We start from the raw sequence: 107828 nt of genomic DNA on the forward strand, positions 1-107828 counted from the left end.
CACCCGAGGCGGTGGCCGGCAGAGATTGCATGGTGCTGTCGGCCATGACTGACAGCATGATCACCACGACCAAGGTGAGCATGGCGGTCAGCCCGGCCGGCAGGCGTCGGCGGACGTCGAACAACTTCCCAATCATGACGAGGAACGTAGGCCGAGCCCGTCACCTCTCGGAATGAGGCGCTTACCCGTCTGCACCTGAGGTTTTCCGCAGGCCCCAAAACCGCGGACCCGGCTCTGCGCAACAGGCCATGAATGCGCTCGGCCTCGCGGTCGCGGAGCGCGATGGCGACGCCAAGGCCGTATAGGGTCGCACGAGTGAGATTCCTCCGAAGTGGATCTGGGGCTCTGGTCGCCCTATCTGCGGTCTTGCTCGCTTCAGGGTGCGGCATTCAGGAGGCCGGCCGAATTCTCGACAGAACAGAGGCGTGTGCCGAGGCAACCGAGATCGTCGAAGGCGTCTTATCGCGAATGCCCCAGCTGACGGGCGAGCCGGCCAAGAAACAGTTGGACGAGGCGGCGGCCCGGCTTCAAGAAATCGGCCTCAAGTCCGGTGACAGCACGCTCAACGAGATCCTGAGTGGCTTGGCCTCCACCTACAAAAGCCCCGAGGCCACCGACAAGGCAGCCGCTGAGAAGTTACGAGCCAGCACCATTTCCTCCTTCCAGGTGCTCAGCCGCGCCTGCGGCAACACATAACGCGAAGGCGGGCGCCCGGCAACGGAACAGCCGCTGGCAGAGCGTGCACTGCAGGCACCGGCAAACGCACAACATCTGGTTGTGCGTCGCCTGCGTGTCGGTTGTTTGATTCAGCCATCCACTGGCCGCTTGGATGCCGATGGTCAACCAGTTGTGGTTCGGATCGGCGCGAGGTGGGGCATGTCGGGCAGGCGGGCGCTCGGGCGGCGGTTCGGGTGGTTGTGGGCGGCTTATGCGGTCAGTTCGTACGGCACGAGCCTCGGATTCGGGGCGTTACCCCTTATCGCCGTCATCGTGCTGCACTCGGGTCCCGCTCAGGTGTCGGCGCTGGCCGCCGCGGGCCTGGCAGTGGGCGCCGCGGTCGCGATTCCGCTCGGACCGTGGGTGGAGTTCCGCCGCAAGCGCCCGGTGATGATCGCGATGGACCTGACCCGGTTCGCGGCGTTGATGAGCATCCCCATCGCGTTCGCATTCGGCTGGCTGAGTTTCGCCCAACTCCTCGTCGTCTCCATCGTCCTCGCCGCCGCCAAGATCGCCTTCAACGCGGCCAGTGGCGCATATCTGAAGACGCTCCTGCCACCCGAGGACCTGCTCGTGGCAAACAGCCGGTTCGAGTCCACGATGTGGTCGGCGACCGTGGTCGGACCGCCACTCGGCGGCGCCGCGATCGGGATCTTCGGCCCCGTGACCACGGTGATGGCCAACGCGGCCGGGTACCTGCTGTCGGCGCTCGGCCTCCGCGCGATCGGCGGAAGCGAGCCACGCCCCGCAGGCACCGGCGCACCGCGATTGCGCGCCGGCGACCTGCTCGAAGGGTGGCGATGCATCCTGACCCACCCGCCACTGCGCCGGCTGTTCTTCAACACGATTCTGGTCAACGGCCTGCTCCTGGCGACCGAGCCGCTGCTCGCCGTACTCCTGCTGGGGCATCTCAAGTTCGCTCCCTGGGAATACGGCCTCGCGTTCGCGCTCCCTTGCATCGGCGGCCTTGCCGGAGCGCGGTTGTCGCGCAGGCTCGTGGCGCGGTTCGGGCAGCGCAAGGTGATGCTCACCGCCGGGGCACTGCGTGCGTGCTGGCCCCTCGGACTGGCGTTCGTCCAGCCCGGCGTTCCCGGGATCGTGCTCGTCATCGCCCTGCAGTTCGGCCTGGTGACCTGTATAGGTGTGTACAACCCGGTACTGGCCACCTACCGGCTCAACCACACCGCTCCCGACCGGGTCGCCCGCACCTTGTCCGCGTGGTCGATCAGCGGCAGCGCCACCGTCGCGGCCCTCACCGCCGTCTGGGGCCTGCTGGCCGCCGCCACCGGCCCCCGCGCCGCGATCGCGATCGCCGGGATCCTTCTCCTGGCCACGCCGTTCCTCCTTCCGCGCCAAGAAGCGGTTGGGGTGTCTGGCTAAGGGGCGTATCTGTTGACCGGTCAGTGCTGGGGCGGGCCGAATCCTGCGACCAACCGGAGAAGGCGTTGAGCCGCCGGGCGCGGATCCCGGCGGTGGCGGCCGAGCTTTTAGGGCGTGGCCGTCGAGGCTCATGCCGTACGGAGCCGACCGAGGGGGAGCGGTGCCACAGCGTGTGACCCGCCGTCCGACAACGCAATGCCCGCCGCGTCGAGCGGCGGGCATTGGGCGTTATTGTGCCGCTTTAAAAGGACGGTGAAGTACGGCGGGAGCCTGTCAGGGAACGTCCACCACGCGGTAGGTGACGGTGTAGGACCCGCCGCTGCCGGAAATGCGCTTGGTCTGCGTGGTCCCCACCTCGTCACCACGCACAGCGAACGAGCCGAGCGCGTCGTCACCGCTGGTCGAGTCGTAGTCCCAGAGGGAGAAGCCCCTTTCCTCGTAGACCGGGATCCGGAACGCGTCGATGCCGTTGGCGTCGGTCATCGAGCGGGTGTAGCCGGCCCCCATCGTCTGGTAGCGCACGCTGCGCGGCCAGACTTTGCCGCCGTCCATGTTCAGGTAGGCCTCGTCGTGGCCGCCTTCGCTGTTCTTGTTGCAGTAGATGCTGAGCAATTCGATGGCCACATAGTCGATACCCGGGTCGAACTGCGGGCTGGGGTCGGCACTGGCCGGTGCCGCGACCACAACGGCGGCGGCGAGAGCTGCGGCAGCGGTCGTGACCAGGTGCTTTATCCGCATTGTTGACTTCCTTTCGTTGTTTTTCGGGCTCGGAAGTCAACTTAGGAACGCCTACTTGTGCCTCAGTTGGAAGCCACTTGGATCACTCGCCGACAGGCCCTTTTTTGCATCGATCACAGCCTGAAATGCCGAGTTGTCGATGGGCATCGACACTTCACCGGTTTTGGGGTGACGCGTTTCTTAACGACGCCCCTTTATGTCTTACGCCATCAGGACCGCTGCCCCGAGTGCGTATCCGACGGCCGCCTCGTTGAACGCCCGGATCGCCGCCGTCTCCGCCTCCTTCACCCAAGCCAGACCGAGGACCGAGGGAGGCAACCCCGTGACGGGGACGAAGCTGACGTCCGGACGCCCATGGTGAGCCGCCGTGGGGGTGCAGAACAACATGCCGCCCCGGTTGAGCGCCACCTGGGTCAGGCCCTCCTGGCTGGTGGCCACCGTACCGGCCAGGGGGATGGAACGGCCGGAAGGGGTTGCGGACGGTGCCACATGCTCGCGCCATGTGCGCGGAGCCGGGCCGTCCAGGCCGATCAGGCCCACGCCGGCCAGGCCCTCCGTGCCGATGCTCGCACGGGCGGCCAGCGGATGGCGTGAGGGCCACGACCCTGCCGTCGCTACCGGGCGAACCCCGGACCCGGGCGTCCGAGCCGTTGCCCCCGCAAGGCCCCGGCCCGCGCGTCGCAGGGGCGGCTCGCGTGGCTCTCCAGCCCGCTCAAGGTCGTCCTCGTCCTGACCGTCCTGATCGTGTCCGGCCACTTCGCGGCCTACACCTACGTCCAGCCGTTCCTGGAGCAGGTCTCGCACGCCGGTCCCGCCCTCGTCGGCACCGCACTCCTCATGTACGGCGCCGCGGGCGTGGCCGGCAACTTCGCGGCAGGCGCATGGGCGGTCAGGAATCCCAGGCCGGTCCTGGTCACACTGGCCGTGCTCATGGCACTCTCCCACGGCGGCGCTGCCCCTGATCGGCCCGCCTCTGATCGTGCTCGTGGTGTGGGGCCTGGGCTACGGCGGCGTGGGGGTGACCCTGCAGCTCTGGATCATGCGGTCGGGCGGTGGCGAATGGGCACGGCGCTCTTCGTCGGCACCTTCAACGTCTCCATCGCGCTCGGCTCGTTCGCCGGTGGCCGGGTCGTGGACGGCGTATCGATCTCCGCGGTGATGTGGGTGGGAGCGGCGCTTGCCGTGGTCAGTGCGGCCGTGGCCGGCATCTCGGGCAGGAGCGCTGCGGGACCGGAGCGTCCGTAGCGGGCCGGCATTAGCCGCATCCAAAGCCACGGGCCCGCAGCCGGACAGTTCACAAGAGAAACGAGGTCCCGGAGCGGGCAGATCGCGGCGAACGATGAAAATCGATTACACGATCAGCGATATCAGCGCCGCGCTAGTTCGAGTGATCGACAGTGATCACGACATTTCCTGTCTTCTGGCCTGTATCGACGTATCGGTGAGCTTCGACGATGTCGTCCAAGGGGTAGTGCCGGTCGATGACCGGTTTGAACTCTCCCGACTCGATTAGTTCCTTGAAATAGAGCGCCGTCGCCTGATCCTGCTTCGGTATGGGAAACATCACCTTCTTGCCGCCGAGCAGCGGAGTGGTGAGCGCCAGGATCGGGTTTTGCCACATGGCGCCCACGTCCGAGGCGATATATATTCCGCGCGGTTTCAGCAGCCGCTTGCACCTGCCGTACGAACTCTTGCCGACCGCATCGACGACGACGTCGTATTCGTGCCCGTCCTTCGTGAAGTCCTCGGCCGTGTAGTCGATGACCCTGTCTGCGCCCAGGCCCCTGACCAGTTCCACGTTATTGGTATCGCAGACAGCGGTCACGCCGGCGCCCAGGCTCTTCAAAAGTTGGACCGCCGCCGAGCCGATGGCCCCGCTCGCGCCGTAGACGAGGACGTCCTGACCGTTCTGGATCTTCGCGGCCCGGATCATCGAGAGGGCGTAGTGCGAACCCTCGGTGCTGGGAGCGGCCTCCTCATAGGTCAGGCCCTCCGGCATGATCGCGAGCATGCTTCCCTCGGGAATCGACATGTATTCAGCATGCGCCCCGAATCGGTCGCCGTTGTAGCCGAACACCCTGTCGCCGGCCTTGAAGGAGGTGACGCCCCCGCCCACCGCCTCGACCTCTCCCGCGAACTCGTTCCCGAGGATAGTCAACCGCGGTCTGACCAGCCCTACGAATAACCTCCAGATGAAGGGCGTGCCCACCCGCAACGCACAGTCCGTGCGATTAACCGTCGTCGCATGGATCTTGACGAGTAGTTCATTGTCCTTGACCGCCGGCTTCTCCACCTCTGAAACGCGAATCACTTCCGGGGGACCATATTTGGCGCGAACTGCGGCCTTCATGGCTGCATTCTAGCCGTCATACGGAGATCCGCTTCGATTCCCGCACACACAGTCCGGCGGCCGACCGGAAACCGAACAACGAAGAACAGCCTCCTCGGCGAGGCAACTCACGACACGAGCATTCAGTGCGAAGTGAGCAGTCACGTGACGGTCCACGGAAAGTACGGTCACGCCGGCACCCGACCTGGTGCCCATGATGAGGCCGCGGGTGTCGGCGTAGCCGGTCACGCTCAACTGGTCATGCGTTGGTTCGGGAGAAGTGAGGAACACGCGATCGAAAGGGGGCGTGTGGTTGTTCAGGAATACCCCGCCCGTGCCGTCGGGCGTAGCGCACCGCGGGTAGCCGGGCGCATCGATCTCACGCGATGTTCAGCTCACCACTGCGGTGCCGGGGGCGTGGGCAGGGTCCCGAAGTCGGTGACGAACTTCCACAGCGCTCCGGACAGGCCGCCGGCGGCACCGTTGATGACGTAGTACAGCGCGTTGCCGTTGGTCACGGCCAGCGGGGGCGATCCCGTCCACGCGTAGGCGTTCTCCTCGTAGTACTCCGAGGAGTCGCCGTTGCGCAGTATCCGGGTGCTGCCGATGCCGTTGTCGACATCCACGAAGGTGACCGCGCCATAGCCGGTCCCGGAGAGTGCGACGGACGGCGCGTACCTCGACCAGCCGACGTTGCGCGGGGTCGTCCAGCCGGCGAAGCCGTACCGCTGCCGCGCCAGGTAGACGGTGTTGTCGGTGCCGGTGAATGCGAGAACGACCTGGTTCCAGGGGGCGGGATCGTTGCCGTCGTTCACCTGGGCGGCGATGAGGGTGCCTTGTGGCTCTGCGCGCCGGAGGCCACCGCGGGGGTGGTGAAGCCCGAGCCGGAGCCGTCGTAGAACATCGTCCAGATGTCGTTGTTGGTCTGGCTGTTCCAGGCCAGCATGTAGGAGTTGTTCGGCAGCGCGGCGGCGGCCACGGACAGTTCGTCGGAGGTTCGCGCGTCGTTGGGGATCTTCGTCGCGAAGGGCAGCGTCCCGGGTAACTGGTAGCTCGTGTTCAACTGGATGCGGTGCTGGTAGAGGTGGCCGTCCGTACCGGTGTGGAAGATCCGGAAGTTCCCGCGGAATCCGTCGTCGGTCCAGATCACCACAGGGGCCGCGTGCGTCTGGGCGTAGCCGGGAGACCCGGACGTGGCGGGCAGGGGATAGGCGGGCCCGTTGTTCAGCGAGATCCAGATGCTGTTGTTGTCCGCGCCCCGCCACGCGTGCAGAAGATCGCCGTGGTTGTCGCGCGCCTCTCCCGGGGTGGACCTGCTGGAGATCGGCCCGCCCGCATAGGTCACTGCGTGCCATTGCGTTTCCTCACCGGGAAAACCGTAGTGATAGTCGGCCGCCGCCGGCACCGCCACTCCTGCGACGGTTGCGAGAGCGGCCGCCACCACCACGGCCGTCTGCCTGAGCCTGCTGATTTGCTGGAACACTTCTCCTCCGCGTCGTCTCTCGGCGAGGACCCCGTGCGGGCCTCGTCCGCCAGGCCGGTCTCGCGGTTCCGAGACCGATTTTCGGTTCAGCATGATCCGGCGCGGCGCCCTTTGCACCAGGGGGAAACCCTGGCCTGGGCCGGCGGCGCAGCCTGGGGACGCTCGAACGGCGTGTCGCGTCGCTCTGCCAGGCTCCGGGGCACATGCTCGCTACCCGGTCTCAAGCCGATCACTACGACGTCGCATTCGCCGGGCTCGCTCATGTCCGCGCACCTCCCGGTCGCGCGGCCTTGCCTTCCGGCCGCGCCGTACATCCCGTGTCCTCGCACCTGTGACTTGCGCGTGCCAGACGCCCGGCCCTCGGGGTGCCGCTCTGCCGGTGGTTTCCGCACCAGAGGCCGGGGGCGGGGCCAGGGGGTCTCCCTGGTGCAACGACACCGCCGCCGGACGAGGCTGACAGCACAAGAGAAGGGGCGTCATGGCCGGGCTCGCAGGAGGGAGCGGGAACTCAGCCGAGGTCGCGGCACTTCGGCGAGGTCAAAAGGCGCCGCCGACATTGCTCGCCGGCAGACCCGGCCCCTCCCCCGAACCTCCGAAAGAGAACGAGCATGAACAACTCACCGATCAAGCCCAAGACCATCACCGTGGACGGGCTCACCGTACGCTACGCCGAGAGCGAGCAGCGCGACACTCACGCGCTCCTGCTCAGCCCCTGGCCCGAGAGCGTGTACGCCTTCGAGCCCACCTGGGCCGAACTCGCCGCCGGCGTCCACGTGGTCGCCGTCGACCTGCCCGGTTTCGGAAGGTCGCAAAGCCGTCCGGACCTGCTCGCCCCACGAGCAGCCGGCGCGTTCGTCCTTCAGATCCTGGACGCGCTCGGGCTCGGCAAGGTGCACATCGTCGGCCCGGACATCGGCACCAGCGCCTCCCTGTTCGCGGCGGCGCAACGGCCGGACCGGTTCCACAGCGTCGTCATCGGCAGCGGCGGCGCGTCGGCGCGGCTCGAACTCGGTGAGCCGCTCGCGAGCTGGGTGTCGGAGCCCGACATCAGCTGGTACGAGCAGAACGCACCCACCGTCATGCAGACGACCTTGGACAACATCTTCCCGGCGACACCCCTCGGCGACCATGTGCGAGAGGACTACCTCGCCTCGTACGCCGGTCGCCGGTTCGCCGAGTCGATGCGATACGTCCGCACCTACCCGACCGAGCTCAAGGCGTTGGAGCAGCTGCTCCCGGCCATCCGGACACCCGTCCGGATCATCGCCCCCGAGCGGGACCAGGTCGTCCCTCCCGCGCACGGCGAGTTCCTCGCCGCCCGGCTGCCCAACAGCACACTCGACGTCGTCGACGCGGGGCACTTCATCTGGGAAGAGGCACCGAAGACCTATGCGTCCCTGGTTCTCGACTGGTGGGAACGCCACCAGCCCGACAACCACGCCATCGAACCCGAAAGGTGAGAACAGTGATGGGCACCATGCCCGCAACCGGCACCGAGACGACCGCCGCCACGAAGGAGGCGGACCTGAAGCTTGAAGCCGTTGTGATCCCCGTGTCCGACGTCGACCGCTCGAAGAAGTTTTACCAAGACCTCGGCTGGCGCCTCGACGCCGACTTCTCCTTTGAGAACGGCTTTCGCGTCGTCCAGGTGACGCCTCCGGGATCGCCCGCGTCCATCCAGTTCGGAACCCGGATCACCCATCAGCGGCCCGGAGCCGCCGAAGGCGTCTACCTGGTCGTCTCCGACATCGTCGCAGCCCGCGACCGGCTCGCGGCCCTCGGCGCCGAGGTCGGCGACGTCTTCCACCCGGAAGCCCCTGGCGCCCAGTTCGGTCAGGTCCCCGACGGTCGGGCCGGCGGGCTCGCCACCGATCGTGCCAGCTATGGGTCTTTTGCGACCTTCCACGACCCGGACGGCAACGCCTACCTGATCCAGGAGGTCACGACCCGGCTTCCCGGGCGCGTCGACACCGGCGCCACGAACTACGCGTCGCTGAACGACCTGGTCGGCGCGCTCAAAAGGGCGGCGGCCGCGCACGGCGAGCACGAGGCCCGCAACGGCGGCGCGTACGACGAGAACTGGCCGCAATGGTACGCGGCCTACATGATCGCCGAGCACCACGGCGACGAACTCCCCCAGTAAGGACGGCGAATCATGACCACCCTCAGCCACGGCCACGAGCTCACGCAGCTCACCGCACCCGTCCTCGACGTCACCGCCGACAACGGGGTGACCTACGCCTACCGCCGCTTCGGCGCCGCCGACACGGGCGAGCCGCCCCTGCTGTTCCTCCAGCACTTCCGCGGCAACCTCGACAACTGGGACCCGATCCTGGTCGACGCTCTCGCCGCGGGGCGCGAGGTGATCCTGCTCGACAACGCTGGAGTCGGGCTGTCCTCGGGCCAGGTACCCGTCACGGTCACGCAGATGGCCCGGGACGCCATCTCCTTCCTCGACGCGTCGGATCTCGGGCAGGTCGACCTGCTCGGCTTCTCGCTCGGCGGCATGGTCGCCCAGGAGGTCGCACTCCTCAGGCCGCGCGCGGTCCGGCGGATCGTCCTGGCGGGAACCGGACCTAGAGGCGGCCGGCAGATGCACGGCTGGACACTCGACATCGAGCGCGCCGCGAACCGGGCGGACGGCGGCCTGGAGGAACTCCTTCACATCTTCTTCGGCATCACCGAGACCAGCCGGGCGCTCGGCATGGAATACGTCCAGCGCATCTTCAGCCGGACCGAGAACCCCGACAAGCCCAACGGCCCTGAAGTCGCTCGCGCCCAGTACGACGCGATCGTCGAGTGGGGCATCCCCGACCTCGGCCGGCTCGCCCGCCTCGCCGGGATCACCCAGCCCACGCTGGTGGCCGCCGGTGACAACGACCCGATGATCCCGACGGTCAACTCCCAGCTTCTCGCCGACCACCTGCCGAACGCGCGCCTGCGGATCTTCTCCGACGCCGGCCATGGGTTCCTGTTCCAGTACCCGCGCCAGTTCGCGGCGCTCGTCCAGGAGTTCTTGTCCGGCCCGGCGCACCAGGGGAGTGTCTGACATCTCCCCCTGATGGAGCCAGAGCATCGGTGAAGCGATGGCGACACCCGCGAGACAGCGGCCGGCGAGCTCGCCGGACCGGGCCAGGGTCGCCCGCCACCGCTTGAGGGCTTATCAGCCTGAGACCTCGGCATAAGCGCAGGTGAATGGCAAATCCATTGGATCCTGTGCCATTACTACCGGCCCGTCTCGGTCGACGGGTCCTCTGTAACGCGGAAGTAGGTCGTGTGAAACGTTTCCAACGATTGGCCGCAGCCTTAGCAGGCAGCCTGCTCGTCGTATTCGCCGCCGGAATTCAGCTGCCCGCCCTCTCATCGGCCTCGGTCAATCCGCCCAACCAGCCTGATCTCAGCTTTGCCAATCGTGTACAGCCGCCCGCGGGGCTGCCGGACTGGTCGCGGGTGGGGTATCTCGGTGGTCAGCGGCTTCCGGGAGACGGTGAGGTCAACGGAGAGGCGGCCTGCCGGATCACGGCACAGCAGCTGGCCTCGGGCTTCGGGGTGGTCGCGGACGACGGGGTCGACGACACCACGGGATTGCAGAACGCCATTGACCAGATCAAGAACCAGTGCTCGTCGCGGGCCAACTATCACCGGCTGTCGCTGATCTCATTACCTGCCGGGCGGATCGACGTGTCCCGGCAGATTTACGTCGACGCGAGCTTTTTGATCCTGCGCGGGCAGGGCTCCGGCGCCGGCGGCACACGGCTGGTGTTCCGGCCCGACGTCGACACCCGCTACGACACGCTGAGTGGGGACGGCAGCCGCTGGAATCAGGACGGCATGGAGTTCGGCAGCGGCAGCGACCTCGGCAAGGGCGGCTGGATCTGGCCGGGACGCGCCATGTTCCGGGTGCAGACCCGGGACGTGGCCGACAGGTACCAGAACGAGTGGCAGGCGGCGCCGGCCAACCGCAAGGACCTGTTTGAGGGAAGTGTCAACCAGCACTGGGCCTCCGGCATCAGATTGGCCGCCCGGGCCGACGACGCCGGATACTCCGCCCGCGAGGGGCAGAGCGTCGTCAAGCTGGTGTCCACCGCCGACATGAACAGGTTCAGCCTCGGCGGCTATGTCTGGGTAGGGGCCGCCAACAGCATCAATTTCTACGCGCAGCAGGACGTCACCAGCCAGAGCTTGATGGAAAACCTGCACATGCGCCAGCAGATGTTCAGGGTCGTCCGCAAGGACACGACGGCCAAGACGATCACGCTGGACCGGCCCTTGGAGTACGACCTGCCGGTCGACTCCACCTCCGACGGTTCGCCGCCGATGTTCGGAACGGTCTATCCCAGCAAGGTCACCCCGCTGAAAGCCGTCGAGGGCGTGGGGTTCGAGAACTTCGCGATGACCCAGGACATGACCGGGCTGCCGAAGCTAGGCGGGGGCACGTATGCGCTGTCGCCGTCCGACGCCGTCAACAACTACGGCAACATGGCGCCGGAGTATGCCATGCACGGCATTCTCTTCAAGTGGGCGGCCAACAGCTGGGCGCGCGGGCTCAACGCCACGATGGTCGGCTCGCATCCGATCGTCACGGAGGTGGCGCGCAATCTGCAGATCGAGCGCAACACCTTCGACGGGGCGTGGAACAAGGGCAAGGGCGGCAACGGCTACCTGCGGGGAAGCCGGGTGTGGGACTCGCTGTACGCCTACAACACCAGCAGGAACCTGCGCCACTTCACCTTCCAGTGGTCGGCGAGCGGCAACGTGGTCTTCCGCAACGACCTCGACTCCGACCTGAACCTGCACGGCGGCTGGGAACGTTTCAACCTGTTCGAGGGGAACACGGTGCGCATCCCCTACGCGCACCGGTCGGGCAACTGCGCGGCCAACTGCGGCGGGGAAGGAGGCGAGACCGACGACGGAACCTGGTATCCCATCTGGTGGGCCGCCGGGCCTAAAGCGGCCAAGTGGTCCGGCTCCTCGGGACCGCAGAACGTCTTCTTCAACAACACCCTGATCAAGCAGACAACGCCGGGCGGCCAGTTCACCACCTACACGCCGTATTCGATGGGCAGCCCCGGCGTGCAGGCCGACACCTTCTTCCAGTTCGGCTCCGACAACGCCGACCCGCGCCGGTTCCGGCCGCTGAGCCAGGGCGGTCAGGGGATTCCCGACTGGACGGGCCGGGAGACCCTGGACTACAACGGGCACGGAGTCGTGGCCCGCGTCGACGGGCGCAGGCCGTCGTTGTTCCTCCGCGACGTCGGGCAGCTCGACCCCCGGCAGAACGGCAGCCGCAGGATGGCCACCTGGAACATGCAGGGCTCAGGCACCCGCGGCGGATGGGCCGAAATCGGCAACGAGTACGAATCGAAGTACAGCTACGGGGTGCTCCCCCTGGCGGTGGAGCACGGGGCGGAAATCGTCCTGCTGCAGGAAGCAGGCTCCCCACCCGGTGGCGGCACGCACGTCACCGACCACCCGCAGAACAACTTCGCCCGGGAGGACGGCTCGTATCCCCCGGTGCGGGAGTATCGCTACGGTGGTACGGCCAGCCGGCCACAGGGATATCTGTACTGGCTGCACACCGACACCTCAACCAGGAACCCGCCCAACCGGGTGAACCTGGCGGTCGCCACCCGAACCCAGGTTCCCGCCGCGGACATCTTCGTCGTCGAGTCGCCCATGAACGGCGGACGGCCCGCGCTGGGTGTGAACATCGGCGGCGTCGTCTACTTCACCGTGCACGGCTGGTCCGGCACCGGAAACGACATGGCCGGGCTGGTGAACCGCATCGCGACCTGGATGCAGGCCGCCGGCCCCAACGGGGCGGCACTGGAGTGGGCCGTCCTGGGCGACTTCAACCGCGATCCGCAAAACCTTCAGACCACTCTGAACAACAACTACGGCGCAGGCCGGTTCACCGTACACAGCCCGCCGTCGCCGACCCACCCGACCATAGATCCGCAGAGGAGATTGGACTACGCCGTCCTGCCGGCCGCCGGCACCTTGCATGTCACCCAATCGACTGTGTTGAACAGCGTGCTGTACTCGGACCACCTTCCTGTTCGCTACGAGCTCGGCGGACTGCCGAACACCAACAACCCCCCGCAGCTGGCGGTGACCGTTCCCGCCCCGCCGGGCACGGCCGTCCTGCGCAACGCCGGCACCACCAACGTCGCCACTGCCCTGCAGGGCATCTCCAACGCGGTCACCGACCTGTCGTACTCCCAGAGCCAGTCGCAGTCGCAGTCGTGGAACCTCTATCCCGAGCCGGAGTTCCCCGGCCGCTACCGCCTGGTGAGCCGGCTCACCGGGGACTACATGGGCCAGGAGGGCGGTGCGTCCAACGCCCGGGTGGTGCAGTGGCCCCACGAGGCGAACGACCAGCTCTGGCGGCCCGTTTACCAGGGCGACGGCACATGGACCCTGGAGAACATGGTCACCGATCAGATGCTGACGGCGGACGGCGGCGGTGCCGTACTGCGAGGCCGCGACGCCGACGGATCGGCCCGGCAGCGGTGGTTCCTGCAAGACCCCGGGGAGATGCAGGATCTCGCCGAACTGGGCCTGGCCGAACCCACGCCGGAGCGCTTTGTGATCGACGTCTCAGGCGGCCACACCGCGGAGAACACTCCGGTGATTCTCTATCCCGACCACGACGCGCCACATGAGCGATTCACCAGAATCCCTGCAGGGCAGACCGGCGGTGAGGACTGCAACTATCTCGTCTACGGCGGGAGATATCTAAACACGACGGCCACGAGTTCGGATCCGTTGAGCGGAAACGGAGTCACCCTGAATTCCTTCCGCCCCAACAACGACGGTTACCTCTGGTGCGAGCGCAACGTGACCGGCGGCATCGCGTTGAGCAACTACTCGTTCCAGACGCGCCTGGTCGAGGAGCGCATGTACCTCACCGAGCACGGGCTGAACAATCAGCTGACCATCACCGCCGGCCACGCCGCGGACACCTGGAGCTGGCTCCCGGTCACCCAGTAATCCGATAAGGAGGGGCCCGGCCTGAGATGCAGGCCGGGTCCTTGCTTTCACGCCGGTGAGGGCATCGAGCCGACTACGCCCGTCGGGAATGGCCGGGCGGTCGGCTGGATGTCGGTCATCCGACCGGGATAGGGCAAGCAGTCATCTTGACACGCCTCTGCGTCAGCACGTCCGGTTGGACGGGTGAATCAGCGTGTGTCGGAGCTCCTTGCGTGAGCTGATGCCGAGTTTGCCGAACACCCTGCTCAGATGCCATTCGACGGTGCGAGCGCTGATGTACAGCTCGGCGCCGATCTCCGCGTTGGTGCGGCCGCACTTCGCCATGCGGGCGATGTGCTCCTCCTGCGGAGTGAGCTCGCCGACGGTGTCGGCGGTGCGCTTGCGCACTTTCTCGCCGGTCGCCAGCAGCTCGTGCCTGGCCCGTTCGGCGAAACCGTCGGCACCCATCCTGGTGAATTCCTCGAACGCCTGCTTCAAGTGGCGGCGTGCGTCCGACCTGCGGCGTCCGCGGCGCAGCCACTCGCCGTACACCAGCCGGGTCCGGGCCAGTTCGAACGTCAGCCGGGTCCGGCCAAGACGGTCGACGGCCTCAGCGTAGGAGCGGTCGGCCTCCTCTCCGGAGCTGAGGAGGGCTCGTGAGCGGGCTCGCAGGCCGGTCGCCCAGTCCTGATCCGAGCCGGCGGTGTACGCCCCAAGACGTACGAGGGCGGCTTCGGCTACCGGAATCGCGCCGCTGCGCACCGCGGCCTCGATCAGGTCGGGCAGCGCCTGCGCGGTGAACGGGCCGAGGTCGCCCGTCGCGGCCCGTCCGGCCGCGGCCGCCGCCTCGGCGTAGTGCCCGAGGCCCAGATGGAGCAACGCGGTGGCCCGGTCGGTGAAGTACAGGCCGAGCCCTTCCCCGCGCGCCGCGGCCTCTTCAGCTGCCTTGGCGAGCAGCGGTAGCGCTTCCTCCGCGTGCCCCTGGTAGGCGAGCAGGAACAGGTCTCCGTAGGACGCCCTGCGCGTGCCGGTGACCTGTTTGACTGTGGCCTCCTCCGTGCCCAGCTCCCGGGCGTGCGCCACGTCCCCGCGCCAAAGCGCGATGACCCGGCGGACGTTCAGCGCGTTGGCGAGCGGGGCGAGTGCGCCGCCGGCGCGGGCCAGTTCGACGTGCCGGGCGTTCGCCGCCTCCCAGCGGTCGTAGTCCCAAAGCGACAACGCCGCGTTGGCGACCAGCACGCCGCAGTGCAGCCACTGGGCGCGTGGCACATCGTCGTCAACGAAGCCCGTGACGGCCTCGCGCAGTATCGGATGTGCCGCCGCCGCCCCTTCGGTGATGAGAGCCGCCAGGCCGTCGAGCAGGTGATCGGCGGCGGTCGTCTCACCGGGTGCCGGGGGTGCTTCCCGGGCGGCCACGGAGACGGCGGCCAGATCACTTTCGAGAAACGCGAGCCCACCGGCGACGAGGGCCGCTCCCCAAGCGTCGAGAAAGGTGTGCCGCGCGAGCCGGCCGTCCAGGGACTGGAGCCGCCGAGCGGCGCGCAGCAGCGCCGCCGGCGCCTCCCGCCCGGAGTGGGCGGCGCGGTCGGTGAGTCCGCGGAGCAAGTCGATGCGGGCCACTTGCAGCTCGTCGACCGCGCAGGCTTCGGCTCTGGCGAGCAGGCCGAGCGTCGAGGCGAAGTCACCGGCGTCGAGATGCGCCCGGGCCGCCGACAGGGTGCGCTCGGCCCCGAGCCGAGGGTCCGTCGTCAGCTCGGCCGAACGCCGCAGGAGCGCCGCCGCGGCCGCGATCCCGCCGCGGGACTCCACACCTCGCGCGACGTCGGCGAGCTCGGCGGCGAGACCGTCGTCTGGCCCCGCCGCGGCCGCGGCCAGATGCCACACCCGCCGTTGCCGGTCGTTCCCGCCGTCCAAGGCGGCGGCGAGCGCATGATGCACGGCACGCCGCTCCTCGACACTGCCCGCGGTGTAGGCGGCCGTGCGCACCAGCGGATGACGGAACCGGACGCTCCGGCCGATCTCCACGAGCTGCGCCTCCTGCGCCGGGGCCGCCATCTGCGGTCCGAGGCCGATGCCCTGCGCGGCACGCCAGAGCAGGGTGGCGTCGCCGGTGGGGTCGGCGGCGGCCAGCAGGAGCAGCCGCCGGGTGGGGCCGGGCAGGGCGCGAACGCGTTGCTCGTACCGGTCCTGCAGGGCGTCGGCGCCGACCGCGGGGAGGGCGAACCCGCCGAGGAGCTCTGCCCGGCCACTGCGGGACAGCTCCAGCAACGCCAGGGGGTTGCCGCGGGTCTCGGCGACGATGCGGTCGAGGACACGGGCGTCGAGAAGGCCCGGCGTCGCCGCGGTCAGGAGCGCCCGGGCATCCGCGTCGTCGAGACCGCCCACGGCCAAGGCCGGCAGGCCGGCCAGCAGGGTGTCCGGATTCGGCTCCCGGATGGCGAAGACCAGCAGCACTGATTCGCCGAGGAGCCGCCGGGCGACGAATCCGAGCACCTGCCTGGAGGCCGTGTCGAGCCACTGCGCGTCGTCGATCAGGCAGACGAGTGGTTGCTCCGCGGCTGCTTCGGCGAACAGGCCCAGCACCGCCAGGCCGAGAACGAGCCTGTCGGGCGCCGCTCCGCCGGCGTGCCCGAACGTCACATCCAGCGCGTGCTGCTGGGGCGGCGGGAGCGTGCCGGCTGACGCGAGCATGGGAGCGCAGAGCTGGTGGAGGGCGGCGAACGGCAGATCGAGTTCGGACTCGACCCCGGTGATCCGGGCGACCCGGCATCGGGCGGCCTGGCTCTCGACGTGATCCAGCAGGGTGGTCTTGCCCACGCCGGCCTCGCCCCGCAGGACGAGCACGGCGCTCTCGCCGCTCCTGACCCGCCGCAGCGCCTGATCCAACCGGTCACGCTCATGCTTGCGTCCTTGGAGGACCGGCGCCGCTTCCACGCCCCGATTTTAACGATCAATCGCCTGGGTGACGCCAGGGCATGTCTGACCAAACGATCACGCGAACCTTGCCGGGACCGGGGCGGTGACGGCTGATACGCGGATAGCCGGCTGCGCCGTACGGTTCGAGGCAGTGGTCGTCGATGCGACGGGGGAGCAACTTCAGCCGGCAGAACTTGCGTGACCACAGGTTGCGCGTTTCCGGCCGGATCTTAAGGTGCCGTCGTCAGGGTTTGAAAGCCGCCGCGTGCTCCTGCGCCCAGGCGGCGAATGTACGGCCTGGCCGTCCGATCAGCCGATCGAGGTCGGTGGTGATCTCGGTTGGAACGCCGTCGTTCGTGCGCTGCCAGTCCAGCAGCGCGTCGGCGACGAGCCCGGGCATGTAGTCCGCCACCTCCGCTTTCCACTCCTCGGGAGTGACGTTCCGGATGGCGATGTCTTGGCCGGTCGCACGGCTGATGATATCGAGCTGCCCGGCACAGGTGATCGACTCGGGGCCGGTCAGTGTGTAAGCCCGGCCGCCCAGCGCGGCGGGGTCGGTCAGTACGGCGGCAGCCGCTTCGGCGAGGTCGGCCTCGTGGACGGGGTCGTTGTAGGCCCCCGGGTACGGCAGGCTCACCGGGGCATCGGCCTTAACCGACCAGGACCAGGCCAGGGCGTTCCCGGCGAAAGCCCCCGGACGCAGCAGCGTGCTCCGGACGGGCGCGGCGGTCAGGGCCTGCTCGACGTCGAGGTGGGGCTTGGCCAGTGGGTGGGTCTCGGCGTCCTTGGCGAGCACGGCGGACGACGAGAGCAGAACGATGTGCTCAACTCCGGTGGTGAGGCGTGGGACTGTCCGGTGTCAAATCAAGCTGAAACGCTGAAGCGGATCATGGACGAGAGTCAGCGGCACTATGCGGCGTACGTCCTGTTCAACCAGGCAATGGCCGACCATCTGCAGATTCACTCCACCGACCTGCAGTGCGTGGCCTTGCTGGATCTGGAGTCTGGGCCGGTCAGCACCGGTGAGATCGCACGGCTGACCGGCCTGACGCCCGGTTCGGCCACACGCCTGGTGGATCGCCTGGAGAAGGCGGGCCTGGTGGCACGCCACCCGGACCCGGCCGACCGCAGGCGGGCCCTGGTCGCTTTGGCGCCCAAGGCTCGGGAAAGGATCGGCGCGGCCTGGGACCTGCCGGGCAAGGCGTTCGCCGAGGTGCTGGAGCGCTACAGCGAGGCCGAACTGACCGTCATCGCCGACTACCTGCACCGAGCCGCCGACGTGGGCCGCGCCCAGGCCGAACGCCTCGCCGGGAGGAGCTGAGGGAACGGCTGTTCACAGCGGTGGCAGGGTCACCTCAAGCGGTCTTCGGCCCTGTCCTTGGAAGCATCGGCTGCCGGTTCGTTCCACTGGGCGAGCAGGTGGAGCGAGGTTTCGGATGGGCTGCCGGGTTCGGCGTCGTAGATGAACAACGTCTGGTCTGAGTCGTCGGCGGGGGTGAAGGCCTGGTAGGTGATGGTGAGGTCGCCGACGAGGGGATGATGGTAGTCCTTGCTGCCGGTAGTGCGCCGGTGGACCTTGTTGTCTGACCAATAGCGGCGGAACTCCTCGCTCTGGATGGACAGGTCTCCGACGAGGGCGCTGAGGGCGGGATCGTCGGTCCGGCCACCGGCGTCGAGGCGGAGCAGGGCGGCGGTGTCGGCGGCGACGGCGGGCCAGTTCTTGTACAGCTCGTGGGCGTGGGGATCGAGGAAGACGAAACGTGCCAGGTTGCGCTCGGCTGCGGGCAGGGCGCGGAAATCGGTGATCAGGCGACCGGCGAGCCGGTTGTGGGCGAGGACGTCAAGGCGGCGGCCGACGACGAACGCGGGCCGGCGCACCGTTTCCAGGGTGTCCAGCAGCCGCCAGGTGGCGGGGTGGACGCGTTGCGGGCGCGGGCGTCGTCTGCGCTGGGCGGGCTTGGGGCGGGCCAGGGTGTGCAGGTGCTCGCGCCCGGCGTCGTCGAGGTGGAGAGCGGTGGCGAGCGCGTCGAGGACCTCGGGTGAGGCGCTGCGGCTGCGGCCCTGTTCGAGGCGTGTGTAATAGTCCACGCTCACCCCGGCGAGCCGGGCCAGTTCCTCGCGCCTCAGCCCGGACACGCGGCGCCGGCTCAGGATGGACTCGTCGAGTCCGGCCTGTCGCGGGCTGAGCCGGGCGCGGGCCGAGCGCAGGAACTCCGCCAGCGGGATGCTGGTGTGGTCACGGTCCATACCACCCAGTGTCGCGCCTTCTCCCGGCATGGTTCCTCGTAAAGGTGGCCCTGTTTGTCCCCCGATCACCTGGGCCTTTTGCCACCTGTTCTCGCTGCTCAGCACTGCTTCAGCCGAAGCAGGGCCGATGCGGGGCACGCGCCCATGCAGGCGTCCGCCGTCCACCGCCGGCTGGCCCCCGGCCTGCTCCGCGAGGCGGCGGCGAAGATCCGCGCATCCCGATAAGGGGATCGCATCGCCGTCGCGGAGTCCACCGGGTGCCCCCACCCGGCGCCATCCGGCAGATCGAGGTTCAGCTCCGGGGGAAGATCTCGGTCTCGGGGCGCTGCATGTACTCCATCGCCGCGATGAACTCCGGGTCGCCGAAGCGTCGCTCCATCTCCTCAGCCGTCACGTCCTCGATGCGGGTCTGGATCCACCACACGTTGCCGAACGGGTCACGCACCCGCCCGACCAGGTCGCCGAAGGCCAGATGGGTGACCTCCGAGACGGAGACGCCTCCCGCCTCGACCGCCTGGCGGTGTACGGCATGGGCATCCGCGCTGTCGAACTCGATCACGCCGAGGCCGTAGCGGGCGTGGGGCAGCCAGACGACGCGGTCGCCGCCGACCGTGGTCCACATCATGTGATGCTGCTCCGGGGGCAGCAGGCCGGCGGTCGCGATCGCCTGGAGAAAGCGGGTCAGGTCTTCGGTGGTGGAGACGACGCCACCGGCCGCCCACCCCCATGAGGTGTTGAGTGCGGTGACGTCGACGGGGGGCTTGTCGTAGTCGATCATTGACGCCCAGTTCTCCGCGGTGAGCGTGGCCGGGTCGACACCGTCCTTGAGGGCGCCGGCGACGTAGCCCGTGGGATGCGGGTGGGGATAGCCGGTGGCGTCGGCGGGCCGTACGTGGGTGTGGGCCAGGCCGAGCGGCCGGATGACCGTGCGTTCGACTTCGGCGGCGTAGGTGCTGCCTGTGACCTTCTCGATGATCGCGCCGGCCAGGTAGTAGCCGCCGTTGGCGTAGAGGAACTGCTCGCCCGGCTCGGCGACCGGTGGCTGGGACAGCGCGAGCTCGATCAGCTCGGAGGTGGTCCAGATGCGGGTCGGCCGGGTGGCGAGGCTGTTTTGCAGCTCTGGTGCGAGGCCGGTGAGGAACAGGCCGCTGGTGTGGTTGAGCAGATGCCGGATGGTGATCCTGTCGCCGTCGTAGCCGCCCGTCTCCATGACGCCGGGCAGCCACGTGTTGACCGGGTCCTCAAGGCTCAGCCTGCCCTCGGCCGCCAGGGCCAGCGCGGTGACGGCGGTGAAGGCCTTACCGGAGCTGCCGATGTGTAGGTATTCCCCAGGCTGACGCCGATGCCCGGTAGTGAGGTCGGCCACTCCTGCGGTGCCGAACCAGGTTCCGTCGGCGTCGTGAACTTCGGCGACGATGCCGGGAATGCCGTCCGCGGCCACAGCCCAGTCCAGGATCTGCTGCACCCTTTCGTAGGTGTTATGTGCCATTTTGGCGCCTTTCGGAGGAGAACGATTTAGAAGAGAACAGGCGGTGTGCGGGTACCCGGGTGTTCACCGCCCCCTGCGCGTGTAGGCGCGGAGCGACAGCGGGACGAACAGGACCAGCAGTGCGGCCGACCAGAGCAGGACGGTGGCGACCGGGTGCGCGAGCGGCCACGACACGTCTCCGGACGGGGCGCCCGGGTTGCCGAACAGTTCTCGGGTGGCGGCGGTGAGTGCGCTGACCGGGTTCCAGTCGGCGACGAACCGCAGCCAGGCGGGCATGCCGTCGGTCGGGACGAACGCGTTGGACAGCATCGTGATCGGCAGGAACAACGGCACCAACTGGGTGGCGGCCTGCTCGTCCTTCACCAGCAGGCCCAGATAGACACCCACCCAGCCCAGCGCGTAGCGCATCAGCAGTATCAGCCCGAACGCCTCGGCGGTGGGGATCAGGCCGAGGTGCGGCTGCCAGCCCACCAGCAGGCCCGTGGCCACCATGGCGGCCAGCAGCGGCACACCGATCAGGGAGTCGGCGCCGGTCTGCCCGAACGGCACAGCCAGCCGCGCCATCGGCATGGAACGGAACCGATCCATCACGCCAAGCGAGGCGTCGGCCGCCATCCGCCCCATGACCCCCTGCATTGCCGTGAAGGTCACCATCGCGAACAGACCGGGCATGAGGTATTCGCGGTAGTCGCCCCCGCCCGGCACCTGGATCGCGCTGCCGAAGACGTAGCCGAACAGCACCACCATGATGACGGGGAAGACCAGCGCGGCGATGATCTGCCCGGGTTCCTGCCGCAGTCGTCCCAGCTCGCGGCCGATCAGGGTCAGGCCGTCGAGGAAGGTCCAGCGCAGGCGGTCGAATGGCGAGGAGATGAGGGTGGTCATCGGGCGCTCTCCTTGCGGCCGGTGAGGCGCAGGAACACCTCGTCGAGGGTGGGGCGGCGCAGGCTCACGTCGGCGGCGGCGACTCCGGCGCGGTCGAGTTCGCGCACGATGCCGGCGAGCCGGAGGCCGCCGCGCGGCAGGGCGACACTGAGCCGGTCGGCGCCCGTCACTGTGGGATCGGTGCCGGTGAGGGTGTTCAGGACGGTCGCCGCCGCGGGCAGTGCGGCGGGGTCTTCGAGGGTGACGTCGAGGCGGTCGCCGATCGTGGCCTTCAGGTCGTCGGGTGTGCCGGTGGCGATCACGCGTCCGTGGTCGACGACGGCGATGTCGTCGGCGAGGTGGTCGGCCTCGTCCAGGTATTGCGTGGTGAGCAGCACCGTGGTGCCGCCGGCCACCAGGTCGCGGACGCTGTCCCAGATCTCGCCGCGGCTGCGGGGGTCCAGGCCGGTGGTGGGCTCGTCGAGGAAGAGCACGTCGGGGCGCTGGATGAGGCAGGTGATCAGGTCGAGCCGGCGGCGCATGCCGCCGGAGTAGCCGGCGACGGGGCGGTCTGCGGCCTCGGTCAGGCCGAAGCGGTCGAGCAGTTCGTCGGCGCGGTGGTGTGCCTGGCGGCGGGGGAGGTGGTGGAGGCGTGCGAACATGCGCAGGTTGCCGCGACCGGTGAGCTTCTCGTCCACGGCGGCGTATTGGCCGGCCAGCCCGATCCGCTCGCGGACTTTGCCGGCTTCACAGGCGACGTCGTGTCCGGCGATGCGGGCGTGCCCGGCGTCGGGGTCGGACAGGGTCGCCAGGATGCGCACCGCGGTTGTCTTCCCTGCGCCGTTCGGTCCGAGCACGCCGCAGACCGTCCCTTTCGGGACGCTCAGGTCTAGGCCTTGTAGCGCATGGGTGCCGCCGAAGGACTTGTGCAGCCCCTCGGCGACCACGATCGGATCAGACATAACCCCTCCACTGGGTACCTTGTACGCGATCATGACGGCCAGGCTAAGGGACTGGGTACTATGTACGCAACCAGGAGGATGGAACGGTGACCGACGCCGAGTACGTGAACATCTGGATGCGTCCCGAGCGCCCGGCCTACGGGCCGAAGCCGGCCTACAGCCGCGCGCAGATCACCGAGGCCGCGGTCCGGATCGCCGACGCCGAGGGGCTGGAGGCCGCCACCATGCGGCGGATCGCCGCCGAGATCGGCGCGGGCGTGATGTCGCTCTACCGCTACGTCCCGAGCCGCGACAACCTCGTCGAGCTCGTGGCCGACCGGCTGCAGGGCGAGATCGACCTCGAAGGCCTGCCATCCGGCGACTGGCGCGCGGACCTGACGCGCTACGCCTGCGAACACCGGGCCATGTGGCTGCGCCACCCGTGGGTCGTCACCGTGCACCGGGCACTCCCCAGCTACGGCCCCAACCAGCTGCTGTTGATCGAACGGGTGATGGGGGTGCTGGACGCCCACGTCTCCATCGACGAGAACCTCGGCCTCATGGCCATGTTGAACAGCTACATCGAGGGCGCGGTCCGCGAGGAGATCAGCTGGGCCGGAGAGGTCCGCCGCAGCGGGCTCAGCGAGTCGGAGTGGACGGCGCGGAGCTACCCGCGCATTCAGCAGCTCACGAACAGCGGCAAATACCCGATCTTCACCAAGATCGTGATGCAGGCGCGCCAGCCGCACCTGAGCTACGACGACCGGTTCCGGCACGGGCTGGAGCGTGTCCTCGACTTCATCGCCACGACCCTCCCGCGGACGGCCCGCTCTCCGGCGGAGGCCATCCGGCGCGACCACCCCCCGATCGCACAGCCCGCCGCCCCTTGTGACGAAACCCCCGCCGTGGCGGCCGGCCGTGACGAAACGACAGGCGATCCCGCCCCCGCCTCCGGCTGCCCCGTGTGCGGCAACGCCATCCCCGGAACCGTCACCGGACGGCCCCGCCGTTACTGCTCACAGGCATGCCGGCAAAGCGCTTACCGCACTCGAAGAAGGGCTTGATCCGTAGCCGACGAGCGGTGCACGTGATGGCGCTGATCATGTCGGCCGCCTTGGCGTCAGCCGTACTGACACTCCCGGCGCCCCCTGCCTGAAGGAAGCTTCACTTGAACGGCAAGAGCCTGATCACGGTTTCCAGTATCGGCCCTGCGCACAAACCGGGAAGATCATGATTGTCTCCATGAAGAAGACCTGGGTCACCCTCCTGTGCGTGACAGTTCTCGCCGGATGCAGCACGGCAGCGAAGCCGACCGACCAAGAGGCCGGCCCGATCAAGTGGGGTCCCTGTGTCGACCTCGCCGGGTTCGACGGTCAGCCCACGAAACCGGACCCGGCCATGCAGTGCGGCACGATCCCGGTGCCGCTCGACTACGCCGAGCCCGATGGTGAGCAGATCGACATGGCGCTGATCCGGACCAGGGCCGTTGGGAGTCGGCTCGGGTCGCTCGTCTTCAACTTCGGCGGGCCCGGTGTTTCGGGCGTCGACAACCTGTCACCCGACGCCTTCTCCGTCCTCGGCAGCCGCTACGACCTGGTCGGTTTCGATCCCCGGGGTGTCGAGCGCAGCGCCGGGGTCAGGTGCGGCGGGCAGGTCGGCAACCTCCTGGCCTCAAAAGACGGCCCGCAGGCCGAAAGGCTGCTCAAGGAGTTCGCCGACGCCTGCCGGCGGGACTCCGGCAAGGTGCTGCCGCACGTCGGCACCGTCAACGCGGCCAGGGACCTCGACCGGATCCGCGCCGCGCTCGGGGACGAACGGCTCAACTACTTCGGCTTCTCCTACGGCACCCACCTCGGTGCCGTCTATGCCACCCGGTTTCCCAAGAAGGTCGGCCGTTTCGTGCTCGACGCCCCCTTCGACCCCACCGTGAGCTTTGGGGAGCGGGCCGTGACCCAGGCGGCCGGCTTCGGGCGCGCCTTCGCGGCGTTCGCCGAGGACTGCGTGGCCCGGGGTTGTGAACTCGGCGATGATCCGGGCGCCGTCAAACGGGCGGTCGAGAACCTGGTCGACGGGTTGAAGAGCGAGCCGCTCAAGGTCGGTGACCGTATGCTCACCTACGGCCTGGCCCAGCTCGCCGTGCTCGCTGCGCTCTATTCCGAGGACAGCTGGTCGATGCTGGAGGAGGGTGCTGCCACCGCGCTCAAGGGCGACGGCAGCACGCTGCTCGAGCTGGCCGATCTCTATACCGGCCGCAAACCCGACGGCGGCTACTCGACCGCGATGTCCAGCCTCCAAGCCGTCAACTGCGCCGACACCACGGAACGCCCCACCGCCGCGCAGGTCGCCGAGATCAACAGGAAGATCGAGAAGATCTTCCCCTTCATGGCCGGCGACGCGGCCAGACCCTGCGCCTACTGGCCCGTCCCCGGCAGCGACGAGGCGAAGAAGATAGACGCCACCGGGTCCGCGCCCATCGTGGTGATCGGCGGCAAGGGCGACCCGGCCACGCCGTACAAGTGGGCGACCGCTCTCGACGCGCAGCTCAAGACCGGCGTGCTGGTCACCTATGAGGGCGGGGGGCACGGCGCCTACAACAACGCCTGCGTCACTCGCGTCGTCGACAAGTATCTGCTCGACGGTCAGGTGCCGGCCGAGGGGACCACCTGCCCGGCCGCATGACGGGCAGGCCCGGGACCGGCTGGCGAAACTACATCTCGTGGCTGCGGGTTTGGGCTGACCACAGTGTCCTCCGCGCCGGCCTCCGCCGCACTTCCCGGCGTGCGCATCCTGCCGGTGCGCGGCGGCCCGCAGGAGCCGGCCCGGCTTCTCCAGTCGCCGAGCGAACCCGCACTCCGCCTCGCGGCCGCTTCGCGAACCGCGGCGCTGGGGGCCGACGGCGGCCCCGAAATTTCTAGGTCAGGTCGGTCTCGCGCAAGGGGGTGCCGCCGTCGATGAGGAGTCGTCCGCCGGGGGCGAGTGCCTGGCTGATGTGCTCGCGGGCGCGGATGCCGGCCTCTGGGTGGCGGCCGTCGAGTGCGCCGACCCGGATGGCGAAGGCCAGGTCGAACGGCGGCTCTTCGGGCTGCAGGGTGAAGTCCTCGGCGGCCACGTGGCGGACGCCAAGCAGTCCGCGGGCGATCTCCGAGGCGGCGTTGCGTTCGATGAGGGCGACGCCCTTGGCCGAGCGGTCGATCACCAGGATGTGGCCGCCGGGTTTGATCCGCTCACACACCGCTTTCGCCGCGGCTCCCGGGGCTCCGCCTATCTCCAGGACACGCATGCCCGGCTCAAGGGGCAGGGCTTCGACGATCGCGGCGAGGCGTGGTGAGAGAGGTGTCATTCTCGGCGTCCTTCCCTGGAACACCACATTCTAGGCGTTGCGGTCCACTGGCTTCCGTACCTGGCGATGCCGTGAAAATCCAGGGCCCCACTCCTGAAATCTGCCATCAGGGAAGCGATTCATCTGGAAGCCGGGACAACGTTGTCGTGCGTGGCGAAGAATGGCCTGCATGGAAGAGATGACGATCGGCGTCGCCACGGCACAGGAGATGCGCAGTCTGCGGGAGTGGGCGGATCGGGAGGGATGGAACCCCGGCGAAACCGATGGTCAGGCCTTCTTCGCGGCCGATCCGCATGGATTCTTCATGGGGCGGCTGAACGGCGAGGCGATCGCATCCATCTCCGCTGTCCGATATGAGGCGGATTTTGGTTTCATTGGATTTTACATCGTGAGTCCAGAATTGCGGGGCCAAGGTTACGGCATTCAGGTGTGGAAGGCGGGCATGGCACACCTGGAAGGTCGCAATATCGCGCTTGACGGAGTGGTGGACCAGCAGGCCAATTATCGCAGGTCGGGATTCCGGCGGGTGTGGAACCACGTCCGCTACGAAGGGGTGCCCTACGCTGCTGAGCAGGTCGGCGACGTCACGGTGGTCGACGCCCGGACGATTCCCTTCGACCACCTCGCGGCCTATGATCGCAGGTTCTTTCCGGCGGCACGCGACGCGTTCCTGGCGTCGTGGGTGAGCCTGCCCGACCGCACAGCCCTGGCGGTTCTGCGCGATGGGGAGTTGCAGGGTTTCGGAGTCGTACGGCCTGCCGCCGGGGCCTGGCGGATCGGGCCGTTGTACGCGGCCTCCGAGAACGTCGCGCTCTCCTTGGTGAGCGCACTGGCGGCCGGCAAGCCCGGGCTGCCGATCGCGATCGACGTGCCGGACATCAACAAGCCCTCGGTGGCTATGGCCGAGCGTCTCGGTTTGCGACCTTCCTTCGAGGCGGCCCGCATGTACACCGGCCCGGTCCCAGATGTGGACCTGAAGGGGATCTACGCGACCACGAGCCTTGAACTGGGCTGAGGATCAGGCCGGCCCGGACAGCAGGAGCAGGGCCGGCATCGCGCAGCCGAGGACGACGGCCGACATCACGGGGCCGCCGGAGAGGACGGTGCCCTCCACCGCCCGTAGGCCCGGTGGTGAAGATGTCGTCGTGGTCATGCCGCACAGCCTCGGGCCACGCTCCCGCCATGACAAAGCGCACCAGCATGGCGCGGGACACGGCACCCTCCTGCGCCACCCGGTTGACCAGGGGATTCGCCGGGAATGGCGAGTGTTGCGCAGGCGTCCCCGGACGGGACGGAACACGCCACCGGCGCCTGATGTCCCCGCCGGGGGTCAGGCCCGCTCCGCCGCGACGAGCCGGCGTACGGCGGGCGCCACCTCCTCGCCGAACCTCCTGATCTGCCCCGGGTCCATCGTCATCAGCGTGAACGCGCTGACCCCATGCGCCAGCGCCAGCTCGGCCAGCCGTTCGGCGGGGAGTTCCTCACCCAGGTTGAGCAGCCGCCTGATGTCGGAGGGCTTGCGCCCGGCGCGTTCCGCCGCCTCGTCGATGACGGTGTTGCCGCGATCGAGCGCGCCGGGCGAGCCCAGGGAAGGCAGCGAGGGCAACCAGCCGTCCGCCGTGCGGCCGATAAGGTCGAGCATCCGCGGCTTGTACCCGCCCACCCAGACGGCGATGTCGTGGGCGGGGCGCGGTCCCCGTTTCATCCCGGTGACCCGGTAGTGCTCACCTTCGAAGGACACCCCGCCCGGCGGGTCCCACACCGCCCGGATGATCGCGATGGACTCCTCCACCGCGGTGACCGCCTCGCCCGGGGTGCGGCGCGGGCCGCCCATGGCCGCGATCGCGTCCCAGAACCCGCCGGCGCCCAGCGCGAGCTCGAACCGCCCGCCGCTGAGCAGGTCGAGACTGGCAGCGCTCTGGGCCAGCATGGCCGGCGGCCGTAGCGGCAGCGGATGCACGTTGCCCGCCACCCGGATCGTGCTGGTCCGCGCGGCCACGTAGCTGAGCAGCGTCCAGGTGTCGAGGAACGCCGGCTGGTAGGGGTGGTCCTGGAAGGTCACCAGGTCCAGCCCTGCCTCCTCGGCCAGCCGGGCCAGGGCCACCACCGTGTCCGGGTGCTCGCTCGACGGGATGAGGTTGGCGCTGAACAGCAGGTCGTGTCCGTAGTCAGTCAAGGATGTCCATTCCCCAGCTCACCACCCGGGCCGGGTGGATGACGATTGTGTCGCCCACGGTTGTCGCGCGGCCGCGGATCTCGACGCCGCGGGGCCGCCAAGGTGGCAGCACGTCGTCGATCACCAGCGCCGCCACCCCGGTCGCGATCACGTCGCGGAACTTCTTCGACGCGGCGTTGTTGCGCCCGTTGACGTGGACGGTCGCGGCGTCCGGGCCGAGCGACCAGCCCACCGGCACCACATGCGGCAGGCCGTCCGCGCCGATCGTGGCCAACCGGCCCAGTTTGCAGGCCAGGGGCCGCTCGCCGGTGAGGTATTCAAGCTCGCGCTTGCTGAACACGCTCATGCTCCCTCCCGCCCGCGTGCCGCACCGCGAAGGGGGCGACCGCGAGGCCGAGCACGCCGGTTCCGGCGGCCAGCCAGAACAGGGTGGTGAAGGCCGCGTCGGTGTAGCCGCCGCTCAGGACGGCGGCGGCCAGGCCGCTGCCGACGACACCGCCGACCGTGCGCGCGAGGTTGTTGAGCCCGTTGGCCACGCCGGTCCTGGTGAGCGGCACCAGGTCGCCGATCAGCTTCGGCAGCGTGGCCATCACCAGGCCGGACCCAGCGCCCACCACGGTGTAGAAGACCAGGTGCTCCCACACCGAGGCGTGGGCCAGGGAGAGCAGCACGGAACCGAGGGCGGCGATCGCGAACCCGAGAACCGCGGGCCAGCGCGGACCGAACCGCTCGGCCAGCTTTCCCACGGCCGTGCCCGCGGGCAGCAGGATCAGTGTGCCCGGCAGCATCAGCAGGCCGGACACGGTGACCGTGGCACCGAAGCCGACTCCGCTCGTCCCCGGCTCAAGCTGGGCGTAGGCGGGCAGCCCCAGGTAGAGGAAATACGAGGAGGCGCCGAAGAGGAACGCCAGCGCGTGCGTGGCCAGCATCGGCCGGTCCGTCAGCTCGGCGAGGTCGATCAACGCGTCGTCCTTGCGCCGCTCGACCAGCACCAGGACGACGAAGAAGAGCACCGCGGCCATCCCGAGCCAGGCTTGGCGCTGCGTGAGCGCCAGCAGCAGGCTGACCAGGCCGGCGCCGAGCAGGACGGCGCCGGGAAGGTCGAGCCTGCCTTTCGCCGTGTGCGTGCTCTCCGGCACGAAGCGGACCACCAGCACCAGGCTGACCAGGGTGAGCAGCGCGCCGAGCCCGAACAGCCAGCGCCACGACAGGTGGTCGGCGAGCAGCCCGCCGACCACCAGGCCGACGCCGGCACCCACCCCGACGATCCCGGAGATCAGCCCGAACGCGAACGCCATCCGCTCGCGCGGCATGGTCTCACGCAGGATGGCCATCGACAGCGGCACCGCCGCGAGCGCCACGCCCTGCACGATCCTGGCCGCGATCAGCTGCCCGATGTCCTGCGCCGCCACGGCCCCGGCCATGCCGGCGAAATACGTGATCAGTACGGCGAGCAGCACCCGGCGCTTGCCGTACAGGTCGCCCATCCGGCCGAACAGCGGAGTGAGCACGGCGCTGGACAGCAGGAACCCGCTGATGATCCACGAGGCCCAGCCTGGCGTGGTGTCGAGCTCGCGCTGCAGCAGGCCGACTGCGGGGACGACCGTCGTCTGCATGAGCGCGTAGCTGAAGACCGAGGCGGCAAGGGCTAACAACGTCTTCAAAATCGACCTTAGTTCGTTGTACGGAAAGTATGTAGTGCGAAGTACATTAGTTCGCGGTGCGAACTACCGTCAAATAGACTGACGGCATGGAAAACACCCAGCTGGCCACCGCGCTGGTACGGCTCGCGCACCTGGTGAGCCGGGTCTACGGCGAGGTCAGCAAGGAGTTCGAGGCGACTCCGCAGCAGATCCAGCTCCTCTGCATGACGCTGGGCGGGCCGACGGGCATGTCGGAGATGAGCCGGGCACTGGGGCTGGAGCGGTCCAGCATGACCGGGCTCGTCGACCGGGCCGAACGGCGCGGCCTGGTGGTCCGGGTCCGCGATCCGCACGACCGGCGCGCTTGCGGCATCGAGCTGACCGACCAGGGCAGAAAGATCGCCCTTGGCGCGCACAGCAAGGTCACCGCTCAGGTCGAGGCGCTGGTCGGGGAGATCTCCGCGGATGATCGCGAGCGCCTGGAGTCCCTGGTGATGGGCATCATCCACACGCCGCGGCCCACGACCGATGCACCTCTCCAAACATGACCGAGCGGGCCGGTGGTTCGGCCTGACCTCTCACGCGCCGGATGGTCCGCCCGTCAGCCGGCTCACCGGCCGGGCATCGGAGCAACCCCGAGCTCGCCCAGCTCCGCGCGGCCGCGCTCGCCGTGGTCGCCGCCGGTGAGCACCAGAGTTCGCGCCGACTGGTAGCGGCAGCCTGCGGTGCCGAACGCGTCCGCCGCGGCGAGCAGCGCCTCCCGATCGCCGTCGAGCAGGGCTTCGGCCCGCTTCACGATGGCGCCGGCGACCGGGTTGCCGACCACGACGGCACGGGCCTCGGCCAGGCGGGTGGGAGCGCCGGGGCTCCCGGCCAGCACGGCGGCCTCGGCGCGCAGCGCGACATACCAGTGGTGCCAGACCCAGGCGACCCACTTCCACACCTGCCTGGGCTCGGGGGCCAGCCGCGCCAGCGCCTCCGCCGCCTTCCCGTGGTGCAGCAGGAAAATCGCATCGTAAACCGCGCCGTAGCCGTAGGTGTGCTCCGGCGGCGCGCCGAGCTGATCCATGATCTCCTGCCATTCGCGGCGGGCGTCGTGGTCGTCGCGCAGGCCGTGGATCATCGCCACGGCGGCCACCGCCGGGCCGAGATACGACCGGGCGGGGCTGCCCGCCCGCCGCCAGGCGCCCGCATCCCCGCAGTGCGCGAAGCCATGGACAGTGTGGAGCGCGACATCGACGACATCCTCGGCCCGGACGGCGCCCAGGAACTTCGCACCCTTCTCACGAAGCTATTGCAGTCCGGTAGCACCGAGGCCGTGCACCAGACATGATTGAAGACCCCTGAACGCCGGTTATCCCGCGTCACGCATTCCGAGAATGTATGACGCGGTAAGCGCGACGGCACGGTCTTCGTCATGTGACAGCTCTGTGAGGGCTTGTGTCGTCGTGGCACCCGGGATTCCCGCGAGCGCCTGTGCCAGCCGTCGGCGCGCAGACGATTCAAGGGTGCCGTGGGCGAGGCGGTCGACGAGGCCGGTGGCGATCCGATCCACCAACGCGGGGCGACTCGCCAGCGCGCTCAGCGCATCGGCCGCATCGACGTCGTTCGTCCCCTCGACGACCATGTCGATGAGCGTCGGGACCGCGTCGGCCACTCCACGTGCGCCGAGCGCCAGAGCCGCATACCTGCGGACCACGACGTCGGGGTTCGTGAGGGCGTCCTGCAGCAGCGCGGTCGCCTCGCCGTTCGGAATCTCGGCGATGGACTCGACGGCACGTTTGCGCACCGCGGCCACCGGTGAGCCGAGGCCCTCCGCCAGCAGCGCCAATCCGCCGTCGCCCGAACGCGCCAAAGCCCATCGAAGCGCTCCGGCGACGTTCGGGTCCCTCTCGCTCAGCGCCGCCTCGACCAATGCTTCCACCGGCACCGGCACCTCTTCGCCCGAGGACAACGCCGCACGCTGGCGCCTGCCGGCGCTCTTTGACCCCAACGCCTGCAGCAGAGCGATGCTCTGGAGGACGTCCTCCCAGCCTGTGGGTTCCGCGGCGGCGATCCGGCGCAGCCGTGTGAGCAGCTCCGTCTCGGCTGCGATGCGCTCTCGCGTCTGGCGGATGAGGTCGCCGACGAGCTCTGAGGGCGTGAAGTCGGGATCGTCGAACGCGCGCCCGACCTCACGCAGCGACAGCCCCAGAGCCCGCAGGCTCTCGATGTGGAAGATCCGCTGGATGTCCTCGCTGGAGTATTCTCGATAGCCGGCATTGCTACGACCCGTCGGCCGCACCAGGCCGAGGGAGTCGTAGTGCCGCAGCATGCGGGCGCTGACCCCGGATCGCCGTGCCACGTCACCGATCAACACTGCCCATCACTCCTCCGTGCGGGTGTCGCCGAGGGCCACGACGCGCTTCGCCTCCTCGATCGCGAACTCGTATCCGGCCTCCGGGTCGCGCAACAGCCGCTCCGTGGCGATCGCGTGCGCGCGCACCCGGGGGTCGGCATCTTTCATCGCGGCCTGCAGCGTCGGCACGATCACCTCACCGAGCGCGATCAGCGCCCGGCTGAGGCTCAGCTGCATCTCACGCTCGCCGCGCCCGAGCTGTGTCGACAACACTGCGGCCAACTCGGCCTCCTCACCCTTGGGCACGAGCACGACCGCCGCCCGCCAGGCGGCCCGGGCCACCTCGCCATCGGCATCGGACAGAAGCTCCCGTGTGATCGCCGGCCACGCCTGCGGGTCCCCGATCTTGGACAGTGTGTGCAACGCCTGGCTTCGTGCCTGCGCACGCTCCGAGCGGAGTTGCTGGAGAAGCTCTGGGACCGTCTTGGACGCTGGGTGGCGGGTGAGCGCCCAGGTAAGCATATCGCGCACATAGAACTCGGGCTCGATCGCGCATCTTTCGATGAGCTTGTCGACGAACCGCGGGTCAGGGGTCGTGCCAACCGCCAGCGCCGCCCGCAGCCGCACTGACGAACTGCCGTCCTCCAGCGCCTGGAGAGCTCGAATAACATCCGTGTCCTGTTTCGACATGGCCATCGGGACCACCTCCTTGGCAGCAGTGAAAACCTTGTCACTGTGTCAAGGTCAAGCCGTCCATGGAGGCTTTACGGAACAGGTTCCCGTGCGGTGAGCGGGTGGGTCAGTCCTCTGTGAGACGGCCGCCGAGCGAAGACATCTCACGCCTTCCTCGCATGCCCTTTCGAGCGGCGAGTGATCTTGCAGTGCGCGTCATCCGCCCGCGGTGTCCTCGGCCTCCCAGCGCAGCAGGTCGCCCGGCTGGCACTCGAGCACCTCGCAGAGCGCGGCGAGCGTCGCGAAGCGCACCGCCTTGGCACGGCCGTTCTTGAGCACCGCCAGGTTGGCGGGCGTGATCCCCACACGGTCCGCGAGGTCGCCCACGGACATCTTCCGCCTGGCCAGCATCACGTCGATGTCGACGACGATCGGCATCAGATCACCTCGTCCAACTCGGCCTGCATCCGCGCCGCTTCGCCGTCGCGCGCGACGGCCTGGGCGAGCAGCATCCGCAGCACGAGCACGATGAGCGCGACCCCCAGGATGCCCAGGCCGACCCCGCCCATGATGACGGTGACGCCCGGGTCGGCCCGCTGGCCCGGCGCATTGAGCGCCGTGACCGCGAACCACAGGAGAGCGGCCGCCACGATCGCGCCGATCACGGCGTCTACATACCGGAAGGCGGCGCGGGAGAACACGGTTCCGCGCCGCACCATCGTCACCAGCCGCCATACGCCGACCAGGGCGACTTGACCCGACACCATGCCCAGAATCGTGATCACGCGCAGCGGGATCAGCGGGACCGCCCCCTCCTCCGGATCGGTGGCCAAGGCCCACATCGTCAACGCCTGTACGAGCACCGTGCCGGCGAACAGCACCACGAGCACGGCGCGAAGCGCACGCACTGTCAGCTTGCCCACAGTCCATCCTTTCTATCGACTCTCGATGAGAATCTATCGAAATTCGATAGCTGTAGCAAGGGTCAAGGCGGAGGGCCGGCGGCGGTTTCGCACCCTGGCCGGACGCCGTCGCCGCCTCCCGTGGCGCGCGCCGACCGGTCGATCCGGCAGGCCGCGGCCACCTCGACATGTCCCGGACGACGGCATGGCGCCGCGCGGGCGACCTCGCAGCGCTTTGCCTGGACCTCGCCGGCCCGGCGCCCCCTCCAGAGAGCCGAATTCCGGGTCCAGAACCTTGGCAATCTCCACTTTCAAGGTGCCGTCAATCTCGGAACCGCGGACCGCCGGCGCGGATCAGAATGCTTGCCGGCTGGGAGTCGGCGGTAGCGAGAGACCGCACCACGGTCCCGCACCAATCGGCCAGGTTCTTGATCGCGGGGTTTCCCGTGTCCTGAGCTGGCACCCGGCGAATGAGGTCAGCGAGGGCCGCCGGTGCCGGCCTGCAGGAGTTTGGTGAGGATCGCGCTCAGTTGGCTGCGCTCCTCGGAGGTGAGGGCGTGGAAGGTGTCCTGGAGGAAGGCCGGGATCGAGGCTTGGGCCTCGGCGAGCCGGCGGCGGCCCGGGTCGGTGATGGTGACGGCGTAGGAGCGCCGGTCGCGGGGGTTGCGCTCCCTGCGGACGTGGCCCGCCTGCTCCAGGTCGTCGCAGATGCCGACCATGACGCTGCGGTCGATCCGGAGCTCCTCACTGAGCGTCTGCTGAGAGCAGGGGCCCACGGCGTCGAGCATCTGGAGCACGAGGTGTTGCCCGACTCCGAGTCCTTCCTCGGCGGCGTGCACCTCGGCGGCGCGGGCGACTGCGGCCGAGGCCCGGCACAGCGCGATGTCCAGCCGCTCGGCGGCGAGTCGCGGAAAGTAGGCCGTCCCGCGGTCCGTCGTTCTGGTCGTTGTCGACATCGCTCTCCCTCTTGCGTTCGAGCGTCAGTCTAGCGCATCCATCTCCAGGCAGATTGTTTGACAGGAGATGATTTACAGGAATACGGTCCAAACCGTCTGTTCGTCAATTGTTTGCATACAGATGGAGAGTGATCGTGCCCTCAACCAACGGCCGCCAAAAGGTGGCCCTGGTGCTGCTGTGCGCCGCGGTGTTCCTGGACTCGATGGACCTGTCGTTGATGGGTGTGGCCCTGCCCTCCATCGGGCGTGATCTGTCGCTGCAGGAGAGCACCCTGCAGTGGCTCATGTCCGGCTACGCGATCGCCTACGGTGGCTTCCTGCTGCTCGGCGGCCGCATCGCCGACCTGTTCGGCCGCCGCCGGGTGTTCCTGCTATCGCTGGCGGTGTTCGCGGCGGCGAGCTTGGCCGGCGGGCTCCTGTCGGCCGGATGGCCGCTGGTGGCCACCCGCGTGATCAAGGGGGTGGCCGCCGCGCTCACCGCGCCGGCGGCGCTGTCGCTCATCACCACCACCTTCGCCGAGGGGCCGCAGCGCAACCGGGCGCTGGGGGTGTACTCGCTGGCCGGGGCCACCGGCTACACCGCCGGGCTGATCGCCTCCGGCCTGCTGACCGAGATCAGCTGGCGGCTGGTGTTCTTCCTGCCTGTCCCGATCGCCCTGCTCGTGCTGGCCGCATCGCCGCTCGTGTTGCCGCGCGGCGTTCGGCCGCCCGGTGCGCGCCAGGGGTTCGACGCCGCCGGCGCGGTCGCGGTCACCGGCGGCGTGCTGCTGGCGGTGTTCGCGCTGACGGAGCGAAACTGGCCGGCCGGTGTCGTGGCCGTACTGCTGCTGGGCGCCTTCGTCGTCATTGAGCGCCGGCGGTCCGCGCCGCTCATACCGCTTGCGGTGTTCAGGTCCGGCGCCGTGGGCGCCGCCAACCTCGCGGCGCTGGCCTGGGCGTGCGCGACAATCGGCTGGCAGTTCGTCGCCGTCCTGTATCTGCAGCAGGTGCTCGGCTACACCGCGCTGGCCACCGGGCTTGGGATCGTCCCGATGGGCCTGGCCATCGTCATCACCGCCAACCTGGCCGGTCGGCTGATCAGCCGGTACGGTCTGAGGCGGGTGGCCGCCGCCGGGATGCTGGTCCAGGGTGCGGGCATCCTGCTGTTCCTGCGGGCCGGAGCCACCGGCGACTACCTCACGGTGCTGCTGCCCGCGCTGGTCGTGCACGGCATCGGCAACGGGCTGTCCTTCCCCAGCCTCAACATCGCCGCCGTCGCCGGCCTGCCCGATGAGCGGCAGGGGCTGGCCGCGGGACTGGTCACCTCCGCCGTCCAGATCGGCGCCGGCACCGGCGTGGCGGTGCTGGCGGCGATGATGACGCTCGGCGGCTCCATGCTGGCCGGATACCGGATCGCCTTCTTGGCGGCGGGCGGCTTCTCCCTGCTCGGTGCCCTCGTCGCCGCCTTCGGCCTGCGCCGCCGCCGCTCCGCACCCGTACCCGCCCCCACCGCCTGAAGGAGACACATCGTGACGCTGGATCTCACCCCAGACCAACTGCTGAGCACGACCCGCGCCGTGCGTAAACGCCTGGACCTCACCCGTCCGGTGCCGCGCGAGCTGATCGAGGAGTGCGTGGACCTGGCCGTGCAGGCACCGACAGGGCGCAACCGGCAGCGCTGGCACTTCATGGTCGTGACCGAGGCCGAGCAGCGGCGGGCCGTGGCCGACATCTTCCTGCGTGCCCTGCCTCTGGCCACCGGGCAGCCGCTGACCAAACGCGACTTGTGGCGGATGAACTACCACTCCGGCTCCACCGAGCGGGTCTTCGACGGCCTGCAGCACCTGGCCGACAACATCCACCGGGTGCCCGCGTTCGTCATCCCGGGCGTGGAGGGACGCACCGACCGCTCCCCGGTGGCCGTGCAGTCGGGGGCGTGGGGATCGATCCTGCCGGCGGTGTGGAGTTTCATGCTGGCCGCCAGGGCGCGCGGCCTGGGCACGGTGTGGACCACCGCGCAGGGACCGCTCGAACGCGAGCTGGCCAAGGTGCTCGGTGTGCCGTACGACGAAGTCATGCTGGCGGCGTTCATCCCGCTGGCCTTCACCCTCGGCACCGACTTCAAGCCCGCTCCCCGTATCCCGCGCGAGGAGGTCCTGCACTGGGAACGGTGGTGAGCGCACCTGCCGGGCCGCCCCGAACCTCAGGGGCGGCCCGGCAAGCGGGCCGGCCGCAGACGGAGGTGCCCTCACCCCACCGATCCCGGGTCGAATCCGCAGGCCTGGCTCGGGCCGGCCGCAGCGACAAGGGCCGGATGCACTGGGGCCGGGCAAAGGAAATCGGGCGGCAGATGACGGGTCAGGCCTCGGCCCGCCGCACGGTGATCTCGTATTGGTCCACGGCACCCTGCCATTTGGCCACCAGTGTGCCGCCCTCTTCTCTGGACTTGCGCATGTCGTGAAGACACAGGGCGAGGTCGTCTGAGTGAGGGTCGCAGAACGCGCTCAGGTGCGCTCGGATGCCGGCGTGTTCCACAGCCGCGATGGCTGCTTCCGCGTCTCTCCCTTCACACGGCACCAGCGGCGATCCCGGCCAAGATCCGCCTTCGGCGTACGGCTGCGGTCGGCCTGAAGGGCGACGGACCGCTTCGACGGGCGACGACACCGGGACAGCGATCCTTATGATCCCCTAACATGGAGGAGTCTAAAGTACTAGCATCCTAGATATATGGAGCAGTCGTGATCGAGTTCCATCTGGACGGCAGGTCGGGTGTCTCGCCATACCTGCAGCTGGTCCAGCAAGTACGGCACGCGCTGCGGCTCGGCCTGCTGCGCGAGGGTGACCAGCTGCCGACCGTCAAGGAGGTCGTGTCGCACCTGGCGATCAATGCCAACACCGTGCTGAAGGCCTACCGGGAACTTGAGCACGTGGGCCTGGTCGCCGCGCGGCCGGGGATCGGGACGTTCGTGACCGCGACACTCACCGACACCTCGCTGGCCGCGCACGGCCCACTACGGCTGGAACTGCAGCGCTGGCTGTCCAAGGCCCGCCGGGCCGGCCTCGACGACGAAAGCATCGAGGCCCTGTTCATGACCACCTTTCGGACCACCGCTCAGGAGAACATAGCGTGACTTCTTCCGTCCTAGAGGCCCAGGGACTGGGCAGGAAATATGGCAAACGCTGGGCGCTGCGCGAGTGCACCATCGACATCCCGGCGGGCCACGTCGTCGGGTTGGTAGGCCCCAACGGAGCCGGCAAGACCACGCTGCTCAAGCTGGCCAGCGGCCAACTCGAACCGACGGCCGGAAACATCACCGTGCTCGGGGGCCGGCCCGCCGGCGGCACGGCGCAACTGGCCAAGGTCAGCTTCGTCGCCCAGGACACCCCCGTCTACGCCGGCCTCAGCATCGCCGAGCACCTGAAGCTCGGCGCGCGGCTCAACCCCCGCTGGGACGACGCCAGGGCGCGGGACCGGATCGAGCGGCTGGGTCTCGCCCTCGGCCACCGGGCGGGCAAGCTGTCCGGCGGCCAGCGCGCCCAGGTCGCCCTCACCCTGGGCTTGGCCAAGCGGCCCGAACTGCTGATCCTGGACGAGCCGGTCGCCTCGCTCGACCCGCTGGCCCGCCGGGAGTTCATGCAGGGGCTGATGGAAGCCACCGTCGAGCACGAGTTCAGCGTGCTGCTCTCCTCCCACCTGGTCTCCGACCTGGAACGGGTCTGCGACTTCCTGATCGTGCTCGTCGACTCGCGCGTCCAGGTGGCGGAGGAGACCGAAAAGCTGCTGGCCACCCATTACCGGCTCACCGGCCCGCGCCGCGACAGCGACCGGCTCCCATCCGGCCAGCACGTGATCTCCGCCAGCCACACCGACCGGCAAAGCACGTTCGTGATCCGCACCGACGCCCCGATCCACGACCCCGCCTGGGCGGTCAGCCGGCTCAACCTGGAGGACCTCGTCCTGGCCTACATGGACAAGCACGCCGCCGACAAGAGGCGCGCCACCCTGGAGGTGCAGCGATGATCTGGCTGACCTGGCGCCAGTTCCGCGGCTCGGCCGCGATGATGGCCGCAGTACTCGGCCTCTTCGCCGTCGCCCTGGCCGTGACCGGCCCGGGACTGGCCTCCTCCTATGCCGCGGGGATCGCCGCCTGCACCGCGGACGACACCTGCGACAGCTTCTATAACCGCTTCTTCGGCGAGTACGACCTCCCGTTCCTGGCCCTGACCCTCGTCGTGCTGATCCTGCCCGCTCTGGTCGGGCTCTTCTGGGGAGCACCGCTGATCACCCGCGAGCTGGAGGGGGGCACGCACCTGCTGGTGTGGAACCAGAGCATCACCCGCAGCCGCTGGCTGGCGGTCAAGCTCGGGCTCACCGGCCTGGTCGCCGTGGCCGCCGCCGGACTGTGCGGCCTCATGGTGACCTGGTGGTCCGATCCCCTGGACGAGTCGGCCGCCGAGGGCATGGCCCTGATGGCTCCCCTGGTGTTCAGCGCCCGCGGCATCGCCCCGATGGGCTACGCGGCCTTTGCCTTCGTTCTCGGCGTGATCGTGGGCATGCTGGCGCGTCGCACACTGCCCGCCATGGCCCTCACCTTGGCAGTCTTCGCCGCGATCCAGCTCGCCATGCCGGCGATGGTCCGCCCCCATCTGATGACCCCGGTGACCGCGACCTTCGAGCTTGGCAAGGGGAACACGGACGGCATCAGCATCCCCCGGGAGGGAGGCTCGGCCCCGCGACTGCTTTTGAGGGAAGCCGTTCCCGGCCGGCCGGGTTCCTGGGTCCTGTCCAACGAGCTGCTCGACCCATCCGGACGCGTGATCGCCGGCGGCACCGACGGCACCGGAGCCGACATCAACGTCTCCTCGACCTCGGGACCCTGCGCACCGGGGAATTCGGCGGGCGCCGCGGACGGCTGCCTGGGCGAGGTCAATCGCCTCGGCTACCGGCAGCAGGTGACCTACCAGCCCCTTGAGCGCTTCTGGCTGTTCCAGTGGATCGAGGTCGGAATCTACGCCCTGTTCACGGCCGGCCTGACGTGGTTGTCGTTCTGGTGGATCCGGAGGCGGCTGTCATGACCGCCGTCAGGGCCGCGATCGCCGGGCTCGCCCTCCTGCTGGCCGCGGCCTGCACCGCGCCGGCGGCGCCGCGCAGCGAGTCGAGTGCGGCAGGCAGCTCGGTCTGCGCCAAGCCCCAGGGTCGCCTCCCGGCACAGACCCCCACCACGGTCGACGTCATCGAGCAGGCATATCACTGCATCCTCGGCAACTATTACAGCGGTGCCACGATGGACGCCCGCTCGCTGCTGACCGCCGGATTCATCGCGTTGACCCGGGAACTCAACCTCAACGGGCGTGATGTGCCCGAGGCGACCATGCCGGCGCTGACCGGTGACAGGAAATCCGACTGGACCGCTTTCGAGGCCGTCTATCGGAAGGTCACCGCTCAGGTCCCCGACCTGAGCGACAAGCTGGCCGTCGTCACTCTGGAGGCCATCGTGACCGCCCTCGACGACAATCACGCCCAGTGGGTGCACGGCGCCGGAGGGAGCCCTCCCGGCTACTACGACGGTGACGGCTACGGCCTGGGCCTGCAGACGAACTTCAACGGACTTCTGGCGGAGGGAAACCCAGGCGCCGCCGTTCCCCCGCTGTTCGTCACCACCGTGGAGGGCGGCGCGGCGCAGGCCGCCGGACTGCGTCCGGGCGACGTCATCGAATCGATCAACGGATCGGCGCCTTTTATCGATGAGAAGTCCACTTCCGCCATCGCCGCCCTGTATCCGCGATATCCGGAGGCCGGCCCGATCGAGTTGCGGCTGCTACGGCAGAGCACCGGCCGCCGCTGGAGCGTGACACTCAAACCCGGCGTCTACCAGCGGGACCTGGCCGCCCTGCAAGGGGTGACGTCGAAGGTGCTGGAAGACGGCATCGCCTATGTGCGGTTGCGCGGGTTCGCTCCCGACGCCGCCGACCGGGTGTTCAAGGCGATCTCCCGGCTGCGCACCGGCCGGACGCTCACCGGTGTCGTGCTGGACCTGCGGGGCAACGGCGGCGGCAGCGCCACCGAAGCGATCCGGCTGGTGAGCGCCTTCGCCCACGGCAAGGTCACCGCCTACCTGTGCACTGTGGACGCCAAGTGCGAAGCCTTGCGGACCGACGACACCGTCGAGCTGCTCAACCTGCCGCTCGCGGTGCTCACCGACCGCAATTGCGCCTCGGCGTGCGAGCACTTCAGCTCCGCGGTCAAGGACCTGGGCATCGGCAAGTTGGTCGGCACCAGGACCGCCGGTATCGTCTCCGGCCCCTCGGAGCCGTTCCAGCTACGCAACAACACCATTCTGGCCTTCCCCACCAGGCACCACCTGGGGCCCAACCGCCAGACGATCGACCGGATCGGCGTGCCGCCCGACCACCACCTGCCCCTGACCCCGAAAGACGCGGTCGCCGGGCGCGACCCCGCCCTGGCCAAGGCGCTGACCCTGCTGGAGAAGTGAATGGACCTCTCGATGAGACACCTCCTGGCAGTCGCCGCAGGCCTGGTCGTCCTCGCCGCGTCCGCCTGCTCCGCGCCCACGCCGCCCCGATCGGCCGCCAACCCGTCGGCCACCCCCACCGGTCCGACCGCCCTGCTCGCGCCCACCGGCGAGCATCCGGTCGGCACCACCATCCTGCATGTGAACGACACCTCCCGCCCCGATCCCTGGAATCTCGACGTCGAAAGCAGGGAGCTCAAGGTCACCCTGTGGTATCCGACCGAGCAGAAGGACGGCGAGCGCGCGCAGTATATGACGCCGAAGGAGTCGGAGCTCTTCCTGAGAGGCTCGAAGATCGGGGGCGTCCCGGATGACACGCTGAGCAAGACGCGGACGAACGCCATCAAAGACGCCGAACCCGCGGGGGAGAAGCTTCCGCTTGTGGTGCTCTCTCCCGGCTTCACCAAGCCGTTGAGCTCGCTCACGTCCCTGGCGGAGGAGCTGGCCAGCCGGGGATACGTGGTGGCCGGGATCGACCACGCCTACGAGAGCCACGTCACGACCTTGTCCGACGGCCGGGTCGCCGAATGCATCGCGTGTGACAGCGACACCGATCCGGGCTTCGGCCCGCGGGTGGTCCAGGGCCGGGCGGCCGACGTCTCCTTCGTGCTCGACCAGCTGCCGTCGAAGTGGGATGGCTCCGGCCTGATCGACAGGTCCAGGATCGCGATGGTCGGCCAGTCGATGGGCGGGGCCGGCACCGTGGCGGCCATGTTGAAGGACTCCCGGGTACGCGCCGGGATCGACCTGGACGGCAGCACCTATGCCCGGATTCCCAAGAGCGGATTCTCCCGGCCGTTCATGTTCATCGGTTCGAAGCTGCATGTCCCCGGCGGCAGCGATGCTTCGTGGGACCGCGACTGGAAGCTGCTGACCGGGTGGAAGCGCTGGATCGCGGTGAAGGATACGGACCACCAGGCTTTTACCGACATTCCGCTGCTGGGGCCTTCCCTCGGCATGAAGCCCGCCTACGGCGCCCTGCCCGCGGAGCGCGGCGCCGAAATCGCCCGCGCGTACGTGGCGGCCTTCCTCGACCAGCACCTGAAGGGGCAACGGCAGCCACTCCTGGACAAGCCGTCATCCCGCTACCCCGAGGCCCAGCTCTGCCCGGAGCAGTGCCGTCAATCCTGATGCCCGGCACGACCCCTGACGCCATCAGGGGATGCTGACCACAGCTCATCCAGCTTCAGAAGACGCGAGAAGAGAGCGACACAGCGCGCCTTGAAGGAACTGCTCCGGCAGGAAGCTCCAAGGCCCACCGGCCGGGTTCAACGCGACCGCGGGTCAGACGGTCTTCTCTAGCGCTCGGCCCTGCGCATGACCCACCTCAACCAGCAGCCACCTCATGGGGCGGCCGACGGCTTTTCCGCCCTGTGCGCCAACTGGCTGCCGCCGGTGTAAAGACCAATGCGATCGGCGGCACGGTCTTCGCCACCGCTACGTGCGCGGATCCGTCCTGCGCGTGCCCAACTACGCCACCGAACCCGTGGCGTACTGCATGGGCCTCATCGGCAGAAGCTACGACGGCACACCCGCCCCCGAGAAGCGAACAACCCCACCCGGGTAGCCCGGCGTCCGGGTGACCCCAACGCAAACACGATGGAGATCGACATGAAAAACACCCCAAGTCAGCAGCGCTCACGCAGGAGCATCGCGCCGGTCCTCGCGCTGGCCGCCATCGCATTGGCCGGCGTGGCCTGCGGGAGCGGCCAGGGACCCGGCCCGGAATCCGGCAACGTTCAGATCGTCAAGCAGGCCGACTCGGCGGCCTTCGCCAAGTGTGTCCGCGAGAACGGCGTGCCGGACTTCAAGGACCCGGCGCCGGGCGCGAGCATGGGGGAGGGGATCGACCTCAATTCCCCGGCGTTCAAGAAGGCCGCCGAAGCCTGCAAGAACGTCATGCCCAATCCATTTCCGCAGAACGTCCCCAGCAAGACCGGCGGCAGTTGAGCGTGATCCGCCGGACGGGCACACCGGTGGCCGAAGGCGTCCGGGAAGCGAAGTCTCGCGATTGACCGACCGGTCCCGTTCTCCACGGCCGGATGAGCCGACGAACAGCACCCGCGACTGAAACGGACCGTCGGTTTCCTCGCGCCGGCCTTGGCCTGTGGCCCAAGCGCTCCGAATAGGGACCCTTCACCGGAACATTTCGCGCGAACACCCTGACCTGGGGCGCTGTCCCGGTCAGGCGGCATTCCGGTGGGGGATCCCCTCACGCAACGGGCTACCCCGGCAGGATTTGCCCCGCCGACCTGCGGCATGTCGGCCCACGGCTCGACGACCCGGCCTGGGCCCGAGAGCTGGAGTTGCCTGAAGGTGACGCGCCGCTGGTTCTGGCCGGCCTGAGCTCGTCGTTCATGAACCAGCGCACGCAACTCGACCGCATCGCCGAAGCCCTCGGCACGCTGCCGGTGCGCGGGCTGATGACCACCGGCCCGGCCGTCGACCCGGCGACGATCCGCGCGTCCGGCAACGTCCTGATCGCCGCGGTCGACGTCGCGGCTCTGCGGGGGCTACGTCCTAAGGGTCGGTGCCCGCCGGCGGAACCAAGAAGATTGATCTGAAGGCCGATCAGCCAAACGCCTTGACCAGGCGTCTGATCGTCCCTGACGTACGCGTTGAGGCGGGCACCTTGAGCCTCGACTCCAACTCCGCCGTGGGATTGCCGACCCGAGTCCCGGCCCTTCTGATGAGGCCCAATGCCACGCCGTCCGCAAACTCGATGATCTCGACGTCGCCCCTGCCGTTCGTCCAGGGAATGGGGGCCCCGAATTCCTGGGCGTCGTCGAAAAAGGTGAACGTCTCGCGGTAGGTCTGCTCGTCGCCGGTGCCCGCGAAGGGGTCGCGGTCGAGGATCGCCGTGAGCTGGCCGAGGGGACGCACGAACGCGGCGTCGTTGTAGCCGCAGAGGCTCAGCAGCCGTGGCGCCGCCCGGAGCACCACCTCGTGGGGTTCGGCGTCGGCCTCGATGAGGACCGTTCCGTTCGTTTGGAACGACCGTGCCGACGACGCTCCCGCCTCACGCAATGTGTCCTCTAACATCGCCCGGTCGGGGCTGTTCCGATGGCCCAAATTCATGTTCCGGTAGAAGACGATGATCGGTGTCGACATACGCCCAGTGTTCCAGACGGCCGGCACCCATCCCGGCACGTGCTGAGAGGGAGCAGCGGCAGGAGCGAGCCGTTGACGATCAGGACCCGTCACGCCCGTAGGGGGCAGCACACAGAACTCGTTCTTGCACATGAGCCGTGGGCCGAGATCGCCGGGTCGGTCAGGAATCGAGAAGCCCGGCACTTGTCGCTGCGCATAGCGTGAGAAGCACCTTAACTCTGACAAGGAGCAACTCATGAGCAGCACATCGAAGGCCGGCGAGACGAGCACCCCGATGGAGGGCTTCTCCGAGCAGGAGCGCGCCGCGATCAAAGCGCGCGCCAAAGAACTGAAGGCAGGTGGCCGCGGCTCGAAGAAGGCCGCCGCCGATGAGGCGGCGGTGCTGTCGGCGATCGCCGGGATGGCGCCGTCGGACCGCGTCCTGGCCGAGCGCGTGCACGCGATCGTCACCGCCGCCGCACCGGAGCTGGCGCCGAAGTTGTGGTACGGCCAGCCCGCTTATGCCAGGGCAGGGAAGGTGGTGTGCTTCTTGCGCAGCGGGCAGCTGGACAAGGAGCGCTACTCGTCGTTCGGGTTCAGCGTGGCGGCCAACCTCGATGAGGACGGCGGCATGTGGCCGACCTCTTACGCCTTGACAGAGTTGAGCGAAGCCGCCGAAGCCACGATCAGAAAGCTCGTGCAAAAGGCCGTGAGCTGATGCCGATCTTGGTTATTTCTCCACGATCAGCGTGACTTTTCCGCGGATAAGGCCACGCTCGGCATCGCGGTGCAGGTCCGCCAGGGACTCCAGCGGGCGGGTGTCCGCCTCGACGTCCACCACGCCCTTGTCGATCAGCGCCACGAGCCCGATCACCCGGTCGCCGGGAGCGAAGTCACCCGCCCCGGTGACCACGGTGCCCGCGACGTCCCAGCCGGGCGTGTGCAGCAGCGTGACGCCGAGCACGTCATGCAGCAGGCCCATCCGCAGGCCGGCCTCCGACGGGTTGGTCGACGTCGCGGCCACTTTGATGAGCACCTCGTCCGGCCCGGGCTTCGGCACCGGCACCTCGTCCAGTGAGATCACCAAGGCTTCGCCGTACTCGTGGATGCGGGCCGCCCGCATGGTGCCGAGGAAGTCCGCGGCGTGTCGCTCGCCCACGTCTCGAACATGCTCGCGGGCGTGCCGGTGACCTCCTCCACGGTCCCGGTGACCGGGCCGGCGCCTTCGCCAATGCCTTCAAGCGCGAGTACGGCATGGCCCCCGGCAAATACCGCCGCCTGGGCTGCCCGCCCACAGGCCGAAGGTCGGCAGGCACATGACTTCCGGCGCATGCACCTGTGTCTCCGGGGTGACGACCGGCACCTGTCCGGACGGCTCCGCCGCTCCTACTGTCGGTTCATCCCTCGAATCCGGCATTCAATAGGAGTAAATCCATGCCCGTAACCGGAGTCCTGCGCTTCGGCGCGATCTGCGGTGTGATCCTGGCACTGTCGATCGGCATCCCCGGCGTCATCGAGATCTTCATCGGCGAGACCACTCTGACGAGCTTCGTCATCGGATTGGGGGCGGTGTGCGGTGCTCCGGTGGTGACCGCGTTCCACCTCCACCAGGGCGCGGCGGCGGGCCGTCTCGGCGGCGTCGCGTACATCGTTAACACGATCGGTCTCAGCCTGTTCGGCGGTCTCGCCTTCGCCCTGAATCTGGTGGTCTTCTTCCTCCCGGCACCGGTCACGAAGTCGCTGCTCGCCGGCCCCACCGGGATCGCCCAGCTGGTGAGCGTCGCGACCTTCGTGATCGGCACCGGCTTGTATTCGGCCTCGATGCTGCGAGCCAAGGTCTTCCCCAGGCTCCCGTCTGCGGGGTACGGCATCAGCCTGATCCTGCTGGCCGTATTCGCGGCGCTGCCGGACACACCCCTGACCGGGCTCGTCCACGTGCTCGCCGCCGGGTCGCTAATCTGGTTGTCCATGTCACTGCTGCGCGCCCCCGCCCCCCGATCGGCGCCGGTTCTGGGCGGGCGGTAGCCCGTGGCCGCCGCACGGCCCGTGGCGTGGGTGGCGCCCGTGATCTATGCGGCCGTGCTGGTGGCCGGGCTGCACGCCTGGCTGTCCGGGCTCGGAGCGACGCTGCCGGTGCTCTTCGTCGGCGGGCTGGCGGCACTCGCGGGGCTGGAGCTCTTCGAGCTCCGCCGGTTCTCCTCCGGCACGCCGCGGGGCCCCGCGATCGCGTTGCTGTGCGCGCGGATCGCACTGTTCACCGCCGTCGCGACGGCCGACGGTTCCGGACTGTCGCGTGCCCTGTTCGTGCTGGTGCCGTTCACGGCCTACTTCGCCTTCGGGCGTACGGTGGCCGTCGCCTTGGCCGTGGCCTGCGCCATACTCGCGGGGGCAGCGAATATGATCGCCGACCCGCACTGGTATGCCGACGTCGAACGGCTGTCCGACCTGCTGATGTTCACGATGAGCCTGGTCCTGACGGTGACCATGGCAGCGGTCGCCGTTGAGGAGGGCCGGGCCCGGGCCCGGCTGGCGGCGTCGTCGGAGCGCATCGCCGAGCTGTCGGCCGACGCGGAACGCACGCGCCTGGCCCGTGACATCCACGACGACCTGGGACACCACCTGACCGCGATCATCGTTCTTCTGGAGAAGGCGAGCGCCTACCGGGACCTGGATCCCGGCGCCGCGGACCGCGCGGTCGCGGACGCGCACGGTTCGGCGCGGCGGGCGCTGAACGACGTGCGCCGGTCGGTTCGCTCGCTGCGGGAGGACGCGGGGCCGTTCAGGTTCTCGGATGCGCTGCGCGCCCTGGCCTCGGAGACGACCTCCGTCACGGTCACCGGCCAGGAGCGCGAGCACGACAGAACCACCCTCATGACGCTCTATCGGGCGGCGCAGGAGGGGGTCACCAACGCCAGCCGGCACGCGCGGGCCCGCCGGGTCTCCGTGACGGCCGCCTTCGAGCCGGACGTGGCGCGGCTCGTCGTCACCGACGACGGGCGCGGATACGCCGGAGGTGAGGGGTACGGGCTACTCGGCATGCGTGAACGAGTGGAACTCGCCGGGGGCCGGCTGTCGATCAAGGCCGCCCCGAGCGGCGGGACACGTCTGACGGTCACCATTCCGAGGATGCCGCCGTCATGATTAACCGGGTGAGCTCTGTCGAGGCTAATGAAGCCGGCGATGCGGTGCGGGTGCTGGTCGTGGACGACCAGTTGCTTGTGCGGGAGGGGATCGCGTCGCTGCTGGCGATCCAGGCCGGGATCGTTGTCGTGGGCACGGCGGCCAACGGGCGGGAGGCCGTGGAGCGGGCGCTCGCGCTGACGCCGGACGTGGTCCTGATGGATGTACGGATGCCCGAGATGGACGGGGTCGAGGGCGTCGCGGTCCTGCGCGAGCGGCTGCCGGGATGCTCGGTGGTGATGCTGACCACATTCGACGACGAGGAGTACGTGGTCCGGGCGCTACGGGCCGGGGCCGTGGGATATCTGCTGAAGGATCTGCCCGCCCGGGAGCTGGCCGCCGCCGTACGGCTCGCCCACGCGGGAGTTGCACAGTTCGATCCGGCCGCCACCGCCCGGCTGGCGGCGGCGCTGGCCGGGCGCGAGGAGGAGCGGACCGACGAGGTCCTGACGGCCCGGGAGGTCGAGGTCCTGCGGTTCGTCGCCCACGGGGCCACCAACCGGGAGATCGCCACGCGGCTGTTCCTGAGCGAGGGGACCGTCAAGAACCACATCTCCCGGATCCTCACGCGGCTGGGGCTCCGGGACCGCACCCAGGCCGCGATCTACGCCAGGGATCACGGCCTGCTTTAGGGGGCCACGACGCGTTCTTACGGCCACCCGCATAGGACAGGCGTGTCGCATTGTGGGTGCCCCCATCCACCCACGGATGCCTATCACGTGATTCCGGCCGGGCTGTCCCAAGACCCCGAGAAAACATTCGCCAAGCGATGCAACATCTTCGTCCCTTCGGCCGTCTGCAACGTGACTACCGAAGGGACTACAGGTGGATGAAGATGACGAAGCCGGCTTCGACGACTTCGTGACAACGCAGACGGACGCGCTTCTCCGCTACGGATATGTCCTAACCGGAAACCCTCATGACGCGGCCGACCTGCTCCAGGAAGCTCTGGTACGGCTGTGCGGTGCCTGGCCGAGGGTGAGACGCAAGGACAGCCCGCACAGCTACGTCCGGACCACGATGGCGCGGTTACACATCAGCGTCTGGCGGCGGCGCAGGCGTGAACACCTCATCGGAGAGCCGCCGGAGCGGGTTCACCACGAAGTCTTCCCTCCCGACGAGGACCAGGGTCTCTGGGAAGAGCTGGCCGCGCTGCCCCGCAGACAGCGTGCCGTGCTGGTGCTGCGCTACTACGAGCAGCTCAGCGACGCCGAGATCGCCAAGGTGCTCGGCATCTCCTCCGGAACCGTGCGCAGCCAGGCCTTCCGCGGCCTGAACAAGCTGCGTTCCTCCCTGTCTTCCTCACCGGCGACTCACAGGAGCATGCGATGACCGATCTGGAAGACAAGCTGAGCCGCGTCCTCTCCGGGGCGGCGCAACATGCGCCGCAGGCGCCGGCGGGGCTGGTCGCGACGGTCAAGGCGCGCCATCGCCGGCGGCGGACGCGGACCACCGCCGTGCACGCGGCCGCGGCCGTGGTCCTGACTGCAGGCGGGGTGGGCGCGGCGGTGAGCACCCTGGGCAGGGCGGCCGAGCCGCACCCCGTGGTAAGCGCGACCGACAAGGCCGAGCCGCCGACGGACAGGATTCCACCACTCGTCGAGAAGGTGTGGCCGGAGGCCGTACACAAGATCCCGGCCAGGTTGCCCGACGGCCGTAGGTACGACCCGCAGCTACTCCTCGACGATCGCACGCTGCTGGTCATGACGGGCGCCGATGATGGAGAGCGTCTGTCCCTGTGGAGCTACGACCTGGGCACCGGCCGGCCCAGGCAGATCGCCGAGATCCCCCCGACGAGGGGATCGGCGATCTCCGCCGACGGTGTCGCCGCCGGTGGCGGCCATATTGTCTGGTGGGCGTCCTACAAGGTGGCGGGCAGCCCGCGGGTCGCCCGGATCTGGACGGTGCCGGCCGCCGGCGGCCGGCCTCGGCCGGTGGCCGACGTCCCTCTGGGAAACGTCATGAAGGAGGGGCACATCACCGGGCTGACGGTGACGGGCCCGGACGTGGTGTTCGCCTACGAGAAGGGCGGGGTTTACCGGGTGCCCCTGAGAGGGGGTTCGCCGCAGCCGGTGAAGGGCGCCGAGCGGCACCACATCCTGCAATGGCCTTGGGTGGGCGTCCACCACGGAAAAGCGTTCTTCCGCGAACTGCTCAACGCCGAGACCGGTGAACGGCGCGACGCCGTGGTCAAGGCCGACGAGGAGGTCAGATGCGGCGTCCTCAGGTGCGCGGGCGTGGCCATGCGATACAAGACCGTCAAGGTCGAACGCCCCCGCGACCGATCCGGCAAGGAGATCAAGTGCGGCACTCGCCGGTGCCCGGACACGGTGCAGACCCAGACCGTCCTGCGTAGGTTCGTCCGCGACCGCGACGGCTCCCACGAGCGCGACCTGCCGACTACCTTCTACCAAGGCGACGTCGCCCGCCTGGAGCGCTTCTTCGATGTCACGTTGAGGGGACCGGGCAACCGGTCCATCCAGACGCTTTACGACGCCGAGACCGGCAGATCCGCCGATCTCGGCATACGGCCGGATGCGAAGGGAAGGTCGACGGTGCCCAACGGTCGCCTCGACCGGCTGATGACCTACTCGCTCAAGAACGAGATGTACGTCCTGGACCTGGCCGCGATCAAGTAGGGCTGCCTTGAGCCGCGGCCGTGTCGGGCCATAGGGGATCGTCGATCTGCAGGCCGCCCTTTGCTCTGCTTCTCCACCGCAGCACGAAGCACCACACCGCACTGATCTGGTGTTTCCGGCCATGGCCCCACCTCAAGACCGGCCGCTGTACGGCGACGGCCAAACGTTGAGCAGCGGCTCTGCAGTACTCCGGTGGCGCCCGGTGCCGAGGTCTTGATCAACCGTTCGGGTGGAGAGCGGGGCGGAGTTTACTGATCGCCCTGATCTTCACCGGCTACGGCCTCGGCCTGGGCGGGCAAAGGAGCGTTGCGCATGACGAGAAGACTCCATCTGTCGCCGACGAGGTCGAGCGTGCGTGCGACGGGGCAGTCGGGGCCTGGGGCGCGCATGGTGTTGTGCGGCCTGACTCCCGTCCGATCGGTTGCGAATTGAAACCAATATGCCGTACGGTCACATCGGTTGCAATTTGCTACTGATCGGGGTTGGAGTGCGATGGACGTATGGCGGCGGTTGCTGCTCGCGGTGGTGTGTGGTGTCGCTGTGGCGAGCATCTATGCCGCGCAGCCGGTTCTGGAGCCGATGGGGCGCGATCTCGGTGTGCCGGCGGAACTCACCGGGTGGATCGTCGCGACCGGCCAGGTCGGCTATCTGGCGGGGCTGGTGCTGCTGGTGCCGCTCGGCGATGTGGTCGACAGGCGCCGGCTCATCGCCGCGCACCTGGCGATCATCGCGGTGGGCTTGATCCTGACGGCCTCGGCGTCAGCCGCGTGGGTGGCGTTCGCGGGGCTCGCGGCGGCCGGGGTGTTCGCGGTCGTGGTGCAGACCACGGTGGCCTACGCCGCGTCGGTCTCGCCGCCCGCCGAACGCGGACGGACCATCGGTGTCGTGACCTCGGGCGTCGTGGTCGGCATCCTGGGCGCGCGGGTCGTCACCGGCGCGCTCGCCGAGGTGTGGGGCTGGCGGGGCGTCTATGCCGTGCTCACCGTGCTGTCGCTCGGGCTCGCGGCCCTCGTCCCGCTCGTGCTGCCGTCGGAGGAGCGCCCCAACCGGCCGGCGGGGTACGGGCGGGCCGTCGTCTCGCTCGGCGGACTGTTCGGGCGGCGTATCTTCCTGACGCGCGGGCTCATCGCGTTCTTCTTGTTCGCATCTTTTGGAACTCTGTGGAGCGGACTGTCCCTGCCGCTGGCGGACACGCCGTGGCAGTTGAGCGAGAGCCAGATCGGGATGTTCGGCATCGCCGGACTCGTCGGCGCACTCGCCGCGGCACGTGCGGGACGGTGGGCGGATGCAGGACGGGCGGGACAGGTCACCGGTCTCGCGCTCACCCTGCTCATCCTCTCGTGGGCGGCGATCGCGCAGCTGCCGTGGTCACTGTGGCTCCTCATCGCCGGAATCGTGGTTCTCGACCTCGCGGTCCAGGCAGTGCATGTGAGCAACCAGCACATGCTCGTCGCCGCGCATCCGGATCGCACCAGCGGCGTCATCGGCGGCTACATGGTCTTCTACTCGCTCGGCTCCGCCCTCGGCGCAGTCGCGACCACCGCCGTCTTCACCGTCCACGGCTGGACGGGAGCCGGTCTCCTCGGGGCCGGATTCGCGGCCTGCGGGCTGGCCGTCTGGGCGATCGACAGGCGGCTACCCCTCGGCAGCGCGAAGTCCGGTGCTCACGTGGTCGTCGACGGCGGGGGAGAGCCTGTCATCGGAGTGCCAGGTGGAAGCGGTCGCCGAGGTCGGTGAGGCGTTCGACGGGTTCGTTGGCGAACACGATGCGCAGGTAGTGGCTTCCGCTCGGGCCCCAGCCGTCCATGGGGGTGGCTGCGATCTTCGCGTGGTCGAACAGGCGGCGGGACAGTTCGGCGGCGGTCAGCTCCAGGGGTCTGGTGTCGACCAAAAGGGACCACCCGCCGTGCGGCCGGACGACCGGGTAGGCGGCGAGCTGATGCAGGACCGTCTCGCAGCGCCGCTGCCATTCGGCGGTGGCGGCGGCGACGTCGGCATCGGCGTCCGGCGCGTCCAGGGCGGCGGCCACAGCGTCCTGTGCCAGGCCGACCTGGCATACGACGTTGGTCAGGCCGACCAGGCGGATGTCGGCGACGATGTCGGCGGGGCCGACCACCCAGCCGACGCGCCAGCCGATGAGACGCAGCTCCTTGGAGGCCGAACCCACGGTGATCGTGCGCCGGGCCAGACTCTCGTGGGCCGCCGGATGGCTGGGCGGGCGGCGGTCGAAGCGGATGCGTTCCATGGCCGCGTCGTAGATCAGCCAGGCGTCGTGGCGTTCGCAGGCGCCGGCGAGGGCGGACCAGTGGCTGTCGTCCAGAACGAGGCCGGTCGGCATCGCCGGCCCCATCATCAGGACCGCCGCCGTGCCGGGTCCGACGGCGCCGGCGAGTCGTTCGGGATCGACGGTCCAGCCTTCCGCGGTGGGCTGTGCGGGGACGAAGCGGGGGACACCGCCGGCGAGCCGGACCCGGTTGACCAGGCCGGCGTAGATGGGGTCGCACAGCACGACCTCTTGCCCGGGCTCCACTGTCGCGAGCAGCGTGTTGAGGATGCCGTTGAGCCCGCCGGCCACGCCGACGCACTCGGTGTCGGCGTCATAGTGACGCCCTGAGATGCGCCCGGCATGTGCCGCGGCGGCCGCGCGGAGGGAGCGATGCCCCTGGAACGGCAGATAGCTGTTGGCCGCGTCGTCGTCGACGGCGGCGCGCGTGGCGGCGACGGCGACGAGGGGCGGCCTCAGGTCGGTGTCGAGATTCTCCAGACGCAAGAAGTCCGGGTCGTTTACGGCGTCGGCCGCGTCACCTAGGGTGTCCACACCGATGCCCGGGATCTCGCGCAGCCGCGTGACCGTCATACCGCCCCCTAAACCATTATCCTGATACAGGAATACCACTATGCTGATACGCATGGAACTTGCGCAAGTGGTAGGGAAGAACGTGCACCGGCTGCGCAAGGCGGCCGGGATATCGCTGGCCGACCTGGCGTCCGCCGGCGGCATCAGCAAGACCACGCTGCACGGCATCGAACAAGGTCAGGGCAATCCGACCCTGAGCACCCTGTGGACTCTGGCCACCGCGCTGCAGGTGCCCCTCGGCGAGCTGCTGGAGAGGCCCGTCTCGGCGGTCGAGGTGGTGCGCGCCGGTGACAGGCGGCCGCAGGTCGAGGGCGACGCGATCAGCGCGCGTCTTCTCCACCGCATCAGGCTGCGCGGCACCGTGGAGGTCTACGACATCGCCATCGCGCAGAACACCCAGCACTCCGACGCCCACCTGCCCGGCGTGGAGGAATGCCTCGTGCTCACCCACGGACGCGTCACCGCCGGACCTTCCGATTCCCCCACCGACCTCGCCGGAGGCGATTCCATCCGGTTCGACGCTGCTCATCCGCACCTATACCGAGGTCACGCGGCGCACAACCGCGCCGTCCTCCTCATGGTGCACCCGGAGAGTTGACCTAGGGATACCGGACTGGGCAAAGCGATTGCGGGCTGCAGCGTACCGGCCTGCGGCTTCCGCCCTCGTTCAGTTCACTGCCGGCTGCCGCCGTGAGACGGCCGATGCGGGTCGGCGTGTATGTGCGCACGCATCCCTTGCGGGTCGAACAGGATGAGAAGCTCGACCGCGCCGCCGTCGGCGCTGCCCAGCCAGTGCGGCAGGGACGTGTCGAACTCGGCCGCCTCACCGGATGGCAACGTCAGGTCGCGCTCGCCGATCACGAGCCGCAAGCGGCCGCTGAGCACGTAGAGCCATTCGAAGCCTTCGTGCTTCTGAGGGGTCGGTTCGAGCGGTTCCGGCCTGGCGGGAATGATCATTTTGAACGCGTGTACGCCGCCCGGCCGCCGGGACAGGGGCACGAAGGTCATCCCGAACCTCCGGATCGGCGTGAAGTGGATCCGGGGGTCGCCGGTGCGCGGGGCGCCGACGAGGTCGTCCAGCGGGACGTCGTAGGTGCGAGCCAGCGGTAGCAGCAACTCCAGGGTGGCCCGGCGCTGCCCGCTTTCCAGCCGGGACAGGGTGCTCTCCGACACACCGGTCGTCGCGGCGAGGGCGGCGAGCGTGATGCCACGGGCGCGGCGCAGCGCACGAAGTCGCGGCCCGACCGCGTTGAGCACCTCGTCCATGTTGTGGTCCACACGGCCATCTTGCCAGAACCGCAAGATTTCCTGCCTATCGCAACGTCCCTGGTGAGACTAGGCGCATACCGACAGAAGGAGTCTTGATGAGCACCACCGACGCGGTCACGTTCTGGGATGACCTCTACGCAACCCGGCCCGCGGCCGTCAACCCGCAGCCGAATCCCCGCCTCACCGAGACGGTCGCGAGCCTGCCGCCCGGAGACGCGCTGGATCTCGGATGCGGCGAGGGCGGCGACGCGCTGTGGCTCGCCGGGCAGGGGTGGCACGTCACCGCCACCGACATCTCGGCCGTGGCGGTCGAGCGGCTCGCCGCCCTCGCCCGCTCACAGGGTCTGGGCGACCGCGTCGTCGCAGTACGGCACGACCTGCACAGCGCGTTCCCGCAGGGCGGATTCGACCTGATCTGCGCGCACTACCTGCACACCCCGTTTGACCTGGACAGATCAACCGTCCTGCGCTCCGCAGCGCGTGCGCTGCGCCCTGATGGGCGGCTGCTAATCGTCGACCACGGCTCGACCGCGCCGTGGTCGTGGGACCAGGATCCCGACATCCGATACCCGAGCCCGCGCGAGGTCGCCGCGGGCATCGACCTGGACGCGGCGAACTGGACGGTCGAGCGGGCCGACGCACCCCGCAGGATCGCGACCGGACCGGACGGGCGCACCGCCGAGGTGACCGACCACGTCCTGCTCATCCGCCGCACCGCGTGACACCGCGGCTTGTGCCGTACCCGACGAAGGAGGAACCCACCGTGACCAGCACGACCCGCCGCAACCGCCGCGGCGACACCCCGCCGCCGCGGACCGCCGACAACGAGACCGAGGTCCTGCGCGGATTCCTCGACTATCTCCGGACCTCGATCGCCGCGAAGGTCGACGGTGCTCCCGAACCACAGGTGCGAACAGCCGCGGTGCCGTCGGGCACGAACCTGCTCGGCCTGCTCAACCACCTGACCTTCGTCGAGCGCTCGATGTTCCTGGGGGAGAACGTCGCCGACTGGCAGGCGACGTTCCATGCCGCGCCGGAGGACGGCGTGGCCGACGTCGTCGCCCGCTACCGGGAGACGGTCGAACGCGCGAACGACGTGCTCGACGGGTGCACCGATCTTGGCGCACCGGTCCCTCGGTCGCGGCCGGGCCGCCCCTCGCCGAGCATCCGATGGGCACTCACCCACATGATCGAGGAGACCGGCCGCCACGCGGGCCACGCGGACATCCTCCGTGAACTGATCGACGGCGCGACCGGGCGCTGATCCAGCCGGTCAGTCGCTACTGGCCGTCGCGATCCTTCTCACGGGCCTTTCCCCCTGCTCCTGCCGTAAGGGCGTGGGGGTTGTCCACGTGATCACGGCCCCAAACAGGGCGGGGACAGGTCACCGGGGTGGTGTCTGCCACCTTGTGTTGAGCCTGCCGAACCGCATCCGGCCCGTCAGGCGGACGCGCATGGTCTCCGGTGTGTTGTCGCCCGCGTCCCTGCTGACGGCTAACTGGCTGTGGCGTACCGACAGGTCGTTGGCGTTCACCACCATGCCCGGTGCGAGGACCAGATCCACGTTGCAGCCGCGCACCCGCAATTCGATGACCAGCTCGGGCCCGCTGCGCACCGCGCTGGTCAAGTCCAGCATCACCTCGCACCACGCGGTGCGCAGCGCCAGGCGGTGCGGCAGCGTCCACCGGCCGTCACGGCGCACCGTGCCGTGACGCTCCTTGATGGTGAGCAGTTCGGCGGCCGGCGCGCCGCTGAAGGGCAGTGTGCTGCCGCCGCCCGGCATCGCGATCAGATCGCTGGTGAGCGGGGTCAGCGCGTCGATGGTACGGGCGGCCAGCGCCGCGTCCAGCCGTTCGTTGAACTCGACCTGGTCGAGCCGGCCGTCGGCGACGGCGGCGTTCAGCCGTTCGATGACCCGGTCGCGGTCCGCGTCGGACGCGCGCAGCGCGGGTGTGCTGGGCGGGTCTTCTGGCATGAGGCCTCCTCGGTGGTGAGGTGGTGGTGGCACCGTGCCACCACCCTGACTGCTGACTGATCGGTCCAAGGAGACAGCCACTTAGGCGATCTTACGGCGGTAAGTGACCATGGCGAAGAGGTACGCGACGATGGTGATGCCGACACACCAGGCCAGGGCGATCCAGACGTCGGTGCCGACCGGCTGCTCGGCGAACAGCGCGCGGATGGCGTTGACGATGGAGGTCACCGGCTGGTGCTCGGCGAAGGCTCGCACCGGGCCGGGCATGGTGGTGGTGGGCACGAAGGCCGAACTGAGGAAGGGCAGGAATATGAGCGGATAGGAGAACGCGCTCGCGCCTTCCATGGTCTTGGCGGACAGGCCGGGGATGACGGCGATCCACGTCAACGCCAGGGTGAAAAGGATCAGGATGCCGGCCACCGCGAGCCACTCCAGCAGTCCCGCCCCCGAGCGGAAGCCCATGAGCAGGGCGACGAGCACGACGACCACGAGCGAGATCAGATTGGCGAGCACCGAGGTCAGCACGTGCGCCCACAGGACGGACGACCGTGCGATCGGCATGGACTGGAATCGCTCGAAGATGCCGCTCTTCATATCCATGAAGAGCCGATATGCGGTGTAGGCGATGCCCGAGGCGATCGTGATGAGCAGGATGCCGGGCAGCATGTAGTTCACATAGGAGGAACCCGACCCCGTGTTGATCGCGCCGCCGAACACGTAGACGAACATCAGCATCATGGCGATCGGCATGATCGTGGTCGTGATGATGGTGTCCACGCTGCGCGTGATGTGGCGCAGGGACCGGCCCAGCAGGGCCGCTGTGTCACCGAGGAAATGCTTGGTCATCGTCGTTCCTTACGCGTTCGTGCCGACGTTGCGGCCATTGCCGTTCTTGCCGTTGTCACCGACGAGCGTGAGGAAGACGTCCTCCAGGGTCGGCTGCTTTTCGACGTATTCGACTTTGGCGGGCGGGAGTAGCTGCTTGAGCTCGGTGAGGGTGCCGTTCACGATGATCCGACCCTCGTGGAGGATCGCGATCCGGTCGGCGAGTTGTTCGGCCTCGTCCAGATACTGCGTGGTGAGCAGCACCGTTGTGCCCTGGGCGGCGAGTTCCCTGACGGCCTGCCACACCTCGATGCGCGCCTGGGGGTCGAGCCCGGTCGTCGGCTCGTCGAGGAAGATGACCGGTGGATTCCCGATGAGGCTCATCGCGATGTCGAGGCGGCGGCGCATGCCACCCGAGTAGGTCGCCACCTTCCGCGCGCCGGCGTCGGTCAGGGAGAAACGGCCGAGCAAATCATCTGCGACCTTGCCCGGATCCTTGAGGTGCCGCAACCGGGCGACCAGCACGAGGTTCTCCCGCCCGCTGAGGATCTCGTCGACGGCGGCGAACTGGCCGGTGAGGCTGATGGACTTTCGTACGTCAGCGGCCTGCGTGGCGACGTCGAAGCCGTTGACCCGGGCCGTGCCCGCGTCGGCTTTGAGCAGCGTGGACAGAATTCTCACTGCCGTGGTCTTGCCAGCCCCGTTTGAGCCGAGCAGGGCGAAGATGCTGCCCCGCGCCACGTCGAAGTCGACGCCGCGGAGCACCTGCAACTCCTTGTACGACTTTGTCAGGCCCTGCACGTGGATCACAGGCCCGCGAACCTTGTTGGCTGTCATTTCAGAGATATCCGTTCTGTGTTTCGTCAGGGGTTGTCGCTCGTGATGCGATCGACGGCGTCGGTCAGCCGTTTCCGCTCATGGCTGAGACCGTCCGAAGACGTGCAGGTACTGCAGCGCATCGATTACCGGGGAGCACACCTCGCCGCGCATGACCTCTTCGCCCCCGATAGAGCCCGAGGCCGTCTCGGCGGTGAGCACGCCGTGCGCGTGGTCGAGGGCGACGCCGCCGCAGGTTGCCGGCGACCGCGCTGACTCGGGGGTATCGGCTGGAGTTCTTGATGAGCCGATCGGGCGGACGCACACCTCGCCGCCGCCGGTGTGGAGGTCGATCGGGCCGCCTCGATGAGCGGCTAAGCTTCAGATCGGCAGTTCAACCGTGCTCTGCTGTAGCGGGCGCGGCCTCGGGAGGGTGTTGCAGCACCCTCTCGGGGGCCCGTCCAACCGGACGGCGCCTACTTGCAGAAGACACCTAACTTTGCATCGGGCTGATCGACCTCCGCTCCTTGCGCTGTTCGTTCATTCCAGCCTCTCCTGTCGGATTGCCACGGGCACGCCCGTGCGGCCGCACTCCATGTCGAACCGGGCGCCCGGCAGCCGCACCCGCCCGACGAGGAACGGCCGGCCCCGGATCAGGTTGGCGAGTTCCTGGCAGTCCATCGCCTGCCCATGTCTAAAGTTATATCGGTCGCTTCATTAACTTTCAAGAAGTTGATCTTAACTTTCTTAATTCGATGTCCTGATCTTCGCTGCGACGCCGGCAAACGCCGCCGTCCCGACGATCGGGAACCCGCCGATCATGTCCTCAGTCATCCGTGCGATCGAGGGCGGCGACCTCGCGGACGGCGTCGGCGACGGCACGGAAGTCCTTACGCAAGATCGCCCCTTGGCTGCTTGAGACCTTCGCGCTGACGCGGATGTTCGCGTTGCGGGCCGTCACCGCGGAGACGCCGGCGCGATTGTGTTCCTGTTCACCGCCCTTGCTCCCGAGGGACGCCCCCGAGGCGAGCACATACCGGGTCGGGATGGTGATCTTGTCCAGCACGGGGCGCAGCTCGCGCAAGCGTGCGATCTTGCCGGCCTCGATGGTGCTGTTCGCCATCTGCTCGGCGGTCATCCGCGGGGTCAGGCCCGTCGGGCGGAGCAGCAGCATCAACCAGCGCATCCGCTGAAACATCTTCAGGGCGCCTTCTTCCATGCCGTCCTTCACCCAGTCGTGCGGCTGTGCGCCGTCGACCAGGACCGCGCCCATGGCGCGGTCGGGATTGCGGCTTGCCCAGTGCGCCGCGACGAACGCCCCGTAGGACCAGCCCACCGCCAGCGCCCGGTCCACACCCCGGGCCGCGAGAACGGCGTCGACGTCCCGGACGGCCGCCTCGAAGGAATAGTCCGCCGAACGCTTCGACTTCCTGCCGCGAGCCCGCTCGTCGTAGGTGATGTGCCGCCAACTCGTCCCCAGTTCGGCGATGACCCGCCGCCAATATCCCTGAGTGGCGAAATGGCCGTTGAGGTAGACCACGGGGATGCCGGGACCGCCGGTGTCGGTGACGGCTAAGGCCGTGTCGTCAACCGGCACCATGCCGGACCACTTTGAATTGGTGGAGGGAGTGCTGTCCTTCGTCATGGGTGGCACCTGCTCGCGTTAGGCGTCTTGAATGACCTCGCCAAGTCAAGCGCACGGATCACCGGTCCGGAGGGCATGCGCGGTCATCGGGGACTCACTTCTCCGGCGCGCGTGATGGCGTCGGTCAACCGCCTCCTTGGTGGAGCTGTTCGAGCCGTTCGGTGAGCGGGCCCGGCATCACTGCCCGAGCTTCCGGCGAGCCGTCAGGCCAGGAGGTCGGCTCAACCTCGGACACCGCTTGAGCGCTGGGACGTCCGTACACGCCCCTTGGCCTCCACCTTGCCCAGCCACCGCGTCAGGGACTTGCGCACCGCTGCCGGGCTGGGGTCCTGGGCCACCCAGGCGGCGTAGCCGTCGGGCCGGACCAGCACGGTGAACTCCAGGTCGGTCGCCGGGGAGGCCGTCATCACCCGCCCCGCCCACGGTGCGGCGAGTTCGGCGACGTCGCGGCCCACCAGGACAAACATGCCTTCACGCAGTGCTTCGTACAATCGGGCCGATTCCCCCGCCAGGCGGAGGTCCGGCACCCGGTGACCGGTGAGCGGGTGAGCGCGCCGGGGAGCGTAGTAGGCGATCCCGATGCCGGAGATGCCACGTGCCGCGGCCGCCTCCACCACGCCCAGCCGATGCGCGGCGGCCCCCACCCAGTTGCGCAGTGTGCGCACCAGACGAGACCGGGTGATGGCGGCGGTGAGGAGTGCGTGGCTGACGCGCACCACCATCCGCCCCACCGGATAACGCTCGGCGTGGTAGCTGTCCAGCAACTTGTCGTCGGCCCAGCCGCGCAGCACGGCGGCCAGTTTCCAGCCGAGGTTGGCGGCGTCCTGGATCCCGGTGTTCATGCCCATGCCGCCGGCGGGGGAGTGGACGTGGGCGGCGTCCCCCGCGAGGAACACCCGTCCATCCCGGTAGCGGGGAACCTGCCGTTCGTCGCTGTGAAAGCGGGAAAGCCAGCGCGGATCGTGCATCCCGAGGTCGTCGCCGATGGTTCGCCGAACGATGTCCTGGACGTCCTCCAAGGTGACCGGCGCCTCGTCGTGCTCCTGCCGTACCCGATCCCAGGCGATGATCCGGTACCAACCATCGCCGAAGGGGGCGATGAAGGTAAAGCCATGCGCGTTTGTCGCGAAATTAAGGAGTGGCTCTGGTTCGCGGTCGAGCAGCACGTCCGCCAGCATCACGGAGCTGACGACCGGCTTGCCGGGGAACGGCATGCCCAGGCTGCGCCGTACGGTGCTGTTCGCCCCGTCGGCGCCGACCACGTAGCGGGCCCGGAGTGTGACCGTGGTGCCGTCCGGACGGCTCACGTCCACGTCCACGCCTTCCGGGTCCTGCCGGAGCCCCGTGACCCGAACGCCGTTCAGCATTGTGGCGCCCGCTCCCTCGGCCCGGCGCTGCAGGACCCGCTCAACCTCCCATTGAGGGATGATCAGCATGAAAGGGAAGCGTGTTTGGAGCCCGGAGAAGTCGATGACGATACGGCCGAACGGTTGAAACGACCTGACTCGTGTGCCGGTGCGAAGTAGTTCGTTGGCCAGGCCTCGCGCGTCGAGCTGCTCCAGGGTTCGCGCGTGGAGGCCGAAGGCGCGGCTCAAGTTGGATTCGTGATCGCGTCGCTCCACCAGCGTGACATCGACTCCGGACTTGGCGAGATCGCCTGCGAGCAGGAGCCCGGTCGGACCGGCTCCGACCACTAGAACGTCCACGACCGTTGTCCCGTGCTCATCTGAAGAGCCACCAGACGCTATGTCCCTTTTGTCCATATTCTCAGTATCAGTCCCGCCGGAAAATCACCACCCGGGGGACCTGTGAACCCCCAGGCTCCGGCGGGCGTGCGCCGCGACGGCCGGGCGAGCGCGAAGGGTCGAATATCCCCTTGTCCGCCGGTGCTAAAAAGTGATATCACTTTGATAGTGCTTAGATAGCGTGAAAAGGAGCTAGGGATGGGTGTAGCAACAAGCGGGGCCACTCTGGAGGAGGCCGTCGTCGATATGCCGGCGCCGCGCACGAGTGAGCGCCCGGCGCGATCCGCCAACGGGTTCGTCTTGCTGGCAGTGGCGACGGCGCTGGTCCTAGGCGGGATCGCACTGCTGGTCACGGCGATCGTCATGCTCGCCACGGGGGCCTGGCAAGGCGGTGGGTTGATGTCCATCGGGTCGGCCGTGCTGGCGATCATCATCGGGACGGTGCTTTTCTGCGGCCTCTCAGCGGTGGCGCCCGGCGAGGCGAGGGTCGTGCAGCTGCTCGGCCGCTACGTCGGCACGCTCCGCACACCGGGCCTGCAGTGGGTGAACCCGTTCACCGTTCGGCGACGCGTGTCGACCAGGATCCGCAACCACGAGACCGACGTGACGAAGGTCAACGACGCCGACGGCAACCCCATCCAGATCGCCACCGTGGTGGTCTGGCAGGTGCGGGACACGGCGCAGGCCACGTTCGAGGTGGATGACTTCGTGGAGTTCGTCGCCATCCAGGCTGAAACGGCCGTCCGGCACATCGCGGGCAGCTACCCCTACGACTCCCACGGAGAGCCGAGACTGTCTCTGCGGGACAACGCCGACGAGATCAACGAAAAGCTGGCCGAGGAGATCGCCGTCAGGGTGGCCTCCGCCGGGGTGAAGGTCATCGAGGCCCGTATCGTCCACCTGGCCTACGCGCCGGAGATCGCCCACGCGATGCTGCGGCGCCAGCAGGCCGGTGCGGTGGTGGCGGCCCGGCAACGGATCGTCGAAGGAGCGGTCGGCATGGTCGAGATGGCCCTGGCCAAGCTCGCGGAGCTCGACGTGGTCGAGCTGGACGAGGAGCGAAAGGCCGCCATGGTCAGCAACCTGCTGGTGGTGCTTGTCGGCGATCGTGACACCCAGCCGATCGTCAACACCGGCACGCTCTACCAGTAACCGCAGTGGAGCGGAAGAAGATCCTCCTACGCCTTGACCCCGTGGTCCACGACGCGCTGGCCAAGTGGGCGGCCGACGACCTGCGCAGCACGAACGCGCAGATCGAGTTCCTCCTGCGCAGGGCGCTCTCCGAAGCCGGGCGAATGCCCGGCGGCGTGGGACAGACCCGGCCGCGTGGACGGCCGAGGAAGAACCCAGAGGAGCCTGTGAATGAACCCGCAGAAGACGGGGAGACGGCGGACAAGGCAGCGGACGATACACGGGACGAAGGTGGCGCGGGGTGAGTCTCTGGCGGAATCGGCGTTCCTGCTGGCCTTCGACCTCCGCAAGGAGAGGCTTGCCGGCCGGCGCAGCCTAGGACACCTCCTGCGTGCGGCGACGCTCGCCGAGCTCCTGCTCGGCGGCCACCTCAGCGACGAGTCGGGCAAGGCGCGCGCCGTCACCCCTCCGGTCGATCCGAGCCCTCTGCAAGCGGCGGTCTGGAAGCAGATCGCGACCTCCCCGCCCCACTCGTGGCAGCGATGGATCGGCAAGGACGCCTCACTCGCGTTCCGTCTGGTGCGCGACGGACTGGAGGCGGCCCGGCTGATCCGCGTGGAGCGGCACCGAGTTCTGCTGATCCCCGTCAAGCGGTATACGCCGCGCCGGCCCTACCTCTCACGCAGGCTTGCCGAGCGAGTCGTCGCGGCGGTGCGCGGCGGCCGGCCGGTGAGTCATCTGGCGCGGGAGGTCCGCCTCCTGGCCGCGCTGGCCGGCGCGGCCAGGATGACGGTGGTGCTGCCCGCGCGGGAGTGGAGCCGGCACGGCAAGCGGATCGAGGAGCTGTCGGCGCCGGTCGAGCCGGTCACCACGGCGTTGCGCAAGGCCCTGCAATACGAAGCGGCGGCCGATGCGGCTTGACACACCGGCCTTGGCTGCCGCCAGGAACCAGGCCAGAGGGTTGCGGAGTGCCGGGGGCCTTCGCAACCCGACGGTGATCGCGGCAACGCCGAAGACGGTGACGTTCACCGGGGCGGCCGACCGCCGGAAGGCTTCGCCGTACTTGGTGGTGTGTGACATCACGCCGGGCGGCGCGGAGCGCCGTGGTCCGCTGCGAGCCGGGTGGGGCAAGTCAGGCCAGGCCGCCGTTGGCGAAGACGGTCTGGCCGTTGATCCAGCGGGCCGGGCCGGCGAGGAACGCGACGACCTCGGCGATGTCCTGCGGGGCGCCCAGACGCTCCATCGGGGCCGCCTTGGCCAGGTTGTCGATCGTGGTATGGTCCTTGCCCTCGCCGGCGACCGCGATGGCCCGGCCTCCGGCCGAGGTGACGGCGGCTGCCGTCTCCTCGGCCCTGGCCTTGTTGGCCGAGTAGTGCACGCCGACCGCGAAGCCGTCGTGGGCCAGGCGTTCCGCGACCGCCCGGCCGATGCCGCCGGAGCCGCCGGTGACCAGGGCCACGCGCAGGGAGTCGTTGCTCATCAGATACCTCCGAGGAGACCCCCGCCTTCAGGCGGGGGAGGAATCGGCCCTTGCCGAGCAGGACAGGGGTGAGTAGCGCGGGTGAGAGGTGGACCGTGCCAGGTGTCCGGCTCCGGGCACGCTTCACGCCGGACCCGAAGCTTGTGGCCGCCGGGCCCTGCTCCTGCGGGTGTCTTCAGTCGGCCGGGCCGGATTGCGCGATCTGTGTCAGCCACTGCCCGAGCAAAGCCGACTCGGCGGCGGTGAAGGGCTCCGGCGTGAGTTCGTCCAGGGAGGACAGCAGCGTGGTCGCCGCGGCCTTCCGCACGTCGTTTTCCCGTATGTCCTCAGGCTCTGGGATGTCGAGCAGGATGGCCCGGTATACCGCGTCGCGGACCAGAACCGACAGATGCACGTCCGGATAGAGCGAGGGACGGGAGATCAGGGCGAGTGCGACCCCCGTGTTCGCCGCCATGACCATGCGGGCGGCCTCCGCGAGCGGCACGCGAAGGCGCCCTTGAACGGCCAGCCGCTCAAGGACCTCGCGTAAAAGACGCATGGCCTCCGCCGCCGCCTCGGGCTCGGAGCGCAGAGCCGGGGAGAACATCAGCTTGTAGGCATTGGGGTTGGCCAGCGCGAAGGCGGTGTGGCTGTCCCAGCCCGCCCGCAGGTCGGACAGCGGGTCCTTGGACTTCTGGGCGGCCCGTTTGCCTGCGAGGTATTGGTCCCAGACGTGGTCGATCGTCGCCGCGAGCAGGCCGTCTTTGTCGCCGAACAACCGATACAGCACGGGCTGCTGCACACCGGCCGCCTCACAGATGGCGCGGGTGGACACCTCTCCGCTCGGTGACCGGGCCAGCAGGGTCGCCGTCGCCTGGATTATCGCTGATGCCGCATCCATGTAATCAACGATAACAGAGGCTGTTATCGACGACAACGCCGATCTGTTTTCATCGATACGGTCCCCGGTCTCGCCGATCACGCCCAGTGGTAGGCGAGGTTCACGGCCAGCGCGGCGACGGCGGTGGCGAAGAATCCCGCCCAGTTCGCGAGATTGCGGGAACCCACGCGCAGGTGTGCGAGAAGCGCGCCGATGAAGTAGAGCACGAGGCCGCTCGCGGCGAGCGTCCCCAGCATCGGCACGCGCAACCCGCCCAGCAACCCCAAAGAGCCCGCCGCCAGCATCATGCCCAGCACCGGCACCCACGACCGCGGCAAACGCTTCATGTCCGCCTGCGCCTTGGGAAACTCATGTCCGATCAGGTAGACCAACGCCGCGCTGCCGAACAGCAGCGAGGCGAAGATGGTGACCGTGACGTAGGCAGCGAACATGAGCACTCCTCTGTGGTTGATGCCCCCGTGTCTCATTAGTCCGACGAAACAACCCCCGGTAATGTCAGGCGACGCCTTCTCATCGAGTCGAGCGTCAGATCTCGCGCCCCGTAGGCGCCGGCTGTTCGCGGCGCGGGCCGCCCTTCAACCACATGGCCGAACCCGGCTTCCTGGCCTCGCGGCGGATCCTCGTCACCGCGAACTTGCAGGTGAACTCCTTGATCGCCGCACCGATGCGGCCGCCCACATAGGCGTTCAACGCGGTGTCGTCCTTACGGGCTATCTGCCGTACGGCGCTGCGCCGGCCGAGACTGACACACGCCCCCGAGAAGGCCAGGTCGATCATCGCTGGTTCGGTCCCGGCGATGCGGCTCAGCACGGTGCCGGCGGCCTGCGCTCCGAGCGGCCCGGCGGCGTAGCTGCTCATCCGGAGCGGCCGGCCCGACGGCGCGGCGGCGTCGCCGGCCGCGACGATGCGGTCGTCGTCGATGCTGGTCAGCGTCTCATCGGTGAGCAGCCGGCCGAGCTCGTCGGTCTGCAGCCCGCTCGCGGCCGCCAGCTCCGGCACACCGAAACCGCCCGCCCAGACGGTCAGCGCGCTCGCACGCACCGTGCCGTCGGCGAAGACGAGCGCGTACGGCCGGACCTCGCTGACCATGGCATCCTCGACCACCGCGACACCGTGCCGGGACAGCCACCTCGCCACGGCCCGGCGGCCCGACGGGCCGAACGAAGGAGCCAGGCTCCGGCCGCACACCAGCGTGACCGCGCGTCCTTGCTCGGCCAGCTCGGCTGCCGTCTCGATGCCGGTCAAGCCGCCGCCGACCACGGTGACGGGAGCGTCCACCGGCAGCTCCTCCAGCCTGGTGCGCAGCCGCTGCGCGGACTCGAACTCGGCTATGCCGTACGCGAACTCGGCGGCGCCGGGCACCGACGGCGGTGTCGGCGCGGTGCTGCCGACCGCGTAGATCAGGTAGTCGTAGTCCAGCGTGCGGCCGGAAGCCAGGAGCACCGTGCGGGCGAAGGTGTCGATGACCGCGGCACTGTCGACGGCCAGCCGCACACCCTCGCCCAATAGCGTGCCGTAGTCCACGGTGGCCTGACCGGTGCCGGCCGCGAACTGGTGCAGCCGGACCCGTTCGACGAACTCCGGGCGGGGGTTGACCAGGGTGATGTCGACGTCGGCCCGCATCCGCAGATGGTTGGCCGCGAGTGCTCCGGCGTAACCTCCCCCGATGACGACGACCTTATTGCTGGACATGGCGAGGTTCCCTTCTCGACGACAATGGTGGTGTGAGGCCTTGGCCTGCGCCGGCGCGGAGTGTCTCACCACTACGACGACGCACCCCGGCCGAATGTGAGGCGGCCTGACATTCCGCACCGTTGCCTCGTCGTACTAATGAAGGCGGAGACGAGGGAGAAAAGGCGGCACCCCATGACCACCCCGGACCCAGGCGAGAGCGCGATCACGAGCGAACGGGCTCTGCTGATCAACGTCGCCTACCGGCTCCTCGGCTCCATGGCCGAGGCCGAGGACGTCGTCCAAGAGACCTACGCCCGCTGGTACTCCATGACCCCGGCGCAGCAAGAGGCCATCGGATCCCCGGGCGGCTGGCTGACGAAGGTCGCCACCCGGATCTGCTTCGACCTGCTCGGCTCGGCACGGGTCCGGCGCGAGAGCTACGTGGGGGAGTGGATCCCCGAGCCGCTGCCGGGCCTCGCGGAGTGGAGCGGTGAGCGGCCGGGCGGCATCACCGCCGACCCTGCCGACCGGGTCACGCTCGACGAATCGGTCAGCATGGCCTTCCTCATCGTGCTCGAATCGATGACCCCGGCCGAACGTGTCGCGTTCATCCTGCACGACGTCTTCGGCTATCCCTTCGCGGACGTGGCCGAGATCGTCGGCCGTACGCCCGCGGCATGCCGCCAGCTGGCCTTCTCGGCCCGCCGCCGCATCGGCGCGGCGCGGGTTCCCGCGACTCCGGCGGTACGGCAGGCCCGTGTCGTCGGGGAGTTCAAGCGGGCCTGGAACGCCAAGGACATCGAGGCCCTCGTCGCGCTCCTCGACCCCGGCGCAACGATGATCGCCGACGGTGGCGGCCGGGCCGGCGCCGTGCTCCGCCCGATCGAGGGCGCCGCGCAGATTGTGCGCTTGCTGGTCAACCTCGCCGGCAGGCAAGGCGACCTGACGGTCCTGATCGGACGGTCAACGGCAGGCCCGGCCTGGTGGCCGAGCAGGGCGGCGCCATCGTGACGGTGGTGGCGTTCGATGTCGAGGACGACCGGATCAAGCGCATCTGGGCGGTGCGTAACCCCGACAAGCTCCGGACGTGGACGGCGCGTTCCTCTGCTGCGGCGCAGTAGGCCGATCCGGACCGCCGCGGCAAAACCAGTCGATCGCCGCGCCGAATCCGGTGATGATGGCGGCCATGAGCAACCGCAACCCGCGGCCGCGATCCCCGCGCGAGATCATGACCGAGCTACACGGCTCGCTGGACCGCCGCTACCGCCCGGAAGACGTCGCCGACCTGGTGCTTCAGGCGCTGGAGGAACGGCTGACCCGGCGCGAGCGTGTAGTGCTGAAGCGCGCGGCCATGCACTCCTCGCGAGGCGCGGCCGGGTTTTCGTCCATGTCGGGCGACTACGCCCGCCCAGTGGGCGGGGCACGGCAGGTCGCCGCGGCCGCCCGGTTGTTCGGGCGGTCGGCCGAGGTGGATGCGGACGATCCGGAGTCGCTGCTTGAGTTCGCCGCGAGCATGGGTGGCCCGATCCGATGGACGCCCGGCCACAGTGACTTCCTAGCCGATCGGCTCAACCGGCAGGCTCGCGACGCGGCCGGGATGGATCTTTCCAAGCGGCAGTACAACCGGCGCTTCCGGATGCTGACCAGGCTCTCGGCCAAGGCCGGGACACTGGCCGCCGAGCAGGACAAGCGGCACCTGCTCATGGTCGGCGTGACCGGATTCGCGGCAGAGGTGCCGCTGGAGCGCTTCGCCGCGGACGTCGACGCCGCCTGCTTCGTGGCTTACTACACCGCGCGCCGCAAGCTGCGCAGGGAGTTCAGCCTGGCCGGGCGGGACAACCCGTTCGACGAGATCGCCGCGCTGCTGCTGGATCGGTGCACGAGCCGGTCCGACTGGTGGATGATCGCCCAGGTGCGCACCAGCCCGGACGTGCTGGAGCACCTGAGCGACCAGGAGCGCGGCCTTCTGCTCGGCCGATGGTCGGCGGTCCTGCGGCACAGTGCGGCGATGCTGCGCGAGCGCTGGCAGCCGGGCACCGATCGCGAGACGATGATCGTACGGCGTGGCCACGACTCCACCACCTGGAACAACTTGGCCGTCGCCTACAACGCCGCCCGCACGGGCTGGCTGGCCTGCTTGAGCGCGCTGAACGCCTTGGAACTGCTGGACGCGGCATGTCCCGGCAAGATGATGCGGCTGATGGCCGCCGACCTGGCCGCCTGGCACAGTGCCACCGGCGGCGATGTCGATCCCAATACAAAGGTGTGGGCAGCGCTGCCGCCCCCGTGGGCGGTGCTCGACGGCACCGCGACCTGCACCCGCGCCGACGTCGAGTCCGCCTGCTGCCGCGCCGGCCTCGATCCGGCCTCCTCCGGCTGGACGGCGCCCGCGCCGCAGCGAGCCACGGCGGTGTTCCGGCCCACGCCGGAGCTGGTCCACGGCGTGAGCGTCGCCGACCCGGTTTGGGCGGCGCTGCTGCGCCGAGCCGGAGTCTTCAGCGGCAAGGGCGTCAAGCAGGAACTCGCCGCCGAGGCCCGACACGGGCTGCGGTCGGGTGTCGTGCTCAGTGATCTGCCGGTGAAGGACCCTCCCGTATAAAGGGGTGGCGCGAACCGGCCGGCGCCGAGCAGACTGAACACGGCCACGCCGTAGTTCAGTGGTAGAACGCCTGGCTCTTCACCAGGTGGACGCCGGTTCGAGCCCGGTCGGCGATGGGTGAGGCCTCGTTGTAGCTCAGTGGTAGAGCGCCCGGCTCGGGTCCGGGTGGACGCCGGTTCGAGCCCGGTCAACGAGGCCGCCGCGCCCGCCGCCGCCTATCGCGCCAGGCCCGCTTCCGGCGGGGCGCGCTGCCCTTTACCTCGCCAGGCCCGCGCCTCATGACGACGGAAGCCGGATCGCGTTCTTCACCTGCTCCAGCGGGCTCTCCTCCGAGGGGACCTCTTCCAGGCGCCGGTGGTTGCTCTCCACGAGTGCCTGGTTGAGCTCCGCCCAGGGCCGCATGCGCTCCTCGTAGGCCGCGAACGCGGTCTCGTGGCCCGACCGGGCCAGCTCGGCGGCCAGGACATATGCGCCGACAAGTGCCTGGCTAGTGCCCTGGCCCGACAGCGGTGAGTCGCAGTAGCCGGCGTCGCCGAGCAGTGTCACCCGGCCCTCCGACCAGCGCTCCATGCGGACCTGGGCCATGGAGTCGAAGTAGAAGTCGGGCGCGTCCCACATCGCCTTGAGCAGCCGGGGCACCTCCCAGCGCCCATGCGCGAAGCGCTCGGCGACCAGCCGCTTCTGCGCCTCGACATCCCGATGGTCGTACGCCACGGGCTCCCCGGCCTTGAAACCGAGGTTGACGCGAAGCTCGGTGTTGCCGCGCACGGGATAGATCACGCCGCCGATGTCTCCGTCGTTGAACCAGGTCTGCCAGTTCTCCAGACTCAGATAGTTGTCCACGGAGAAGATCGACACATACGTCCCCAGGTGATGGACGAACTCCCGCTCGGGACCGAACACCAGCCGGCGGACATTGGAGTGCAGGCCGTCCGCGCCGACCACGAGATCGAAATCGCGCGGCGCCGCCCGCTCGAAGGTGGCCCTCACCCCGTGCTCGTCCTGAACCCGCGAGGTGATCGAGTCGCCGAACAGATACTCGACGCCGGCCTCCGTTCTGTCGTGAATCAGCCGGCTCAGGTCCTCGCGGAGCAGCTCGACGTCGTCGCTGTCGAGGCGCCCGCTGGACAACGCCACCTCTTCCGACCGCCACAGCTCCTTGCCGTCGCCGTCGAGCATCGACATGCCGTTCATGTGAGTATGGCACTGCCGTACGCCGGCCAGGATCCCCATGCGTTCGGCGACGGTGAGCGCGACGCCGCGCACGTTGACCGCCTGGCCACCGGGACGGAGGGCGGGGGCGCGCTCGACCACGGTCACGGTGAAGCCGCGGCGGCGCAGGAAGCAGGCCAGCGCGGGACCGGCGATGCTCGCGCCGGAGATCAGTACAGAAGTCATGGTCCCTTGATAGCCCCAGTGGGCGTGGATCCCCCAACTGTGCTAGAACAGATCGACCCTGACCGGCCAGATCTGTACTAGGACAGTGTTCCGTGGAAGCTCCGTACCGGCGCATCGCCGCCGACCTCCGGCGGCGCATCCGGGCGGGTGAGCTCGCACCGGGCGACAAGACGCCGTCCACCCGCGCGATCGCCCGCGATTTCGGGGTCGCCCTGGCCACCGCGGTGCGGGCTCTCGCCGTGCTCAAGGAGGAGGGCCTGGTGGAGGCCAGGCCCCGGTCGGGGACGGTGGTGGCGGCCACACTGAGCAGGCCGCGGCGACATCACGGTACGGCAGAGCTGACGCGGGAGCGGATCGTGCGCGAAGCGATCGCGATCGCCGACGCGGAAGGGCTCAGCACCGTGACCGTTCGCTCGGTGGCCGTGCGTCTCGGCGTGTCGGCCCCGGCGATCTACCGGCACGTGCGCGGCAGGGACGACCTGGTGCGGACCATGGCGGACCTCGCATACGGCGAGGAACGCTACCCGGATGCCAAGCTCGGCCGGCGGGACCGGCTGGAGATGGTCGCCCGCGTGTTGTGGCGGATCTACCGGCGACATCCCTGGCTGCCTCACCTGACCCCGCTTGGGCGCCCGCTGCCGCTGCCCGGCGTGGTCGGGCACGGCGAGCAGTTGCTGCTCGCCCTTGACGGGCTCGGCCTTGACCCGGCGACCATGATGACCACCGAGGTCATGCTCTACGCATATGTGCAAGGCCTTGCCGTACACCTCGAGCGGGAGGCCCAGGCGACTTCGGCCACGGGCCTGTCCGAAGAGCAGTGGGTCGACACCCAGGCCGGGGCGATCAACGCCATGTTCTTCACCGGGCGAGCGCCGTTGTCCGCCAAGCTGATCAGTGACCTCGGTCCGGACGGCTTCGACTTCGACCTGGACAGGATCTTCGAGTTCGGGCTTCAGACACTTCTCAACGGCCTAGGCATCGGGAAGGCCGGCTGGTAAGGCGCCGACATGCCTCGACCGGCCTTCCGCGGCGGGGAGCCACGTCACCCCAGCTTTCCCGGACGGTCCACCGCACGTCCGCGTCCACCCGCTCGGCGAGCCGGTCGGCCAGCTCGGCGGTGAGCCGCGCAACCACCTGGGCCGGATAGTCAGGCGGGGTCGCCACGAGTCCGACGACGATCTCCGGCCGATGCCGATCACTGGTGGCCATTGACGCTCCTCCCGGTAGCCGGGAGAATCCCAGGACTGACTACCCGCTGTCACGCGACACATGCGTAACGTATCGACTCATGCGCCAAATGGGGGTTCTGTTCTGCTTGGTGATGGGTCGGCGTAGCGTAGATGATCGCTCCGATGCCTCAGGGCCACGATCTTCATCGTCCGAGCAGCATCGCTCCAGATCCTTCGCCTGCATCGAACTCTCCTTCACCTTCAGGCACGCGAATACGGCAGAAGGGATCACACGCGGGGATAGTCGCTGGTCAGCGTTGGAGGGGTGCTGCAAAGCGCCTTTGATAGCTTTGGGATGTGGAGAAGGCTGAGCAGCGGCTCGTCACCGAGCGGCCGCCGAGACCGGCGAACTGGTCGTCGGCGACGCCCTCGACGGGGCGGTCATCCATGTCGCACTGACCGGCGGCACACTCTTGGTACGCAAGGGAATCCGGAGGTCTGGCCATGCGGTCACAGACCAAGGACGCAAGCGTCGTTCAATGCTCGAAATGCGGTCGGAGGAACCGGCCGCCCAGGGCCGCCTCGGGGATCCCGCAGTGCGGCGACTGCCACCAGCCGCTTCCCTGGGTCACCAAGGTGGGGGACGGCGACTTTAGCGAGGTCGTCGAGGCGGCCCGGATCCCGGCGGCCGTCAACCTCTGGGCACCTTGGGGCGGCCGCCCGTGCCGCATGGTCAGCCCGGCGCTGGAGCAGGTCGCGGCTGATCTTGCCGGTCGCCTGAAGCTGGTGAAGGTGAACGAAGCGCCCCGGCTCTCGGAACGCTTCCCCGTACAGGCCATCTCGACCCTTGCCGTGATCGATCAGGGCCGGGTCGTCACCCGGCGATCGGGCGCGGCGCCGGCTCCCGCCCTACGCGAATGGGTGAACGATGCGCTGGCCGCCTGAGCTTGGCGAGACGCCGGACCCGCAGGGGGCCTACCCCCGACTGAGCGACGCGCAGCTCCAGGCGCTGGCCCCGCACGGCGAGCGGCGCCGCATCCGCCAGGACGAGATCCTGTACGCGGAGGGTCTTCCGTGCACCGAATTCTTCGCGATCCTGGCCGGCGAGGTGGCGACGGTCGAGGGATTCGGAACGGATGACCAGGTGATCGGCGTCCACGGGGCAGGCCGGTTCCTGGGAGAGCTCAACGTGCTCACCGGCCAGGTGAGCTTCGTCACCGGAGTGGTGGCCAAAGACGGCGAGGTTCTCGCCGTGCCGGCGGGCGCGCTCCGCCGCTTGGTAGCCGGGGATCTGGCACTCGGCGACCTCATCCTGCGGGCCTACCTCATCCGCCGCACGATGCTCATCGGACTGGGGGCGGGCTTTCGCATCATCGGCTCCCGCTTCTCGGCCGACTCCCGGCGGCTCCGGGAGTTCGCGGCACGCAACCGGCTGCCGCACCGGTGGATCGACCTGGAGCAGGACGAGGAGGCGGAGCGGTTCCTGCGGAGCATGAGCGTCACCCCGCAGGAGACTCCGGTCGTGATCTGGCGTGGCGAGACGGTGCTCCGTAACCCGAGCAACGCGGAGCTGGCCCGGGCGATCGGGCTCTCCGCACCACAGGTACAGGAGACCCGATGCGACCTGCTCGTCATCGGGGCCGGGCCGGCGGGGCTGGCGGCGGCGGTTTACGGGGCATCGGAGGGCCTCACGACGATGGTTCTGGACGATGTCGCGACAGGTGGCCAGGCGGGCACCTCCTCGCGGATCGAGAACTACCTCGGCTTCCCGTCCGGGATCTCCGGCGGCGAACTGGCGGAGCGGGCGGCGATCCAGGCCGGCAAGTTCGGCGCGCGTTTCCACGTTCCCACACAGGCATGCGGACTGCACCTGAACGCGGGCGATCACATCGTCACCGTAGGGGAGGGCGGCACGATCCGCACGCGCACCCTGATCATCGCGACCGGCGTCCGCTACCGGAGGCTCGACGTCGGGAACCTGGAAAGGTTCGAGCCCACGAGTATCTACTACGCGGCGACCATGTTCGAAGCCCAGATGTGCGAGCGGGATCCGATCGTCGTTGTGGGCGGAGGCAACTCGGCCGGCCAGGCCGCCCTCTTCCTGGCCCGGTACGCCGCCCGCGTCCGGCTGCTCGTGCGGGAGGACGCGCTGTCCAGGAACATGTCCCGCTACCTGGCCGTCGAGATCGAACGGCACCCCCGGATCCAGATCATGCTGAACACCGAGGTCCGGGAGCTGATGGGGGAAGAGAAGCTCGCCGCGGTCGTCGCCGAGAACAACGTCACCGGCGAGCGTTCCACGATCGAGGCCCGCGCGATGTTCATCTTCATCGGCGCGGAGCCGTACACCGCCTGGCTGGCCGACGAGATCGCGCTCGACCCGCGGGGCTACATACTGACGGGCGCGGACGCCACCCGGTCCGGTAAGGAAGGCACGCCCGACTTCGTCGGCCGGCCGTTTCCGCTGGAGACGAGCAGGGCGGGCGTGTTCGCGGCCGGGGACGTGCGGAGCGGGTCGGTCAAGCGGGTGGCAGCGGCGGTCGGTGAAGGCGCCATGGCCGTACGGCTGGTCCACGACTACCTCCAGGCCGGAGAGTGACTCCGGGCCAGAAGGAAGGAGACCTCCATGGCTGTCATGGCGGTGTCGAGATTCGAACGGTTCTTCCGCAGCGCCGCAGGTGTCGATGTCGACAAGGGCGACCTTCGTCGCTACGGCGACTTCGTGAACGACAAGGTCTACGACCTTCTGATGATCGGCCAGGCCCACGCCAAGGCGAACGGTCGCGACATCATCGAACCCTGGGATCTACCCGTCACCAAGGGCCTCCAGGAGAGCATCCACCGGTTCCGCCTCCTCGATGAGGACGTCGAGCTGAAACCCATCCTGGAGCAGCTCGCCAAACTGCCTCCGCTCGACCTGTCGATCGGCGAGGAGACCGTCGGCCGCCTGCCCGAGATCGTCGGGGGCCTGTCAGTGGCACTGGCTCAGACTTTCAAGATCGTGGATCCGGAGGTGAAGAACCCCGCGACTGAGCAGTGGGAGCGCACGATAGGTGTCTTCGACCTGCTGCTCTGAGGCGGTCGGGACGGCCTCGGCGATCAGCTCTGAACAGTCCGTCCCCGGACGCCCGGTGAATCCGGTGCCGAGCCCTCCTAGGGGCACGGCCGCGATGAGCAAAGAAGGAGGAATGAACCGTTGACCTGCTGGATGGCGTAGAACCTCTCGCCCCGTCGCCGACGGGGAAGGCGATCCTGCGCAATCAACCGCATGCGAGGAAATTATGAGAGCAGTCGTGTACAAGGGACCTCGACAGGTCAACGTCGAGGAAGTCCCGGAGGCGCGCATAGAGCGGCCGACCGACGTCCTGGTGCGGATCACGTCGGCGAATATCTGCGGGTCGGACCTGCACATGTACGAGGGACGGACCGACTTCGAGCCCGGCCGCTGGTTCGGACACGAAAACCTGGGTCAGGTGATCGAGGTCGGCACCGGGGTAGACAAGGTCCGGGTGGGCGACTGGGTCGTCCTGCCGTTCAACATCTCGTGCGGGCATTGCAAGAACTGCGAGCGTCAGCTGACGAACTACTGCCTGACCGCCCAACCTGAGCCGAAAATGGCCGGCGCCGCGTACGGCTTCGCCGACATGGGCCCGTACGGCGGCGGACAGGCCGACCTGTTGCGCGTGCCCTGGGGTGACTTCAACTGCCTGCGGCTGGGCGAGGACGCCGAGCAGCGCCAGACCGACTACGTGATGCTCGCCGACATCTTCCCGACCGGCTACCACGCCACCGAGATGGCCGGCGTGCAGCCCGGCGACCAGACGGTCATCTACGGCGCGGGTCCGGTCGGGCTGATGGCCGCCCTCTCGGCGACCATCCGAGGAGCGAGCAAGGTGATGGTCGTCGACCGGCACCCCGACCGGCTGCGACTGGCCGAATCGATCGGCGCGATCGCCATCGACGACTCGAAGGTCGACCCGGTGCAGGCCGTTCTGGAGGAGACGATGGGGCTGGGCGCGGACAACGGCTGCGAATGCGTCGGCTATCAGGCGCACGAGCCCGACGGCCAGGAGCAGCCCAACCTGACGATGAACCGGTTGGTCGCCTCGGTACGCTTCACCGGGAAGATCGGCAATGTCGGCGTCTTCGTGCCCCAGGACCCCGGGGCCGGCGACGAGCTGGCCAAGCAAGGCAAGCTCGCCTTCGACTACGGCATGTTCTGGTTCAAGGGCCAGCACATCGGCAGCGGCCAGGCCCCGGTCAAGAGGTACAATCGGCAGCTGCGCGACCTGATCGCCGCAGGCAAGGCCGAACCGTCCTTCATCGTCAGCCACGAGCTGCCCCTCGACCGTGCGCCGGAGGCCTACGAGCACTTCGACAAGCGAGACGAGGGCTGGACGAAGGTCGTCCTGCACCCGGCGATGGCGGGGGCGGGTGTCTGACATGGCTGGAGAGCTAAACGGACGCCGGATCGCCATCCTCGCGGCCGACGGGGTGGAGCGAGTCGAGCTGGAGCGACCGCGGCAAGCGCTGGACGACGCCGGTGCCCGCACCGTCGTGGTCTCCATCACCAGCGGCGAAATCCAGGCGCGCGACCACGACCTCGAAGACGCCGGCACCTTCACGGTAAACCAGCTGGTCGGCGAGGTGTCGGTCGACGACTACGAGGCGCTGCTCCTGCCAGGCGGGACGGTGAACCCGGACAAGTTGCGGATGGAACCCGCTGCGGTGCAGTTCGTCCGGGACTTCGTCCAGTCCGGCAAGCCGGTCGCTTCGATCTGCCACGGCCCGTGGAACTTCGTCGAGGCCGACGTCGCGCGGGGGCGCCGGCTGACCTCGTGGCCGAGTGTGCGCACCGACCTGCGCAACGCCGGGGCCGACGTGGTCGACGAGCCGGTCGTCACCGACGGCAACATCACCACGAGCCGGTCGCCCGACGACCTGCCGGCCTTTTGCGAGCGCATCGTTCAGGAGTTCGCCAAAGGCCCGGAGGTCACCACCGCTGCACGTCGGGCGTGACCTCGTCGATCACGAACGTGCGTCCGTCGCTATCGCGCGGGCAAAACCCCCACCGGTGCCTGCTCGAGCGCCCTCGCACACCACCTGGCGATGTTCGGCCGTCAGTAGGTCTGGCGCGGGATGCGAAACCCGTCGTGGACGGCCATCCAGGCGACGTGCATCTTTCGTGCCTAAGTCCGCTGGTGTCATCCGTTTTGTCAGGGGGTAGGGGACGGTAGACGCGGGGGGCGTCAGCAGACCGGGGCAGCCTGCGGCGTACGCACATGCCACCGCAACCTGTGTTAGGAGGCATGATGACCGACAAATTCGTCCGTGCGCTCGGGTGGGCCAGCCTCGCGCTGGGGGCGGTGCAACTGGCGGCACCACGGGCCGTGACCCGCCTGTGCGGCGTCGACGACACGCCCGGGGCCACGACCGTCGCCAGGCTCGTCGGCGGGCGCGAGCTCCTGCACGCCGCGCTGCTGCTCGGTGCCAGGAACCCCGCCCGGTGGGCGTGGACCAGGGTCGCCGGCGACACGATGGATCTCGGCGTTCTCGGCAAGGCCGCCGCCAACCGCACGGGCGCCCGCCGCATCCGCGCACTGGCCGCGCTCGGCGCGGTCGCCGGGATCACCGCCCTCGACGTCGCCTGCGCCCGGGGCGGCACCGCCAAGGCCAGGGGCCCGCTGCAGGTGCGCGCCTCCATCGTCATCAACAAGCCGCGCGAGGAGGTCTACCGCTTCTGGCGGGACCTGGAGAACCTGCCCTCCTTCATGGTGCACCTGGACTCGGTGCGCGCCATCAACCAGCGCCGCTCCCGCTGGAAGGCCAAGGGCCCGATTGTCGACCTGGAGTGGGAGGCCGAAATCATCGAGGATCGGGCCGGCGACCTGATCGCCTGGCGGTCGGTGCCCGGCGTCGGCGTCTCCACCGACGGCCTGGTCGGCTTCACCGACGGCCCCGGCGGGCGCGGCACCGTCGTGGACGTCTCGCTGGAGTACGGCGCGCCCGGCCGCAAGCTCGCCGCCGCCGTCGCCCGGATGTTCGGGGAGCACCCCGAGCAGCAGGTCCGCGACGACCTGCGCCGCCTCAAGCAGGTCATGGAGACCGGCGAGGTAGTCCGCTCCGAAGGCAGCCCCGAGGGCCACCGCGCCCTGCGCCAGCTCCGCCAGCGTCCCGCACAACCGATCGGAGGACGGGCATGAAAGCCAACGTGTGGATGGGCCGCAACCGCCTGGAGATCCAAGACGTTCCCGACCCGCAGATCCTCAACGCGCGCGACGCGATCGTCCGCGTCACCTCCACCGCGATCTGCGGCTCCGACCTGCACCTTGTGGACGGCTACATCCCGACCGTCAAGAAGGGCGACGTGCTCGGCCACGAGTTCATGGGCGAGGTTGTCGAGGTCGGTTCGGGCGTGCGCGACCTGCACGTCGGCGACCGCGTCGTGGTGCCGTTTCCGATCGCCTGCGGCGCCTGCTTCGCCTGCGAAGAGGGCCTCTACTCCGTGTGCGAGAACTCCAACCCCAACGCCGGGATCGCCGAGAAGCTGATGGGCCACGCGCCCGCCGGCATCTTCGGCTACTCCCACATGCTGGGCGGCTTCCCCGGCGGGCAGGCCGAGTACGTGCGCGTCCCGTTCGCCGACGTCGGTCCCATCAAGGTCGAGGACGACCTGCCGGACGAGAAGGTGCTGTTCCTGTCGGACATCTTCCCCACCGGCTTCATGGGCGCGGAGATGTGCGACATCAAGCCGGGCCAGACGATCGCGATCTGGGGCGCAGGGCCGGTCGGGCAGTTCGCCGCGGCCAGCGCGTTCCTGCTCGGCGCCGACCGGGTCATCGTCATCGACCGCTTCCCGTACCGGCTCAGGCGGGTCCAGCGGACCGGCGCCGAGGTCCTCAACTACGAGGAGGTGAACGTGCTGGACGCGCTGCGCGACATGACCGGCGGGCGCGGCCCGGACGCCTGCATCGACGCCGTCGGCATGGAGGCCCACCATCCGACTCCGGCCATATACGCCTACGACCGCACCAAGCAGGCCGCCCGGCTGGAGACCGAGCGCCCGTACGTGCTGCGCGAGGCCATCATGGCCTGCCGCAACGGCGGCGTGGTATCCGTCATCGGCGTCTACGGCGGATTCGTGGACAAGTTCCCGATGGGCACCGTCATGAACCGGTCGCTGACCATCCGCACCGGCCAGTGCCACGTGCAGCGCTACACGGAGCCGCTGCTGCAGCGGATCCGCGGAGGCGAGATCGATCCGAGCTTCGTCATCTCGCACCGGATGCCGCTCAGCGAGGCGCCGCACGCGTTTGAGCTGTTCAAGAACAAGCAGGACGAGTGCAACAAGGTGGTCCTCACTCCGTAACGCCGGCCTTCGCGGCCCAGAGCCAGTTCCCTGGGGCCGACCGTCAGCACGCTGCGCCGTTTGGGCGGTGAGTCTTTCATCGCCTTGCCGAAGCGGACGTAGCAGACTCCGAAGTCGCCGAACAGGCGGGCGTGGGGGTTGGGGCCGAAGTCGGCCAGGTCGAGCATCCCGGAGAACCAGCTCGTCGGCATCCTGCTCACCCAGGTCGGGATGTCCACCCCGGATTCGGCACGGGTGATCCACGACTTCTGGACCACGCTCTACCAGGCGATCGACGACTGACGCCTGTGAGGCCGGACGCAGCGATCGGGACGCCGCGGGCACCTGGCCGGACCGCCGGGTGCCCGGTCGCCGGGGCGGGAGCCGTACCGGTCGTCAGGCGGAGCCGCGGCCCGGGCCGGGCAGGACGCCTTCGACGAGGCCGGTCACCAGGTCGTGGATCTGCTCTTCGGGGAACACGTCGGGCAGGGTGAGCCGCTCCAGGATCAGCCAGTTGAGCGCCAGGTAGAGCGACACGACGGTATCGGCGTCGCCGGGCAGGCCCGAGACCTCGTGGTTGGCGATGTTGCGTTCGACGTCGGCGCGGATGCGCTTGGTCAGCAGCTCGCGCAGGGCGGGGCGGCGGGTGGCCTCCAGGCGCAGCTCGACCAGCGCCAGGAAGCCCGAGCGGAAGGAAGTGACCCGTTCGACGAGTTCGTGCATGAGCTGGGTGAGGCGGTCGCGGTCGCGGGGGCCGGACAGGGCGGCGGCCATCACCTCGGGGGCGGGCTCCAGCCGCTCGTAGAAGCGGTTGCCGACCTGGGTGAGCAGGTCGTCGCGATTGGCGAAGTAGTTGGAGGCGGTGCCGACGGGCACCGCGGCCTCGGTGTCGACGGCGCGGAAGGTGAGCCCGCGGGCGCCCTCCCTGGCCAGGACCTCGATGGCCGCGTCGAGGAGGGCCGCCCGCCGTGCCGGGTTCTGCCGCATCGTTGTTCGCTCCTGGAATCTGGATTGACAGCACTCTGAGTGTAGTACTACGGTCTAACCACTCCGAGCAGAGTACTTACGGCAGAGTGAAAGAGGCAACTGTATGCGAATCAACATCAACTTCCCCGGCGTCCCCGCCCCGACGCACCCCCGCCCGCTTCCCAAACCGGACCGTCGCAACACCCCTCGTCCTCGCTCCCTCCCTCGCCCCCGACCACTCCCCAAACCCGGCCGCACCCGCTGAACCACCCCCGCTCACCCCACAGGAGAACCATGCGGAAACTCGTCTACTACATCGGCATGACCCTCGACGGCTTCATCGCCGGCCCCGACGGCGAGACCGACTTCTTCCCCGTCACCCAGGACGTCCTCGACCACATCACCGAGCACTACCCCGAAACCCTCCCCACTCACATCCGCGGCCCCCTCGGCGCCGACGTCCCCAACCGCACCTTCGACACCGGCGTCATGGGCCTCGCCACCTACGAGCCCGCGCTCCGCGCCGGCATCACCAACCCCTACGCCCATCTGCGCCAATACCTGGTCTCCACCACCACCCCGCACAGCCCCGACCCCGACGTCACCCTCATCTCCGCCGACGTCGCCGAGGCCGTCCGCCGGCTCAAAGCCGAAGACGGCGGAGACATCTACCTCATAGGCGGCGCCCGCCTCGCCGGCAGCCTCCTCCCCGAGATCGACACTCTGATCGTCAAGCTCTACCCCGTCGTCGCCGGCCAGGGCATCCCCCTGTTCACCACCGGCTTCACGCCCACCCATCTCACCCTGCGTGACACGACCACCCTGTCCGGCGGCACCCTCGTCCTCACCTACGACAGAAAAACGGAATGACGGGACATCCGTTGGCGGCACGGGCTGATCGAGCAGGTCAGGGGCCTTTTGTGCCCACGGAAACCGGTGGAGGGGGCGCCGGTGGTCCTGGTCCGGCCGGTGAGGATGCGGTCGACGGCCGGGCAGGATCATCTCTGCCGGGCCACGGCGCCGGCCTCATGAGTCCGCGACGCGACTGGGGAGGCAGGAGTTGGGACATTCCCCCTGTGCGATGGCCGACTACGTCGGCAAGCCCGCCGAGACCGGGATCGACCGGCCACCGGCCGCCCGGGGTTCCCGGCCCAGCCGCCTGATCGGCTTGATCAACAGCAGCGCCGCCACCACGCCGATCGTCACCAGGGCCGACACCAGCAGGAAGGCCCGCGGTTCCACCACCGCCGCGACCGGACCGGCCAGCGCCTGCCCGACCGCCATGCCCGCGACAGACCCGGCCACCTGATAGGCGTTGACCCGGTTCACCACCTCCGGCGCGACCTGCGTCTGCACGGTGGTCGACCACATCACCGACCAGAACGCCAACGCGCACCCCCCGAGCAGGTGCCCGGCCATGAGCAGCGGCAGCGGCAGCCCGAGCGCGACCGTCAGCGGCACCGCGACATATCCGCTCAACGCCACCGCCCCGGCCGCCAGCGGCCTGCCCGGCCTGAGCCTGATCGCCACCAGCCCGCCCAGTACGGTGCCGAGGCCGAGCGCCGCCATCACCCAGCCGTAGTCGCCCCCGATTACCTGCGAGGACAGCGGGATGTACGGCCCGACCACCAAAACTCCCCAGAACACCCAGACCAGGATTGCCGACCACATCCAGTTCATGGCCTTGAACTCCTCCCAGCCCCTGCGCAGGTCGCTCAGCACGTCGGAGGGCCCCGGCCTGGGTACGGTGACCCGCACCAGCAGCAGGCACACCCCGCTGACCAGGAACGTCGCGGCGTCCACCATGTAGACGAAGACCGGCCCGGCGACGACCATGAGAACTCCGGCCAGCGCGGGACCCGCCAGATGGGTGACCGCCTCGGCGATCTTCAGCGTCGCGTTGGCCCGCTGCGGATCCCTGGCGACCAGGGGGACCATGCCGTTGACGCACGGCTCGAACACCCCGGCGGCCATACCCGACAAAGACGCCGTCACCAGCAACAGAGCGTACGGCGGAGCACCGTCCAGGAACGCGACGGCCACGCCTCCCTGAGTGACGACCCTGACCACGTCCGCGCCGATCATCAAGCGCCGGGCGCCGATCCGGTCGGCGACAACCCCGCCGAACAACATGACCAGCACAGCCGACGCGGTCCAGAGCGCGAGCACGTAGCCGACGCCCGCGATCCCATAGACTTTCCCGATCGCCAGGGCCGAGGCGACGGGCATCATCGCGTCACCGAGCAGCGAGATCGTGCGGGCGCCGAAGTAGAGGGTGAAGTTCCTTGTCCACATGAGCCCCAATTCTGGATTTCTCCAGATCAGAGCACCGGTGTCCCACCTGACATCATTAGGTACATTTGCGCCATGCCCCTGGATTTCCCGGTAACGCCCCCGACGCCCCCCAGCCCACACCGCGTGGTCGCCTTGGTCGCCCCGAACCAGGAGCTCTACCCGGTCACCTCCGCCTCCGCCGTCTTCGGCTACCACGGCCCCGACATCCCCCAGCACTACAGCTTCAGCCTGTGCGCCGAGCACCCCGGCTCCCTCCCCTCCACCCTCGGCGTCTCCTTCCGGGTGGACAGCGGTCTTGAAGCCCTCAACGACGCCGGCACCGTGGTCATCGCGAGCTGGACCCTCACTCCCTCGCCCGCCGTACTCCACGCGGTGTCCCAAGCCCACGCCCGAGGCGCCCGCATCGTCGCCGTCAGCGCAGGAGTCTTCATCCCCGCCGCCCTGGGCCTCCTGGACGGCCGCCGCGCCTCCGTCCACTGGGAACTCTCCGGCGAACTCGCCGCCCGCCACCCCCGCGTCATCCTCGACGACACCGTCATCTACGTCGACCACGGCGACGTCGCCACCGCCGGAGCCTCGGCCGCCACCCTCGACCTGTGCCTTCACCAGGTCTTCCGGGAATACGGCGCGGCCCACGCCATGCGCATCGGCCGCCAGCTCGCCGCCGGTCCGCACCGCGAGGGCTGCCAGCGCCAGTACCCTCCCCTCCCCACCACCGGGCCCATGCCGGACTCCCTGGCCCCCCTGCTCGAATGGCTCCTCTCACGCCTGCCCAACCAGATCACCGTCGAGGACATGGCCGCCTACTCGGGCGTCTCCGCCCGCACCCTCACCCGCCAGTTCGCCGACCAGCTCGGCGTCCCGCCCGCCCGCTGGCTGCTGGAACGCCGCCTGGCCGCCACGCGCGCCCTGCTGGAGGAGACCGACCTGCCCGTCGAGACCATCGCCACCCGCGTCGGCCTCTCCTCGGCGGTCAACCTCCGCCGCCGCTTCCACACCGCCCTGCACACCACCCCGGCCGCCTACCGCCGCGCCTTCCGCTGAAGGCCCCGATCACTAATCCGGCACATGCCGTACGGCACAGCCCGGCAACCGGCCCGGCGTCCGTCTACCCGCAATCACTCCTGCGGCCCCGACCCCATGCCGGCCACCCGGGGATGGCCCGCCTCCGCGGAGCTGTCGGCCAAGATTCCGAGTTGGCTACGCTTGACGCCGCAAGCCGGAGGGGGCCAGCGATCACTATGGGCGATGGGCACGGGCCCGGGCGGTCTGAGCAGGAGGACGCGCTTGGAGCCGCAAGGATCACCGGCGGGCTTCTCCGCGCCTGACGGAATACGCCTCAGCCGCCACCAGAGGCGGATCACCGTGTGCACGTGGCCGGTGGCGCCGCGGTCGGCCCGGGGGTCGAGCAGGGCGCCGCGCTGCTCTGAATCCACACGCCCGGCCCGTACCGCTCGCGCATCTCCAAGAGTTCGCCCGGTACTGGCGGCACTACTACGACTGGCGTGCCGCCGAGGCCCGGCTCAACGAATGACCGCTCCTCGGCACGCATCTACTATGAGCGAGCGCACGCGGACTACTGGGGCACACCGCCTGAACTTTCCACAGCACCGACTGCCGTCGCCCGCTTCCCGCACGACAATTTCGTGCTGCTGAAGCACATCGCGCAGGAGACGAACAACATCGTCCAGTGGAGGGACCACGACCGCGGCGGCCATTTCCCCGCGCTGGAGGAGCCCGACCTGCTCGTCGACGATATCCGGAGGTTCTTCTGTACCCTCCGCCTCGGAGCGGATCACAACTGAGCGTCGGTGCGCCTCGCCGCGCACGAACAGGGAGTGCCGGACATATCGGTCCATCGACAGGTGAGCGCCGGCCTGCCGCATCGGCTGGACCGCTGCCAGGAGTCGCGTGCGGCGTACGGCAAAGCCATCGAGCCGGTGGGCAACACTACCGAGTCCGGCTCGGGTAGTGCACGAGGGCAGTCCCGAAAGCGGCGTGCTCAGCGGGCTCCTGGTTTGTCTGGCAATCGCACGACGGCGGTGCCGGCCTGGGACTCGCCGAATCCCCAGCCTGCAACAAGGGAACAGCCGACCGCTTCGAGGACATCGGTCCACGGCCAGTGGTCGGCGCCGCAGTAGAAGCCGCCCTTGCTGCGCGCGTCGTCCTCGGTGAGGCAGAGCATGCGGAGATGGTCGCGGAGCGCGGGATGCGTGACCGCGCTTAGCCTTTCTTCCCAGGGCTCGGCGGCATCCATGGCGTGAATCGACACCAGGTGTTCGGGGCCACGCTCGGTGAACGTGGCGCCCCGCATCGCATCGGTAAGAGTGCCATCGGTGGCGACGCGCAGCAGCACGGTCAGCCAGCCGTTCAGCTTCTCGGATTTCTTGTCGGTCAGGTCGAGGCCATGGCGGCCCAGAAGCGGTCCCAACTCCGCGCCGCGCACGATCACTTCACCGGCTTCACCGACAGAGGAGACGGTCCACAGGTCAGCGATGAAGGTGTCGTCGAACGGCCGGGGGCCCTTGTGCCCGCCGTCGCCCCACGGTCCCGTTCCCGCCAGGAGTTCGGCGTCGAAGCGGAACAGCGACTCGCTCAGGTTGAACTGCCATGTCCAGGGGGAGAAGGGGTACTCACCGTCCGGATCCGGAAGGTGCCTCGGCTCCCGGCCTGACAGCGCGTCAGGGGTGGCCCAGGGATTCGGGAACAGGAACTCGTCCAGGGGGTCCGAAGCGTAATACACCCCGTATCTGGCGGCGGGGCCGCCGGTCGGCTTTCCGCCGAGCAGTATCTCGAAGGCACTGGCCAGCGCGGCATTCCACTCGCTGAGGTCGGTCGCCGGGTCCGTCTCGGGGGTCACGATGAGCACTCCTTCATGTCGTGTCGCGTGGGTTGACGCGAGGCGTCGGCCGCCAATGGCGAAGCCCGCCGCAAAGTCGGACGTGATACTTCCAGACTCGTTGCTTTTCGGCATCGGGCTGCGTTCATCGTCTTTCGTGGTGGGGGGTCTCCCTGCGGGGTCAGGTGGGGTTGAGTGAGGTCAGATAAGCGCCAGCGGGGACATGAGGGGATGGAGCGATTTCTGGCCGTTTTCAGGGAGATCTGGGAGTCGATGGAGTTCCTGGAACAAGAACACTGGGGCGACGCGAACACCGTCGTCGTGCGGAATCGGGTGTGTTTTCGGGCCCGCGCCTCCGGCAAGCAAGTCGATACCTTGATCATGCAGCTGATCACTGTGCGGGACGGACGCATGCCGGAATGTCGTCCGTTCTATTGGGATCCCCAAGCCGTCGCCGAGGCTTGTGGGCCCGGTACGGATGACGCGTGATTACGGACAGGCCGCGCTGACGCGCGGGGTGTAGGCCTGGCCGTGTCGTACGGTCACACCGTGGCGAATGTGATTGGATTGGCGACGCACCTTCGCACCGGGATGTCCTGGTTCGCTGGGCGCTCGCCGTACCTGTCGTCATTCGATTGTCTGCCGGCGGGCCGGGCGGCCGGAGAATCCTGGCGGAACGCCATCACGGCTCGCCGTCCAACAGGCCGACGGCACACCCCAGTAAGGAATCACGCGTTGAGCACCCCGCGCCCCTTCCCCTTGAAGCCCGTTCCGATCCACGTGTCCGACGAGGTCCTCGATGACCTGCGCACGCGGCTCGCGCTAACCCGGCCGCCGCTGGACGAGGGGAACGAGGACTGGTCCTACGGCGTCCCGGACAGCTATCTCCGTGATTTGGTCGCCTACTGGCGGGACGGCTATGACTGGCGCGAGGCCGAGGCCGCCATCAACGTCTACGAGCACTACGAGGTGAGCGTCGCCGGGGTTCCGGTGCACTTCATGCGCAAGCCCGGCCGCGGACCCCGTCCGATCCCGTTGATTCTCACCCACGGCTGGCCGTGGACGTTCTGGCACTGGTCGAAGGTGATCGACCCGCTCGCCGACCCGGCCGCGTTCGGCGGTGACCCCGCCGACGCCTTCGACGTCATCGTGCCGTCTCTGCCCGGCTTCGGTTTCCCCGGCCCGCTCACCGGCTTTCCTGACGTCAACTTCTGGAAGGTCGCCGACCTCTGGCACACCCTGATGACCGAGACCCTGGGGTATGAGAAGTACGCGGCCGGGGGCTGCGACATCGGCGGGATCGTCTCCAGCCAGCTCGGCCACAAGTACGCAGGCGAGCTGTACGGCATCCACATCGGCTCCGGGCTGCCGCTCGACTTCTTCACCGGCCCCCGGGCCTGGGACTTCGCCCGGAATCGGCCCCTCACCGATGACCAGCCCGCCGATATCCGCGCCCGGATCATCGAGTTGGACCAGCGTTGGGCGTCCCACCTCACCGTGCACATGCTCGACGGCGCCACTCTGGCCCACGGGCTGAGCGACTCACCCGCCGGACTGCTCGCCTGGCTGCTGGAGCGCTGGAAGGCGTGGAGCGACAACGGTGGCGACGTCGAATCCGTCTTCACCAAGGACGACCTGCTCACCCACGCCACGATCTACTGGGTGAACAACTCCATCGCCACGTCGATGCGCTACTACGCCAACGCCAACCGCTATCCCTGGGCCCCCGCCCACGACCGCACCCCGGTTGTGGAGGCCCCGGTGGGCCTCACCTTCGTCACATACGAGAACCCGCCCGGCATCCACACCGCCGACGAGCGCGTCCAGGCGTTCAAGGCCGGCCCGCTGGGCGACTTGTTCAACCACGTCAACGTCAACGCCCACGAACACGGCGGCCACTTCATCCCCTGGGAGAACCCCGGCGCCTGGGTGAACGACCTGCGCCGCACTTTCCACGGCCGCAGGCCCTAAGCGACCTCCGCGGGCGCCTGCGGGCGTCGGTGGCTCCCGCCGTACGTTCTCGTTTAGCGGTGCGGGGCACGGCGAGGCCCGTGGTCGGAGAACCAGGGGCGCGCCGGTGGCCGTTTCGGGTGTTGTCTGGTTAAGACCAGACAACACCGTCCGAAGGTGTTCGGCTTCGACGACACGCCCTTGGGCGTGAACACCACCCAGTACAACGCGATCTTCGGCAACGAGGGAACCGGCGGGCGCGACTTCGAGCGGGTGTAGCGCAGGCCGCGCCCGTGGACCGGGCCGGCAGCGTGCGGCAGGCAGGCCGCCGCGCCGAAGCCAGGGCCGACTAGCTGTCCGCGAAGGCCTTGCCGGCGCTGATGATTCCCGTCAGCGCCGATCGTCCGTCGTGCAGTTCGGCGATTTGAGTGTCGATGCGGCGCCGTTTCCGCTCGAACTCGGCGATGAGATCCTCGCATCCGGGCGCGAGGAACTCTCCGTCGTCGACCATGCAGGACATGATCTCGCTGACCATGTCGCTGTTGAGGCCCGCCGCGAGCAGGATCCGGATGCGGCGCACCGTTTCAACGTGCTCTTCGGTGTAGACGCGGTATCCGCCGGCCGTCCGCCCGGGGACCAACAGCCCCTTCTCCTCGTAATAGCGCAACGCGCGAGGGCTCACCCCTGCGCGCCGTGCCAGAGCACCGATCTGCACCCGTCGCTGCCTCTCAGCCTTGACCTTCACGTCAACGTGAACCTTTCGCGTATCGGACACGCGCCGGGAACACCGGCGACCTCGAACGACGGGAGAACGCGACAGTGACTCAGCGGCTCTCGCCCGCACAGGTGACCGCGCTGGGGATGGGGCCAATGGGGCGGGCCATCGCCGCGGCGTTCCTCGCCGCCGGTCACCCGACCACGGTGTGGAACCGGACCGCAGGCAAAGCCGACGAGCTCCTCGCCCGGGGCGCCGTATGGGCCGACAGCCCGTTGGCCGCGCTCGACGCCGCCGAGGTGGTCAACGTCTGCGTCATCGACGCGAACGCGGTGGACGCCGTCCTCGACCGGGCGCTGGCGGAGTCGGGCCGGTCACGGCTGCCCGCCACCACACTGGTGAATCTCACATCCGAAGGGCCGGGGCGCACGCGCGAGCTGGCCGCCAGGGCGGATGGCTTGGGCGTGCACTACCTCGACGGCTCGATCATGACCCCGGCGGCGGTCATCGGTACGGAGGCGACCCGCATTCTCTACAGCGGGCCCGCCGCCCTCTTCGACCGCCACCGCCACACGCTGGCGGCGCTGGGCGGTGCGGCGGTCCATCTCGGGGACGACCCCGGCAGAGCGGCGAGCTTCGACGTCGCCCTGCTGAACTTGTTCTGGACCTCGATCGCCGGTCTGATGCACTCCTTCGCGCTCGCGGCGCGGCAGAACGTGCCTGCGACCGCGCTCGCGCCGCATGCTCAGCAAATGGCGGGATTGGTCGCCGACCTGCTGCCCGGACTCGCGGCCGACATCGACGCCGGGCGTTTCTCAGGGGCGGAGTCGGCCTCGCTGACCTCGGTCACCGCGAGCCTGGACCACATCGTTCACGCGTTGGAGGAGACCGGGGTCTCTTCGGCTGTCACCCGTGCCGCCAAGAATGCCGTCGACACCGCGGTGTCGGCCGGCCACGGAGGCGACTCCGCCGCCCGCCTCGCCGAGTTCCTCAGCCGCGGCCACACGAACAGAGGTCCGCAGGCGGCGGGCTGACCGCCTGGGGCGCGGCGATCGCAAACCAGCCCGTCATATTCGCGGTTCCGGCCGCTTTGACCGCTCGCCCTGCACCATGCCCCGGTAGGTGAACCCCGGTGTCGGCACGGCCTTCCTCAAGAGCGATCTGGCCTCGCGTGATCGCGGTTCTTGTCGGCCGAGGTGTCGGCGGCTCCGGGCAGGGTGAGGTGGTCTGGGATGACGACGCGTTCGTACTTGGCCTCTACACCCGGCCGGGTTGAAAGGTTCAAAGTCCCGTCTCTTCCCGCGTATCGAAGGCGCCGCGCGCGCGTTCGATGGCGGGCATGTGTTCCGAGGCCCACGCCAGCAATACGTCAATGGGCTGCCGCAGCGTCTTGCCGAGCGGCGTGATCCGGTATCTGACCGCTACAGGACGTGTGGAGACCACCTCGCGTTCGATCACCCCGTTGCGCTCAAGCCGGCGTAGAGTCGCGGTCAGCGACTTCTGCGTGACCGCGGGTATGGCCCGGCGCAGCTCGTTGAAGCGAGCCGGACGTGCTCGTCGAGGTCGAAGCGACCGCACTCCTCGACTGATTCGGCACACCTGGTGGGCCCCACTCACCGGCGGACCGTATGACGCGATCCGGTTCGTCTAGTGCTACCAATCCGAGCGCCGGACCGCCCGTGCCGCAGGGCATGGGCGGCGGTGACGGCGAGGTAGCCGTGGGCGATCACGGCCACAGTGATGTGGCGGTGTCGAGCGCCGAGGCGCGCTACTCGTCGATCCAGCCGTTCTCGACTGCCACCGTGCATCACGGCTTCGGCCGCGGGCAATGTGACGAATGAAACGGCGTACAGAACAACGAGGAGCCCGATCGTGGCGGCCCATGCGCGAGGACGCCATTCCGTCCGGCCGGCCCCATCCTGTCCAGCGCCGGCAGGACGGTCCCGGCGGAGCCGCGTCTCCGAGCGCCGGCGGTCGGCGGGCCGCAGCGACCACGACGTGATGGCGCACATCCCGAACACCAGCGGTACCGACCACGAGTTGGGACCGTCACCGAGCATCAGATGCGACGCCACGGCCCCCGACCATAGGAAGATGCACCCCACATGTGCCCATTCCTTGATCAGCGGGAACCCGGGCACGATGATCGCGACGGCCGCAGCGGCCTGCCACACCCCCAGAACATACGCGAGGTAGTCCGGGTATCCCAGGTGGCGCAACTGGACTTCGATCCATCAGCTCATCGGGGGCGCCGTCAGCAAACAACCCCCGTCCCCGGACATATCACTTACCGGGGTCGGCTGTCTGGGCTGGAGCGGCTACTTCATAGACGACGTCCGCATAAAGCCGGAACAGGCGTGGTGCGGAGGCAAGGGCGGCCTGTTGGAGAAGGCGCAGCCAGCATTGCGCGACCAGTTCCCGTGCCTGAGCGCCCGGCCAGGGGTGGGGCAGCAGTTCGGGAGGCAAGAGCGGGTCGGCCTCCATGGCGCGGGTGAATTCGGAGGCCAGCTCGACCGCGATGGTCAGCAGCTGCGGTTGATCAAGCGAGGTCGAGTGCTGCAGCCGGTCCAAGCGGTCGCGGGCGATGCGGGCGAGCCGTCGATGAGCGTCCGCGAGGTCGCCCAGCGGCCACAACCGGTTGGCCAGCTCTCGAGGGTCGCGGACGTTGCCTACACGCAGGTCGGTGCTGGTGAGGTGGGTGACGTAGTCCTCGGCGCCGAGCCGGGAGACCTCGGCGCCGACAAGGTCCTCCCAGGGATTGGCCGACACGTATAGGCCGCCCTGGAGGGGCGCTCCGCCCATGTGGACGATGTGCTCGCGCAACGCGTCGCGGGTGGCCCGTGCCGACTCGGGTACGGCGAAGGCCACCAGATGCCAGCTGCCGTCCCAGGGCGCCTCACCGCGATCTTGGGCATACATGAAGCGGACGAACTCCACGTCGGGGTAGAGGGCGCGGCGGGCGTCGGCCGTGGCGTGCAGCACCGCGCGCTGACCGCGGCCGGACTGAACGAACTGGCCCTCGGCGACCAGCCGTTTGATGCACAGCCGCACCTGCAGGTCAGTCATGCCCAGAGTCCGGGCGACCGCGTACAGCTCACGGGCGTCCACGGTCTGATCCTCGCGGACCAGGCTCTCCACCAGCACCCGGGTGGAGATCTCCACGTGATCGTCCTGCGTAGGCGACATGCCCTCACCTCCTGTAGCACAACTATAGTACGGTCGATTCAAATACGATCGTTCTCAAAACGAACGAAAGGAAGGGTCGATGGTTGCGATCAAACGGCGCTGGGTGCGCTGGATTCTGCGCTCGCTGCTGGCCATGGCCGTGCTGGTCGCCGCAGGTGGCGGCTGGGTGCTCTATCAGCACGACTACGAGTTACGCCAGGAGCAAGTGACGATCATCGGCGGCAAGCAGCCGCTGAAGGGGGTGCTGGCCTGGCCCACCACGGGCAAGGGCCCGTACGGACTGGTGGTGTTCGTGCACGGGGATGGGCCGATCGACGCCACCAACAAAGAGGGCTACCTGCCGCTATGGGAGGCATTCGCCCAGGCCGGCTACGCCTCCTTGTCTTGGAACAAGCCCGGGGTGGACGGCGCCCCCGGCAACTGGCTGGATCAGAGCATGGCCGACCGGGCCGCGGAGACCGTCGCGGCGATCACCTGGGCGAAAGGCAGGCCGGGGATCGATCCGAGCCGGATCGGGCTCTGGGGAGCCAGCCAGGCGGGCTGGGTTATGCCCAAGGTGGCCGTCCGTCTACCCGAGCTGCGTTTCGTCATTGCGGCCGCAACCGCTATCAACTGGCAACAGCAAGGCCGCTACTGGCTGACGGCCAAACTCCGAGACGAGCACGCCTCGGCGGACCGGATGCGGGCCGAACTGGCCCGGCAGGAGAAGATGCTGGCGCTGCTGCGTGCGGGAGCCCCCTACGAGCAGTACAAGGCCGCGGTCGGGAACACCACCATGACCGCGGAACGCTGGACCTTTGCCTCCAAGAACTACACCAGCGACGCCTCGCAGGATCTGGCGGCCATGCGGGTGCCGGTGCTGCTGCTCCTGCCCGGGCATGACCGCAACGTCGACGTCGCCGACTCCGAAGCCGGCTACCGCCGCCACCTGCGTGCGCCCGGCCTGCTGCAGGTCCGGCACCTTCCCGACGCCACCCACTCCCTGATCCGTAAGGAGATTGAGGACTCGAAGCTGAAGACGTATTTTCTCTCCTTTGCGGCGCCACGCTCGCTGTTCCCCGACGGCTTTCTGGACGATCAGCGCAGATACCTGGAGCAGATCTCCTGAGCCGTCCGCGCGTGACCTGCGCGACCGGCGTTGTGACCGAGCGGCGCAGCGGCGCCCGGCTCCTCCGCCGGGCGCTCTCTTTCCAGGGCCTGGCGGATTGCGCCGCTCGTCCAGCGAGGCTCAAGAATCGGCAATCCGTTCATAAGTGATACGGTCGTTTGTATGGCGACCGTTTCTAATGCGAACGAGAGTGGCCGTGGCTCACCGAGACACGTCGACGTGCTGATCATCGGGGCGGGTCTCTCCGGCATCGGGGCCGCCTGGCACCTCCAGCGCGAACGCGAATGGACGTACGCGGTGCTCGAAGCCCGCGACCGCCCCGGTGGCACGTGGGACCTGTTTCGATACCCCGGCGTCCGCTCGGACTCGGACATGTTCACCCTCAGCTACGCCTTCCAGCCGTGGAAGGGGAAGAAATCGATGGCCGACGGCGACAGCATCCGCCGCTACATCGAGGACACCGCCCGCGAGCACGGCATCGACCGGCACGTCCGCTACGGCTGCAAGGTGACGGCCGCCGAGTGGTCCCGGGAGCACAACCGCTGGCTGGTCCAGACCGAGCAGGGCGGACGCTCCGGCACGTGGACGTGCTCGTTCCTCTACATCTGCGCCGGCTACTACGACTACGAACAGGGTCATCAGCCGGACTTCGAGGGCGTGGAGGCCTTCAGCGGTCGCTTCGCTCACCCCCAGTTCTGGCCGGACGACCTCGACGTGACCGGCAAACGGGTCGTGGTGATCGGCAGCGGAGCCACCGCGGTCACGCTCGTCCCGGCGCTGGCCAGGACGGCGGCGCACGTCACGATGCTCCAGCGCTCGCCGACCTACCTCAGCTCGCAGCCCGACGTCGACAAGACGGCCGACGCGCTGCGCCGGATGCTTCCCGCCCGGCTCGCGCACGGCCTGGTGCGCGCCAGGAACGTGCTGAGCAGCCAGATGACCTACTGGCTCAGCAGGCGTTATCCGGAGCAGACCAAGCGGCATCTCCGCGGGGCCATCCTCCGCTACCTGCCGGACGCGGCCTACGTGGACCGGCACTTCGCACCCCGCTACCAGCCCTGGGACCAGCGGCTGTGCGTCGTGACCAACGGCGACTTCTTCCGCGACGTGGCCGCCGGGCGGGCATCGGTGGTCACCGACCGCATCGCCCGGTTCGTGAAGCACGGGATCGTGCTGGAGTCCGGCGACGAGTTACACGCCGACGTGGTCGTCTCCGCGACAGGGCTGTCGCTGGTCCCCCTCGGCGCGATCAGGCTGTCGATGGACGGGGAGGCGATCGACCTGGCCGATACCACCGCCTACCGCGGGCTGATGCTCAGCGGCGTGCCCAACCTGGCCTTCTGTGTCGGCTACACCAACGCCTCCTGGACGCTGCGGGCCGACCTGTCCTCCCGCTACGTCGTCCGGCTGCTTCGGCACCTGAGGCGCCACGGCCTGAAGACCGCGATGCCGGCCCGCCCGCGGGAGAGCGCCCGCCGCCCACTGCTCGGCTTGACCTCCACCTATATCCAGCGCGACGCACATCTGTTCCCTCAGCAGGGCGAACGCGACCCGTGGGCGATCACTGAGAACTATGTGATCGACCGGATGCGCTTCGCGTTCCTCGACATCGGCAAGGAGATGATCTTCGATGGGTAGCGGCAACCGCGTGATCTCCTTGAGCGGCGCCGCGGTGGGCCCGCCGGTGGTCGCGACGCTCACCGGACGCGCGGTCCCGGGCCGGCCGGCGATCAACGGCCTCGACCAGGCCGCCTGCTTCGGCCCGCCTCGGATCGGTCTCGCCGAGGGCGCCGGGGTGGATCACGCTCCCATCGACACGAGGGTGACCCCGTGATCCGCGGCGAGGTCGCCCCCGGCTGGCAACCGGTTTACGACGCCTTCGCCAAGGTCATGAGCCGACCGGGGGAGATCGGCGCGGGGCTGCACATCATCCACCGGGGCTCGACCGTCGTCGACCTCTACGGCGGCAGTCACGGCCCGGACATCCGGCAGGTGCTCTTCTCCGCCTCCAAAGGCGTCGCCTCCGTCTGCTTGGCGGTGCTCGCCGACCGCGGAGAGCTAGACGTCGAGGCGCCCGTGGCTAGGTACTGGCCCGAGTTCGGCCGCCGCGGCAAGTCCGGGATCACGGTCGCGCAGATGCTGAGCCATCAGGCCGGGCTCATCGCGCCCAAGCGGGGTGCCACCCTCACCGAGGTGCTCGAAGGGCGACCGCTCGCCGATGCCCTGGCGGCCGAGTCCCCACGATGGCCCTCGCGGCCTGCGGGCCGGCCCGGGTATCACGCGGTCACCTGGGGCACGCTCGCCGACGAGCTGGTCCGCCGCGTCACCGGCGGGCGGCTCGGCGACGTGCTCCACGAGCTGGTGTGCCGGCCGCAGGACCTGGCGATCAGCATTGGTGGCGGGCAGGCGGGCCGACCCCCCGTGCCTGTGCGCGCCGCGGCCCGGATCCCGCTCACGGTCAGGATGACCACCGCCGTGTTCGCGCGGGCCGGAACGCCGCTGTGGCAGGCGATGACCGTGGGAGGAGCGCTCACCGAACCTCCCCACGTGTGGATGAGCCTGCCGGAGACCCTTGCCGCGCATCTTCCCGCCGCCAACGGCCTGGCCACCGCCCCGGCGCTGGCCAGGATGTACGCGCTGCTCCTTGCGGGCGCACTGGTGCGCGAGGGAACCTGGCGCACCGCCGTACGCCCGCAAACCGCCGGCTGGGATCGGGTCCTTGGCCTGCCCGCGGCTTACGGGTGCGGCTTCGCCCTGCCCAGCCCCGCCTGGCGGCTGGGTTCGCCCACGGCTTTCGGGCATCCGGGAATCGGCGGCGCGCTCGGCCTCGGCGATCCACGTCGTGAGCTGGCGCTGGCCTTCCTCCCGCGGACCATGCCCGCCGATGCCCTGCGCGACGCGCGTCACCGAGTCCTGCTGGACGCGGTGACCAGCGTCATCGGCGCATGATCCGACAGCCCCAAGTACGGCAGGCGCGCTGCTCAAGGCGGTGCCGTACCGGCCTGATCGAAGCAGTATCTTGTAAATGGATTCGCGCGTCTATTAAGCTATTGGACTATGAGATCTAGTAAGCATGGAACACCTCAGGATCGGGTTACCCGAGTGCTGAGTGCCGGTGCGACCTGCTTCGGCAAGAAGGGTTTCTTCGAGACGACGTTCGACGATGTCGTGCGTGAATCCGGCCTTAGCCGAGGCAGCCTGTACTGGTATTTCGACTCCAAGGACTCCCTCTACAACGCAGTGCTCGAGCATTGCGTGGCACGGTTGCAGGCGACGTTCGACGCGGGCGTAGCCGGTCTCGACAGCCAGGACCCCCTCGTGCCCGGATTCCTCAATGCCGTGGCCGCCGATACGGCACAGCAGCAAGACGTCTACCGCGTGCTCTACCTGGCACCGCGCTCGGAGTCCGCAGCGGCGACGCTGGAGCGGATGACGCTCTCCTTCGTCGGCTACGTCGGCCTCGTCGTGGACGCGGCAGGTCAACGCGGAGAGATCGACATCCGGCGCCACTCTCGCGACGCGCTGGCCGACATCCTCCACGCGCTGGCTGAAGGCCTCATCATCCGGCAACTGTGTGATCCCGGCTTTGACGTAGATCGATATGTCGCCACTGCGGCCGATCTGCTCCAGTGCGGCGGCAGCCGGCCGAGCACGACCGACAACAGGCAGGAGAACCGGTCCGATGACCTCTGAGCAGGTTGATGTCGTCATCGTGGGGGGCGGGGCCGCAGGGTTGGCCGCGGCCTACCGGCTACGTGGCCGCCGGGTAGTGGTGCTGGAGGCCGACGAGCGTATCGGCGGGCGTGTGCGCACGGGCGAACACAACGGCGCGCCGTACCACCTCGGGGCTCAATTCCTCGCCGGGGCGACGAGCGCCGAGCTTTTCGATCAGCTCGGCGTGAAGCAGATAGGCCTGCCCAAGGAGAACGACCTGTTTCTTCGCGGCCGGCTGCGGCAGGGAACGGCCACCTCACTCATGCGCGCTCTCCGTGTCGGCCCGGGTGGGCTGGCCGACATCGCGGCGATCGAGCGGGAATCTGCGAGGGTGTCGCGCCTTGTCGCGGCTTTGGCAGACCCGTCAGCCTCCATCACGGATCTGCCCGCCCAAGCGGCGCTGTTGGATGAACGGTCCTTCGCAGAAGCGATCGCGCAACGTCGTCCAGAAGTACAGTCGTTCTACTCGACCTTGATCCGTTCGCTGGCGTGTAAGAAGCCTGCGGATCTTTCGGCCCTGTACGCCTACGTGATGCTCGGCTCGGAGAAGGAGGAGGGGTTCGGCGGCGCCTACCGGGCGCGCGGCGGGATGCGGGACGTGCTGGAGGCTTTCACCCGTGCACTGGACGGGCGTATCCGGCTCGGCTCCCGGGTAACCGCTATCGAAGAGGGCCCCTCGGGGGTCGAGATCGACTACCGGCAGGGGAGCGAACGACACCGGTTGACGGCACGGGCGTGCGTGGTGGCGGTGCCGGCACCAGTGGTCTCACAGATCGTGGCGGCTCTTCCCGATCTCCGCCGTGAGGCACTGCAGCGCATTCGCTATGGCAGATTCCTGGCCGTCGCCCTCTTCCTGCGTGAGCCGATCTGGGAAGGGGGATGGGCCGTCTCCTGCGATCTTCCCGTGGTCTCCACACTGCTCAACCCCGCAGTGCTGACAGGATCCGGGGATGGACGGGTGCTGTCCTCCTATGCCAGCGAGGACGGCTGCCGTGAGGTCTGGCACCTGGACGACGCCCAGGTGGTCCAGCGTTTCACGGCCGAGATCTCCCAGGTATTCCCGCGGCTACCCGACGTGCTCAGCGGCTCCCACGTCCAGCGATGGGATCCAGGCTATCCGGCATGGGAGCCCGGCCATCTGGCGCTCATGCCCCTGCTCTCGACCCCGCTCGACAAGATCGCGTTCTGCGGCGACTATCTGTCCATCCCCTCGATCGAAGGCGCGATCGTGAGCGGGCTGCGCGCAGCCTCCCAAGTACAAGCCATGGAAGCGACCTGAGGTCGGGGGAAGGGCGGCTGCGGCAGGACAGCTGCCGCCCCGCCGCGGAAGCGGCCTGCACCCGAGACGCATCCCGCATGACCTCGCCTGTCCATCCGGCGCACCTGCCTGACACCTGCCGAGCGTTGGCACCCAAGCGGTCTGTTCTGCATAAATAAAGGGAGCTACATCCATGAATGTTGTCATCCTAGGCGCCGGTCACATGGGTCGATATGCGGCCATCCAGCTCGCCGCATTGCCCTTCGTCCAGGACTTGGTGATCGGCGATCTCGACGAGGAGGCAGCCAGGAACGCGGCCGAGCCCCTCGGGCAGAAGGCCAGGCTGGCCCACGTCGACGTAACGAATCGTGACCAGCTGAAGGCCGTTCTGGAGGAAGCCGACGTCGTGGTCTCGACCGTGGGGCCCTTCTTCCGGCTCGGGGCCGCCGTTCTCGATGCCGCAGTGGAGATGGGATGCCACTACGTGGACATCTGCGATGACCCGGCCCCGACCCTGGAGCTTCTCTCCCGCGACGCTGCCGCACGCGAGGCCAAGATCACGGCCATTGTGGGTGCCGGAGCAAGCCCCGGCATCAGTAACCTTCTCGCGCTCAAGGCGATCGAGGGACTGGAGGAGATCGACACGCTTATCACCGGCTGGGGCACAGGCGGCCAGGAGGAGGACCCGGAAGAAGCCGAATCCTCTCACCATGGAGCATCGGCCGCGGTCGAGCACTGGGTCTCCCAACTTGTCGGCCCCATCCCGATCCAGGACGACGGCCGGCAGGTCGAGGGAAAGCCCATGGCACCCACCTCGATACGCCTGCCCGGCTCGGCGCCCATCACCGCCTACACCGTGGGGCACCCCGAACCGGTGACCTTGCCGCTCTACTTCCCGGCGATCCGCCACTCGGTCAACGTCTTCGACATGCCCGGCGCGGTCATGGTGCTGCTGGAGGAGACCGTCAGTTCCGTCAATTCAGGTCGCCTCTCGGTGCCTGAGGCCTCGCGACTGCTGGCCGGGTCGTTGTATGAGGACCGGATCGGCCCCGGAGGCCTGTGGGGTGCCGTTCGTGCCGGTGCCGCCGCAGCACGTGAACGGGTCACGGGGAAGGACTACCTCCCGCAGATCTTCGCCCTGGCGACCGGGAGGCGTGCAGGCCGCCGTGAAACCAGAGCCACCGCCCTCAATGGGTATATCCCCGGAGGAATGGCTGGGGCCACCTGCATCCCGACCACGATCATGCTGACGATGCTGGCCGAGGGTGAGATCGATCGACTGGGAGTGTTCGCACCTGAGGCGGGTGTCGACCCCGACAGCTTCTTCGCACGCCTGGCACCCCACGTGGTGCGTGATGCGACCTCCGATGGCGAAGGCCCCGTTCGCTTCCTCATCGAGTGACAGAGCCCGGTCTTGCAACGCCGTACCTAAGGTCCGTGGATTTCGCGAGGCTCGCTGCCGCGCGCCCGGCGTACGCACAAGCCGGTCAACGGCAAGACCGCCGATCGCTCGGCGCCTACATCAAACCGCCTTTCAGAACACGATCGAGTGCTGCCCGGCCTGCGGGTCCCCATGCCGGCTTGCCGCCGGGAAGGCCCCGGTCGCCGTTCTGGCCCATGAGCATGAGGAACAGGCTCTTCAGGGCGGCCAGCCCGCGGGCGCGCCGGATCGTCCCCTCATCTGCCTGCGCGTATGCGTCGAAGAAGGGTGAGGCGGCGTCGGCGGGAAGGACGACCCATGCGGCCGCCAGGTCCCAGGCCGGATCGCCGGCGAACATGTCGCCGAAGTCGATCACGCCTGTGAGCGTCCCGTCCGAGACGACGACGTTCGCGGGATGAAGGTCGCCGTGCACCCAGAGCGGCGGGCCATCCCACCCGGGTGCCGCGACGGCGTCGTCCCAGACGGCCCGGACCTCGTCCGCGAGGTCGTCGGGGACGACGGCGTGAACGAAGTGGTCGAATCCGTCCGTGTACGTCTTGGGGTGGTCGCCGCGGTCCTCACTGATCGGCGCGTCTTCTGGCGCCTCCACGTGGAGTGCCTTGAGGAAGCCTGCCAGAGTGTCGGCCGCGTGGTCGCCGCGGCTGATGGAGGTGTAGTCCAGTGGCTCGCCGGGGACCCACGTCATGATGGTCCAGGGCTTCGGGAAACGCGCGGACGGTTCACCGATCCGTACGGGGTTGGGGACCGGAAGCGGCAGGCGCGGGGCCAGGACGGGCAGCCATCGGCACTCCTTGCGCAGGAGGTCCGGGGCACCTTCTGTACGCGGCATGCGCACAGAAAGGTCGTCCCCAAGGCGCCACATTTGGTTGCCCCACCCACCCGCCACTTCGCGGATGGCCAGCCCCGCGAGGTCCGGATGCTGCTCCTGCAGCAGATCATGGACCAGGTCTGCGGTGATCTCAATCTCGGAGTCGGTCATGCGAAGCCACACTACTGGGGCCAGGATTCTGGGCCGAGCACCCGCCGAAACAGAGCCTCCCGGACATCGTCCGGGGACAGGACCCGCAACGGGATACCCAGACCGAGGAGATACCGGGCCAGCTCGTCGGCGTCGTTGGCGCCGATCTCCACGACGGTGGCATCGGTGGCGGCTGCTCCTCTGGCCCCGATCGAACAGAGATTCACACACCGCCCAACGACTCGAAGAGCTTCAGGCGACACGAACCGGATCACGAGACGCTACATGGCATCCTGCCGCTCCAGCCATTTCAAAATGGCTTGGTTTGTTTCTTCCGGCATTTCTTCCTGGATCCAATGACCGCAATCCAGACTGACCACTTCCACATTGGGCACGAACTCTGCCAGCTTTTCAGACCTCGCGACCACATCCCGGTCGCCATAGATCATGAGTGCCGGCTGCTGGATGATCGGGTCCACGTCCGCCAGCAGGTGCCAGTTGCGGTCGAGGTTCCTGTACCAGTTGATGCTGCCCGTGAATCCCGACGATTCGAATGCGGAGACGAGGACGGCCAGTTCGCTGTCGCTCATGACGGGCTCACCGAGTGGTGTTTCCGCTCTGGCGAGATCGATCAGCGCCATGCCTGGCTGAGGCTCTCTGGGGGGCTCGTTCTTCCGGTACAGGTTGCGAAGGAACTGGAATGTGTTTTCCGCGAATACGGCGTCCGCGACGCCTGGCTGCCGATTGAAGTGGACAAAATAGAAGTCGCCGCCAAGCACCGCTTCCATGAACTCGATCCAGGGCACTTCTCCGCGCTCCTGGTAAGGCAGGCTCAGGTTGATCACCTTGTTCACACGGCTAGGGTGCAGCAGGGTCAGTCCCCAGACGACGAACGCACCCCAGTCATGGCCAACGAAGGTGGCGTCTTCGTATCCATAGTGGTCGAGGAGTGCGACGAGGTCACCCGACAGGTGTTCAATATCGTAGTCCGTCACTTCGGTCGGACGGGATGAGTTGCCGTAACCCCGCTGGTTCGGGACGATGGCGTGGTAGCCCGCTGCGACAAGGGCGGGCACCTGATAGCGCCAGGAAAAGGCGTGCTCCGGCCAGCCGTGACAGAGCACAATGGGTTTTCCCGCATTTTCCCGGCCCGCTTCGAAGACCTCGAGCTCCACACCGTTGACCGGAATAAGGGCGGGCTTGGGAAAATCGGCTGGATTAAACATTTCATTTCCTCTCTATCTTTTCGGGCGATCAGGCGACCAAGGTTCCCGAAGACAGCGTCGGCGCACCCCTGACAGGCCGAGGGGCGCTCGCTTGCGATCGACCTCGTCGGTGAGGTCATGTCGCCATCTTGCCTGGCGAAACCGGTCACCTCATGACCGGTTTTCTGTGAAAGTGTGGTCGGCATGCGAACCGACCGGCTGGTGGCCATCCTCCTCCTGCTGCAACGGCGCGAGCAGGTGACTGCACCAGAGGTCGCCCGAGAGCTGGAGGTCTCCGAGCGCACCGCCCGCCGCGACCTCGACGCACTGGCCATGGCCGGGGTGCCCGTGTACTCCGTGCAGGGCCGAGGCGGCGGCTGGCGCCTCGTGGGCGGCGCCCGCACCGACCTGTCCGGGTTGACCGCGAGTGAGGCCCGCGCCCTGTTCCTGGTCGCCGGCCAGGCCTCGGCTGCGACGCCGGCCGTGAAAGCAGCTCTGCGAAAGCTCGTCCATGCCCTGCCGGAGCCCTTCCGGATGCAGGCCGAGGCGGCGGCGTCATCGTTGGTCATGGACCCGCAACGATGGGGGGCGAGTCGGATCGAGCACCGACCACCTCGCTTCCTCGACGAACTCCAAGACGCGGTGATCCGCGGCGTCCAGGTGCGGCTCGGCTACGTCGACAGCAAAGGCGCCGAAACCGAGAGAACCGTCCACCCGCTGGGCATCGTCGCCAAAGGTCCGTCGTGGTAGCTCGTCTCCAACACCGAGGCCGGCCGGCGGACCTTCCGGATCGACCGCGTGTCATGCGTCGAGCCGACCGGCGATCCCGTGCACCGGCCCGAGGGGTTCGACCTTGCCGAGAGCTGGAGGGAGATCGCCGACGAGGTCGACCGCAGGCGAACGCCCCTCGAGATCCAGGCGATATGCGTGCCCCACGGGATAGGCCTGCTCCGGATGGGGCTCGGCGATCGGCTCGAGGTGGGAGGTTCCACGGCCGACGGCCGCATCGAGGTCGTGATCCGCGGTTACAACGAGCACACGCTCGCCGGCGAGCTTGCCGGGCTGATCGAATGGCTCGAGGTGACCGGCCCTCCGGGTGTGCGAGACCATCTGGCCTCGATCGGCAACGCGCTCGTCGAGCGATACGGCTGAGACCGTCCCATAGTGTCGAAGTGCGGATCAGCAGCACTGTCACGAAGGGGTGACGCTTCCCGCGCCGGCACGGCGGGCGAGACGCCGTTTGCGGCTGGCGACACGGTTCCAGCACTCCAGCAGAAGCGGGGCCAAGAACGCCGCCCCAGCCACCCCTACTACTGAGTACGGAAACTCATGCGCTGCGCCGGACCACGCCGGCAGCCTTTGGGCGTATGAGCGTGAGCGCAAGCTTGGGGGGCTGGGCAAAGGAGTACGACGGGCCGGTGGCGTTTCTGGTCGCAGTCGGGGACCTGGTCGCTGTCCGATGTCCTGTTGTGGTCGGCGATCGCGTCCGGGATCATGTTCGGCGCACCGAACGACGGAGAGCAGGCGGCCATGCAGCAGGCTCAGGACGCTCTCCCCAATGGCCAGCAGGCGCTGAACCAGGAGGCAGCATCAGCTCGGGCCGGCGGTCGTGGTCGGCGTACCTCCACCACGCCAGGGTGCCCATCACGCCGGCCGCGCCGGTGGTCAGGACGAGCAGGATGCTGAGGGGGCCCGGAGAGGCAGTGGCCGGGACCGGCGATGCCCGCGCACAGGCCCGGGACCGAGTCTTCTTCGCCACCCGGGAGGGCAGAGTGCGCGCCCCGATGGACCTGCAACTCTGGCTAACGGAGGACTCGGTAGCGAAGATGAGCCTCACTCGCGAAGGCTGATGTATCGAGGCGCTCAAGCTCGATGTGCCGCCCAAGGCCTGCGAACAGCGAGATGCCGTCGCCGAGCAGGACCGGCGCAACGTCCAGGTGGAGCTCGTCGACGAGACCGAGCCGCAGGCACTGTCGTGAGATGGTTCCTCCAAGCAGGCTGACCCAGCCGTCCCCGGCCGCTTGCGTGGCCAGCCTGACGGCCTCGTTGATGTCGTCGACGACGAAGTTGTACGTGGTGCCGTCGCGCTCGATCGGCTCATGGGCGCTGTGGGTCATCAGGTAGACCGGGACCTTCAGCATGCCGCCATACGGGATCTCGCCGTCCTCGATGGTCTGGGTCTTGTTCGCGCCGCCGACCACCGCGCCGATCCGGCTCATCACTGTCCCGACGACGGCGTCATCCTCGGGAGCGGAGGGTCGGCCGAACATCCAGTCGACCCCGCCGTCCTCCTTTGCCATGAACCCGTCAAGAGTGATGGTCGCGTGGACGATCACGGTAGCCATAAGCCGCTCCTATCTCCAAGAGGTGAGTCGATCGACTCACCTCTATTAACCTACATCGTGTTCGTAATGGTGAGTCAATGAACTCGCCTCGATGAGATAGTGAACGGATGACACGTGGACGCTCCTCGTACCACCGTGCGGTGGCCGCGACCAATCGCGAGGCGATCCTCGGTGCCGCCGCGCAGCTCTTCCTGGAGTTCGGGTACGACCGCACGCCACTGGCACGTGTCGCCGAGCGCGCAGGGGTGTCCAAGGCGACGCTCTTCAAGCAGTTCCCGACCAAGGCCGAGCTCTTCGAGGCAACGGTGCTCGCGGCAGGCGGATCGCCGGCTCCGGAACGGGTCGAGATCCCGACCGGCGACCTCTACGCGGGCTTGGTGGTGCTAGGTCGCGCGTATTCGGAACTGTTGACTCGTCCTCGCATGGTCGCCCTGATGCGAACGGTGATCGCCGAATCGCACCACTTCCCCGAACTGCGCGAGCGGACCTTCGACTTCGGCACGCTGCCTGTGCTGCAGGCGCTGGGGCGCTATCTGCGGGAGGCGCACTCCGCAGGAAGCGCCGACATCGATGATCCGGATCTGGCATCCGCACAGTTCCTCGGCATGATCGCGTCCGCGATCTTCTGGCCGCGCCTCACGCACGGTACGTGGTCGATCACCAAGGAAGAGCAGTCGCGAGCGGTCGACGAAGCAGCCCGAACGATCGCCGCGCGCTTCGCAACTCCCTGACGTGATCATCCGCGTTCGGGGTAGTGCCCAACCTTAGGCGTACAGCCCCTCCTCGCCCGGCACCGCGCCATGCTGGAGCAAAGTGCTGCCGCCGCCGACAGCGCCGGCCCGGCTGAGCGCAAGGCGCACCGGGTGTACGCCGCTCGCGTCGCAGCCGCCGAGGCCATCCGGCCGCATAGGCCGTGACCTGCGAAAACCCTTCGGCGAGACACATGCGAACGGAAAGTCACGGCAAGCCGCTCCACTCCGCGCTGCTAGCCGGAATTTTCGTTCGGATGCTCGTCATGCCCCGTGTCCGGCCTGGCTGCGCGATCCTGTCCCCTTGGCCGATCTTTCTTGATGCGCGGATGGCTGAGGAGATGCACCCGGCGTGGGAGGAGGTCGTCGACGACCTGGACGAGGAGGGGGCGGGATCCTCATCGTCGAAGAACGCGACGGCCCGCCTCGGCGCCGGTGGATGCGCTACCGCATGCCGGTGACGGTGGAGGTCGATCCCGACACCGACCGGACCACCCGGGTGGTGGGGGAGCCACCGGAATACGGCCGGCATGGGCCTCCGAGTGGCAGGACCTTTCAGACACAGGTTTCCGGACGGCATTCGTGCAGGCGGGCTCGCCGTCCGAGAACGTCTACCTTTCCGGACAGCGAGCGGCAACCCGGCAACGCCGCAGCTCAGAGGCTCGGCGGCCCGAATCTGCCAGTGTGGCACCCGTGGTGCACGGGATGCGGTGTGGCCTGGTCAGCGCAGTCGGAGACCAGGCCGCAGGGTGCGGCGCCGGCCGCTAGGTTCCGGCGGTGCGCTCGCGTTCGTATTCGGCGTTGATCCGCAGCGCCTCGGCGAGCTGGTCTTCCAGGATGATGATCCGGCAGGCTGCTTCCACGGGAGTGCCCTGATCGACGAGCTCTCGGGCACGCGTGGCCAGGCGCAGTTGGTAACGGGAGTAGCGGCGGTGGCCGCCGCCGGAGCGTTTCGGCTCGATCAGGTGGGCGGCGCCCAGGGCCCGCAGGAATGTGGGGGTGACGCCGAGCATTTCGGCGGCCGCGCCCATGCTGTAGGCGGGGTAGTCCTCATCGTCGAACCGGTCTTCGGCCGTGCGTTCGGCCGTCGTTTCCGGAATCCTGCCGCGAGCCAGTGTGTCACCCTCGGCAGCCGAGCGACGTTGATCCATACATTCCCTTCTCGTCACGTGCAGGGGCCCCGGCGCCTGTTGCGCCGGGGCCCCGAAAGAGTTCAACACCATCTACCGGCCATCCGGCCGGCCTACTGTTGTGCGCATCCGCCGCGGAGAGCGGCAGTGATGCGCGGATCGCGGATGCGTGACCGTAGACCACCTTCCAATCCCGTGGAACTGCGGTACCCGAGCGGCGGAACTTCAGCCGGCAACGGGCGATCCCGATGGCGTCAACACTCCCTTCTTCTTACTCTTTCGGACCACTTATCAACTTCACCTTCGGCAGCGCGTCCACGATCAGGGCCCTTATCCACTGCACTGGCCCGTCACGTCCGACCTTCTGCCGTCAACCTTTGACTTCATCTTGCTGCGGGCAGTTCGTCGTGATGCCAAAAAACTACTTCGCTGCCCGGTGGATCCGTTTCTTGCGATGTCAGAAATCATAATGCCCACACTCACGAATGTCTACCATCGCCACTATAGATTTTCAGCTCCGGGCATGGCAGCCTTCCGCCCGGCAGCTGCGCGGCTGGCGTCTGGCGTCTGGCGTCTGGCGTCTGGCGTCTGGCGGCGAGGGCATACCAGTGCAGGTGTCGCCATACCCGGGTGAGTTCCAGCGGGCGAGCGGGCGTGGCGCGCACGGCGGCCCGGTACGGGCCGGTGCCGTGCTGTTTGGCGAAGGCGTGCGCGTGGACAAGGGCCGCCGCCCCGAGCATGTCCCGGGCCCCAAGGTAATCCGGCGTAACCGGGGGCTCCCGGACGGCTTGACATAAAGGGACTCAGCTCGACCTGCGGAAACGTCCGATACGCCGATCCCCAGTGACGGTCCGCCCTTGGCCCGGGGGCTCACCGGCGGCCCTGACCTGGCCCCTGTCCGAACGGCCCGTTTCCCAGGCGTACGGCGGGGGTGGCGGACGGCGACCCGCCGCTCACCGACCCCATCGCCGCCACCGGCGCGGTCCGCGACTTCCGCCGCCACCTCAAAACGACGCCGCTCCTCGGTCCGTACGGCCGGCCACGCTGTCTGTGAAACGGCGGCGCCCCGGAGTTCCTCGCCCACACCGAATGGGGGTTCCCATCACCGACGACAACCGCCTGTTCGAGAAGCTCAGTTTGGAGGGTTTCCAATCCGGGCTCGGCCGGCGCGCCATGTGCTCCAGCGTCCCGTAGGTGGCGCTGGTGTTGGCGCGCCACAGCCGGGTGTCGGCCAGGTCGGCCGAGGCGATGCGCCCGCTGCCCAAGTGCCGGACGATGTCGATGCCGGGTCCGCCGGAGCGGGGTTCGGACGGTTGACCACGGCCATCACATGCCTCCTCAAGGCGAGGCTCTCCCTGTGCAGCGCGGGGATCACCGTGGTCATGCGGTTCGGGTGAGCCTTGTCCGGCTCCTGCAAGTCGTGGCCATGGGGAGCCCGTCGTGCCGGGGCACGAGCTTCTAGCGGATCACCCGGTATCTCAGGTGGGTGACGAGTCCGGAGCCCGAGGGGTCGCCGATGGGGTCAAGGGTGATGTCCCCGACGTTGTCGAACAGCCGCTCGCCTCTGCCGAGGATCACGGGCGCGACGTGCACGCGCAGTTCGTCGATGAGCCCTGCCGCCCGGTACTGGTTCACCGTCTCCGCGCCGCCGGCGATGGCGACGTCGCGGTCGCCGGCGGCTTCGCGCGCCTGGGCCAGTGCCGCCTCGATCCCCTCGGTGACGAACGTGAAGGTCGTGCCGCCTTTCATCGTCAACTGCCCACGCGCGTGGTGAGTGAGGACGAAGACCGGCGCGTGGTACGGCGGTTCGTCGCCCCACCAGCCCTTCCAGTCCAGGTCCCAGGCGCCGCGGCCGGGGGTGAACATGTTGCGGCCCATGATGAAGGCTCCGGCTGCGGTGATGCCCTCGATCGCCGCGGTGTGCTTCTCGGATTCGTCGAACATCCACCGGTGCAGGCGGTCCTCCGCGCCTTCGCCGATCGGGTTCTCCAGGCTCTGGTTCGGTCCTGCCGCGAAGCCGTCGAGGGACGCCGACATATCACAAGTGACCTTGCTCATCTCACTGGCTTCCGTGTAGTCCGACGCTCGTCTGGCGCCGCGTTCAAACAGGGGTCGGAGCCGTCCATCTGTTCTCTACATGCCGGTGGGAAATCTTCGCAGGGTGCGCCGAACGGTGTGCGGGGACGGTGCGTGGCCTCACATTCCGGGGGGCTGTGTCGTCAGACAGGTCAGGACGCCCCTACTTCACCGGCGCCGAGGCACCCAAAGGAGAAACCATATGTCAACGGCTCAGGCAGCGATCAACAAAGCGACGTATAGCCGCTTTCACGATGCCGTGAACACTCGCGATCTGGAGATCATCTCGAAGGCGATCGACGAGGTCGTCGCGCCGGACGTGCGGTTCCACACGCCGGCGCCGATCGATGCGACGGGGATCCAGGCGTTCAAGCGGGTGTGGGCGGTGCTCCTGCCCGCGTTCCCCGACATTCACGTCGCGGTGGAGGATCTGATCGCGGAAGGGGACAAGGTCGTCTCCAGGAACACCGTGACCGGGACCCACCAGGGCGAGTACAGGGGCCTTGCGCCAACCGGCAAGTCCGTCGTGTACCAGGAGATCTTCGTCTTCCGTTTCTCCGACGGCCGGATCGCTGAGGTCTGGGGCGTCGTCGACCTCTACTCACAGCTGCGGCAACTCGGCGCCATTCCAGGCCCGTAGGCGGCCGTCACGGTGATGCCGGCATCGACGACTTGGTATGGATCGCACCACTTGGAGAGTCACAGCGGCGCTCAAGCGGGAGGGGCCAGACGACGCTGCAGGCGGCAGAGACGTTCACGGATCGAGTCGAGCAAGCTCAGCAACCCGTGGTGGACCGCGACCGCACTCCGGCGCTCGCCGACGCGGACCGGGAGCTGCTAGGCGAGACGTTGAGCGGCCTGAGACGAGTGATCGGCGAGCGCGGCGGCGCCGAGCAGCTGCTGCACGGCGAGCCGCACTCGGGCAACGCTCACCGACGATCAAAGTCCCTGGATCGGACTGCAGAGATCAGCCGAGCGTGAACGTCCTGGCGCGGATACGGCGCCGGCTGGGAGGGTGGACCTCATGATGGAAGACTTGCGAGACGCCGAGCGCCGACTCCAGGCCGCGCAGCTCGCTGGAGATGTCGAGGCGCTGGATCGACTGCTGGATGACCGGCTGATCTTTACCTTCGGTGCGAACGTTGCGACCAAGGCGGACGACCTGGAGCTGCACCGCACTCGGACGCAGGTGGTGACGAAGGTGGCCGAGGAGGAGTTGACCGTGCTCGCCGATGGGCGCACTGGGGTGACATGGTTTCTCGGCACCCTCGAAGGGACCGTCTCCGGTGCGCCGTTCGCGGCCAGGATGCGCTACACCCGCACTTGGCTATACGACGAGACGCACGGCTGGCGAATCATCGCCGTGCACGCCGGCACAGCCGATTGACATAGCCGACACGTTGTCCGACGACCGGCCGGATGGTCGCCGGCGAGGTTCGACCGCCCCCGGGGGGGGCCGACGCTGGAAGCCGGGCTATCCCGGCAAGATCAAGGACTGGATCTTGGTATCCCGGCTCCGGCCCATGCACGTTAGCAGAGCTGAGTCGAGCGGCTTACC

The 107828-nt window shown here is 68.6% G+C and carries 121 protein-coding genes, 2 tRNA genes and 1 pseudogene (1 of these 124 running past the window's edge); 70 read left to right on the plus strand and 54 right to left on the minus strand.

Going from position 1 to position 107828, the window contains the following annotated elements; genetic code table 11:
• Positions 1–136: the start of a M28 family peptidase gene (locus Ssi02_RS21135; RefSeq protein WP_204028038.1), read on the minus strand. 2273 nt of this gene lie to the left of the window's left edge; 136 of the gene's 2409 nt are visible here — the first part of the coding sequence; the start codon lies at positions 134–136; the stop codon falls past the left edge of the window.
• A gap of 146 nt (positions 137–282) precedes the next feature.
• Here Ssi02_RS21135 and Ssi02_RS40160 point away from each other — a divergent pair, with 146 nt between their 5' ends.
• Together Ssi02_RS40160 and Ssi02_RS21145 are read left to right on the plus strand one after the other, a co-directional pair.
• Positions 283–696, plus strand: coding sequence for a DUF8711 family protein (locus tag Ssi02_RS40160; protein WP_507763438.1), 414 nt, complete (start codon positions 283–285; stop codon positions 694–696).
• Positions 697–876: 180 nt separating this feature from the next.
• On the plus strand, positions 877–2097 hold the full coding sequence (locus tag Ssi02_RS21145) for an MFS transporter (protein ID WP_204028041.1): 1221 nt from the start codon (positions 877–879) through the stop codon (positions 2095–2097).
• A 273-nt stretch (positions 2098–2370) separates the two neighbouring features.
• Here the strand turns inward: Ssi02_RS21145 and Ssi02_RS21150 are convergent, their stop codons facing one another.
• Both Ssi02_RS21150 and Ssi02_RS21155 read right to left on the minus strand, forming a co-directional pair.
• Positions 2371–2835, minus strand: coding sequence for a hypothetical protein (locus Ssi02_RS21150; RefSeq protein ID WP_204028043.1), 465 nt, complete (start codon positions 2833–2835; stop codon positions 2371–2373).
• A 201-nt stretch (positions 2836–3036) separates the two neighbouring features.
• Positions 3037–3591 carry a type 2 periplasmic-binding domain-containing protein gene (locus tag Ssi02_RS21155; protein ID WP_204028045.1) on the minus strand — a complete coding sequence of 185 codons (555 nt, stop codon included), beginning with the start codon at positions 3589–3591 and terminating at the stop codon, positions 3037–3039.
• Here Ssi02_RS21155 and Ssi02_RS21160 point away from each other — a divergent pair.
• On the plus strand, positions 3580–4080 hold the full coding sequence (locus tag Ssi02_RS21160) for an MFS transporter (RefSeq protein WP_204028047.1): 501 nt from the start codon (positions 3580–3582) through the stop codon (positions 4078–4080). The genes Ssi02_RS21155 and Ssi02_RS21160 overlap by 12 nt on opposite strands.
• Before the next feature lie 133 nt (positions 4081–4213).
• Here Ssi02_RS21160 and Ssi02_RS21165 read toward each other — a convergent pair whose 3' ends face one another.
• From Ssi02_RS21165 to Ssi02_RS21175, 3 genes are all read right to left on the minus strand, one after another.
• Entirely contained in the window at positions 4214–5185 is a 972-nt protein-coding gene (locus Ssi02_RS21165; RefSeq protein WP_204028049.1) for an NAD(P)-dependent alcohol dehydrogenase, read from the minus strand.
• 374 nt (positions 5186–5559) lie between these two features.
• Positions 5560–5979 (minus strand): hypothetical protein, encoded by a 420-nt coding sequence (locus Ssi02_RS21170; protein WP_204028050.1) that lies wholly within the window; start codon positions 5977–5979, stop codon positions 5560–5562.
• Positions 5976–6647 (minus strand): hypothetical protein, encoded by a 672-nt coding sequence (locus Ssi02_RS21175; protein WP_204028051.1) that lies wholly within the window; start codon positions 6645–6647, stop codon positions 5976–5978. Before Ssi02_RS21175 ends, Ssi02_RS21170 begins: the two co-directional genes overlap by 4 nt.
• Before the next feature lie 608 nt (positions 6648–7255).
• Between Ssi02_RS21175 and Ssi02_RS21180 the strand changes: the two genes are divergently transcribed.
• The 4 genes from Ssi02_RS21180 (at position 7256) to Ssi02_RS21195 (ending at position 13640) form a co-directional block, all read left to right on the plus strand.
• On the plus strand, positions 7256–8107 hold the full coding sequence (locus tag Ssi02_RS21180; protein ID WP_204028052.1) for an alpha/beta fold hydrolase: 852 nt from the start codon (positions 7256–7258) through the stop codon (positions 8105–8107).
• 8 nt (positions 8108–8115) lie between these two features.
• Positions 8116–8790 (plus strand): VOC family protein, encoded by a 675-nt coding sequence (locus tag Ssi02_RS21185; RefSeq protein ID WP_239129267.1) that lies wholly within the window; start codon positions 8116–8118, stop codon positions 8788–8790.
• A gap of 12 nt (positions 8791–8802) precedes the next feature.
• The gene (locus Ssi02_RS21190) at positions 8803–9696 is read left to right on the plus strand and encodes an alpha/beta hydrolase (RefSeq protein ID WP_204028053.1); all 894 of its coding nucleotides are present in this window, start codon (positions 8803–8805) and stop codon (positions 9694–9696) included.
• 245 nt (positions 9697–9941) lie between these two features.
• Positions 9942–13640, plus strand: a complete 3699-nt coding sequence (locus tag Ssi02_RS21195) for an RICIN domain-containing protein (RefSeq protein ID WP_204028054.1) — start codon at positions 9942–9944, stop codon at positions 13638–13640.
• Between the two features lie 162 nt (positions 13641–13802).
• On the opposite strand, the gene Ssi02_RS21200 is transcribed toward Ssi02_RS21195, so the two are convergent.
• Both Ssi02_RS21200 and Ssi02_RS21205 read right to left on the minus strand, forming a co-directional pair.
• Positions 13803–16553 (minus strand): helix-turn-helix transcriptional regulator, encoded by a 2751-nt coding sequence (locus Ssi02_RS21200; protein WP_204028055.1) that lies wholly within the window; start codon positions 16551–16553, stop codon positions 13803–13805.
• 226 nt (positions 16554–16779) lie between these two features.
• Positions 16780–17331 carry a Rossmann-fold NAD(P)-binding domain-containing protein gene (locus Ssi02_RS21205; RefSeq protein WP_204028056.1) on the minus strand — a complete coding sequence of 184 codons (552 nt, stop codon included), beginning with the start codon at positions 17329–17331 and terminating at the stop codon, positions 16780–16782.
• Positions 17332–17424: 93 nt separating this feature from the next.
• On the opposite strand from Ssi02_RS21205, the gene Ssi02_RS21210 reads away from it, so the two are divergent.
• The gene (locus tag Ssi02_RS21210; RefSeq protein WP_204028058.1) at positions 17425–17856 is read left to right on the plus strand and encodes a MarR family winged helix-turn-helix transcriptional regulator; all 432 of its coding nucleotides are present in this window, start codon (positions 17425–17427) and stop codon (positions 17854–17856) included.
• A gap of 29 nt (positions 17857–17885) precedes the next feature.
• Here the strand turns inward: Ssi02_RS21210 and Ssi02_RS21215 are convergent, their stop codons facing one another.
• The 4 genes from Ssi02_RS21215 to Ssi02_RS21230 form a co-directional block, all read right to left on the minus strand.
• Positions 17886–18782, minus strand: coding sequence for a helix-turn-helix transcriptional regulator (locus tag Ssi02_RS21215; RefSeq protein WP_204028060.1), 897 nt, complete (start codon positions 18780–18782; stop codon positions 17886–17888).
• Between the two features lie 292 nt (positions 18783–19074).
• On the minus strand, positions 19075–20271 hold the full coding sequence (locus Ssi02_RS21220; protein WP_239129269.1) for a serine hydrolase: 1197 nt from the start codon (positions 20269–20271) through the stop codon (positions 19075–19077).
• A gap of 63 nt (positions 20272–20334) precedes the next feature.
• A complete protein-coding gene (locus tag Ssi02_RS21225; protein ID WP_204028062.1) occupies positions 20335–21156 on the minus strand; it encodes an ABC transporter permease in 822 nt (273 codons plus the stop codon).
• Positions 21153–22097, minus strand: coding sequence for an ATP-binding cassette domain-containing protein (locus Ssi02_RS21230; protein WP_204028064.1), 945 nt, complete (start codon positions 22095–22097; stop codon positions 21153–21155). The genes Ssi02_RS21225 and Ssi02_RS21230 overlap by 4 nt, the downstream gene beginning before the upstream one ends.
• An 86-nt stretch (positions 22098–22183) precedes the next feature.
• On the opposite strand from Ssi02_RS21230, the gene Ssi02_RS21235 reads away from it, so the two are divergent.
• Both Ssi02_RS21235 and Ssi02_RS21240 read left to right on the plus strand, forming a co-directional pair.
• Positions 22184–23140: a TetR/AcrR family transcriptional regulator C-terminal domain-containing protein gene (locus Ssi02_RS21235; RefSeq protein WP_239129273.1), complete on the plus strand. Its 957-nt coding sequence runs from the start codon at positions 22184–22186 to the stop codon at positions 23138–23140.
• A 178-nt stretch (positions 23141–23318) separates the two neighbouring features.
• Positions 23319–24755, plus strand: coding sequence for an alpha/beta hydrolase (locus Ssi02_RS21240; protein ID WP_239129275.1), 1437 nt, complete (start codon positions 23319–23321; stop codon positions 24753–24755).
• Between the two features lie 232 nt (positions 24756–24987).
• On the opposite strand, the gene Ssi02_RS21245 is transcribed toward Ssi02_RS21240, so the two are convergent.
• Positions 24988–25416, minus strand: coding sequence for an SAM-dependent methyltransferase (locus Ssi02_RS21245; protein WP_204028068.1), 429 nt, complete (start codon positions 25414–25416; stop codon positions 24988–24990).
• Between the two features lie 169 nt (positions 25417–25585).
• Between Ssi02_RS21245 and Ssi02_RS21250 the strand changes: the two genes are divergently transcribed.
• Positions 25586–26431: a GNAT family N-acetyltransferase gene (locus Ssi02_RS21250; protein ID WP_204028071.1), complete on the plus strand. Its 846-nt coding sequence runs from the start codon at positions 25586–25588 to the stop codon at positions 26429–26431.
• Positions 26432–26434: 3 nt separating this feature from the next.
• Here the strand turns inward: Ssi02_RS21250 and Ssi02_RS39375 are convergent, their stop codons facing one another.
• From Ssi02_RS39375 to Ssi02_RS21265, 4 genes are all read right to left on the minus strand, one after another.
• Entirely contained in the window at positions 26435–26569 is a 135-nt protein-coding gene (locus tag Ssi02_RS39375) for a hypothetical protein (protein ID WP_275410724.1), read from the minus strand.
• Positions 26570–26746: 177 nt separating this feature from the next.
• Positions 26747–27592 (minus strand): LLM class flavin-dependent oxidoreductase, encoded by an 846-nt coding sequence (locus tag Ssi02_RS21255; protein ID WP_204028073.1) that lies wholly within the window; start codon positions 27590–27592, stop codon positions 26747–26749.
• Entirely contained in the window at positions 27585–27938 is a 354-nt protein-coding gene (locus Ssi02_RS21260; protein ID WP_204028075.1) for a PPOX class F420-dependent oxidoreductase, read from the minus strand. Before Ssi02_RS21260 ends, Ssi02_RS21255 begins: the two co-directional genes overlap by 8 nt.
• Positions 27910–29256 carry an MFS transporter gene (locus tag Ssi02_RS21265; protein ID WP_204028077.1) on the minus strand — a complete coding sequence of 449 codons (1347 nt, stop codon included), beginning with the start codon at positions 29254–29256 and terminating at the stop codon, positions 27910–27912. The genes Ssi02_RS21260 and Ssi02_RS21265 overlap by 29 nt, the downstream gene beginning before the upstream one ends.
• A gap of 86 nt (positions 29257–29342) precedes the next feature.
• Here Ssi02_RS21265 and Ssi02_RS21270 point away from each other — a divergent pair, with 86 nt between their 5' ends.
• Entirely contained in the window at positions 29343–29783 is a 441-nt protein-coding gene (locus Ssi02_RS21270) for a MarR family winged helix-turn-helix transcriptional regulator (protein ID WP_204028112.1), read from the plus strand.
• A 62-nt stretch (positions 29784–29845) separates the two neighbouring features.
• On the opposite strand, the gene Ssi02_RS21275 is transcribed toward Ssi02_RS21270, so the two are convergent.
• From Ssi02_RS21275 to Ssi02_RS21300, 6 genes are all read right to left on the minus strand, one after another.
• Positions 29846–30364, minus strand: coding sequence for a hypothetical protein (locus Ssi02_RS21275; protein WP_204028173.1), 519 nt, complete (start codon positions 30362–30364; stop codon positions 29846–29848).
• 225 nt (positions 30365–30589) lie between these two features.
• Entirely contained in the window at positions 30590–31594 is a 1005-nt protein-coding gene (locus Ssi02_RS21280) for a HEAT repeat domain-containing protein (RefSeq protein ID WP_204028189.1), read from the minus strand.
• Between the two features lie 6 nt (positions 31595–31600).
• The gene (locus Ssi02_RS21285; protein ID WP_204028192.1) at positions 31601–32269 is read right to left on the minus strand and encodes a HEAT repeat domain-containing protein; all 669 of its coding nucleotides are present in this window, start codon (positions 32267–32269) and stop codon (positions 31601–31603) included.
• A gap of 192 nt (positions 32270–32461) precedes the next feature.
• The gene (locus tag Ssi02_RS21290; RefSeq protein WP_204028198.1) at positions 32462–32683 is read right to left on the minus strand and encodes a helix-turn-helix domain-containing protein; all 222 of its coding nucleotides are present in this window, start codon (positions 32681–32683) and stop codon (positions 32462–32464) included.
• Positions 32683–33168, minus strand: coding sequence for a DUF2975 domain-containing protein (locus tag Ssi02_RS21295; RefSeq protein ID WP_204028222.1), 486 nt, complete (start codon positions 33166–33168; stop codon positions 32683–32685). Before Ssi02_RS21295 ends, Ssi02_RS21290 begins: the two co-directional genes overlap by 1 nt.
• A gap of 455 nt (positions 33169–33623) precedes the next feature.
• Positions 33624–34103: a MarR family winged helix-turn-helix transcriptional regulator gene (locus Ssi02_RS21300; RefSeq protein WP_204028262.1), complete on the minus strand. Its 480-nt coding sequence runs from the start codon at positions 34101–34103 to the stop codon at positions 33624–33626.
• Positions 34104–34237: 134 nt separating this feature from the next.
• On the opposite strand from Ssi02_RS21300, the gene Ssi02_RS21305 reads away from it, so the two are divergent.
• Together Ssi02_RS21305 and Ssi02_RS21310 are read left to right on the plus strand one after the other, a co-directional pair.
• A complete protein-coding gene (locus Ssi02_RS21305) occupies positions 34238–35599 on the plus strand; it encodes an MFS transporter (RefSeq protein WP_204028272.1) in 1362 nt (453 codons plus the stop codon).
• Positions 35600–35611: 12 nt separating this feature from the next.
• Positions 35612–36259, plus strand: coding sequence for a nitroreductase family protein (locus tag Ssi02_RS21310; protein ID WP_204028285.1), 648 nt, complete (start codon positions 35612–35614; stop codon positions 36257–36259).
• Positions 36260–36440: 181 nt separating this feature from the next.
• Here Ssi02_RS21310 and Ssi02_RS21315 read toward each other — a convergent pair whose 3' ends face one another.
• Positions 36441–36617, minus strand: a complete 177-nt coding sequence (locus tag Ssi02_RS21315; RefSeq protein ID WP_204028293.1) for a hypothetical protein — start codon at positions 36615–36617, stop codon at positions 36441–36443.
• 203 nt (positions 36618–36820) lie between these two features.
• On the opposite strand from Ssi02_RS21315, the gene Ssi02_RS21320 reads away from it, so the two are divergent.
• The 7 genes from Ssi02_RS21320 (at position 36821) to Ssi02_RS21350 (ending at position 43179) form a co-directional block, all read left to right on the plus strand.
• On the plus strand, positions 36821–37213 hold the full coding sequence (locus Ssi02_RS21320; protein ID WP_204028298.1) for a GntR family transcriptional regulator: 393 nt from the start codon (positions 36821–36823) through the stop codon (positions 37211–37213).
• Positions 37210–38103 (plus strand): ABC transporter ATP-binding protein, encoded by an 894-nt coding sequence (locus Ssi02_RS21325; protein ID WP_204028301.1) that lies wholly within the window; start codon positions 37210–37212, stop codon positions 38101–38103. The genes Ssi02_RS21320 and Ssi02_RS21325 overlap by 4 nt, the downstream gene beginning before the upstream one ends.
• On the plus strand, positions 38100–39158 hold the full coding sequence (locus Ssi02_RS21330; protein WP_204028311.1) for an ABC-2 membrane transporter-related protein: 1059 nt from the start codon (positions 38100–38102) through the stop codon (positions 39156–39158). Before Ssi02_RS21325 ends, Ssi02_RS21330 begins: the two co-directional genes overlap by 4 nt.
• Positions 39155–40576, plus strand: a complete 1422-nt coding sequence (locus Ssi02_RS21335; protein WP_204028313.1) for a S41 family peptidase — start codon at positions 39155–39157, stop codon at positions 40574–40576. Before Ssi02_RS21330 ends, Ssi02_RS21335 begins: the two co-directional genes overlap by 4 nt.
• A 12-nt stretch (positions 40577–40588) precedes the next feature.
• Entirely contained in the window at positions 40589–41746 is a 1158-nt protein-coding gene (locus tag Ssi02_RS21340) for an alpha/beta hydrolase family protein (RefSeq protein WP_204028315.1), read from the plus strand.
• 468 nt (positions 41747–42214) lie between these two features.
• A complete protein-coding gene (locus tag Ssi02_RS21345) occupies positions 42215–42565 on the plus strand; it encodes a hypothetical protein (RefSeq protein ID WP_204028323.1) in 351 nt (116 codons plus the stop codon).
• Between the two features lie 356 nt (positions 42566–42921).
• Positions 42922–43179: a hypothetical protein gene (locus Ssi02_RS21350; RefSeq protein WP_204028325.1), complete on the plus strand. Its 258-nt coding sequence runs from the start codon at positions 42922–42924 to the stop codon at positions 43177–43179.
• Positions 43180–43186: 7 nt separating this feature from the next.
• Here Ssi02_RS21350 and Ssi02_RS21355 read toward each other — a convergent pair whose 3' ends face one another.
• Positions 43187–43726 carry a DUF1697 domain-containing protein gene (locus Ssi02_RS21355; RefSeq protein ID WP_204028327.1) on the minus strand — a complete coding sequence of 180 codons (540 nt, stop codon included), beginning with the start codon at positions 43724–43726 and terminating at the stop codon, positions 43187–43189.
• 235 nt (positions 43727–43961) lie between these two features.
• Between Ssi02_RS21355 and Ssi02_RS21360 the strand changes: the two genes are divergently transcribed.
• On the plus strand, positions 43962–44423 hold the full coding sequence (locus tag Ssi02_RS21360; RefSeq protein ID WP_204028329.1) for a DUF1801 domain-containing protein: 462 nt from the start codon (positions 43962–43964) through the stop codon (positions 44421–44423).
• A 12-nt stretch (positions 44424–44435) separates the two neighbouring features.
• Here the strand turns inward: Ssi02_RS21360 and Ssi02_RS21365 are convergent, their stop codons facing one another.
• Positions 44436–44864, minus strand: coding sequence for an alcohol dehydrogenase catalytic domain-containing protein (locus tag Ssi02_RS21365; protein ID WP_204028330.1), 429 nt, complete (start codon positions 44862–44864; stop codon positions 44436–44438).
• Positions 44865–45139: 275 nt separating this feature from the next.
• Here Ssi02_RS21365 and Ssi02_RS21370 point away from each other — a divergent pair, with 275 nt between their 5' ends.
• From Ssi02_RS21370 to Ssi02_RS21390, 5 genes are all read left to right on the plus strand, one after another.
• On the plus strand, positions 45140–45730 hold the full coding sequence (locus tag Ssi02_RS21370; RefSeq protein ID WP_204028331.1) for a hypothetical protein: 591 nt from the start codon (positions 45140–45142) through the stop codon (positions 45728–45730).
• A 39-nt stretch (positions 45731–45769) separates the two neighbouring features.
• Positions 45770–46846: a sensor histidine kinase gene (locus tag Ssi02_RS21375; protein WP_204028332.1), complete on the plus strand. Its 1077-nt coding sequence runs from the start codon at positions 45770–45772 to the stop codon at positions 46844–46846.
• Positions 46847–46854: 8 nt separating this feature from the next.
• A complete protein-coding gene (locus Ssi02_RS21380; protein ID WP_239129277.1) occupies positions 46855–47517 on the plus strand; it encodes a response regulator in 663 nt (220 codons plus the stop codon).
• A 193-nt stretch (positions 47518–47710) separates the two neighbouring features.
• Entirely contained in the window at positions 47711–48217 is a 507-nt protein-coding gene (locus Ssi02_RS21385) for a SigE family RNA polymerase sigma factor (RefSeq protein ID WP_204028334.1), read from the plus strand.
• On the plus strand, positions 48214–49524 hold the full coding sequence (locus Ssi02_RS21390) for a TolB family protein (protein ID WP_204028335.1): 1311 nt from the start codon (positions 48214–48216) through the stop codon (positions 49522–49524). Before Ssi02_RS21385 ends, Ssi02_RS21390 begins: the two co-directional genes overlap by 4 nt.
• A gap of 248 nt (positions 49525–49772) precedes the next feature.
• Here Ssi02_RS21390 and Ssi02_RS21395 read toward each other — a convergent pair whose 3' ends face one another.
• The gene (locus tag Ssi02_RS21395) at positions 49773–49913 is read right to left on the minus strand and encodes a winged helix-turn-helix transcriptional regulator (protein WP_204028602.1); all 141 of its coding nucleotides are present in this window, start codon (positions 49911–49913) and stop codon (positions 49773–49775) included.
• Between the two features lie 103 nt (positions 49914–50016).
• On the opposite strand from Ssi02_RS21395, the gene Ssi02_RS21400 reads away from it, so the two are divergent.
• Positions 50017–51261, plus strand: coding sequence for an MFS transporter (locus Ssi02_RS21400; protein WP_204028336.1), 1245 nt, complete (start codon positions 50017–50019; stop codon positions 51259–51261).
• On the opposite strand, the gene Ssi02_RS21405 is transcribed toward Ssi02_RS21400, so the two are convergent.
• On the minus strand, positions 51221–52381 hold the full coding sequence (locus Ssi02_RS21405) for a pyridoxal phosphate-dependent aminotransferase (protein WP_204028337.1): 1161 nt from the start codon (positions 52379–52381) through the stop codon (positions 51221–51223). The genes Ssi02_RS21400 and Ssi02_RS21405 overlap by 41 nt on opposite strands.
• Before the next feature lie 52 nt (positions 52382–52433).
• On the opposite strand from Ssi02_RS21405, the gene Ssi02_RS21410 reads away from it, so the two are divergent.
• The gene (locus tag Ssi02_RS21410) at positions 52434–52979 is read left to right on the plus strand and encodes an XRE family transcriptional regulator (RefSeq protein WP_204028339.1); all 546 of its coding nucleotides are present in this window, start codon (positions 52434–52436) and stop codon (positions 52977–52979) included.
• A 74-nt stretch (positions 52980–53053) separates the two neighbouring features.
• Here Ssi02_RS21410 and Ssi02_RS21415 read toward each other — a convergent pair whose 3' ends face one another.
• Positions 53054–53647 carry a helix-turn-helix domain-containing protein gene (locus tag Ssi02_RS21415; protein WP_373870186.1) on the minus strand — a complete coding sequence of 198 codons (594 nt, stop codon included), beginning with the start codon at positions 53645–53647 and terminating at the stop codon, positions 53054–53056.
• A gap of 98 nt (positions 53648–53745) precedes the next feature.
• Here Ssi02_RS21415 and Ssi02_RS21420 point away from each other — a divergent pair, with 98 nt between their 5' ends.
• On the plus strand, positions 53746–54372 hold the full coding sequence (locus tag Ssi02_RS21420; RefSeq protein WP_204028343.1) for a class I SAM-dependent methyltransferase: 627 nt from the start codon (positions 53746–53748) through the stop codon (positions 54370–54372).
• Positions 54373–54413: 41 nt separating this feature from the next.
• The gene (locus Ssi02_RS21425; RefSeq protein WP_204028344.1) at positions 54414–54914 is read left to right on the plus strand and encodes a DinB family protein; all 501 of its coding nucleotides are present in this window, start codon (positions 54414–54416) and stop codon (positions 54912–54914) included.
• 120 nt (positions 54915–55034) lie between these two features.
• Here Ssi02_RS21425 and Ssi02_RS21430 read toward each other — a convergent pair whose 3' ends face one another.
• The 3 genes from Ssi02_RS21430 to Ssi02_RS21440 all read right to left on the minus strand — a co-directional run bounded on the left by Ssi02_RS21430 (position 55035) and on the right by Ssi02_RS21440 (position 57287).
• Entirely contained in the window at positions 55035–55625 is a 591-nt protein-coding gene (locus Ssi02_RS21430) for a DUF1707 SHOCT-like domain-containing protein (RefSeq protein WP_204028345.1), read from the minus strand.
• Positions 55626–55706: 81 nt separating this feature from the next.
• Positions 55707–56471 (minus strand): ABC transporter permease, encoded by a 765-nt coding sequence (locus Ssi02_RS21435; RefSeq protein WP_204028346.1) that lies wholly within the window; start codon positions 56469–56471, stop codon positions 55707–55709.
• 9 nt (positions 56472–56480) lie between these two features.
• Complete coding sequence (locus Ssi02_RS21440) at positions 56481–57287, minus strand: ABC transporter ATP-binding protein (RefSeq protein ID WP_204028349.1); 807 nt, start codon at positions 57285–57287, stop codon at positions 56481–56483.
• A 42-nt stretch (positions 57288–57329) separates the two neighbouring features.
• Between Ssi02_RS21440 and Ssi02_RS21445 the strand changes: the two genes are divergently transcribed.
• The gene (locus tag Ssi02_RS21445; RefSeq protein ID WP_204028351.1) at positions 57330–57542 is read left to right on the plus strand and encodes a hypothetical protein; all 213 of its coding nucleotides are present in this window, start codon (positions 57330–57332) and stop codon (positions 57540–57542) included.
• Between the two features lie 264 nt (positions 57543–57806).
• On the opposite strand, the gene Ssi02_RS21450 is transcribed toward Ssi02_RS21445, so the two are convergent.
• The 3 genes from Ssi02_RS21450 to Ssi02_RS21460 all read right to left on the minus strand — a co-directional run bounded on the left by Ssi02_RS21450 (position 57807) and on the right by Ssi02_RS21460 (position 60617).
• Positions 57807–57947, minus strand: coding sequence for a hypothetical protein (locus tag Ssi02_RS21450; protein WP_204028353.1), 141 nt, complete (start codon positions 57945–57947; stop codon positions 57807–57809).
• A gap of 145 nt (positions 57948–58092) precedes the next feature.
• Positions 58093–58911 (minus strand): alpha/beta fold hydrolase, encoded by an 819-nt coding sequence (locus tag Ssi02_RS21455; RefSeq protein WP_204028362.1) that lies wholly within the window; start codon positions 58909–58911, stop codon positions 58093–58095.
• A 221-nt stretch (positions 58912–59132) separates the two neighbouring features.
• Positions 59133–60617 carry an FAD-dependent oxidoreductase gene (locus Ssi02_RS21460; protein WP_239129279.1) on the minus strand — a complete coding sequence of 495 codons (1485 nt, stop codon included), beginning with the start codon at positions 60615–60617 and terminating at the stop codon, positions 59133–59135.
• 237 nt (positions 60618–60854) lie between these two features.
• On the opposite strand from Ssi02_RS21460, the gene Ssi02_RS21465 reads away from it, so the two are divergent.
• Genes Ssi02_RS21465 through Ssi02_RS21475 form a run of 3 tightly spaced genes read left to right on the plus strand, consistent with a single transcriptional unit; the run spans position 60855 to position 62708 of the window.
• On the plus strand, positions 60855–61808 hold the full coding sequence (locus Ssi02_RS21465; protein ID WP_204028367.1) for an SPFH domain-containing protein: 954 nt from the start codon (positions 60855–60857) through the stop codon (positions 61806–61808).
• 5 nt (positions 61809–61813) lie between these two features.
• Positions 61814–62092 (plus strand): type II toxin-antitoxin system antitoxin, encoded by a 279-nt coding sequence (locus tag Ssi02_RS21470; protein ID WP_204028369.1) that lies wholly within the window; start codon positions 61814–61816, stop codon positions 62090–62092.
• Positions 62079–62708, plus strand: a complete 630-nt coding sequence (locus Ssi02_RS21475; protein WP_204028371.1) for a GOLPH3/VPS74 family protein — start codon at positions 62079–62081, stop codon at positions 62706–62708. Before Ssi02_RS21470 ends, Ssi02_RS21475 begins: the two co-directional genes overlap by 14 nt.
• Positions 62709–62919: 211 nt before the next feature.
• Here Ssi02_RS21475 and Ssi02_RS21480 read toward each other — a convergent pair whose 3' ends face one another.
• From Ssi02_RS21480 to Ssi02_RS21495, 4 genes are all read right to left on the minus strand, one after another.
• Complete coding sequence (locus Ssi02_RS21480; protein ID WP_204028373.1) at positions 62920–63267, minus strand: SDR family oxidoreductase; 348 nt, start codon at positions 63265–63267, stop codon at positions 62920–62922.
• A 175-nt stretch (positions 63268–63442) separates the two neighbouring features.
• Positions 63443–64147 (minus strand): TetR/AcrR family transcriptional regulator, encoded by a 705-nt coding sequence (locus Ssi02_RS21485; RefSeq protein WP_204028374.1) that lies wholly within the window; start codon positions 64145–64147, stop codon positions 63443–63445.
• 77 nt (positions 64148–64224) lie between these two features.
• Complete coding sequence (locus Ssi02_RS21490; RefSeq protein WP_204028376.1) at positions 64225–64578, minus strand: DoxX family protein; 354 nt, start codon at positions 64576–64578, stop codon at positions 64225–64227.
• Positions 64579–64672: 94 nt separating this feature from the next.
• Positions 64673–65839, minus strand: a complete 1167-nt coding sequence (locus tag Ssi02_RS21495; RefSeq protein WP_204028378.1) for an NAD(P)/FAD-dependent oxidoreductase — start codon at positions 65837–65839, stop codon at positions 64673–64675.
• A 174-nt stretch (positions 65840–66013) separates the two neighbouring features.
• On the opposite strand from Ssi02_RS21495, the gene Ssi02_RS21500 reads away from it, so the two are divergent.
• The 5 genes from Ssi02_RS21500 to Ssi02_RS21515 all read left to right on the plus strand — a co-directional run bounded on the left by Ssi02_RS21500 (position 66014) and on the right by Ssi02_RS21515 (position 68616).
• Positions 66014–66832 carry a sigma-70 family RNA polymerase sigma factor gene (locus tag Ssi02_RS21500; protein ID WP_239129286.1) on the plus strand — a complete coding sequence of 273 codons (819 nt, stop codon included), beginning with the start codon at positions 66014–66016 and terminating at the stop codon, positions 66830–66832.
• Positions 66805–66942 (plus strand): hypothetical protein, encoded by a 138-nt coding sequence (locus tag Ssi02_RS38820; protein WP_239129287.1) that lies wholly within the window; start codon positions 66805–66807, stop codon positions 66940–66942. The genes Ssi02_RS21500 and Ssi02_RS38820 overlap by 28 nt, the downstream gene beginning before the upstream one ends.
• A gap of 65 nt (positions 66943–67007) precedes the next feature.
• Entirely contained in the window at positions 67008–68420 is a 1413-nt protein-coding gene (locus Ssi02_RS21505; protein WP_204028380.1) for a hypothetical protein, read from the plus strand.
• 44 nt (positions 68421–68464) lie between these two features.
• Positions 68465–68537, plus strand: a tRNA-Lys gene (locus Ssi02_RS21510).
• Positions 68538–68544: 7 nt separating this feature from the next.
• A tRNA-Pro gene (locus Ssi02_RS21515) sits at positions 68545–68616 on the plus strand.
• An 80-nt stretch (positions 68617–68696) separates the two neighbouring features.
• Here Ssi02_RS21515 and Ssi02_RS21520 read toward each other — a convergent pair.
• Positions 68697–69818 (minus strand): FAD-dependent monooxygenase, encoded by a 1122-nt coding sequence (locus Ssi02_RS21520; RefSeq protein ID WP_204028382.1) that lies wholly within the window; start codon positions 69816–69818, stop codon positions 68697–68699.
• Positions 69819–69910: 92 nt separating this feature from the next.
• On the opposite strand from Ssi02_RS21520, the gene Ssi02_RS21525 reads away from it, so the two are divergent.
• Positions 69911–70816, plus strand: coding sequence for a GntR family transcriptional regulator (locus tag Ssi02_RS21525; RefSeq protein WP_204028384.1), 906 nt, complete (start codon positions 69911–69913; stop codon positions 70814–70816).
• Here Ssi02_RS21525 and Ssi02_RS21530 read toward each other — a convergent pair.
• Positions 70782–71027 carry a hypothetical protein gene (locus tag Ssi02_RS21530; protein ID WP_204028386.1) on the minus strand — a complete coding sequence of 82 codons (246 nt, stop codon included), beginning with the start codon at positions 71025–71027 and terminating at the stop codon, positions 70782–70784. The genes Ssi02_RS21525 and Ssi02_RS21530 overlap by 35 nt on opposite strands.
• 596 nt (positions 71028–71623) lie before the next feature.
• Here Ssi02_RS21530 and Ssi02_RS21535 point away from each other — a divergent pair.
• From Ssi02_RS21535 to Ssi02_RS21570, 8 genes are all read left to right on the plus strand, one after another.
• On the plus strand, positions 71624–71932 hold the full coding sequence (locus tag Ssi02_RS21535; protein ID WP_239129289.1) for a thioredoxin family protein: 309 nt from the start codon (positions 71624–71626) through the stop codon (positions 71930–71932).
• The gene (locus Ssi02_RS21540) at positions 71916–73586 is read left to right on the plus strand and encodes an FAD-dependent oxidoreductase (RefSeq protein WP_204028393.1); all 1671 of its coding nucleotides are present in this window, start codon (positions 71916–71918) and stop codon (positions 73584–73586) included. Before Ssi02_RS21535 ends, Ssi02_RS21540 begins: the two co-directional genes overlap by 17 nt.
• Before the next feature lie 27 nt (positions 73587–73613).
• Positions 73614–74063, plus strand: a complete 450-nt coding sequence (locus Ssi02_RS21545) for a DUF1931 family protein (RefSeq protein ID WP_204028394.1) — start codon at positions 73614–73616, stop codon at positions 74061–74063.
• 205 nt (positions 74064–74268) lie between these two features.
• Positions 74269–75429, plus strand: coding sequence for a glutathione-independent formaldehyde dehydrogenase (locus Ssi02_RS21550; protein ID WP_204028395.1), 1161 nt, complete (start codon positions 74269–74271; stop codon positions 75427–75429).
• A gap of 1 nt (position 75430) precedes the next feature.
• On the plus strand, positions 75431–76006 hold the full coding sequence (locus Ssi02_RS21555; RefSeq protein ID WP_204028397.1) for a type 1 glutamine amidotransferase domain-containing protein: 576 nt from the start codon (positions 75431–75433) through the stop codon (positions 76004–76006).
• Between the two features lie 293 nt (positions 76007–76299).
• Complete coding sequence (locus tag Ssi02_RS21560; protein WP_239129291.1) at positions 76300–77190, plus strand: SRPBCC family protein; 891 nt, start codon at positions 76300–76302, stop codon at positions 77188–77190.
• Positions 77187–78356 carry a zinc-dependent alcohol dehydrogenase gene (locus Ssi02_RS21565; RefSeq protein ID WP_204028400.1) on the plus strand — a complete coding sequence of 390 codons (1170 nt, stop codon included), beginning with the start codon at positions 77187–77189 and terminating at the stop codon, positions 78354–78356. Before Ssi02_RS21560 ends, Ssi02_RS21565 begins: the two co-directional genes overlap by 4 nt.
• 138 nt (positions 78357–78494) lie before the next feature.
• A complete protein-coding gene (locus Ssi02_RS21570) occupies positions 78495–78638 on the plus strand; it encodes a hypothetical protein (RefSeq protein ID WP_204028603.1) in 144 nt (47 codons plus the stop codon).
• A 93-nt stretch (positions 78639–78731) separates the two neighbouring features.
• Here the strand turns inward: Ssi02_RS21570 and Ssi02_RS21575 are convergent, their stop codons facing one another.
• Complete coding sequence (locus tag Ssi02_RS21575; RefSeq protein ID WP_204028402.1) at positions 78732–79322, minus strand: TetR/AcrR family transcriptional regulator; 591 nt, start codon at positions 79320–79322, stop codon at positions 78732–78734.
• Between the two features lie 273 nt (positions 79323–79595).
• On the opposite strand from Ssi02_RS21575, the gene Ssi02_RS21580 reads away from it, so the two are divergent.
• Positions 79596–80171 (plus strand): dihydrofolate reductase family protein, encoded by a 576-nt coding sequence (locus Ssi02_RS21580; protein ID WP_204028404.1) that lies wholly within the window; start codon positions 79596–79598, stop codon positions 80169–80171.
• A 219-nt stretch (positions 80172–80390) separates the two neighbouring features.
• Here Ssi02_RS21580 and Ssi02_RS21585 read toward each other — a convergent pair whose 3' ends face one another.
• A complete protein-coding gene (locus Ssi02_RS21585; protein ID WP_204028406.1) occupies positions 80391–81596 on the minus strand; it encodes an MFS transporter in 1206 nt (401 codons plus the stop codon).
• Positions 81597–81719: 123 nt separating this feature from the next.
• On the opposite strand from Ssi02_RS21585, the gene Ssi02_RS21590 reads away from it, so the two are divergent.
• From Ssi02_RS21590 to Ssi02_RS21600, 3 genes are all read left to right on the plus strand, one after another.
• Positions 81720–82640, plus strand: a complete 921-nt coding sequence (locus Ssi02_RS21590) for a GlxA family transcriptional regulator (RefSeq protein WP_307825744.1) — start codon at positions 81720–81722, stop codon at positions 82638–82640.
• Positions 82641–83022: 382 nt separating this feature from the next.
• The gene (locus tag Ssi02_RS39860; protein ID WP_373870187.1) at positions 83023–83130 is read left to right on the plus strand and encodes an epoxide hydrolase N-terminal domain-containing protein; all 108 of its coding nucleotides are present in this window, start codon (positions 83023–83025) and stop codon (positions 83128–83130) included.
• Between the two features lie 112 nt (positions 83131–83242).
• Positions 83243–83401 carry a hypothetical protein gene (locus Ssi02_RS21600; protein WP_204028408.1) on the plus strand — a complete coding sequence of 53 codons (159 nt, stop codon included), beginning with the start codon at positions 83243–83245 and terminating at the stop codon, positions 83399–83401.
• Between the two features lie 197 nt (positions 83402–83598).
• On the opposite strand, the gene Ssi02_RS21605 is transcribed toward Ssi02_RS21600, so the two are convergent.
• Positions 83599–84456 carry a hypothetical protein gene (locus tag Ssi02_RS21605; RefSeq protein WP_204028409.1) on the minus strand — a complete coding sequence of 286 codons (858 nt, stop codon included), beginning with the start codon at positions 84454–84456 and terminating at the stop codon, positions 83599–83601.
• A gap of 210 nt (positions 84457–84666) precedes the next feature.
• On the opposite strand from Ssi02_RS21605, the gene Ssi02_RS21610 reads away from it, so the two are divergent.
• The gene (locus Ssi02_RS21610) at positions 84667–84924 is read left to right on the plus strand and encodes a nuclear transport factor 2 family protein (protein ID WP_239129300.1); all 258 of its coding nucleotides are present in this window, start codon (positions 84667–84669) and stop codon (positions 84922–84924) included.
• 246 nt (positions 84925–85170) lie between these two features.
• Positions 85171–86406: an epoxide hydrolase family protein gene (locus Ssi02_RS21615; RefSeq protein ID WP_204028410.1), complete on the plus strand. Its 1236-nt coding sequence runs from the start codon at positions 85171–85173 to the stop codon at positions 86404–86406.
• 328 nt (positions 86407–86734) lie between these two features.
• Here the strand turns inward: Ssi02_RS21615 and Ssi02_RS21620 are convergent, their stop codons facing one another.
• A complete protein-coding gene (locus tag Ssi02_RS21620) occupies positions 86735–87130 on the minus strand; it encodes a MerR family transcriptional regulator (RefSeq protein WP_239129302.1) in 396 nt (131 codons plus the stop codon).
• Positions 87131–87204: 74 nt separating this feature from the next.
• On the opposite strand from Ssi02_RS21620, the gene Ssi02_RS21625 reads away from it, so the two are divergent.
• Positions 87205–88134 (plus strand): NAD(P)-dependent oxidoreductase, encoded by a 930-nt coding sequence (locus Ssi02_RS21625; protein WP_204028411.1) that lies wholly within the window; start codon positions 87205–87207, stop codon positions 88132–88134.
• 247 nt (positions 88135–88381) lie between these two features.
• Here the strand turns inward: Ssi02_RS21625 and Ssi02_RS21630 are convergent.
• The 3 genes and pseudogenes from Ssi02_RS21630 to Ssi02_RS21640 form a co-directional block, all read right to left on the minus strand.
• Positions 88382–88651: pseudogene (locus Ssi02_RS21630) on the minus strand (winged helix-turn-helix transcriptional regulator); the annotation flags it as partial.
• Positions 88652–88713: 62 nt separating this feature from the next.
• Complete coding sequence (locus tag Ssi02_RS21635; protein WP_204028412.1) at positions 88714–89319, minus strand: DoxX family protein; 606 nt, start codon at positions 89317–89319, stop codon at positions 88714–88716.
• 64 nt (positions 89320–89383) lie between these two features.
• Positions 89384–90286 (minus strand): PaaX family transcriptional regulator C-terminal domain-containing protein, encoded by a 903-nt coding sequence (locus Ssi02_RS21640; RefSeq protein ID WP_204028413.1) that lies wholly within the window; start codon positions 90284–90286, stop codon positions 89384–89386.
• 79 nt (positions 90287–90365) lie between these two features.
• Between Ssi02_RS21640 and Ssi02_RS21645 the strand changes: the two genes are divergently transcribed.
• From Ssi02_RS21645 to Ssi02_RS21675, 7 genes are all read left to right on the plus strand, one after another.
• Positions 90366–91394, plus strand: a complete 1029-nt coding sequence (locus Ssi02_RS21645; RefSeq protein WP_204028415.1) for an alpha/beta hydrolase family protein — start codon at positions 90366–90368, stop codon at positions 91392–91394.
• 162 nt (positions 91395–91556) lie between these two features.
• Complete coding sequence (locus Ssi02_RS21650; protein ID WP_204028417.1) at positions 91557–93032, plus strand: flavin-containing monooxygenase; 1476 nt, start codon at positions 91557–91559, stop codon at positions 93030–93032.
• Entirely contained in the window at positions 93025–93228 is a 204-nt protein-coding gene (locus Ssi02_RS21655) for a hypothetical protein (protein WP_204028419.1), read from the plus strand. The genes Ssi02_RS21650 and Ssi02_RS21655 overlap by 8 nt, the downstream gene beginning before the upstream one ends.
• Complete coding sequence (locus Ssi02_RS21660; protein WP_204028421.1) at positions 93225–94343, plus strand: serine hydrolase domain-containing protein; 1119 nt, start codon at positions 93225–93227, stop codon at positions 94341–94343. The genes Ssi02_RS21655 and Ssi02_RS21660 overlap by 4 nt, the downstream gene beginning before the upstream one ends.
• Before the next feature lie 153 nt (positions 94344–94496).
• Positions 94497–95087 (plus strand): TetR/AcrR family transcriptional regulator, encoded by a 591-nt coding sequence (locus Ssi02_RS21665; RefSeq protein ID WP_204028423.1) that lies wholly within the window; start codon positions 94497–94499, stop codon positions 95085–95087.
• Positions 95077–96387 (plus strand): flavin monoamine oxidase family protein, encoded by a 1311-nt coding sequence (locus Ssi02_RS21670; RefSeq protein ID WP_204028425.1) that lies wholly within the window; start codon positions 95077–95079, stop codon positions 96385–96387. Before Ssi02_RS21665 ends, Ssi02_RS21670 begins: the two co-directional genes overlap by 11 nt.
• A 172-nt stretch (positions 96388–96559) precedes the next feature.
• A complete protein-coding gene (locus Ssi02_RS21675; protein WP_204028427.1) occupies positions 96560–97768 on the plus strand; it encodes a saccharopine dehydrogenase family protein in 1209 nt (402 codons plus the stop codon).
• A 115-nt stretch (positions 97769–97883) separates the two neighbouring features.
• Here Ssi02_RS21675 and Ssi02_RS21680 read toward each other — a convergent pair whose 3' ends face one another.
• Genes Ssi02_RS21680 through Ssi02_RS21690 form a run of 3 tightly spaced genes read right to left on the minus strand, consistent with a single transcriptional unit; the run spans position 97884 to position 99991 of the window.
• Complete coding sequence (locus Ssi02_RS21680) at positions 97884–98786, minus strand: aminoglycoside phosphotransferase family protein (RefSeq protein ID WP_204028429.1); 903 nt, start codon at positions 98784–98786, stop codon at positions 97884–97886.
• 11 nt (positions 98787–98797) lie between these two features.
• Positions 98798–98992 carry a WCX domain-containing protein gene (locus tag Ssi02_RS21685; protein WP_204028431.1) on the minus strand — a complete coding sequence of 65 codons (195 nt, stop codon included), beginning with the start codon at positions 98990–98992 and terminating at the stop codon, positions 98798–98800.
• Positions 98993–99046: 54 nt separating this feature from the next.
• Positions 99047–99991 carry an alpha/beta fold hydrolase gene (locus tag Ssi02_RS21690; RefSeq protein WP_204028433.1) on the minus strand — a complete coding sequence of 315 codons (945 nt, stop codon included), beginning with the start codon at positions 99989–99991 and terminating at the stop codon, positions 99047–99049.
• Between the two features lie 183 nt (positions 99992–100174).
• On the opposite strand from Ssi02_RS21690, the gene Ssi02_RS40110 reads away from it, so the two are divergent.
• Complete coding sequence (locus tag Ssi02_RS40110; protein WP_445009407.1) at positions 100175–100720, plus strand: helix-turn-helix transcriptional regulator; 546 nt, start codon at positions 100175–100177, stop codon at positions 100718–100720.
• Between the two features lie 48 nt (positions 100721–100768).
• Entirely contained in the window at positions 100769–101122 is a 354-nt protein-coding gene (locus tag Ssi02_RS40115; RefSeq protein ID WP_445009408.1) for a WYL domain-containing protein, read from the plus strand.
• A gap of 650 nt (positions 101123–101772) precedes the next feature.
• Here Ssi02_RS40115 and Ssi02_RS21700 read toward each other — a convergent pair.
• On the minus strand, positions 101773–102315 hold the full coding sequence (locus tag Ssi02_RS21700) for a dihydrofolate reductase family protein (protein WP_204028435.1): 543 nt from the start codon (positions 102313–102315) through the stop codon (positions 101773–101775).
• Between the two features lie 140 nt (positions 102316–102455).
• Here Ssi02_RS21700 and Ssi02_RS21705 point away from each other — a divergent pair, with 140 nt between their 5' ends.
• Positions 102456–103046, plus strand: a complete 591-nt coding sequence (locus tag Ssi02_RS21705) for a TetR/AcrR family transcriptional regulator (protein WP_239129304.1) — start codon at positions 102456–102458, stop codon at positions 103044–103046.
• A 347-nt stretch (positions 103047–103393) separates the two neighbouring features.
• A complete protein-coding gene (locus tag Ssi02_RS39380; protein WP_275410728.1) occupies positions 103394–103525 on the plus strand; it encodes a hypothetical protein in 132 nt (43 codons plus the stop codon).
• Positions 103526–103828: 303 nt separating this feature from the next.
• Here Ssi02_RS39380 and Ssi02_RS21710 read toward each other — a convergent pair whose 3' ends face one another.
• Positions 103829–104095: a helix-turn-helix domain-containing protein gene (locus tag Ssi02_RS21710; protein ID WP_204028582.1), complete on the minus strand. Its 267-nt coding sequence runs from the start codon at positions 104093–104095 to the stop codon at positions 103829–103831.
• A gap of 1030 nt (positions 104096–105125) precedes the next feature.
• Here Ssi02_RS21710 and Ssi02_RS39385 point away from each other — a divergent pair.
• Entirely contained in the window at positions 105126–105248 is a 123-nt protein-coding gene (locus tag Ssi02_RS39385) for a hypothetical protein (RefSeq protein ID WP_275410729.1), read from the plus strand.
• A gap of 404 nt (positions 105249–105652) precedes the next feature.
• On the opposite strand, the gene Ssi02_RS21715 is transcribed toward Ssi02_RS39385, so the two are convergent.
• Complete coding sequence (locus tag Ssi02_RS21715) at positions 105653–106252, minus strand: dihydrofolate reductase family protein (protein WP_204028439.1); 600 nt, start codon at positions 106250–106252, stop codon at positions 105653–105655.
• Positions 106253–106472: 220 nt separating this feature from the next.
• Between Ssi02_RS21715 and Ssi02_RS21720 the strand changes: the two genes are divergently transcribed.
• Both Ssi02_RS21720 and Ssi02_RS21725 read left to right on the plus strand, forming a co-directional pair.
• Positions 106473–106910 (plus strand): ester cyclase, encoded by a 438-nt coding sequence (locus Ssi02_RS21720; protein ID WP_204028441.1) that lies wholly within the window; start codon positions 106473–106475, stop codon positions 106908–106910.
• A 387-nt stretch (positions 106911–107297) separates the two neighbouring features.
• On the plus strand, positions 107298–107657 hold the full coding sequence (locus Ssi02_RS21725) for a nuclear transport factor 2 family protein (RefSeq protein WP_204028442.1): 360 nt from the start codon (positions 107298–107300) through the stop codon (positions 107655–107657).
• The last annotated feature ends 171 nt before the right edge of the window (positions 107658–107828 follow it).

It is taken from the genome of Sinosporangium siamense (assembly GCF_016863435.1).
Classification (GTDB): domain Bacteria; phylum Actinomycetota; class Actinomycetes; order Streptosporangiales; family Streptosporangiaceae; genus Sinosporangium; species Sinosporangium siamense.

What these genes read in the sequence shown, in the direction of transcription:
- Ssi02_RS40160 (WP_507763438.1), top strand. Translation starts at nt 283, where the DNA reads ATGGCGACGCCAAGGCCGTATAGGGTCGCACGAGTGAGATTCCTCCGA.
- Ssi02_RS21145 (WP_204028041.1), top strand. Translation starts at nt 877, where the DNA reads ATGTCGGGCAGGCGGGCGCTCGGGCGGCGGTTCGGGTGGTTGTGGGCG.
- Ssi02_RS21150 (WP_204028043.1), bottom strand. Translation starts at nt 2,835, where the DNA reads ATGCGGATAAAGCACCTGGTCACGACCGCTGCCGCAGCTCTCGCCGCC.
- Ssi02_RS21165 (WP_204028049.1), bottom strand. Translation starts at nt 5,185, where the DNA reads ATGAAGGCCGCAGTTCGCGCCAAATATGGTCCCCCGGAAGTGATTCGC.
- Ssi02_RS21180 (WP_204028052.1), top strand. Translation starts at nt 7,256, where the DNA reads ATGAACAACTCACCGATCAAGCCCAAGACCATCACCGTGGACGGGCTC.
- Ssi02_RS21185 (WP_239129267.1), top strand. Translation starts at nt 8,116, where the DNA reads ATGGGCACCATGCCCGCAACCGGCACCGAGACGACCGCCGCCACGAAG.
- Ssi02_RS21190 (WP_204028053.1), top strand. Translation starts at nt 8,803, where the DNA reads ATGACCACCCTCAGCCACGGCCACGAGCTCACGCAGCTCACCGCACCC.
- Ssi02_RS21210 (WP_204028058.1), top strand. Translation starts at nt 17,425, where the DNA reads ATGGACGAGAGTCAGCGGCACTATGCGGCGTACGTCCTGTTCAACCAG.
- Ssi02_RS21215 (WP_204028060.1), bottom strand. Translation starts at nt 18,782, where the DNA reads ATGGACCGTGACCACACCAGCATCCCGCTGGCGGAGTTCCTGCGCTCG.
- Ssi02_RS21220 (WP_239129269.1), bottom strand. Translation starts at nt 20,271, where the DNA reads ATGGCACATAACACCTACGAAAGGGTGCAGCAGATCCTGGACTGGGCT.
- Ssi02_RS21225 (WP_204028062.1), bottom strand. Translation starts at nt 21,156, where the DNA reads ATGACCACCCTCATCTCCTCGCCATTCGACCGCCTGCGCTGGACCTTC.
- Ssi02_RS21230 (WP_204028064.1), bottom strand. Translation starts at nt 22,097, where the DNA reads ATGTCTGATCCGATCGTGGTCGCCGAGGGGCTGCACAAGTCCTTCGGC.
- Ssi02_RS21240 (WP_239129275.1), top strand. Translation starts at nt 23,319, where the DNA reads ATGAAGAAGACCTGGGTCACCCTCCTGTGCGTGACAGTTCTCGCCGGA.
- Ssi02_RS21245 (WP_204028068.1), bottom strand. Translation starts at nt 25,416, where the DNA reads ATGACACCTCTCTCACCACGCCTCGCCGCGATCGTCGAAGCCCTGCCC.
- Ssi02_RS21250 (WP_204028071.1), top strand. Translation starts at nt 25,586, where the DNA reads ATGGAAGAGATGACGATCGGCGTCGCCACGGCACAGGAGATGCGCAGT.
- Ssi02_RS39375 (WP_275410724.1), bottom strand. Translation starts at nt 26,569, where the DNA reads ATGACCACGACGACATCTTCACCACCGGGCCTACGGGCGGTGGAGGGC.
- Ssi02_RS21260 (WP_204028075.1), bottom strand. Translation starts at nt 27,938, where the DNA reads ATGAGCGTGTTCAGCAAGCGCGAGCTTGAATACCTCACCGGCGAGCGG.
- Ssi02_RS21270 (WP_204028112.1), top strand. Translation starts at nt 29,343, where the DNA reads ATGGAAAACACCCAGCTGGCCACCGCGCTGGTACGGCTCGCGCACCTG.
- Ssi02_RS21285 (WP_204028192.1), bottom strand. Translation starts at nt 32,269, where the DNA reads ATGGCCATGTCGAAACAGGACACGGATGTTATTCGAGCTCTCCAGGCG.
- Ssi02_RS21290 (WP_204028198.1), bottom strand. Translation starts at nt 32,683, where the DNA reads ATGCCGATCGTCGTCGACATCGACGTGATGCTGGCCAGGCGGAAGATG.
- Ssi02_RS21300 (WP_204028262.1), bottom strand. Translation starts at nt 34,103, where the DNA reads ATGTCGACAACGACCAGAACGACGGACCGCGGGACGGCCTACTTTCCG.
- Ssi02_RS21330 (WP_204028311.1), top strand. Translation starts at nt 38,100, where the DNA reads ATGATCTGGCTGACCTGGCGCCAGTTCCGCGGCTCGGCCGCGATGATG.
- Ssi02_RS21335 (WP_204028313.1), top strand. Translation starts at nt 39,155, where the DNA reads ATGACCGCCGTCAGGGCCGCGATCGCCGGGCTCGCCCTCCTGCTGGCC.
- Ssi02_RS21340 (WP_204028315.1), top strand. Translation starts at nt 40,589, where the DNA reads ATGAGACACCTCCTGGCAGTCGCCGCAGGCCTGGTCGTCCTCGCCGCG.
- Ssi02_RS21345 (WP_204028323.1), top strand. Translation starts at nt 42,215, where the DNA reads ATGGAGATCGACATGAAAAACACCCCAAGTCAGCAGCGCTCACGCAGG.
- Ssi02_RS21355 (WP_204028327.1), bottom strand. Translation starts at nt 43,726, where the DNA reads ATGTCGACACCGATCATCGTCTTCTACCGGAACATGAATTTGGGCCAT.
- Ssi02_RS21360 (WP_204028329.1), top strand. Translation starts at nt 43,962, where the DNA reads ATGAGCAGCACATCGAAGGCCGGCGAGACGAGCACCCCGATGGAGGGC.
- Ssi02_RS21370 (WP_204028331.1), top strand. Translation starts at nt 45,140, where the DNA reads ATGCCCGTAACCGGAGTCCTGCGCTTCGGCGCGATCTGCGGTGTGATC.
- Ssi02_RS21390 (WP_204028335.1), top strand. Translation starts at nt 48,214, where the DNA reads ATGACCGATCTGGAAGACAAGCTGAGCCGCGTCCTCTCCGGGGCGGCG.
- Ssi02_RS21395 (WP_204028602.1), bottom strand. Translation starts at nt 49,913, where the DNA reads ATGCGCGCCCCAGGCCCCGACTGCCCCGTCGCACGCACGCTCGACCTC.
- Ssi02_RS21400 (WP_204028336.1), top strand. Translation starts at nt 50,017, where the DNA reads ATGGACGTATGGCGGCGGTTGCTGCTCGCGGTGGTGTGTGGTGTCGCT.
- Ssi02_RS21405 (WP_204028337.1), bottom strand. Translation starts at nt 52,381, where the DNA reads ATGACGGTCACGCGGCTGCGCGAGATCCCGGGCATCGGTGTGGACACC.
- Ssi02_RS21410 (WP_204028339.1), top strand. Translation starts at nt 52,434, where the DNA reads ATGGAACTTGCGCAAGTGGTAGGGAAGAACGTGCACCGGCTGCGCAAG.
- Ssi02_RS21415 (WP_373870186.1), bottom strand. Translation starts at nt 53,647, where the DNA reads ATGGACGAGGTGCTCAACGCGGTCGGGCCGCGACTTCGTGCGCTGCGC.
- Ssi02_RS21420 (WP_204028343.1), top strand. Translation starts at nt 53,746, where the DNA reads ATGAGCACCACCGACGCGGTCACGTTCTGGGATGACCTCTACGCAACC.
- Ssi02_RS21430 (WP_204028345.1), bottom strand. Translation starts at nt 55,625, where the DNA reads ATGCCAGAAGACCCGCCCAGCACACCCGCGCTGCGCGCGTCCGACGCG.
- Ssi02_RS21435 (WP_204028346.1), bottom strand. Translation starts at nt 56,471, where the DNA reads ATGACCAAGCATTTCCTCGGTGACACAGCGGCCCTGCTGGGCCGGTCC.
- Ssi02_RS21440 (WP_204028349.1), bottom strand. Translation starts at nt 57,287, where the DNA reads ATGACAGCCAACAAGGTTCGCGGGCCTGTGATCCACGTGCAGGGCCTG.
- Ssi02_RS21450 (WP_204028353.1), bottom strand. Translation starts at nt 57,947, where the DNA reads ATGGACTGCCAGGAACTCGCCAACCTGATCCGGGGCCGGCCGTTCCTC.
- Ssi02_RS21455 (WP_204028362.1), bottom strand. Translation starts at nt 58,911, where the DNA reads ATGACGAAGGACAGCACTCCCTCCACCAATTCAAAGTGGTCCGGCATG.
- Ssi02_RS21465 (WP_204028367.1), top strand. Translation starts at nt 60,855, where the DNA reads ATGGGTGTAGCAACAAGCGGGGCCACTCTGGAGGAGGCCGTCGTCGAT.
- Ssi02_RS21480 (WP_204028373.1), bottom strand. Translation starts at nt 63,267, where the DNA reads ATGAGCAACGACTCCCTGCGCGTGGCCCTGGTCACCGGCGGCTCCGGC.
- Ssi02_RS21485 (WP_204028374.1), bottom strand. Translation starts at nt 64,147, where the DNA reads ATGGATGCGGCATCAGCGATAATCCAGGCGACGGCGACCCTGCTGGCC.
- Ssi02_RS21490 (WP_204028376.1), bottom strand. Translation starts at nt 64,578, where the DNA reads ATGTTCGCTGCCTACGTCACGGTCACCATCTTCGCCTCGCTGCTGTTC.
- Ssi02_RS21495 (WP_204028378.1), bottom strand. Translation starts at nt 65,839, where the DNA reads ATGTCCAGCAATAAGGTCGTCGTCATCGGGGGAGGTTACGCCGGAGCA.
- Ssi02_RS21500 (WP_239129286.1), top strand. Translation starts at nt 66,014, where the DNA reads ATGACCACCCCGGACCCAGGCGAGAGCGCGATCACGAGCGAACGGGCT.
- Ssi02_RS21505 (WP_204028380.1), top strand. Translation starts at nt 67,008, where the DNA reads ATGAGCAACCGCAACCCGCGGCCGCGATCCCCGCGCGAGATCATGACC.
- Ssi02_RS21520 (WP_204028382.1), bottom strand. Translation starts at nt 69,818, where the DNA reads ATGACTTCTGTACTGATCTCCGGCGCGAGCATCGCCGGTCCCGCGCTG.
- Ssi02_RS21530 (WP_204028386.1), bottom strand. Translation starts at nt 71,027, where the DNA reads ATGGCCACCAGTGATCGGCATCGGCCGGAGATCGTCGTCGGACTCGTG.
- Ssi02_RS21540 (WP_204028393.1), top strand. Translation starts at nt 71,916, where the DNA reads ATGCGCTGGCCGCCTGAGCTTGGCGAGACGCCGGACCCGCAGGGGGCC.
- Ssi02_RS21545 (WP_204028394.1), top strand. Translation starts at nt 73,614, where the DNA reads ATGGCTGTCATGGCGGTGTCGAGATTCGAACGGTTCTTCCGCAGCGCC.
- Ssi02_RS21550 (WP_204028395.1), top strand. Translation starts at nt 74,269, where the DNA reads ATGAGAGCAGTCGTGTACAAGGGACCTCGACAGGTCAACGTCGAGGAA.
- Ssi02_RS21555 (WP_204028397.1), top strand. Translation starts at nt 75,431, where the DNA reads ATGGCTGGAGAGCTAAACGGACGCCGGATCGCCATCCTCGCGGCCGAC.
- Ssi02_RS21560 (WP_239129291.1), top strand. Translation starts at nt 76,300, where the DNA reads ATGACCGACAAATTCGTCCGTGCGCTCGGGTGGGCCAGCCTCGCGCTG.
- Ssi02_RS21565 (WP_204028400.1), top strand. Translation starts at nt 77,187, where the DNA reads ATGAAAGCCAACGTGTGGATGGGCCGCAACCGCCTGGAGATCCAAGAC.
- Ssi02_RS21575 (WP_204028402.1), bottom strand. Translation starts at nt 79,322, where the DNA reads ATGCGGCAGAACCCGGCACGGCGGGCGGCCCTCCTCGACGCGGCCATC.
- Ssi02_RS21580 (WP_204028404.1), top strand. Translation starts at nt 79,596, where the DNA reads ATGCGGAAACTCGTCTACTACATCGGCATGACCCTCGACGGCTTCATC.
- Ssi02_RS21585 (WP_204028406.1), bottom strand. Translation starts at nt 81,596, where the DNA reads ATGTGGACAAGGAACTTCACCCTCTACTTCGGCGCCCGCACGATCTCG.
- Ssi02_RS21610 (WP_239129300.1), top strand. Translation starts at nt 84,667, where the DNA reads ATGGAGCGATTTCTGGCCGTTTTCAGGGAGATCTGGGAGTCGATGGAG.
- Ssi02_RS21640 (WP_204028413.1), bottom strand. Translation starts at nt 90,286, where the DNA reads ATGTCGCCTACGCAGGACGATCACGTGGAGATCTCCACCCGGGTGCTG.
- Ssi02_RS21645 (WP_204028415.1), top strand. Translation starts at nt 90,366, where the DNA reads ATGGTTGCGATCAAACGGCGCTGGGTGCGCTGGATTCTGCGCTCGCTG.
- Ssi02_RS21650 (WP_204028417.1), top strand. Translation starts at nt 91,557, where the DNA reads ATGGCGACCGTTTCTAATGCGAACGAGAGTGGCCGTGGCTCACCGAGA.
- Ssi02_RS21655 (WP_204028419.1), top strand. Translation starts at nt 93,025, where the DNA reads ATGGGTAGCGGCAACCGCGTGATCTCCTTGAGCGGCGCCGCGGTGGGC.
- Ssi02_RS21670 (WP_204028425.1), top strand. Translation starts at nt 95,077, where the DNA reads ATGACCTCTGAGCAGGTTGATGTCGTCATCGTGGGGGGCGGGGCCGCA.
- Ssi02_RS21675 (WP_204028427.1), top strand. Translation starts at nt 96,560, where the DNA reads ATGAATGTTGTCATCCTAGGCGCCGGTCACATGGGTCGATATGCGGCC.
- Ssi02_RS21680 (WP_204028429.1), bottom strand. Translation starts at nt 98,786, where the DNA reads ATGACCGACTCCGAGATTGAGATCACCGCAGACCTGGTCCATGATCTG.
- Ssi02_RS21690 (WP_204028433.1), bottom strand. Translation starts at nt 99,991, where the DNA reads ATGTTTAATCCAGCCGATTTTCCCAAGCCCGCCCTTATTCCGGTCAAC.
- Ssi02_RS40110 (WP_445009407.1), top strand. Translation starts at nt 100,175, where the DNA reads ATGCGAACCGACCGGCTGGTGGCCATCCTCCTCCTGCTGCAACGGCGC.
- Ssi02_RS21700 (WP_204028435.1), bottom strand. Translation starts at nt 102,315, where the DNA reads ATGGCTACCGTGATCGTCCACGCGACCATCACTCTTGACGGGTTCATG.
- Ssi02_RS39380 (WP_275410728.1), top strand. Translation starts at nt 103,394, where the DNA reads ATGGCTGAGGAGATGCACCCGGCGTGGGAGGAGGTCGTCGACGACCTG.
- Ssi02_RS21710 (WP_204028582.1), bottom strand. Translation starts at nt 104,095, where the DNA reads ATGGGCGCGGCCGCCGAAATGCTCGGCGTCACCCCCACATTCCTGCGG.
- Ssi02_RS21715 (WP_204028439.1), bottom strand. Translation starts at nt 106,252, where the DNA reads ATGAGCAAGGTCACTTGTGATATGTCGGCGTCCCTCGACGGCTTCGCG.
- Ssi02_RS21720 (WP_204028441.1), top strand. Translation starts at nt 106,473, where the DNA reads ATGTCAACGGCTCAGGCAGCGATCAACAAAGCGACGTATAGCCGCTTT.
- Ssi02_RS21725 (WP_204028442.1), top strand. Translation starts at nt 107,298, where the DNA reads ATGGAAGACTTGCGAGACGCCGAGCGCCGACTCCAGGCCGCGCAGCTC.